This window comes from Citrobacter sp. wls717 (assembly GCF_005280955.1).
Lineage (GTDB): Bacteria > Pseudomonadota > Gammaproteobacteria > Enterobacterales > Enterobacteriaceae > Citrobacter > Citrobacter werkmanii.
On the sequence record NZ_SZWW01000011.1, the window covers coordinates 1 to 115,343 of the forward strand.

108 protein-coding genes and 1 riboswitch (1 of these 109 running past the window's edge) are annotated in these 115,343 nt (G+C 52.4%); of the genes, 60 read left to right on the plus strand and 48 right to left on the minus strand.

All coding sequences use genetic code 11. From position 1 onward, the window contains the following. Positions 1 to 231: 231 nt before the first annotated feature. Positions 232 to 1,083, minus strand: a complete 852-nt coding sequence (gene murI / locus FDX09_RS08850; RefSeq protein WP_038636091.1) for a glutamate racemase — start codon at positions 1,081 to 1,083, stop codon at positions 232 to 234. Next, positions 1,028 to 2,866, minus strand: coding sequence for a TonB-dependent vitamin B12 receptor BtuB (btuB, locus tag FDX09_RS08855; protein ID WP_137347071.1), 1,839 nt, complete (start codon positions 2,864 to 2,866; stop codon positions 1,028 to 1,030). Before btuB ends, murI begins: the two co-directional genes overlap by 56 nt. Positions 2,867 to 2,930: 64 nt before the next feature. After that, positions 2,931 to 3,118, minus strand: a riboswitch (cobalamin riboswitch). Positions 3,119 to 3,233: 115 nt separating this feature from the next. Here btuB and trmA point away from each other — a divergent pair. Next, positions 3,234 to 4,334 (plus strand): tRNA (uridine(54)-C5)-methyltransferase TrmA, encoded by a 1,101-nt coding sequence (trmA, locus tag FDX09_RS08860; protein WP_137347072.1) that lies wholly within the window; start codon positions 3,234 to 3,236, stop codon positions 4,332 to 4,334. A 36-nt stretch (positions 4,335 to 4,370) separates the two neighbouring features. Here the strand turns inward: trmA and FDX09_RS08865 are convergent, their stop codons facing one another. Continuing rightward, on the minus strand, positions 4,371 to 4,730 hold the full coding sequence (locus FDX09_RS08865) for a YijD family membrane protein (protein ID WP_038636082.1): 360 nt from the start codon (positions 4,728 to 4,730) through the stop codon (positions 4,371 to 4,373). Between the two features lie 15 nt (positions 4,731 to 4,745). Then, positions 4,746 to 5,381 (minus strand): HTH-type transcriptional repressor FabR, encoded by a 636-nt coding sequence (fabR, locus tag FDX09_RS08870; protein ID WP_003028862.1) that lies wholly within the window; start codon positions 5,379 to 5,381, stop codon positions 4,746 to 4,748. Between the two features lie 191 nt (positions 5,382 to 5,572). On the opposite strand from fabR, the gene sthA reads away from it, so the two are divergent. Further along, entirely contained in the window at positions 5,573 to 6,973 is a 1,401-nt protein-coding gene (gene sthA / locus FDX09_RS08875) for a Si-specific NAD(P)(+) transhydrogenase (protein WP_032940238.1), read from the plus strand. Here the strand turns inward: sthA and oxyR are convergent. The 4 genes from oxyR to argC all read right to left on the minus strand — a co-directional run bounded on the left by oxyR (position 6,956) and on the right by argC (position 11,451). Continuing rightward, entirely contained in the window at positions 6,956 to 7,873 is a 918-nt protein-coding gene (gene oxyR / locus FDX09_RS08880; RefSeq protein WP_038636079.1) for a DNA-binding transcriptional regulator OxyR, read from the minus strand. The genes sthA and oxyR overlap by 18 nt on opposite strands. Positions 7,874 to 8,171: 298 nt before the next feature. Then, entirely contained in the window at positions 8,172 to 9,545 is a 1,374-nt protein-coding gene (gene argH / locus FDX09_RS08885; RefSeq protein ID WP_137347073.1) for an argininosuccinate lyase, read from the minus strand. 117 nt (positions 9,546 to 9,662) lie between these two features. Beyond that, on the minus strand, positions 9,663 to 10,436 hold the full coding sequence (argB, locus tag FDX09_RS08890) for an acetylglutamate kinase (RefSeq protein ID WP_038636072.1): 774 nt from the start codon (positions 10,434 to 10,436) through the stop codon (positions 9,663 to 9,665). 10 nt (positions 10,437 to 10,446) lie between these two features. Then, entirely contained in the window at positions 10,447 to 11,451 is a 1,005-nt protein-coding gene (gene argC / locus FDX09_RS08895) for an N-acetyl-gamma-glutamyl-phosphate reductase (protein WP_085049753.1), read from the minus strand. Positions 11,452 to 11,606: 155 nt separating this feature from the next. Here argC and argE point away from each other — a divergent pair, with 155 nt between their 5' ends. From argE to FDX09_RS08930, 6 genes are all read left to right on the plus strand, one after another. Continuing rightward, positions 11,607 to 12,758, plus strand: a complete 1,152-nt coding sequence (gene argE / locus FDX09_RS08900) for an acetylornithine deacetylase (RefSeq protein WP_038636066.1) — start codon at positions 11,607 to 11,609, stop codon at positions 12,756 to 12,758. 278 nt (positions 12,759 to 13,036) lie between these two features. After that, positions 13,037 to 15,688 carry a phosphoenolpyruvate carboxylase gene (gene ppc, locus FDX09_RS08905; RefSeq protein ID WP_042313352.1) on the plus strand — a complete coding sequence of 884 codons (2,652 nt, stop codon included), beginning with the start codon at positions 13,037 to 13,039 and terminating at the stop codon, positions 15,686 to 15,688. A 211-nt stretch (positions 15,689 to 15,899) separates the two neighbouring features. Beyond that, positions 15,900 to 17,633 (plus strand): phosphoethanolamine transferase CptA, encoded by a 1,734-nt coding sequence (locus FDX09_RS08910; protein WP_137347074.1) that lies wholly within the window; start codon positions 15,900 to 15,902, stop codon positions 17,631 to 17,633. Between the two features lie 85 nt (positions 17,634 to 17,718). Next, entirely contained in the window at positions 17,719 to 18,579 is an 861-nt protein-coding gene (locus FDX09_RS08920; RefSeq protein WP_137347075.1) for an AraC family transcriptional regulator, read from the plus strand. Between the two features lie 245 nt (positions 18,580 to 18,824). Then, positions 18,825 to 19,487 carry a fructose-6-phosphate aldolase gene (fsa, locus tag FDX09_RS08925; protein WP_085653175.1) on the plus strand — a complete coding sequence of 221 codons (663 nt, stop codon included), beginning with the start codon at positions 18,825 to 18,827 and terminating at the stop codon, positions 19,485 to 19,487. Between the two features lie 12 nt (positions 19,488 to 19,499). Continuing rightward, the gene (locus FDX09_RS08930) at positions 19,500 to 20,603 is read left to right on the plus strand and encodes a glycerol dehydrogenase (protein ID WP_137347076.1); all 1,104 of its coding nucleotides are present in this window, start codon (positions 19,500 to 19,502) and stop codon (positions 20,601 to 20,603) included. Positions 20,604 to 20,688: 85 nt separating this feature from the next. Here FDX09_RS08930 and katG read toward each other — a convergent pair whose 3' ends face one another. The 3 genes from katG to FDX09_RS08945 all read right to left on the minus strand — a co-directional run bounded on the left by katG (position 20,689) and on the right by FDX09_RS08945 (position 24,990). After that, positions 20,689 to 22,869 (minus strand): catalase/peroxidase HPI, encoded by a 2,181-nt coding sequence (gene katG, locus FDX09_RS08935; protein WP_042313364.1) that lies wholly within the window; start codon positions 22,867 to 22,869, stop codon positions 20,689 to 20,691. 167 nt (positions 22,870 to 23,036) lie between these two features. Then, positions 23,037 to 23,924 (minus strand): methylenetetrahydrofolate reductase, encoded by an 888-nt coding sequence (metF, locus tag FDX09_RS08940; protein WP_038636049.1) that lies wholly within the window; start codon positions 23,922 to 23,924, stop codon positions 23,037 to 23,039. A 157-nt stretch (positions 23,925 to 24,081) separates the two neighbouring features. Beyond that, positions 24,082 to 24,990, minus strand: coding sequence for a LysR family transcriptional regulator (locus FDX09_RS08945; RefSeq protein WP_137347077.1), 909 nt, complete (start codon positions 24,988 to 24,990; stop codon positions 24,082 to 24,084). Between the two features lie 89 nt (positions 24,991 to 25,079). Between FDX09_RS08945 and FDX09_RS08950 the strand changes: the two genes are divergently transcribed. Beyond that, positions 25,080 to 25,457, plus strand: coding sequence for a carboxymuconolactone decarboxylase family protein (locus FDX09_RS08950; RefSeq protein WP_061382562.1), 378 nt, complete (start codon positions 25,080 to 25,082; stop codon positions 25,455 to 25,457). A 37-nt stretch (positions 25,458 to 25,494) separates the two neighbouring features. On the opposite strand, the gene FDX09_RS08955 is transcribed toward FDX09_RS08950, so the two are convergent. Then, the gene (locus FDX09_RS08955) at positions 25,495 to 27,051 is read right to left on the minus strand and encodes a bifunctional UDP-sugar hydrolase/5'-nucleotidase (protein WP_137347078.1); all 1,557 of its coding nucleotides are present in this window, start codon (positions 27,049 to 27,051) and stop codon (positions 25,495 to 25,497) included. Between the two features lie 133 nt (positions 27,052 to 27,184). On the opposite strand from FDX09_RS08955, the gene FDX09_RS08960 reads away from it, so the two are divergent. Continuing rightward, the gene (locus FDX09_RS08960) at positions 27,185 to 28,369 is read left to right on the plus strand and encodes a cytoplasmic protein (protein WP_137347079.1); all 1,185 of its coding nucleotides are present in this window, start codon (positions 27,185 to 27,187) and stop codon (positions 28,367 to 28,369) included. A 26-nt stretch (positions 28,370 to 28,395) separates the two neighbouring features. Here the strand turns inward: FDX09_RS08960 and metL are convergent, their stop codons facing one another. After that, on the minus strand, positions 28,396 to 30,828 hold the full coding sequence (metL, locus tag FDX09_RS08965; protein WP_085049747.1) for a bifunctional aspartate kinase/homoserine dehydrogenase II: 2,433 nt from the start codon (positions 30,826 to 30,828) through the stop codon (positions 28,396 to 28,398). A gap of 2 nt (positions 30,829 to 30,830) precedes the next feature. Further along, on the minus strand, positions 30,831 to 31,991 hold the full coding sequence (metB, locus tag FDX09_RS08970; RefSeq protein WP_085049746.1) for a cystathionine gamma-synthase: 1,161 nt from the start codon (positions 31,989 to 31,991) through the stop codon (positions 30,831 to 30,833). A 265-nt stretch (positions 31,992 to 32,256) separates the two neighbouring features. On the opposite strand from metB, the gene metJ reads away from it, so the two are divergent. Continuing rightward, the gene (gene metJ, locus FDX09_RS08975; RefSeq protein WP_003825168.1) at positions 32,257 to 32,574 is read left to right on the plus strand and encodes a met regulon transcriptional regulator MetJ; all 318 of its coding nucleotides are present in this window, start codon (positions 32,257 to 32,259) and stop codon (positions 32,572 to 32,574) included. Between the two features lie 53 nt (positions 32,575 to 32,627). On the opposite strand, the gene FDX09_RS08980 is transcribed toward metJ, so the two are convergent. The 3 genes from FDX09_RS08980 to rpmE all read right to left on the minus strand — a co-directional run bounded on the left by FDX09_RS08980 (position 32,628) and on the right by rpmE (position 35,372). Then, the gene (locus FDX09_RS08980; protein WP_137347080.1) at positions 32,628 to 34,052 is read right to left on the minus strand and encodes an MFS transporter; all 1,425 of its coding nucleotides are present in this window, start codon (positions 34,050 to 34,052) and stop codon (positions 32,628 to 32,630) included. A gap of 89 nt (positions 34,053 to 34,141) precedes the next feature. After that, positions 34,142 to 34,822 carry an oligogalacturonate-specific porin KdgM family protein gene (locus tag FDX09_RS08985; RefSeq protein WP_110496307.1) on the minus strand — a complete coding sequence of 227 codons (681 nt, stop codon included), beginning with the start codon at positions 34,820 to 34,822 and terminating at the stop codon, positions 34,142 to 34,144. A 337-nt stretch (positions 34,823 to 35,159) separates the two neighbouring features. Continuing rightward, on the minus strand, positions 35,160 to 35,372 hold the full coding sequence (rpmE, locus tag FDX09_RS08990; RefSeq protein WP_038636025.1) for a 50S ribosomal protein L31: 213 nt from the start codon (positions 35,370 to 35,372) through the stop codon (positions 35,160 to 35,162). A 257-nt stretch (positions 35,373 to 35,629) separates the two neighbouring features. Here rpmE and priA point away from each other — a divergent pair, with 257 nt between their 5' ends. The 11 genes from priA to FDX09_RS09045 all read left to right on the plus strand — a co-directional run bounded on the left by priA (position 35,630) and on the right by FDX09_RS09045 (position 48,454). Next, positions 35,630 to 37,828, plus strand: a complete 2,199-nt coding sequence (priA, locus tag FDX09_RS08995; protein ID WP_137347081.1) for a primosomal protein N' — start codon at positions 35,630 to 35,632, stop codon at positions 37,826 to 37,828. Between the two features lie 154 nt (positions 37,829 to 37,982). Then, positions 37,983 to 39,008 (plus strand): DNA-binding transcriptional regulator CytR, encoded by a 1,026-nt coding sequence (gene cytR, locus FDX09_RS09000; RefSeq protein WP_121572152.1) that lies wholly within the window; start codon positions 37,983 to 37,985, stop codon positions 39,006 to 39,008. 93 nt (positions 39,009 to 39,101) lie between these two features. After that, positions 39,102 to 40,076 (plus strand): cell division protein FtsN, encoded by a 975-nt coding sequence (gene ftsN / locus FDX09_RS09005; RefSeq protein ID WP_074458535.1) that lies wholly within the window; start codon positions 39,102 to 39,104, stop codon positions 40,074 to 40,076. Between the two features lie 91 nt (positions 40,077 to 40,167). Beyond that, complete coding sequence (gene hslV, locus FDX09_RS09010) at positions 40,168 to 40,698, plus strand: ATP-dependent protease subunit HslV (protein WP_003028805.1); 531 nt, start codon at positions 40,168 to 40,170, stop codon at positions 40,696 to 40,698. A gap of 9 nt (positions 40,699 to 40,707) precedes the next feature. Then, entirely contained in the window at positions 40,708 to 42,039 is a 1,332-nt protein-coding gene (hslU, locus tag FDX09_RS09015) for an HslU--HslV peptidase ATPase subunit (protein ID WP_038636017.1), read from the plus strand. Between the two features lie 67 nt (positions 42,040 to 42,106). Next, on the plus strand, positions 42,107 to 43,036 hold the full coding sequence (menA, locus tag FDX09_RS09020; RefSeq protein ID WP_038636012.1) for a 1,4-dihydroxy-2-naphthoate polyprenyltransferase: 930 nt from the start codon (positions 42,107 to 42,109) through the stop codon (positions 43,034 to 43,036). A gap of 92 nt (positions 43,037 to 43,128) precedes the next feature. Further along, on the plus strand, positions 43,129 to 43,614 hold the full coding sequence (rraA, locus tag FDX09_RS09025; protein ID WP_008787034.1) for a ribonuclease E activity regulator RraA: 486 nt from the start codon (positions 43,129 to 43,131) through the stop codon (positions 43,612 to 43,614). A gap of 227 nt (positions 43,615 to 43,841) precedes the next feature. Then, positions 43,842 to 44,132 (plus strand): UxaA family hydrolase, encoded by a 291-nt coding sequence (locus FDX09_RS09030; protein WP_038636007.1) that lies wholly within the window; start codon positions 43,842 to 43,844, stop codon positions 44,130 to 44,132. Positions 44,133 to 44,153: 21 nt separating this feature from the next. Then, positions 44,154 to 45,317, plus strand: coding sequence for a UxaA family hydrolase (locus FDX09_RS09035; RefSeq protein WP_137347082.1), 1,164 nt, complete (start codon positions 44,154 to 44,156; stop codon positions 45,315 to 45,317). 86 nt (positions 45,318 to 45,403) lie between these two features. Beyond that, positions 45,404 to 46,363 carry a 2-keto-3-deoxygluconate permease gene (locus tag FDX09_RS09040; protein ID WP_038636001.1) on the plus strand — a complete coding sequence of 320 codons (960 nt, stop codon included), beginning with the start codon at positions 45,404 to 45,406 and terminating at the stop codon, positions 46,361 to 46,363. 159 nt (positions 46,364 to 46,522) lie between these two features. Then, positions 46,523 to 48,454, plus strand: coding sequence for a sigma 54-interacting transcriptional regulator (locus tag FDX09_RS09045; RefSeq protein WP_137347083.1), 1,932 nt, complete (start codon positions 46,523 to 46,525; stop codon positions 48,452 to 48,454). A gap of 206 nt (positions 48,455 to 48,660) precedes the next feature. Here FDX09_RS09045 and zapB read toward each other — a convergent pair whose 3' ends face one another. Continuing rightward, positions 48,661 to 48,906 carry a septal ring assembly protein ZapB gene (gene zapB, locus FDX09_RS09050; RefSeq protein ID WP_019077914.1) on the minus strand — a complete coding sequence of 82 codons (246 nt, stop codon included), beginning with the start codon at positions 48,904 to 48,906 and terminating at the stop codon, positions 48,661 to 48,663. 428 nt (positions 48,907 to 49,334) lie between these two features. On the opposite strand from zapB, the gene FDX09_RS09055 reads away from it, so the two are divergent. The 4 genes from FDX09_RS09055 (at position 49,335) to fpr (ending at position 53,704) form a co-directional block, all read left to right on the plus strand. Then, on the plus strand, positions 49,335 to 50,180 hold the full coding sequence (locus FDX09_RS09055; RefSeq protein ID WP_038635996.1) for an MIP/aquaporin family protein: 846 nt from the start codon (positions 49,335 to 49,337) through the stop codon (positions 50,178 to 50,180). A 22-nt stretch (positions 50,181 to 50,202) separates the two neighbouring features. Then, the gene (gene glpK, locus FDX09_RS09060; protein WP_085049741.1) at positions 50,203 to 51,711 is read left to right on the plus strand and encodes a glycerol kinase GlpK; all 1,509 of its coding nucleotides are present in this window, start codon (positions 50,203 to 50,205) and stop codon (positions 51,709 to 51,711) included. 140 nt (positions 51,712 to 51,851) lie between these two features. After that, on the plus strand, positions 51,852 to 52,862 hold the full coding sequence (gene glpX / locus FDX09_RS09065; RefSeq protein WP_038635990.1) for a class II fructose-bisphosphatase: 1,011 nt from the start codon (positions 51,852 to 51,854) through the stop codon (positions 52,860 to 52,862). Between the two features lie 95 nt (positions 52,863 to 52,957). Then, a complete protein-coding gene (gene fpr / locus FDX09_RS09070) occupies positions 52,958 to 53,704 on the plus strand; it encodes a ferredoxin--NADP(+) reductase (protein ID WP_038635988.1) in 747 nt (248 codons plus the stop codon). A 70-nt stretch (positions 53,705 to 53,774) separates the two neighbouring features. On the opposite strand, the gene FDX09_RS09075 is transcribed toward fpr, so the two are convergent. After that, the gene (locus tag FDX09_RS09075) at positions 53,775 to 54,203 is read right to left on the minus strand and encodes a DUF805 domain-containing protein (RefSeq protein WP_038635986.1); all 429 of its coding nucleotides are present in this window, start codon (positions 54,201 to 54,203) and stop codon (positions 53,775 to 53,777) included. A 100-nt stretch (positions 54,204 to 54,303) separates the two neighbouring features. On the opposite strand from FDX09_RS09075, the gene FDX09_RS09080 reads away from it, so the two are divergent. Then, complete coding sequence (locus FDX09_RS09080) at positions 54,304 to 54,900, plus strand: YiiQ family protein (protein ID WP_038635984.1); 597 nt, start codon at positions 54,304 to 54,306, stop codon at positions 54,898 to 54,900. A gap of 111 nt (positions 54,901 to 55,011) precedes the next feature. Then, positions 55,012 to 55,779: a triose-phosphate isomerase gene (tpiA, locus tag FDX09_RS09085; RefSeq protein ID WP_038635981.1), complete on the plus strand. Its 768-nt coding sequence runs from the start codon at positions 55,012 to 55,014 to the stop codon at positions 55,777 to 55,779. A gap of 40 nt (positions 55,780 to 55,819) precedes the next feature. On the opposite strand, the gene FDX09_RS09090 is transcribed toward tpiA, so the two are convergent. The 6 genes from FDX09_RS09090 to fieF all read right to left on the minus strand — a co-directional run bounded on the left by FDX09_RS09090 (position 55,820) and on the right by fieF (position 62,882). Then, complete coding sequence (locus FDX09_RS09090; protein ID WP_038635979.1) at positions 55,820 to 57,292, minus strand: DASS family sodium-coupled anion symporter; 1,473 nt, start codon at positions 57,290 to 57,292, stop codon at positions 55,820 to 55,822. A gap of 113 nt (positions 57,293 to 57,405) precedes the next feature. Beyond that, positions 57,406 to 58,710, minus strand: coding sequence for an SLC13 family permease (locus FDX09_RS09095; protein ID WP_137347084.1), 1,305 nt, complete (start codon positions 58,708 to 58,710; stop codon positions 57,406 to 57,408). Between the two features lie 73 nt (positions 58,711 to 58,783). Beyond that, a complete protein-coding gene (locus FDX09_RS09100; RefSeq protein ID WP_038635973.1) occupies positions 58,784 to 59,533 on the minus strand; it encodes a CDP-diacylglycerol diphosphatase in 750 nt (249 codons plus the stop codon). Positions 59,534 to 59,637: 104 nt separating this feature from the next. Beyond that, positions 59,638 to 60,627 (minus strand): sulfate/thiosulfate ABC transporter substrate-binding protein Sbp, encoded by a 990-nt coding sequence (gene sbp, locus FDX09_RS09105; protein ID WP_085049739.1) that lies wholly within the window; start codon positions 60,625 to 60,627, stop codon positions 59,638 to 59,640. 204 nt (positions 60,628 to 60,831) lie between these two features. Further along, positions 60,832 to 61,794 (minus strand): 6-phosphofructokinase, encoded by a 963-nt coding sequence (gene pfkA, locus FDX09_RS09110; RefSeq protein WP_006686196.1) that lies wholly within the window; start codon positions 61,792 to 61,794, stop codon positions 60,832 to 60,834. 185 nt (positions 61,795 to 61,979) lie between these two features. Then, positions 61,980 to 62,882 (minus strand): CDF family cation-efflux transporter FieF, encoded by a 903-nt coding sequence (gene fieF / locus FDX09_RS09115; protein ID WP_038635968.1) that lies wholly within the window; start codon positions 62,880 to 62,882, stop codon positions 61,980 to 61,982. Between the two features lie 323 nt (positions 62,883 to 63,205). Here fieF and FDX09_RS09120 point away from each other — a divergent pair, with 323 nt between their 5' ends. Next, positions 63,206 to 63,664, plus strand: a complete 459-nt coding sequence (locus FDX09_RS09120; RefSeq protein WP_137347085.1) for a DUF3757 domain-containing protein — start codon at positions 63,206 to 63,208, stop codon at positions 63,662 to 63,664. A 123-nt stretch (positions 63,665 to 63,787) separates the two neighbouring features. On the opposite strand, the gene cpxP is transcribed toward FDX09_RS09120, so the two are convergent. Next, positions 63,788 to 64,288, minus strand: coding sequence for a cell-envelope stress modulator CpxP (gene cpxP / locus FDX09_RS09125; protein WP_069324867.1), 501 nt, complete (start codon positions 64,286 to 64,288; stop codon positions 63,788 to 63,790). Positions 64,289 to 64,438: 150 nt separating this feature from the next. Between cpxP and cpxR the strand changes: the two genes are divergently transcribed. Continuing rightward, positions 64,439 to 65,137 (plus strand): envelope stress response regulator transcription factor CpxR, encoded by a 699-nt coding sequence (gene cpxR, locus FDX09_RS09130; protein ID WP_038635960.1) that lies wholly within the window; start codon positions 64,439 to 64,441, stop codon positions 65,135 to 65,137. Further along, positions 65,134 to 66,507, plus strand: a complete 1,374-nt coding sequence (cpxA, locus tag FDX09_RS09135; RefSeq protein WP_042313425.1) for an envelope stress sensor histidine kinase CpxA — start codon at positions 65,134 to 65,136, stop codon at positions 66,505 to 66,507. The genes cpxR and cpxA overlap by 4 nt, the downstream gene beginning before the upstream one ends. 40 nt (positions 66,508 to 66,547) lie before the next feature. Here the strand turns inward: cpxA and FDX09_RS09140 are convergent, their stop codons facing one another. The 4 genes from FDX09_RS09140 to yiiM all read right to left on the minus strand — a co-directional run bounded on the left by FDX09_RS09140 (position 66,548) and on the right by yiiM (position 70,477). Further along, positions 66,548 to 67,798, minus strand: a complete 1,251-nt coding sequence (locus tag FDX09_RS09140; RefSeq protein ID WP_087856673.1) for an MFS transporter — start codon at positions 67,796 to 67,798, stop codon at positions 66,548 to 66,550. 117 nt (positions 67,799 to 67,915) lie between these two features. Further along, complete coding sequence (locus tag FDX09_RS09145) at positions 67,916 to 68,872, minus strand: TIM barrel protein (protein WP_060683767.1); 957 nt, start codon at positions 68,870 to 68,872, stop codon at positions 67,916 to 67,918. A gap of 7 nt (positions 68,873 to 68,879) precedes the next feature. Beyond that, positions 68,880 to 69,584: a GntR family transcriptional regulator gene (locus FDX09_RS09150; RefSeq protein WP_060683053.1), complete on the minus strand. Its 705-nt coding sequence runs from the start codon at positions 69,582 to 69,584 to the stop codon at positions 68,880 to 68,882. Between the two features lie 218 nt (positions 69,585 to 69,802). Then, positions 69,803 to 70,477: a 6-hydroxyaminopurine reductase gene (yiiM, locus tag FDX09_RS09155; RefSeq protein ID WP_137347086.1), complete on the minus strand. Its 675-nt coding sequence runs from the start codon at positions 70,475 to 70,477 to the stop codon at positions 69,803 to 69,805. 152 nt (positions 70,478 to 70,629) lie between these two features. Here yiiM and FDX09_RS09160 point away from each other — a divergent pair, with 152 nt between their 5' ends. Then, positions 70,630 to 71,526, plus strand: a complete 897-nt coding sequence (locus FDX09_RS09160; RefSeq protein ID WP_137347087.1) for a dihydrodipicolinate synthase family protein — start codon at positions 70,630 to 70,632, stop codon at positions 71,524 to 71,526. A gap of 41 nt (positions 71,527 to 71,567) precedes the next feature. Here FDX09_RS09160 and kdgT read toward each other — a convergent pair whose 3' ends face one another. Further along, positions 71,568 to 72,551 (minus strand): 2-keto-3-deoxygluconate transporter, encoded by a 984-nt coding sequence (gene kdgT / locus FDX09_RS09165; RefSeq protein WP_038635946.1) that lies wholly within the window; start codon positions 72,549 to 72,551, stop codon positions 71,568 to 71,570. 236 nt (positions 72,552 to 72,787) lie between these two features. Continuing rightward, positions 72,788 to 73,408: a superoxide dismutase [Mn] gene (gene sodA, locus FDX09_RS09170; RefSeq protein ID WP_038635943.1), complete on the minus strand. Its 621-nt coding sequence runs from the start codon at positions 73,406 to 73,408 to the stop codon at positions 72,788 to 72,790. 288 nt (positions 73,409 to 73,696) lie between these two features. Between sodA and rhaT the strand changes: the two genes are divergently transcribed. Continuing rightward, positions 73,697 to 74,731, plus strand: coding sequence for an L-rhamnose/proton symporter RhaT (gene rhaT / locus FDX09_RS09175; RefSeq protein ID WP_042313441.1), 1,035 nt, complete (start codon positions 73,697 to 73,699; stop codon positions 74,729 to 74,731). An 89-nt stretch (positions 74,732 to 74,820) separates the two neighbouring features. On the opposite strand, the gene tssD is transcribed toward rhaT, so the two are convergent. From tssD to rhaS, 4 genes are all read right to left on the minus strand, one after another. Further along, positions 74,821 to 75,300 (minus strand): type VI secretion system tube protein TssD, encoded by a 480-nt coding sequence (tssD, locus tag FDX09_RS09180; RefSeq protein WP_137347088.1) that lies wholly within the window; start codon positions 75,298 to 75,300, stop codon positions 74,821 to 74,823. Between the two features lie 186 nt (positions 75,301 to 75,486). Continuing rightward, the gene (locus FDX09_RS09185) at positions 75,487 to 76,200 is read right to left on the minus strand and encodes a hypothetical protein (RefSeq protein ID WP_137347089.1); all 714 of its coding nucleotides are present in this window, start codon (positions 76,198 to 76,200) and stop codon (positions 75,487 to 75,489) included. 182 nt (positions 76,201 to 76,382) lie between these two features. Next, positions 76,383 to 77,222 carry an HTH-type transcriptional activator RhaR gene (rhaR, locus tag FDX09_RS09190; protein WP_110496321.1) on the minus strand — a complete coding sequence of 280 codons (840 nt, stop codon included), beginning with the start codon at positions 77,220 to 77,222 and terminating at the stop codon, positions 76,383 to 76,385. A gap of 79 nt (positions 77,223 to 77,301) precedes the next feature. Next, positions 77,302 to 78,150 (minus strand): HTH-type transcriptional activator RhaS, encoded by an 849-nt coding sequence (gene rhaS / locus FDX09_RS09195; RefSeq protein ID WP_038635932.1) that lies wholly within the window; start codon positions 78,148 to 78,150, stop codon positions 77,302 to 77,304. Positions 78,151 to 78,449: 299 nt separating this feature from the next. Here rhaS and rhaB point away from each other — a divergent pair, with 299 nt between their 5' ends. The 5 genes from rhaB (at position 78,450) to rhaM (ending at position 83,614) form a co-directional block, all read left to right on the plus strand. Next, positions 78,450 to 79,919 (plus strand): rhamnulokinase, encoded by a 1,470-nt coding sequence (gene rhaB, locus FDX09_RS09200; RefSeq protein ID WP_137347090.1) that lies wholly within the window; start codon positions 78,450 to 78,452, stop codon positions 79,917 to 79,919. Continuing rightward, on the plus strand, positions 79,916 to 81,175 hold the full coding sequence (rhaA, locus tag FDX09_RS09205; protein WP_137347091.1) for an L-rhamnose isomerase: 1,260 nt from the start codon (positions 79,916 to 79,918) through the stop codon (positions 81,173 to 81,175). Before rhaB ends, rhaA begins: the two co-directional genes overlap by 4 nt. A 143-nt stretch (positions 81,176 to 81,318) precedes the next feature. Beyond that, entirely contained in the window at positions 81,319 to 82,143 is an 825-nt protein-coding gene (gene rhaD / locus FDX09_RS09210; RefSeq protein WP_137347092.1) for a rhamnulose-1-phosphate aldolase, read from the plus strand. An 11-nt stretch (positions 82,144 to 82,154) separates the two neighbouring features. Continuing rightward, positions 82,155 to 83,303 carry a lactaldehyde reductase gene (fucO, locus tag FDX09_RS09215; protein ID WP_038635920.1) on the plus strand — a complete coding sequence of 383 codons (1,149 nt, stop codon included), beginning with the start codon at positions 82,155 to 82,157 and terminating at the stop codon, positions 83,301 to 83,303. Next, positions 83,300 to 83,614 carry an L-rhamnose mutarotase gene (rhaM, locus tag FDX09_RS09220; protein ID WP_038635917.1) on the plus strand — a complete coding sequence of 105 codons (315 nt, stop codon included), beginning with the start codon at positions 83,300 to 83,302 and terminating at the stop codon, positions 83,612 to 83,614. The genes fucO and rhaM overlap by 4 nt, the downstream gene beginning before the upstream one ends. A 57-nt stretch (positions 83,615 to 83,671) precedes the next feature. On the opposite strand, the gene FDX09_RS09225 is transcribed toward rhaM, so the two are convergent. Beyond that, positions 83,672 to 84,220, minus strand: a complete 549-nt coding sequence (locus FDX09_RS09225) for an XRE family transcriptional regulator (RefSeq protein ID WP_003825255.1) — start codon at positions 84,218 to 84,220, stop codon at positions 83,672 to 83,674. Between the two features lie 101 nt (positions 84,221 to 84,321). Here FDX09_RS09225 and FDX09_RS09230 point away from each other — a divergent pair, with 101 nt between their 5' ends. Beyond that, positions 84,322 to 84,981 (plus strand): AzlC family ABC transporter permease, encoded by a 660-nt coding sequence (locus tag FDX09_RS09230; protein WP_121529786.1) that lies wholly within the window; start codon positions 84,322 to 84,324, stop codon positions 84,979 to 84,981. Next, a complete protein-coding gene (locus FDX09_RS09235) occupies positions 84,981 to 85,304 on the plus strand; it encodes an AzlD domain-containing protein (protein WP_137347093.1) in 324 nt (107 codons plus the stop codon). Before FDX09_RS09230 ends, FDX09_RS09235 begins: the two co-directional genes overlap by 1 nt. Positions 85,305 to 85,346: 42 nt before the next feature. On the opposite strand, the gene FDX09_RS09240 is transcribed toward FDX09_RS09235, so the two are convergent. Then, the gene (locus FDX09_RS09240; protein ID WP_038635907.1) at positions 85,347 to 85,559 is read right to left on the minus strand and encodes a DUF1471 domain-containing protein; all 213 of its coding nucleotides are present in this window, start codon (positions 85,557 to 85,559) and stop codon (positions 85,347 to 85,349) included. Between the two features lie 129 nt (positions 85,560 to 85,688). Between FDX09_RS09240 and FDX09_RS09245 the strand changes: the two genes are divergently transcribed. Then, entirely contained in the window at positions 85,689 to 86,210 is a 522-nt protein-coding gene (locus FDX09_RS09245; protein ID WP_137347094.1) for a Crp/Fnr family transcriptional regulator, read from the plus strand. A gap of 58 nt (positions 86,211 to 86,268) precedes the next feature. After that, on the plus strand, positions 86,269 to 86,775 hold the full coding sequence (locus FDX09_RS09250; RefSeq protein WP_137347095.1) for a YgjV family protein: 507 nt from the start codon (positions 86,269 to 86,271) through the stop codon (positions 86,773 to 86,775). Here FDX09_RS09250 and fdhD read toward each other — a convergent pair. Next, on the minus strand, positions 86,742 to 87,578 hold the full coding sequence (fdhD, locus tag FDX09_RS09255; RefSeq protein ID WP_085049712.1) for a formate dehydrogenase accessory sulfurtransferase FdhD: 837 nt from the start codon (positions 87,576 to 87,578) through the stop codon (positions 86,742 to 86,744). The two genes, FDX09_RS09250 and fdhD, sit on opposite strands and share 34 nt — an antisense overlap. Before the next feature lie 194 nt (positions 87,579 to 87,772). Here fdhD and fdnG point away from each other — a divergent pair, with 194 nt between their 5' ends. From fdnG to fdhE, 4 genes are read left to right on the plus strand one after another with little or no spacing between them, the layout of a single operon-like run. Beyond that, positions 87,773 to 90,823, plus strand: coding sequence for a formate dehydrogenase-N subunit alpha (gene fdnG, locus FDX09_RS09260; RefSeq protein ID WP_137347096.1), 3,051 nt, complete (start codon positions 87,773 to 87,775; stop codon positions 90,821 to 90,823). A gap of 12 nt (positions 90,824 to 90,835) precedes the next feature. Beyond that, positions 90,836 to 91,738: a formate dehydrogenase O subunit beta gene (gene fdoH / locus FDX09_RS09265; protein WP_003028691.1), complete on the plus strand. Its 903-nt coding sequence runs from the start codon at positions 90,836 to 90,838 to the stop codon at positions 91,736 to 91,738. After that, positions 91,735 to 92,370 (plus strand): formate dehydrogenase cytochrome b556 subunit, encoded by a 636-nt coding sequence (gene fdoI / locus FDX09_RS09270; protein WP_038635897.1) that lies wholly within the window; start codon positions 91,735 to 91,737, stop codon positions 92,368 to 92,370. Before fdoH ends, fdoI begins: the two co-directional genes overlap by 4 nt. Continuing rightward, on the plus strand, positions 92,367 to 93,296 hold the full coding sequence (gene fdhE / locus FDX09_RS09275; protein ID WP_137347097.1) for a formate dehydrogenase accessory protein FdhE: 930 nt from the start codon (positions 92,367 to 92,369) through the stop codon (positions 93,294 to 93,296). The genes fdoI and fdhE overlap by 4 nt, the downstream gene beginning before the upstream one ends. Before the next feature lie 36 nt (positions 93,297 to 93,332). Here the strand turns inward: fdhE and FDX09_RS09280 are convergent, their stop codons facing one another. Then, positions 93,333 to 93,707, minus strand: a complete 375-nt coding sequence (locus FDX09_RS09280; protein WP_085049711.1) for a type II toxin-antitoxin system VapC family toxin — start codon at positions 93,705 to 93,707, stop codon at positions 93,333 to 93,335. Next, positions 93,707 to 93,949, minus strand: coding sequence for a CopG family transcriptional regulator (locus FDX09_RS09285; RefSeq protein WP_001523745.1), 243 nt, complete (start codon positions 93,947 to 93,949; stop codon positions 93,707 to 93,709). The genes FDX09_RS09280 and FDX09_RS09285 overlap by 1 nt, the downstream gene beginning before the upstream one ends. Positions 93,950 to 94,151: 202 nt before the next feature. Here FDX09_RS09285 and FDX09_RS09290 point away from each other — a divergent pair, with 202 nt between their 5' ends. The 3 genes from FDX09_RS09290 to FDX09_RS09300 all read left to right on the plus strand — a co-directional run bounded on the left by FDX09_RS09290 (position 94,152) and on the right by FDX09_RS09300 (position 95,647). Continuing rightward, entirely contained in the window at positions 94,152 to 95,060 is a 909-nt protein-coding gene (locus FDX09_RS09290; RefSeq protein WP_137347098.1) for an alpha/beta hydrolase, read from the plus strand. A gap of 64 nt (positions 95,061 to 95,124) precedes the next feature. Then, the gene (locus tag FDX09_RS09295) at positions 95,125 to 95,367 is read left to right on the plus strand and encodes a type II toxin-antitoxin system ParD family antitoxin (protein ID WP_069324888.1); all 243 of its coding nucleotides are present in this window, start codon (positions 95,125 to 95,127) and stop codon (positions 95,365 to 95,367) included. After that, positions 95,360 to 95,647 carry a type II toxin-antitoxin system RelE/ParE family toxin gene (locus tag FDX09_RS09300; RefSeq protein WP_137347099.1) on the plus strand — a complete coding sequence of 96 codons (288 nt, stop codon included), beginning with the start codon at positions 95,360 to 95,362 and terminating at the stop codon, positions 95,645 to 95,647. Before FDX09_RS09295 ends, FDX09_RS09300 begins: the two co-directional genes overlap by 8 nt. A 5-nt stretch (positions 95,648 to 95,652) precedes the next feature. On the opposite strand, the gene fabY is transcribed toward FDX09_RS09300, so the two are convergent. The 6 genes from fabY to FDX09_RS09330 all read right to left on the minus strand — a co-directional run bounded on the left by fabY (position 95,653) and on the right by FDX09_RS09330 (position 100,377). Then, entirely contained in the window at positions 95,653 to 96,594 is a 942-nt protein-coding gene (fabY, locus tag FDX09_RS09305; RefSeq protein ID WP_032940213.1) for a fatty acid biosynthesis protein FabY, read from the minus strand. Positions 96,595 to 96,638: 44 nt separating this feature from the next. Then, a complete protein-coding gene (gene dtd, locus FDX09_RS09310) occupies positions 96,639 to 97,076 on the minus strand; it encodes a D-aminoacyl-tRNA deacylase (protein ID WP_003825289.1) in 438 nt (145 codons plus the stop codon). Next, complete coding sequence (locus FDX09_RS09315) at positions 97,073 to 97,945, minus strand: virulence factor BrkB family protein (RefSeq protein ID WP_137347100.1); 873 nt, start codon at positions 97,943 to 97,945, stop codon at positions 97,073 to 97,075. Before FDX09_RS09315 ends, dtd begins: the two co-directional genes overlap by 4 nt. Beyond that, positions 97,939 to 98,538, minus strand: coding sequence for a glucose-1-phosphatase (gene yihX / locus FDX09_RS09320; protein WP_137347101.1), 600 nt, complete (start codon positions 98,536 to 98,538; stop codon positions 97,939 to 97,941). The genes FDX09_RS09315 and yihX overlap by 7 nt, the downstream gene beginning before the upstream one ends. A gap of 105 nt (positions 98,539 to 98,643) precedes the next feature. Continuing rightward, positions 98,644 to 99,447: a DeoR/GlpR family DNA-binding transcription regulator gene (locus tag FDX09_RS09325; protein WP_038635877.1), complete on the minus strand. Its 804-nt coding sequence runs from the start codon at positions 99,445 to 99,447 to the stop codon at positions 98,644 to 98,646. Between the two features lie 33 nt (positions 99,448 to 99,480). Beyond that, positions 99,481 to 100,377 (minus strand): sugar kinase, encoded by an 897-nt coding sequence (locus tag FDX09_RS09330; RefSeq protein ID WP_137347102.1) that lies wholly within the window; start codon positions 100,375 to 100,377, stop codon positions 99,481 to 99,483. 166 nt (positions 100,378 to 100,543) lie between these two features. Between FDX09_RS09330 and yihU the strand changes: the two genes are divergently transcribed. From yihU to ompL, 8 genes are all read left to right on the plus strand, one after another. Next, positions 100,544 to 101,440 (plus strand): sulfolactaldehyde 3-reductase, encoded by an 897-nt coding sequence (gene yihU / locus FDX09_RS09335; protein WP_087856643.1) that lies wholly within the window; start codon positions 100,544 to 100,546, stop codon positions 101,438 to 101,440. Positions 101,441 to 101,450: 10 nt separating this feature from the next. After that, entirely contained in the window at positions 101,451 to 102,326 is an 876-nt protein-coding gene (yihT, locus tag FDX09_RS09340) for a sulfofructosephosphate aldolase (RefSeq protein WP_038635868.1), read from the plus strand. A gap of 14 nt (positions 102,327 to 102,340) precedes the next feature. Further along, the gene (gene yihS, locus FDX09_RS09345) at positions 102,341 to 103,582 is read left to right on the plus strand and encodes a sulfoquinovose isomerase (protein WP_137347103.1); all 1,242 of its coding nucleotides are present in this window, start codon (positions 102,341 to 102,343) and stop codon (positions 103,580 to 103,582) included. Positions 103,583 to 103,600: 18 nt separating this feature from the next. Next, the gene (locus tag FDX09_RS09350) at positions 103,601 to 104,443 is read left to right on the plus strand and encodes an aldose-1-epimerase (RefSeq protein ID WP_137347104.1); all 843 of its coding nucleotides are present in this window, start codon (positions 103,601 to 103,603) and stop codon (positions 104,441 to 104,443) included. Between the two features lie 48 nt (positions 104,444 to 104,491). Further along, positions 104,492 to 106,528, plus strand: a complete 2,037-nt coding sequence (locus FDX09_RS09355) for an alpha-glucosidase (protein ID WP_137347105.1) — start codon at positions 104,492 to 104,494, stop codon at positions 106,526 to 106,528. 45 nt (positions 106,529 to 106,573) lie between these two features. Next, a complete protein-coding gene (locus FDX09_RS09360) occupies positions 106,574 to 107,956 on the plus strand; it encodes an MFS transporter (RefSeq protein WP_085049703.1) in 1,383 nt (460 codons plus the stop codon). Between the two features lie 43 nt (positions 107,957 to 107,999). Further along, entirely contained in the window at positions 108,000 to 109,421 is a 1,422-nt protein-coding gene (locus tag FDX09_RS09365) for an MFS transporter (protein ID WP_085049702.1), read from the plus strand. 66 nt (positions 109,422 to 109,487) lie between these two features. Further along, positions 109,488 to 110,180, plus strand: coding sequence for a porin OmpL (gene ompL, locus FDX09_RS09370; protein ID WP_085049701.1), 693 nt, complete (start codon positions 109,488 to 109,490; stop codon positions 110,178 to 110,180). 70 nt (positions 110,181 to 110,250) lie between these two features. Here the strand turns inward: ompL and typA are convergent, their stop codons facing one another. Next, on the minus strand, positions 110,251 to 112,074 hold the full coding sequence (gene typA, locus FDX09_RS09375) for a ribosome-dependent GTPase TypA (RefSeq protein ID WP_003028641.1): 1,824 nt from the start codon (positions 112,072 to 112,074) through the stop codon (positions 110,251 to 110,253). A 380-nt stretch (positions 112,075 to 112,454) separates the two neighbouring features. On the opposite strand from typA, the gene glnA reads away from it, so the two are divergent. From glnA to glnG, 3 genes are all read left to right on the plus strand, one after another. Further along, complete coding sequence (gene glnA, locus FDX09_RS09380; RefSeq protein WP_038635848.1) at positions 112,455 to 113,864, plus strand: glutamate--ammonia ligase; 1,410 nt, start codon at positions 112,455 to 112,457, stop codon at positions 113,862 to 113,864. A 299-nt stretch (positions 113,865 to 114,163) separates the two neighbouring features. Next, positions 114,164 to 115,213, plus strand: a complete 1,050-nt coding sequence (gene glnL, locus FDX09_RS09390; protein WP_038635845.1) for a nitrogen regulation protein NR(II) — start codon at positions 114,164 to 114,166, stop codon at positions 115,211 to 115,213. An 11-nt stretch (positions 115,214 to 115,224) separates the two neighbouring features. Next, positions 115,225 to 115,343, plus strand: partial view of a nitrogen regulation protein NR(I) gene (gene glnG, locus FDX09_RS09395; protein WP_038642954.1) — the 5' end (the start) only. Its footprint extends 1,291 nt past the window's final position; 119 of the gene's 1,410 nt are visible here — the first part of the coding sequence; its start codon is at positions 115,225 to 115,227; its stop codon lies off the right edge, out of view.

The following is a 115,343-nucleotide window of genomic DNA, read 5'->3' on the forward strand; positions in this document are numbered from 1 at the left end:
CGACGCGCTTTGGCGCTCTGTCGCGAGGTCCCGTATATTACGTTTTCCTCATTCAGAGTCAAGCATTTATTTTTGCTTTTCTCTCCGGGATTCTCACTGGAACCCCGCTGACCCGGCGGCGTGTAATCCGTTGTTCCGTGTCAGTGGAGGCGCATTATAGGGAGTTATTTCAGGCTGACAAGGGGAAATTCAAAATAATCTTCCGAGTGCGCATTTTTTCATCAAAACCGATTAAACCGCCAGTTTTTCGAGCGTTTTGAAGCCATAACGTTGCAGCACGGGCAATAATTGTTCGGCTTCTGTCGTCATCGCCATACAGAATGCGACATTCTCATCGGTTGATTTCGCGTCGGGCGCTTCATGTTCTAATAACCAGGCCGTGCGACGCGCAATCGCGGCCCCCGAATCCACCAGTCGCGTCCCCTCGGGCAGGACCTGTAAAAGTTCTTCCTGTAATAGAGGGAAATGAGTGCAGCCCAGCACCACCGTGTCGGGTGGTTCCGACATCCGCAGCCACGGACGTAGAATGCGGCGCAACTCCTCCAGAGAGACCGTTTCGCCGTGCAGCTTCGCTTCCGCCAGTTCTACCAGCTCGGCAGACCCCAACATCGCAATCTGACATTCGTTAGCAAACCGCGCAATCAACTCATGGGTATACGACCGCTTCACCGTCGCACGTGTAGCCAGCAGTCCCACAACGCCATTCGCCGTGAGTCGCGCCGCCGGTTTAATAGCAGGAACGACGCCTACAACCGGGAAGGCAAATTTCGCACGTAATGCAGGAAGCGACACAGTGCTTGCGGTATTACACGCGATGACCGCAAGAGAGAGTGGATAGCGCTGCTGGACCGCAGTCACAATCTCAACAACACGCTCGACGATAAATTCCTCGCTCTTCTCACCATAAGGAAAGGCGACGTTATCAAAAGCGTATATATAGTGGAGATCCGGCAGGAGACTGCGGATCTCATTGTAGACCGACAACCCACCGACGCCGGAATCAAACACCAGCACGGTGGGACGTGGATCAGAAGGTGTAGCTGCCAGACAAGGTGTATTCCCGCCCTGCAGTTGCGTAGCCATAAACTGTCTCGTAATCTTTATCGAACAGGTTGGCGATTTTACCACGAACAGTCAGCTGTGAGGTGATTGGATATGCCACTGTCAGATCCCACAGGCTCACTCCCCCCATTTTTACCGGCTGATTGGTGACGAAGTCCGTGTCATAACGCGTTCCCAGATAATGATAGGTCAGGCCCCAGTCAAAATCGTAAACCTGCCAGTCAAGCTGGTACTTCACCTGCTGTTTAGAACGACGCGCCAGTGGTTTATCGGTAATCGCATTTCGTGCATCAACGTAATCGTAGCTCAGGGTGTGCGCCAGCGGCCCGGTATCAAAGTTTGCTGTCGCTTCGACACCTTTAATACGTACTTTGCCTTCGTTAAAGTATTTCTCGGTATGTGGGTCGTAATCGATCATGTTATCGATATCGTTGCGATATCCTGACAAACGCCAGTTCACATCCGCCGTCAGCCCTTCAAACGCCCCTTCCCACTGCTTACTCTCTTCAGGATCCAGATTCGAATTGCCGTAATAGCCATGCAACTGCCCGAGATTTGGTGCTTTGTAGGAAGTACCGTAGGAGGCAATAAAGCGATAACCTTCAATAAACTCCCATCCGGCGCTGGTTTGCCATGTACCATGGCGACCAAACTCGGAGTTATCATCACTGCGCGCCGCACCTTCAAAGGTAAAGTCACCCAGTTGCTGCAACCCGGTGAGATAGAGGCCAGTGTTACGCTGGTCGTAACCGTCCGTGACATACGCGGTGCCAGGCTCCGTAGTTTGCTTTTGCCAGTCGACGCCCGCGCCCACATTACCGTGGCCAACCACCATACTGTTCGACCACTGAACATTATATTGCTTCATCTCATCCAGCGTGGCCGAGGAGTTATAGCGGCCATAATCCGGATCATAGTTGTAGTCTTTACTGTGGCTATAGCTGGAAACCAGCTGTGACTGGATAATTTCACCATTGAAGCGCAGTCCGGCATCCCAGCTTTGGCTATAGAGTTTTCGGGTATCGACCAGTGGTGAGTTCGGAGAATAGTACGAATCGTAATTCGTGCGGTTATCATAGCCGTAGCCGCGAACAAACCCGCTCCAGGTGTCAGAGAAATTGTGTTCCAGCGCGCCATATAGCGTCTTACTTAAGAAGCCGTCTTTGTCGGGTTGAGCCTGAGAGCCAGTACTACCGTAAGCCACGACATCAAAGCCTTTGGTATAGGCATAATCGCCCATCAACGTGACACGCGTATTTTCACCTAACTGTTGTTGGGTTGAGACATCGTAATTCTGGTAGCCATTGCTTCCCACGCCAGCGGTCAGTTCCGTCCCCGGCTTTTCGCGCGTCGTAATGATATTCACCACGCCGCCGATCGCATCAGAACCATAAATAGCCGAACGCGGCCCACGAATGTACTCAATACGTTGTACCAACGATACCGGGAACTGGCTAAGATCGGCTGCGCCGCTAACCCCTGCCAGGTTCAGACGCACACCATCAATCAGCACCAGAACATGGCTGGCGTTGGTGCCGCGAATAGAAATAGACGAATTTTGTCCCATACCACCGTATTGGGCGATATCCACGCCTGGCAAGCGACGAAGCACATCATTCACGGAGGTAGATTGCCAGCGGTCGATATCCTGACGCGTAACAACGGTGATAGGAGCAAGTACTGCGCTACGAGGCTGCTGAAAACGGTTGGCAGTGACGACGAGAGTATCTGGGCTAGCATCCTGTGCCCAACCAGAAAATGCCGTGACGGAAAGCGCCGTCCACAGCAACGATTTTTTAATCATTGTAAAGCATCCACAATATAAGAAGGATGCCGCAGGTCCCACCGATAGTACGCGATGATGAAAACCAGATGCGACGTTAGCCGGCAGGTCTTCGGGCTTGGAGGCGACTTAAAGAGACGATGACTTCCCACGGCAAGCCGCAGTGTCTGCACCAGGTGCGCTCATCTCCTACCTTCCTTACCGCTGCGCGTCAGCTCCAGATTCACACTGGATTCCCTTTTAACTCACAGGACCGGAAAACGGATGCTACAGTTTGTTACAACCCACTGTCCAGACTGTGTATCACAATATCGGAAATCATCAATGACTGGACATCTGTTGAGCAATCCCTACAATCCCCGCGTACTTTTATTTTTCAGGACGCATCATGACCCCCGAACATCTTCCGACAGAACAGTACGACGCGCAGTTAGCTGAAAAAGTGGTGCGTCTGCAGAGCTTAATGACACCGTTTTATGCACAGGCTCCGGAAGTGTTTCGCTCACCGGTCAGTCACTACCGTATGCGTGCCGAATTCCGGCTGTGGCATGACGGTGATGACCTGTACCACATCATGTTCGATCAACAGACGAAAAGCCGTATTCGCGTCGACAGTTTCCCGGCGGCCAGCGAGCTTATCAACACGCTGATGACGGCAATGATTGAAGGGGTACGCAACAACCGTGTCCTGCGCCACAAACTGTTCCAGATTGATTACCTCACCACCCTGAGCGATCAAGCGGTCGTCTCGATGCTGTACCATAAAAAGCTGGATGACGAATGGCGTCATGAAGCCGAAGCGCTACGGGACGCGCTGCGTGCGCAAAACCTGAACGTGCATCTGATTGGCCGGGCTACCAAAACCAAAATCGAGCTGGACCAGGACTATATTGACGAACGCTTGCCGGTCGCAGGTAAAGAGATCATCTACCGCCAGGTTGAGAACAGCTTCACCCAGCCCAATGCCGCGATGAATATTCAGATGCTGGAATGGGCGATTGATGTCACCAAAGATTCCCAGGGCGACCTGCTTGAGCTGTACTGCGGTAATGGCAACTTCTCATTAGCGCTGGCGCAAAATTTCAACCGCGTGCTGGCGACTGAAATCGCCAAACCATCCGTGGCGGCTGCCCAGTACAACATTGCGGCTAACCATATTGATAACGTACAAATTATCCGCATGGCGGCAGAAGAGTTTACTCAGGCGATGAATGGGGTTCGCGAGTTCAACCGTTTGCAGGGGATCGATCTGAAGAGCTACCAGTGTGAAACCATTTTCGTTGACCCACCGCGTAGCGGTCTGGACAGCGAAACGGAGAAAATGGTGCAGGCGTATCCGCGTATTCTGTACATCTCCTGCAACCCGGAGACGCTGTGTAAGAATCTGGAAACGTTAAGCCAGACGCACAATGTTTCACGTCTGGCTCTGTTCGATCAGTTCCCGTATACGTACCATATGGAGTGTGGCGTGTTACTGACCGCGAAGTAAGTGATGTCCTGGCCGGGCTTGCCCGGCCTACAAATATTATTCCGCAATTTCCTGCTTACGGTTACGCACTTTAACGCCGATCCAGAACACCAGAATCACCGACAGTACCGCCGGGAAGAAGTTAGAACCAATATCCGGATATTCAGCGCGTACCACGGTGCTGTACAACAGAACACCGAGAATAAAACAGGCGGCGGCCAGGCCTGGTAGCCCCACAGGCATGGTGCGGTTCTGATAGCGTTGATGCAGACAATAAACCGTCAGCACCAGCGAAATAATCGGGAATACTGAGAATGGCACAATGGAGCTAAACAGCGCCGCAAATGTGCCATTGATCGATAAGCCAGCAACCAGCGCCAGCAGCAGCGTACCTTTATCTTGACCTGACTGTTTCATTGCTCGTCCTTCTCGTTACTCGGAGTGGTGCGTCATCTTCTCTTGTTCACGGCGGTACCAATAAAATGCGCCTTTCGCAATCATGCGTAGTTGCAATACCAGCCGCTCTTCCAGCTGTCGACGCTGTTCAGCGCCAACATCCAGTGCTTCTGCCCCGGCGCTGAACACAATCGTTACCATGGCTTCGGCCTGCGCTTCAGTAAACGCACGGGGCATATGGTTTTCGAGTTCCAGATAGTCCGCAAGTTCCGCAATGAAGTGCTGAATTTCACGTGCGACCGCTGCACGAAACGCTGCGGAGGTTCCCGAACGCTCGCGCAATAATAAACGGAAGGCGTTGGGATTGTTGCCGATGAATTCCATAAATGTTGAGACCGAGGTACGGATCACACTCCCACCTTTGGCGATACGCTGACGCGCCTGACGCATCAACTGACGCAGCATCAGACCACTTTCGTCCACCATCGTCAGCCCGAGCTCATCCACATCGCGGAAATGGCGATAAAACGAGGTTGGCGCAATGCCCGCTTCACGAGCAACTTCTCGTAAACTGAGACTGGCAAAACTACGCTCAGCACTGAGTTGACTAAATGCAGCCTCTACCAGCGAACGCCGGGTTTTCTCTTTTTGTTGCGCTCTAACGCCCATCACGATGTCTGAATCCTTCCACATACCTTGCTGGCACTATACCAGAGATTAGGCGGTTGGCATGGCTTTGTTAATGATTGTTTACGCGCAGTTTGTGCTTCGACTTCGCAAAAAAGCACAACGATAATTGGGTTATCCTGACAACGATGTTACTATTCTGTTGCTTTTATGTATAAGAACAGGTAAGCCTGACCATGTCACATTCCTACGATTACGATGCAATAGTAATAGGTTCCGGTCCCGGCGGCGAAGGCGCTGCAATGGGTCTGGTTAAACAGGGAGCGCGCGTCGCGGTGATTGAGCGCTATCATAACGTCGGCGGAGGCTGTACCCACTGGGGCACCATCCCGTCGAAAGCACTCCGCCACGCCGTCAGCCGTATTATTGAATTCAATCAGAACCCACTTTACAGCGACCATTCCCGACTTCTCCGTTCTTCCTTCGCCGATATTCTCAACCATGCTGATAACGTGATTAATCAGCAAACGCGCATGCGGCAAGGTTTTTACGAGCGTAATCACTGCGAGATTTTGCAGGGAAATGCCCGTTTTGTTGACGAACACACTATCGCCCTGGAATGCCACGACGGCACGGTGGAAACGCTGACCGCGGATAAGTTCGTGATCGCCTGCGGTTCACGCCCTTATCGCCCTGTTGACGTCGACTTTTCGCATCCCCGGATTTATGACAGCGACTCCATCCTGAGTCTGCACCACGAACCTCGCCACGTTCTGATTTATGGCGCAGGGGTTATTGGCTGTGAATATGCGTCGATCTTCCGTGGAATGGACGTCAAAGTTGATTTAATCAACACCCGCGATCGTCTGCTGGCGTTCCTTGATCAAGAGATGTCCGACTCGCTCTCTTACCACTTCTGGAACAGCGGTGTGGTTATTCGCCACAACGAAGAGTACGAGAAGATTGAAGGTTGCGATGACGGCGTCATCATGCACCTGAAATCCGGTAAAAAACTGAAGGCTGACTGTCTGCTGTACGCCAATGGCCGCACCGGTAATACCGATTCGCTGGCGCTGGAAAATATTGGCCTGAAAACCGACAGCCGTGGGCAGCTCAAAGTGAATAGCATGTACCAGACGGCACTGCCGCACGTGTATGCCGTAGGGGATGTGATCGGCTATCCGAGTCTGGCATCGGCGGCCTACGATCAGGGACGCATTGCCGCCCAGGCACTGGTGAAAGGCGAAGCCACCGCGCATCTGATCGAAGATATCCCAACCGGGATTTATACCATTCCTGAAATCAGCTCCGTTGGTAAAACCGAGCAGCAGCTTACGGCGATGAAAGTCCCATACGAAGTTGGCCGCGCCCAGTTTAAACATCTGGCACGTGCGCAAATCGTGGGCATGAGTGTCGGCACGTTGAAGATTCTGTTCCATCGCGAAACCAAAGAGATTCTGGGGATCCACTGCTTTGGGGAACGCGCGGCCGAAATTATTCACATCGGTCAGGCGATAATGGAGCAAAAAGGTGGTGGTAACACCATTGAGTACTTCGTTAACACCACCTTTAACTACCCAACCATGGCGGAAGCCTATCGGGTAGCGGCGCTAAATGGCTTAAACCGCCTGTTTTAACGCGCTGTCGAAATGGCCATCCATTGATCCACGGATGGCCTCTGCCAGCTGTTCATAACGGCTGCGCAGCGGCGAACCTGGACGATACACCAGGCCAATCGTGCGGCGCGGTTCTGGCTTAATGCATGGCAGATAGACAACACCATCACGCTTGCGCTCCGACGGAACAGCCAGCGCAGGCAGTAACGTAATACCGCTACCTGCCGCCACCATATTGCGCAGCGTTTCCAGACTGGTTGCCCGGAAATGGGTATCTTCATCAGCACCTGCTTCAAAGCAGAAGCCCATGGCCTGATCGCGCAGGCAATGGCCGTCTTCCAGCATCAGCAGTTTTTCACCCGCCAGATCGGACATCGGTACACAGTCACGGTTTGCCCATGGATGATCTTCATAGATCGCCAGCATCATAGGCTCATCAAATAACGGTACTTCGATGAATGCCTCACTCTCTTTCACCAACGCCAGAATCACGCAGTCGAGCTTACCGCTATCCAGTTGCGCCAATAGTTGATGCGTCTGCGCCTCATGCAGATACATTTCCAGTTTTGGGAAGGTCTGGTGCAACATAGGAATAATATGCGGCAGCAGGTATGGCCCCACCGTTGGGATCAAACCAATATGCAGCGGGCCAGACATCGTCTCGCCTTGTTGGCTTGCCATCTCCTTGAGCACTTTGACCTCGCGCAGCACGGTGCGCGCCTGATCCACCAGCAGCAGACCTGCCTGAGTGAACAGCACCTTGCGACTCGTACGCTCCAGCAACATGACGCCCAGCTCATCTTCAAGCTTACGGATCTGCCCGCTCAGCGTTGGCTGGCTCACGTGGCAGGAGTCTGCCGCCCGTCGGAAGTGACGATGTTCGGCAAGCGCCACCAGGTATTCAAGATCACGAATATTCATTATTCATCCTCCATCGCCACGATAGTTCGTAGCGATAGGTAGCATAGCAACGAACGATTATCCCTATCAAGCATTCTGTTTAATAATGCACCACAGAAACGGAACGGTACCCCTTTAACCCTTGAAGCTACTGTCCGTTTAGAGAGTTTCTCTCATACTCGAAATAACTAAAGCCAACGTGAACTTTTGCGGACCTTGCGTCCGCATTTTTTTTGCATAAAAAAGCCCGGCGAGATGCCAGGCTCTGATCACTGTTTGCCTGATGGCGCTATGCTTATCAGACCTACAAAGACAAAAGTTACGCCAGACGCGCCTTCGCGTAATCAATCGCCTGTGCGACCTGCTGTGGCGACACGCCGCCTTTCGCCGCACGTTTGTCCAGACACGATTGTAGAGAAAGGATCGGGTAAACGTCATCGCCAATGACCGAACTGAACTTCTGTAAGTCGGTCAGCGACAACGATTCCAGCGGTTTGCCCTGGCGAATCGCCTCAACCACCGTTTCACCCACAATGTGGTGCGCTTCGCGGAACGGCACGCCTTTCGCTACCAGATAATCCGCCAACTCAGTGGCGTTGGCATAACCCTGCTGCGCCGCTTCCTGACAACGCGGACGTTTCACCTGAATGCCATCCAGCACCAGCGCGGCCATATGCAGACAATCCAGCCAGGTGTCGAGCGCATCGAACAGCCCTTCTTTGTCTTCCTGCATATCTTTGTTATACGCCAGCGGTAGACCTTTTAAGGTCATCATCATCCCGGTCAACGCACCCTGCACGCGACCGCATTTACCACGGATTAATTCCAGCGCATCCGGGTTTTTCTTCTGCGGCATCAGGGATGAACCAGAGGTCACTCGATCGGACAGCTCGACAAAGCCTGCTTCACCGGTATTAAAGAAAATCAGGTCTTCAGCAAAACGCGACAAGTGCACCATGCCGATAGAAGCGTCGGAGAGTAACTCCAGCACGTGGTCACGATCGGAAACGCTGTCCAGACTGTTGCGCGTTGCCGAAGCAAAGCCCAGCCAGCCGGCCAGTTGTTCGCGATCGATTTCATATGCCGTACCCGCCAGCGCGCCGCAGCCCAGAGGACTGACATCCAGACGCTTAAGCGCATCCTGCAGACGGCTCTCATCACGCGCCAGCATTTCGACATAAGCCAGGCACCAGTGAGCAAACGTCACCGGCTGCGCACGTTGCAGGTGGGTGTAACCCGGCATAACGGCGTCCTGGTTATTCTCCGCCGTCACCACCAGCGCACTTTGCAACTGACGGTTGGCAGAGAGTAATTCAATAACCATGTCTTTACACCACAGTTTAAGGTCGGTCGCGACCTGATCATTACGGCTACGCCCGGTATGCAGTTTTTTACCAAGCTGGCCGACTTTATCAATCAGCTTACCTTCCACCCAACTGTGAATATCTTCGGCATCGCTTTGCAGGATCTGTTGCGGGTTGGCACGCACCTCTTCCAGCAGCGTGTTCAGCGCCTCTTCCAGTTGCAGCTGTTCATCAGCAGTCAGTACGCCGACCGTTACCAACGCTTTGGACCAGGCCACAGAGCCGACAATATCCTGTTCTGCCAGGCGGTAGTCAAAACGCAACGAGTCGTTGAACTGTTTGAACCGCTGATCTGCTGCCTGTGTAAAACGCCCACCCCAAAGTGCCATAACATGCTTCCTTAAATTCTTTTAATTTCAATGCCGGATGGCGCTACGCTTATCCGGCCTGCAGGTTCTGTTCACGTAGGCCCGATAAGGCGTAGCCGCCATCGGGCATACAAATACTTAAGCCAGAATACGGGTACCGATCGGTGTGCCGTTAAACAACGCCGGGAGTTGCTCTGCATGACGCCAGGAGGCGATATCCACCGGGCGGCCCAGCGTGCGCGCGGCATCCAGCGCCGCATTGACCTTCACGATCATGCCATCGGTAATAATTCCCTGGTCGATCAACTGCTCCGCTTTCGCGGCGGTCATTTCGGCAATACGCTGACCTTTACCATCCAGAATACCGCTCACGTCTGAGAGCAGGATCAGATCCGCCCCCAACGTTGCCGCCAGCGCTGTTGCCGCCTGATCGGCGTTAACGTTCATCAGCAGTCCATCTTCAGTGACGCCGATGGAGCTGACCACCGGCAGAAAACCGCTTGCCAGCAGCGTGTTAATTAGCTTAGGCGAACCCGGTTGCGCGAGTCCAACATGACCCAGCTCTTTATCGAGCGGCGTCACTTTTACGCTGTCGCCATCGCCAAGATACAGGCCCACAGAGGCGATTTGATGTTTTTTCGCCCAGGCCAGTAAGGTTTTATTCGCCGTACCCGCCAGGGCGCCAGTGATAATATCTATCTGATCGGCAGGAGTGACGCGCAGGCCGTTTTTCTTTTTGACCGGCAGATTCAACTGCTTCATTAGCTCATCAACCACGCAGCCGCCGCCGTGCACAATAATCAGCGGACGCTGATGCGACTCACGATAATTCACCAGTGCGGTAAACAGTCGCTCCAGCGCCTCTTCGCTATCCAGTAAAACGCCGCCCAGCTTGATAATTAATGGATTCATTGTTGCACCCTTAAATAAGAGACTGCGTTTCAGCAAAGCCGAAACGGATATTTGCGCACTGCATCGCCTGTGCCGCCGCGCCTTTTAATAAGTTATCTTCGGTCGCCACCACGATCAGATGCTCTCCCTGCACGGCAAACCCGATATCACAAAACGGTAAGCCCACCACATTCTTCAGAGCCGGAACGCCTTTGTCGTACAGACGTACCAGTGGTTTATCGCCATAGGCTTGTTGCAGTGTCTGGGCCACCTGCGCATGGGTTACGCCCGCTTTCAGACGGCAGGTGATCGTTTCCAGAATTCCGCGCGGGAAGTTCCCCAGATGCGGAGTGAAGATCACTTCCGCGCCGAGGTGAGTTGCGATTTCCGGCTGATGACGATGGGTAAACACGCCATAGGGCTGCAGGCTCACTTCGCAAAAGCTGTTCGAGATAGCCGCTTTACGGCCTGCCCCACTGACGCCGCTGGTCGCATTAATCACCGGCCACTGGCTGAGATCCAGCAGTCCGCCGTCAATCAGTGGTTTCAGCGACAACTGCGCCGCCGTCGGATAACAACCCGGTACGGCAACCAGATTCGCTTCTTTCAGTTGCTCTGCGCTCCACTCCGCCAGACCGTACACCGCCTGCTCCAGCAGTTCGGGGTGCTGATGGGTAAAGCCATAATATTTTTCATAGAACGCGCTATCGTTAACACGAAACGCGCCTGAAAGATCAAACACCACACATCCGGCCTGCAGAAACTGCGGGGCCAGGTCATGACTGACCTCATGCGCTGTGGCGAGGAACACAATGTCCACCCCTGCGCTAAACTCGCTGATATCCGACATTGGCTGCAACGGTAAATCGACAATGCCTTTCAACTGCGGATGCAAATCGGAGATGAGTTTTCCTGCATCATTGCTTTGCGCTGAGACGGTCAAAGCGGTTATGTTCATATCAGGATGGCGATTTACATAGGTCACAAGCTCTGCGCCGGCATAGCCGCTGGCGCCCACAATCAGCGTATTCAACATCGGGGCAGCTCACCTTCTTAGATTCTGTTGCCAGGTATAAGCCTTTATCACCTCACCTTACACTTGGTGGGTTTTATTACGCTCAACGTTAATGTATTTTTATTCATAAATACTGCATGAATATTGATACTATCATGACCCGAGGTGTGTCAACAATGAAAAACAATTTACCGCCATTTATCGAGATTTACCGCGCTCTGATTGCCACGCCATCGATTAGCGCCACCGAAGAAGCACTGGATCAAAGCAATGCAGGTTTAATCACTCTGCTGGCGGGCTGGTTCAAAGATTTAGGCTTCAATGTAGAGGTTCAGCCGGTCCCCGATACGCGCAATAAATTCAATATGCTGGCGAGCATTGGACAAGGGGCTGGCGGTCTGTTGTTAGCGGGTCATACCGATACCGTGCCGTTTGACGACGGACGCTGGACGCGCGATCCGTTCACCCTGACAGAGCATGACAATAAGCTCTACGGCCTGGGTACGGCAGATATGAAAGGCTTCTTCGCGTTTATCCTCGACGCGCTGCGCGACGTCGACGTAGCGAAGCTGAAAAAGCCCCTCTACATTTTGGCCACTGCCGACGAAGAGACCAGCATGGCGGGGGCGCGCTACTTTTCTGAAACCACCGCTCTGCGCCCGGACTGTGCGATCATTGGCGAACCCACCTCCCTGCAGCCGGTGCGTGCGCACAAAGGGCATATCTCTAATGCAATTCGCATTTTGGGGCAGTCGGGTCACTCAAGCGATCCAGCGCGTGGCGTCAATGCGATTGAACTCATGCATGATGCTATCGGCCATATCATGACTCTGCGCGATGACCTGAAAGAACGCTATCACCATGACGCTTTTACCGTTCCGTACCCGACGTTAAATTTGGGTCATATCCACGGTGGCGACGCCGCCAACCGAATCTGCGCCTGCTGCGAGCTGCATATGGATATTCGCCCGCTGCCCGGCATGACGCTCAACGATCTTAATGGCTTACTTAACGATGCGCTGGCCCCTGTCAGCGAGCGTTGGCCGGGTCGCCTGACGGTGTCGGAACTGCATCCGCCTATTCCTGGCTATGAGTGTCCGCCAGACCATCAGTTGGTTGAAGTCGTCGAAAAACTGCTGGGAGCGCAAACGGAAGTGGTGAACTACTGCACTGAAGCGCCGTTTATCCAGACGCTTTGCCCGACGCTGGTGTTGGGCCCAGGCTCCATTAATCAGGCACATCAGCCAGATGAATACCTGGAAACACGTTTTATTAAGCCAACTCGCGAATTGATCACCCAGGTTGTGCATCATTTCTGCTGGCATTAATCGTTTATAACCTTGCTCATCCTTCGCGGTGAGCAAGGTCATTTATTAACATTTTCATAAGCACAGCTTATTTGATTCGATGTGAATTAAATAACGTAAATTCCCGCCATTTTTTCGTTTGCTGAACCGATTTCGCAGCAATTGACGTCACGAGTTTTACGTGGCTTTATAAAAGACGGCAAAAAAATTAAGTCCGAAAAATTTCACGTTGCAGCAGTGTTGACGGCGGCGCGAAAGATACAGGACATTTACAAAAGAGATGGGGTGTCTGGGTAAATATGAACGAACAATATTCCGCGTTGCGTAGTAATGTCAGTATGCTCGGCAAAGTGCTGGGAGAGACCATTAAGGATGCGCTGGGAGAGCACATTCTTGATCGCGTAGAAACAATCCGTAAGCTGTCCAAATCATCCCGCGCTGGCAATGAAGTCAATCGCCAGGAGCTACTTACGACGCTGCAAAACCTGTCTAACGACGAACTGCTGCCGGTTGCCCGTGCGTTTAGCCAGTTCCTGAACCTGGCCAACACCGCCGAGCAATACCACAGCATTTCGCCCAAAGGCGAAGCAGCCAGCAACCCGGAAGTGATTGCTCGCACTCTGCGTAAATTGAAAGACCAGCCCAATCTCGATGAAGCCACCATCAAAAAAGCCGTGGAGTCACTCTCCCTGGAGCTGGTTCTGACTGCCCACCCGACAGAAATCACCCGTCGTACGTTGATCCATAAAATGGGTGAAGTAAACGCCTGTCTCAAACAGCTTGATAACAAAGATCTCGTCGATTATGAACGCCATCAACTGATGCGCCGTCTGCGCCAGTTGATTGCCCAGTCGTGGCATACGGATGAGATCCGCAAGATACGCCCAAGCCCGGTTGATGAAGCCAAATGGGGCTTCGCCGTGGTCGAAAACAGCCTGTGGGAAGGCGTGCCGAACTATCTGCGCGAACTGAACGAACAGTTAGAAGAGAATCTGGGTTATAAGCTGCCCGTTGATTTTGTTCCGGTTCGCTTTACCTCCTGGATGGGCGGCGACCGTGACGGCAACCCGAACGTGACGGCGGATATCACCCGTCACGTGCTATTGCTCAGCCGTTGGAAAGCCACCGACCTGTTCCTGAAAGACATTCAGTTTCTGATCTCTGAACTGTCGATGGTGGATGCCACGCCGGAACTGCTGGCGCTGGTCGGCGAAGAAGGCGCAGCAGAACCATACCGTTATCTGATGAAAACCCTGCGTTCACGTCTGATGGCAACTCAAGCCTGGCTGGAAGCCCGCCTGAAAGGCGAGAAATTACCGAAACCTGCCGGCCTTCTCACCCAAAACGAACAGCTCTGGGATCCGCTGTACGCGTGTTACCAGTCTCTGCAAGCCTGTGGCATGGGCATCATCGCCAATGGCGAACTGCTCGACACCTTGCGCCGCGTGAAATGTTTCGGCGTGCCGCTGGTACGTATTGATATTCGTCAGGAAAGCACCCGCCACACTGAAGCGCTGGGCGAACTGACCCGGTATCTGGGCATTGGCGACTACGAAAACTGGTCAGAAGCGGATAAACAGGCTTTCTTGATCCGCGAACTGAACTCCAAGCGTCCGCTTCTGCCACGTAACTGGGAACCAAGCAATGACACCCGCGAAGTGCTCGACACCTGCCGCGTCATTGCCGAAGCTCCGTATGGCTCCATTGCCGCCTATGTTATCTCTATGGCGAAAACGCCGTCCGATGTATTGGCCGTACATCTGCTGCTGAAAGAAGCCGGGATCGGTTTTGCTATGCCGGTTGCGCCGCTGTTTGAAACATTGGACGACCTCAACAATGCTGATGACGTCATGTCCCAGCTCTTGAATATTGACTGGTACCGCGGCTTTATTCAGGGCAAACAGATGGTCATGATTGGCTACTCTGACTCCGCAAAAGACGCGGGGGTGATGGCGGCCTCCTGGGCGCAATATCAGGCTCAGGACGCGCTGATCAAAACGTGTGAAAAAGCCGGCATCGAGCTGACGCTGTTCCATGGCCGCGGTGGTTCCATTGGCCGCGGCGGCGCGCCTGCGCATGCCGCACTGCTTTCTCAACCGCCTGGCAGCCTGAAAGGTGGCCTGCGCGTGACGGAACAAGGTGAGATGATCCGCTTTAAGTATGGCCTGCCGGAAGTGACCATCAGCAGCCTGTCGCTATATACCGCAGCCATCCTTGAGGCCAACCTGTTACCGCCGCCAGAGCCGAAGGATAACTGGCGCCATATCATGGATGAGCTTTCTGATATCTCGTGTGAGCTCTACCGTGGATATGTACGTGAAAACAAAGACTTCGTCCCTTACTTCCGCTCCGCAACCCCAGAGCAGGAACTGGGTAAATTGCCGCTCGGCTCACGTCCGGCAAAACGCCGCCCGACTGGTGGGGTAGAGTCTCTGCGCGCCATTCCATGGATCTTTGCCTGGACGCAGAACCGCCTGATGCTCCCGGCATGGCTGGGGGCAGGCACCGCGCTGCAAAAAGTGGTGGAAGACGGTAAGCAAAGCGAACTCGAAGCAATGTGCCGCGACTGGCCATTCTTCTCCACACGCCTTGGCATGCTGGAAATGGTTTTCGCTAAAGCAGACCTGTGGCTGGCTGAATACTACGATCAACGTCTGGTCAAAAAAGAGTTGTGGCCGCTCGGCGAAGAACTGCGTCAGCGCCTGGAAGCAGATATCGACGTCGTGCTGGCGATTGCCAATGACTCACATTTGATGGCCGACCTGCCGTGGATTGCCGAGTCCATCCAGTTAAGGAATGTTTATACCGATCCGCTGAACGTTTTACAGGCAGAGCTGTTACACCGCTCGCGCCTGGCGGAAGAGCAAGGCAATGCGCCAGATCCACGCGTTGAACAAGCGCTGATGGTAACCATCGCAGGTGTTGCTGCCGGTATGCGCAATACAGGCTAACGTCCCCCTCCCGTCGCCTTCGTGCTATTGCGCGAAGGCGACATCAAAAATCGCTGTTATAACAGCTTCATTTTCAATATATTCCCGCCTGAATTTATTCATTTAATGAATGGATCATCAACAAAACGCGTTTTTTAACATCGCGACGCTTCAGTTCCTCTTAATATTTACCCGCTACTCTTGGCGACACGATTAAAGACAGGCTCACACTATGCAATCCTTACAACCCCAGTCTAAACCTGCATTTAGCTGGAAAGCCCTGGGTTGGGCGCTCCTCTATTTTTGGTTTTTTTCCTCATTACTGCAGGCCGTTATCTACTTTAGCGGCTACAGCGGATCTACCGGTTTACGCGACTCCTTGCTATTCAGTTCGCTGTGGTTGATTCCGGTATTTTTATTTCCAAACCGTATCCGTATTATTGCTGCCGTTATTGGTGTCATGCTATGGGCTGCCTCGTTGGCCGCTCTGAGCTATTACGTCATCTACGGGCAAGAGTTCTCGCAAAGCGTTCTGTACGTAATGTTCGAAACCAATGCGAACGAAGCCAGCGAATATCTGAGCCAATATTTCAGTCTGAAGATTGTGTTAATCGCGCTGGCGTATACGGCAATGGCGATTCTGCTGTGGACGCGTCTGCGCCCTGTTCATATTCCATCGCCCTGGCGCTATCTGGTGTCGTTTGCGCTGTTATATGGCTTGATTCTGCACCCAATGGCGGTTAACACGTTCATCAAACATAAACCGTTTGAAAAAACGTTGGATGGTCTCGCTTCGCGTATGGAGCCCGCCGCGCCATGGCAATTTATCTCCGGGTATTATCAGTATCGCCAGCAGTTAACCGCACTGAATAGCCTGCTGAATGAAAACAATGCCCTGCCTCCGCTGGCCAACTTTAAAGACCATTCCGGTGACGCGCCACGCACATTAGTGCTGGTGATTGGTGAGTCAACGCAGCGTGGTCGTATGAGCCTGTATGGTTACCCGCGTGAAACCACACCGGAACTGGATGCGCTGCATAAAACCGATCCTAACTTCACCGTTTTCAATAATGTCGTGACCTCACGTCCGTATACCATTGAAATCCTGCAGCAGGCGCTGACCTTTGCCAACGAGAAGAACCCGGATCTGTATCTGACCCAGCCATCCCTGATGAACATGATGAAACAGGCGGGTTATAAAACCTTCTGGATCACCAATCAGCAGACAATGACTGCCCGCAACACCATGCTGACGGTATTCTCTAAGCAGACAGATAAGCAGTTCTATATGAACCAGCAGCGTACGCAAAGCGCACGCGAGTATGACAGCAATGTGCTGGCGCCATTTAAAGAAGTCCTGGCCGACCCGGCGCCGAAAAAATTCATCATCGTTCACCTGCTGGGTACCCATATTAAGTATAAATTCCGTTATCCGGATGGTCAGGGCAAGTTCGACAACAATATCGACAATGTTCCTCCTGGCCTGGGTAATGATGAGCTGGAAGCCTACAACGATTACGACAGCGCGAATGTCTACAATGACCACATCATTGCCAGCCTGATCAAAGACTACAAAGTGACCGATCCGAACGGTTTCCTGTTGTACTTCTCCGATCACGGTGAAGAGGTGTACGACACGCCGCCGCATAAAACGCAGGGCCGTAATGAAGACAATCCGACACGCCATATGTATACGGTGCCGTTCTTATTGTGGACCTCGGAAAAATGGCAGGCCGCGCACCCTCGGGATTTCTCACAGGATGTGAATCGTAAATACAGCAGCTCAGAGCTAATCCATACCTGGTCTGATTTAGCGGGCTTCACTTACGATGGCTTCGATCCAACGCGTTCCATTACCAGCCCACAGTTTAAAGAGACGACTCGCTGGATTGGCAATCCATACAAGAAGAATGCCCTGATTGATTACGATACCTTGCCTTACGGCGATCAAATCGGTAATCAATAATCCTACAAAGGCCACTCTTTAAGAGTGGCCTTTTTTTATGATGGCGGTTACTGTTCTCCCTGTCTGCTGCCTGCAAGGGATTAACATGTATCACGACATCAGCCATCTTCTCGCCCGCCTGATTAACGGCCCTACACCGCTGCGCCAGATTTACTTTGCCAGCACCAGTAGCTCAACGCCGGAACTGGCATATCAGGTTGATTTTCCCCGGCTGGAGATTGTGCTGGAAGGGGATCTCACCGATCAGGGTATTACCGGCGCAGTCGCGACGTTACTACCTGGCGATGTCCTGTTCGTTCCGGCCGGCGGCTGGAACTTTCCGCAATGGCTCACACCGGTCACCACGCTCAGCATTCTGTTCAGCAAGCAGCAGTTGGGTTTCAACGTCGTTCAGTGGGACGGCAAGCAATATCAAAACCTCGCCAGGCAGCATGTCGCACGGCGTGGACCGCGTATTGGCTCTTTCCTGCTGCAAACGCTTGATGAAATACAGATGCAGCCGCAGGAGCAGCAAACGGCCAGGCTAATCGTCGCGAGCTTGCTGAGCCACTGTCGCGATCTGCTCGGCAGCCAAATACAGACCGCGTCGCGCAGTCAGGCGCTGTTCGAAGCCATTCGCGACTATATTGACGAACGCTACGCTTCACCGCTGACCCGGGAATCGGTGGCGCAAGCGTTCTACATCTCGCCCAATTACCTCTCCCACCTGTTTCAAAAAACGGGCGCAATCGGTTTTAACGAATACCTGAACCACACGCGGCTTGAACACGCGAAGACGCTACTGAAGGGTTACGAGCTGAAGATCAAAGACGTGGCGCACACCTGTGGGTTTGTTGACAGCAACTACTTCTGCCGCCTGTTTCGCAAGAATACCGAACGTTCCCCCTCAGAATATCGTCGGCAATATCACAGCCAGTTGACGGAGAAAGCGATCCATCAGCAATAAAGAAGACAAAAATAATATTAACTGGATTTTTGTAATATAAGAAATGAACTCATAACCCACATCACCTTAATAAAACCCGCCTGATACTGACATGTGAAGTAAGTCTCACTTTTGTCGATACATTACATTTATCCAGCTTTTGGCAGATTTGTCAGATAGCGCCATGCGGCGAAACACTCTTATCCTGTGCACAACAACGCATTCCGGCAACGGGCTGCTCACGCAAAATTAAGAGGATGTTTTGTATGGAACTTTACCTTGATACCGCCAACGTCGCGGAAGTCGAACGTCTGGCCCGCATCTTTCCTATCGCTGGCGTAACCACTAACCCAAGCATTGTGGCGGCAAGCAAAGAATCCATCTGGGATGTGCTGCCGCGCCTGCAAAACGCCATTGGCGAAGAGGGCATTCTTTTTGCCCAAACCATGAGCCGCGACGCGCAGGGGATGGTGGAAGAAGCCAAACGTCTGAGCAATGCCGTACCGGGTATCGTAGTGAAAATCCCCGTCACTGCTGAAGGTCTGGCCGCCATCAGGTTACTGAAAAGAGAGGGTATCACCACCCTGGGAACCGCCGTGTACAGTGCTTCGCAAGGTCTACTGGCCGCGCTGGCTGGCGCAAAATATATCGCGCCATACGTTAACCGCATTGACGCTCAGGGCGGCGACGGGATCCGCACAGTACAGGAACTGCAAACGCTACTGGAGCTACATGCGCCAAACAGCATGGTACTGGCGGCCAGCTTTAAAACCCCGCGTCAGGCGCTCGATTGCTTACTGGCAGGATGTGAAGCAATTACCCTGCCCTTAGACGTAGCGCAACAAATGCTCAATACCCCTGCGGTAGAGTCAGCAATAGAGAAGTTTGAGCAGGACTGGAACAACGCATTTGGTCACATCAACCTGTGAGGGAAATAAAGTATGGATCGCATTATTCAATCACCTGGTAAGTACATCCAGGGTGCCGATGTTATTACCCGTCTTGGCAGCTACCTCAAACCACTGGCAGCACGCTGGCTGGTTGTTGGGGACAAGTTTGTCTTAGGCTTCGCACAGTCCGCACTGGAAAAAAGCTTCCAGGATGCCGGACTGGCGCTGGAGATCGCGCCTTTTGGCGGCGAATGTTCGCAAAACGAAATCGACCGTTTGCGCGGCGTGGCGGAAAAAGCGCAGTGTGGCGCAGTACTCGGTATTGGCGGCGGGAAAACGCTGGATACCGCCAAAGCGCTGGCGCACTTTATGGGCGTGCCTGTCGCCATTACGCCAACCATCGCCTCTACCGATGCACCGTGCAGCGCGCTGTCCGTCATTTACACCGATGCGGGTGAATTCGATCGCTATCTGCTACTGCCGAACAACCCGGACAGGGTCATTGTGGATACTAAAATAGTCGCGGGCGCACCAGCGCGTCTGTTAGCCGCAGGCATCGGCGATGCGCTGGCGACATGGTTCGAAGCACGCGCTTGTTCACGCAGCGGCGCAACCACCATGGCGGGTGGTCAGTGCACCCAGGCGGCGCTGGCTCTGGCTGAACTGTGCTTTAATACGTTGATAGAAGAAGGTGAAAAAGCGATGCTGGCAGCCGAGCAGCACGTGGTTACGCCTGCGCTGGAGCGCGTTATTGAGGCCAATACCTATCTGAGCGGCGTCGGTTTTGAAAGCGGTGGTCTGGCAGCGGCTCACGCCATTCATAACGGCCTGACGGCGATCCCGGATGCGCATCATTACTACCACGGCGAAAAAGTGGCGTTTGGTACGCTGACGCAATTGGTGCTGGAAAACGCGCCGGTCGATGAAATCGAAACCGTGGCGGCGCTGTGTCATTCCGTTGGACTACCGATTACTCTGGCGCAACTGGACATCAAACAGGATATCCCGGCGAAAATGCGCATTGTGGCAGAAGCTGCCTGTGCTGAAGGCGAAACCATCCACAACATGCCTGGCGGCGCAACGCCGGATCAGGTGTATGCCGCATTGCTGGTCGCTGACCAGTATGGGCAGCGTTATCTGCAAGAGTGGGAATAACCTGCCAATAAAAAATCCCCGCAATTGCGGGGATTTTTTATTCATACCATGCTGGATACGCGCAAGCGCCATCCGGCGTTTTTGTTTACAGCAGATCGAAACGATCCAGGTTCATCACTTTCACCCATGCCGCCACAAAGTCCTTCACGAACTTCTCGTGCGCATCGCTGCAGGCATAAACTTCAGCCACTGCACGCAGTACAGAGTTAGAACCAAACACCAGATCGGCGCGAGTTGCGGTGTATTTTACTTCGCCGCTCAGACGGTCACGACCTTCAAACAGCTCTTGTGACTCATCAACCGCTTTCCATTCGTAACGCATATCCAGCAAATTGACGAAGAAGTCAGTGCTGAGTACGCCAGGACGATCGGTAAAGACGCCGTGCTGACTACCATCGAAGTTGGTGCCCAGTACGCGCATACCACCCACCAGCACGGTCATTTCCGGTGCGGTTAGCGTCAGCTGCTGTGCTTTATCGATCAGCAGTGACTCAGTGGTTGATACGTCAGGGCGAGAACGATAGTTACGGAAGCCGTCCGCAATTGGCTTGAGCAGTTCAAACATCTCAATATCCGTTTGATCCTGACGCGCATCCACGCGGCCCGGCGCAAAAGGAACATTGATGCTGACACCCGCAGCGCTTGCGGCCTGCTCCACGCCTACGACGCCAGCCAGCACGATAATATCGGCCAACGACGCGGTATGGGCTGATTTATAGATACCCTCTAACACGGGCAGTACGCGTGCTGCGGTAGCATTCACATCCCAACCACGCTGCGGGTCGAGCGCCAGACGAGCGCCATTCGCGCCGCCACGTTTATCCCCACCACGGAAGGTTGATGCAGAAGCCCATGCCACCGAAACCAGCTCGCCTACTGACAGCCCGGAAGCCGCAATGGTCGCCTTCAGGTTAAGAATATCTTCTTCGCTTGGGTTGAAGAACGCATGCGGCAGCGGATCTTGCCAAATCAGATCTTCTTTTGGCACTTCCGGTCCGATGTAACGCGCTTTCGGCCCCATATCGCGGTGCGTCAGTTTAAACCACGCACGGGCAAAGGCTTCGTTGAACGCCTGCGGATCGTTAAGGAAACGACGAGAGATCTTTTCGAACTCAGGATCGAAACGCAGCGTCAGGTCGGTGACCAGCATCGTCGGCTTGCGTTTTTTCTCAGGATCAAACGGATCGGGGATAATCTCCGGCGCATCCACCGCTTCGAACTGGATAGCGCCTGCCGGACTGCGAGTCTGGACCCACTCATATTTGAACAGGTTCTCGAAGAAATAGTTGCTCCACTGGGTCGGCGTTTGCGTCCAGACCACTTCCAGGCCGGAAGTAATCGCGTCTGCACCCGCGCCACTACCATAGCTGCTGGCCCAGCCTAAGCCTTGCGCTTCAATCGGCGCGGATTCAGGATCGGCCCCAACGTGGGAAGCTGCTGCTGCGCCGTGGGTTTTACCTAACGTATGACCGCCGCCAATCAGCGCCACGGTTTCTTCGTCGTTCATTCCCATGTTACCGAAGGTCGCGCGAATCGCCGCGGCCGCAGAAAGCGGTTCGCCGCTATGATCCGGCCCTTCCGGGTTCACATAGATAAGACCCATTTCGGTTGCGCCCAGCGGCGCTTTTGCCAGTTCTTCCGGGTGACGGTGGGTCAGCCAGGCTTTTTCATCACCCCAGTTTACGTCGAGATCCGGTTCCCAGACATCTTCACGACCCGCGCCAAAACCGAAGGTACGGAAGCCGGAGTTTTCCAGCGCCACGTTGCCCGCGAGGATAAACAGGTCGGCCCAGGAGATTTTCTGGCCATATTTCTGCTTGATTGGCCACAGCAGACGACGCGCTTTATCCAGGCTGACGTTGTCCGGCCAGGAGTTCAGTGGTGCAAAACGCTGTTGTCCGCGACCCGCGCCACCGCGTCCATCGATGGAACGATAGGTCCCTGCCCCGTGCCATGCCATACGGATAAACAAACCGGCATAAGAGCCCCAGTCAGCAGGCCACCACGGTTGAGATTCGGACAGAAGGGCTCTGAGATCCCCTTTCAGGGCAGAATAGTCAAGTTTGCTAAATTCTTTGCGGTAGTCGAAGTCCTCACCCAGCGGGTTCGAACGATTGGAATGTTGGTTCAAAAGATCAACGCGGAGTTGATTAGGCCACCAGTCGCGGTTACTTCTTCCTGCTCCCGCGCTGTGATCCGGCCCGCCCTGATGGAAAGGACACTTACCGGCAGTTGATGCGTTCTGGCTATCGTCGGACATGCTCATCTATATGCTCCCTTTACAGTGTTATGACTACGATATACACCACCAAAGATTAGATATAGTCGAAATAACCCACAGATTCGATAGCCAGATCCTTTTATATTTTTAGTTACAGAGATGTAGATCAAAATGATCAATAAAAAACCCTCCGCAGAGGGCTGACGTACTGATTATGCCGGTCTTACTCCCAGCGTGTGACAAATTGCGTAGCTCATTTCGGCGCGATTGAGAGTATAGAAATGGAAATCTTTCACCCCTTCGCGGCTGAGAATTTTCACCATATCCATGGCAATGTTTGCGCCCACCAGCTTGCGGGTTTCCGCATCGTCATCCAGGCCAGCAAACATAGTCGACATCCATGCCGGAATGCGGACGTTGGTCATGTCGGCAAATTTTTTCGCCTGTTTAAAGTTAGATACCGGCAGGATGCCCGGAATAATTTCCACATCGATACCCGCAGAAACGCAGCGATCGCGGAAACGCAGATAGCTTTCTACATCGAAGAAAAATTGGGTGATCGCGCGGTTCGCACCGGCATCAACCTTACGCTTCAGGTTCAGCAGATCGGCCTGAGCGCTCTTCGCTTCCGGGTGCACTTCCGGGTAAGCCGCAACGGAGATATCAAAGTCCGCAACGTCTTTCAGCAGAGTCACCAGGTCAGAGGCATACATATCCGGTTTACCGCTTCCCGGCGGCAGGTCACCGCGCAGGGCAACAATATGACGAATACCGTTATTCCAGTAGTCCTGAGCAATAGTACGCAGCTCATCGCGGGTCGCATCAATACAGGTCAGGTGCGGCGCCGCTTCAAGCCCGGTGCGATCCTTGATCCCTTTAATAATGCTATGCGTGCGGTCGCGCTCACCAGAGTTTGCACCGTAAGTGACTGAAACAAACTTCGGCTTCAGGCTGCTCAGGCGATCGATAGAGTTCCACAGGGTTTGCTCCATTTCACTGGTGCGCGGCGGGAAAAATTCGAAAGAAACGTTAATCTGCCCCTGTACTTCGGCCAGACTCTGATTCAGCGCTTCCCGCTGGTTGGCGTGAAAAAAGCTCATACCTTACCTCATCAATCTTTTGTCGTTATATGTTGTGTTGTGAACTGCTATACGTTTAGACGTCTAGATGTAAAAATGACGGAAAAGCACGCTGGCGTCAACACAAAAATCATCGTTAAAGGTGAGGAATACTCAGTCAACGTGAAAATAATTCACATCAACCTGAAAGGCCGAGGGATTGGTTCACAACCGTCTGCAACCACTGCAACGTTGCTTCGCTCTCAGGCAGCATTACCAGTCCCACGTGGATACGCAATTCGGAATCGGTAAGCGGCAGAAATATCACGCCCTGACGCTGGATAGCGGAAAAGGAGGCTGGGAGTAAACTCAGACCGTCGCCATGCGCGATCCGCGCCAGCAGCACGTCATGTTCCAGCGGCTCTTCAATACAGGCTGGAGAGTAACCGGCGCGGCGAAAAATATGTCGGGTGTAATCAAAAAAGGCAGGATTCCGTTCGCGTTTAAACCAGAACAGTGGTCGGTGGTTCAGCGTCGTTAATGAGAGTGACGGCAGGCTCGCCTCTGGCCAGATCGCGGGTAATGCGGCAATCATCGGCTCTTGCCAGCCGAGTGGCATGACGGTAAGCCCGGGAGTCTCAAGCGGTAACGCCACCAGCGCTGCATCCAGTTTTCCCCGACGAACCTGACGCACCAGCTCAGGCGAACCATGACGAACAATATGTAGCCTCTCCGTACGCTCGTGTAGCTGCGATTCAAGCGGAGCAAAAACACCTTGTTCAAACGCCGTACTTAGCCCCAGGCACAGAGAGTGCTCCCCAACTTGCGCTAACTGGCTCAACGTCGCGCAGGTTTCTTCGTACATCGTCAGCACTGGGCGCACTATTTCAAGTACGCGCAGACCGTCTTCCGTCAGCGTCAGCCCACGGGTATGACGGACAAAAAGCGTCATCCCCAGACGTTCTTCAAGCTGGCGAATGTGGCGACTCAGCGGCGGCTGCGACATAAATAAACGTTGCGCCGCCCGGCTCATATTGTTCTCTTCCGCTACTACGGAAAAGTAACGCAGCAGACGAATATCCAGAGAGTGCAAAGGCGATGTTGTCATACCAAAAAGGTATCACGGAAACGGTATTATCCCAATCATTCTGCACGCTCTATCCTCAGGCTATATACCAGACAAATGAGGAAGAGATTATGCATTCAGAACGCTTTATTACCGGTCAGAAGATGCTGCAAAAAGTGGATGGTAAAGGGGGCGATGCGGTCATCGAAAGTCTGCAAGATATTGCGCCAGACTTCGCCCGCTACCTGCTTGAATTTCCTTTTGGCGACATCTATTCAAGACCGGGTCTGGATTTACGCAGTAGAGAGATTGCTACCGTCGCGGCGTTAACGGCGCTGGGTAATGCCGCCCCGCAGTTGAAAGTGCATATTGGCGCGGCATTACACGTTGGCTTAACACAGGATGAGATCGTAGAAGTAATTATGCAGATGGCCGTATACGCTGGCTTTCCGGCCGCGTTGAATGGTCTGTTCGCCGCGAAAGAGGTGTTTGCCTCCCACAGAGGCTAAACAACAGGCCAGCGGCTTGTCTGCTGGCCTGAACGCGTTACTTTTTCACATCTTCCACACGCATGCCTTTCAGTTGCTCATCCGTCAGCGTATTTCCCGCTTTGAAATAATCAACGACGGCATTAGAGACATAGTAACCGCCGGATGTATTACGCGCTGTGCCTTCGGTGAATGCCGTAAAACCATCACCGCCGTCTGCCAGAAAACTATTGGTGGCAATGTGATAAATCACAGCGTCCTCAATTGGCTTGCCGTTTAGCGTCAATACAGTGACCCGCTGGCCAACCGGTTTGCTGCTGTCGTACTTCATCTCAAACCCTTTGGATACCTGTAGTACGCCGTTGCTTAAACCCGCGCCGTGCTCCATCAAACTACGCAGTTGCTTACCAGTAAGATCCATCGTAGACAGCTCGTTCGGGAACGGGAAGGTACTAATAACTGCGCCCATCGTAATCGCACCTGCCGGGATTTCATTACGAATGCCGCCTGAGTTGGTAAGCGCTAACTGGGTATCTTTACCCGCCGCAGCCAGTAAGGCATCCGCCGCCAGATTCCCCAACGAGGAGGATTCCCCGTAAGCACGCGTCAGCTCAACCGGAGAGTTGGCAACCGTCTGTTGTACCACTTCATCAAGCTTTTTATTCCAGCCATCAATCACCTGTTTCGTCTGCGGATCGGGTTTCCACTCATCGGCGTAGATCGTCTTCAGCTCGAAATTCTTCACGGTAAATTGATGCGGTTTTTGCTGGTAATCCAACACAAGTTTACCGACATCAATACCGCCGCTGTCGGTGGAGAGAATTAAGGTATTACCGACTTTAATCGGCTCTGGCGTGCCCACATGCGCATGGCCGGTGATCAGGATATCAAGGCCATGCACTTGACCTGCAGTCTGGATATCTTTATCCAGCGCACGACGCACATCTGTACTTCCCTGGCTGGACTGACGCGCCGGCGTACCTTCGTGGATCAACGCCACCGTCAGATCGACCTTACCTTTTAATTCATCGATATAACGTTGCAGCCACTTCACCTCATCCCGCGCCTCAATGCCAACGCGCGTCGCAGCCGAAACCGTATCATCAAAAGCAAACACACCGTGCAGACCTATGACGCCAATCTTTACGCCATCTTTTTCAATAATGGTCCAGGGCTTATCCCAGAACATTTTGCTGCTGTTCTGGTAAAAGATATTGCCCTGCACAATGGGGAATTTCGCCTGGCTCAGTTGCAACAACGTATTATCCCAGCCGTGATCGAACTCATGATTACCCATAGTGACGGCGTCGAAATTCATCGTATTCATAATATCGATAATCGCCTTGCCCTTTGTCAGGCTGCTGATGTACGGCCCGGTGAAGTAATCACCCGCGTCAAAGAACCAGGTCGCGCTATTTTTCGCTTTTTCCTGCTTCACCATCGTCGTGATATTGGCCCAACCGCCAATATCGCGTGTGCCATTAGCAATCCACGGGACTTTATAAGGTTCGACGTGGGCATGGAGATCGTTGGTATAGATAATCGTGACGTCTTTCGCTGACGCCCATAACGGCAGCGATACCAGAACACCGACAGCAAGCATTTTTAACTTCATAATCAATCCCTTTCAGTCATATAAAGAATCGCTACGTTACGTTCTGAAAGGTTTTTTTATGTGAGAAGACTCACACCCATCGGTAATAGTTGCAGGGCAAAATCAACGACCATTAAAAATCGTTGGTAATGCGATGACTTCTCTGTTCACCATCAACTGCTGCAAGTCTTTTGGCTGCAAAAATCTGGGGCTGGCAAACTCCGTTGATTACAGCGGGCCCGATTACCGACTGGGCTACGCCTCCCTGCACTGCCGGGCATGCGGAAGTTATCCCCCGCTGTTTAACGCTGAACATTTCCGCGAGTGGTTGGCCGCCTGTTTTACACATTTTGCAATTAACAGCGGTCTTTTTTGCCCAAATTGCTATCAGCGGGAACCGATCCGTTATGGACATAACCCACAGGGAACCCAGCGCCTACAGTGCCGGAGCTGTAGAAAAGTCTGGACCCCCAGACAACCGCCATTGATGACTATTGATCCGCCAGAACAAATAGTGACGGTGCCACTGATCGTCCCTTTTCAGGGCGCAAGTGCAGATCAGAAACTGTATGTATTACTCAGTTTTGATGCTATTCGCGGCAATATTTTGCATATTTCCAGCAACTTCACTCCTCATTCTGTTGGCGAGTCATTAGTTTACCGCTGGCGCGGGATAGTCGAGGCCACAGCGAAGCATGACGATGTTATCCAACGTGTAAATCAGCGAGAAACGCAGTTTTTACGCCGCAGTCAGTTTGACGAAATTCAGTACGGCAGCGCGATGCTCAAACGTAACGCCAGCGGTGAGATTTTACGCCCGGTCATTACCGCGCATGGGCATTTCCGCGTCCTGCGCCATCTCTGGCCTACGATTAAAATGCACATCATCGCCCACGAATGCTTTCTGCGCGGCGCTGTGATTACCGCATGGGCGGAACAGTTTCGCGAAAATCACGCCTCGCTTTGGTTTGTGGATGAAGAAATGGGCGACGATCAACACACCAGGCCCTGGCAATTACTGGGTAAAAGTTATCAGGGATGGTGGCAAAACCAGTGGCAGATTTGGCAACAGGGCAACAGGCGTAAAATGGTGTGTCTGTTAACGGAGGGTCAGGTTGAAAAAGGGGCCTCGATAACCCTGAGGGCAAGTCATCATTTTATCGCCTGGCTACAGCAACAGCCGGAATTTCGGGATAGTGCCCGTTACTCGGCCCATGCGGTGTTTCAGACGATAAGGACGCTGACGGAGAAATACAACATCCTGATCACCCAGAGCGATTTGCCCGGTGGCGCTGCCGCTTCCCGGGCCTATGGTTGGTGTCATAGCCAGGCCGGATAAGCGTAAGCGCCATCCGGCAACGCAAACTACAACAACTGCGCCAGGCGGTTGATATCCGACTGAATGGCTCCGGCGGTCACATCGCGGCCTGCGCCAGGTCCGCGGATCACCAGCGGGTTATCGCGATACCAGCGGCTTTCAATGGCGAACACATTATCGCACGGCAACAATGCCGCCAGCGGGTGCTCAGAACGTACCGCTTCAACACCCACACGTGCTTTTCCGTTAGCGTCAAAACGCGCCACATAGCGCAGCACCAGCCCCATTTCACGCGCCGCTTCCAGACGCTGCACCATCTGCTCGTTCAGTTCATCGCCATTTTCAAAGAAATGGTCAATAGAGCCTTCTTCACAATGCGCAGGCACCAGCGACTCCACGCGAACCTGATCCGGCTCGATGTCGTAACCCGCTTCACGCGCCAGAATCACCAGCTTGCGCATCACATCCTTGCCGGAAAGATCCACCCGCGGGTCTGGTTCGGTCAGCCCCTGCTGCCACGCCTGATCCACCAGGTCGGTGAACGGCACCGTGCCATCAAATTGCAGGAACAGCCACGACAACGTGCCAGAGAAGATCCCGCTGATCGACAGAATGGTATCTCCGCTATCAATCAGATCGCGCACGGTATGGTTGATCGGCAAACCTGCGCCCACGGTGGCGTTATACAGCCAGTGACGACCGGTTTTTTCAAACGCATCATGGATTTGGCGATACTTATTACTGCTGCTCGCACCCGCCAGTTTGTTGGCGCTGATAACATGGAAACCGTGACTGGCGAAATCCAGATACTGATCCGCCAGTTGCTCGCTGGCGGTTACGTCCAGCACCACTAAATCATCATACGGGTGGGCGCGCATCCACAGGAACAATGACTCTTCATCCTGTTCCACTGCCTCATCATCAAAGAAGGCCAACGCGCGACTGGCATCCAGCCCTTCATAATTCAGCAGACTACGGCGGCTATCGACCACGCCCGCCAGCACGAACTCTAATCCGGTCCGCGCCGAGAGCGTACTTTGCTCACGGGCGAATAGCTCCAGCCAACGTGATCCAATATTCCCCTTCCCGAACAACACCAGGCCGATTCGTTTTTCCGCGCGGAAAATTGACTGATGCAGACCCTGAATCAGGCTCTCCGTCGGTCCGGTACGCAGTACGGCAACCAGGCTGATGCCCTCCTCCGACTGCCAGGTGAATTCGACCGGCTGACCTTTCAGTTGCTGCCAGAAGCGGTGGCAGTGCAGCGGGTTACGGGTGACGCCCGCCCCGACCATCGCCACCAGCGCCAACCCCTGGCGCAGACGCAGCTCGCCCGGCAATCCGGCCTCATCAAGAATTCTCAACGCGCCGTCAGCGACTTCGGAGGTATAGCAAAATTGCAGCAGTTGGCGATCGGGATGCACACCGACCGCCAGCGGACGCACCTGGGTGCGTTTTAAAATCTGATCGACCTCTTTATGGGCCAGCTTAAAGTCCTGACCGGTGGGAACCTGAAACTCAATCAGGCAGACGTCGTCATGACTGGTCACGATACGCGCCCCGGTCCCGGAAGCCAGCACGCGTTCAATACGCGTTGAACCTTGCTCAGGGGTATAGCTACAACGCAACTGGAGATCAATATCACTGCCGGAAACCGGCTGTAAGGTACGGGCATGGAGAACCGGAGCCGCCAGACGCGCCAGTTCGCTGGCTTCATCCAGACGCAGCAGCGGTAGCAGGCAGGCATCTTTTACTTTACGTGGATCCGCGCTGTAAACCCCGGCGACATCACTCCAGATGGTTACGCGGGAAACCCCGGCCAGCGCGCCAACCTGCGTCGCCGAGTAGTCAGAACCATTACGCCCCAGCAGTACCGTGTCACCGGCGTTGTTACGGCTAATAAAGCCGGTAACGACCAGGCGTTTACCCGGATGTTGCGCCAGAAGTTGCTGCAACAATGGGTAGGAGAGACCTTCATCCACCTGCGGCTGAGCGCTACGCTCCGCACGTAAAAAATCGCGCGCATCCAGCCAGGCCGATTCCAGACCTTGTTGGTTAAGGACAGCGGACATCAAACGCGCCGACCATACCTCACCGTGTCCGACGACTTCAGCATAAACGGCATCGTTCACGCCGCTGTCGAGTAATCCGGCCAGACGCTCCAGGTCGTGAATAAACGCACCGATCAGGCCGTCGGCCACTTCTGGTGGTAACAAACCGCTAATCAGCTCGCTCTGATAGCGACGTAACGCCTGCTGAACCTGATGCGCAGAAAGACGATCGGTCTGGCTTAACTTCAGCCAGCTAATCAACTGGTTAGTGGTACTGCCTGCGGCTGAAACAACCATCATGTCATCAGGCTGCGAGTATTCCGCCATAATGCCTGCGACACGCAGATAACATTTCACATCAGCCAGACTACTACCACCAAATTTGTGCAGTTGACGACCCTTCGCCCCTGCCTGCGCAATCACACTCATGTTTACCCCTTGTTTGCAGCCCGGAAGCCATTTTCCAGGTCGGCAATTAAATCTTCGCCATCTTCAATACCGGTGGAGATACGCAGCAGCGTTTCCGAAATCCCTGCCGCCGCGCGCGCTTCTGGCGCCATTCCCGCGTGTGTCATGGTTGCGGCGTGGGAGATCAGACTTTCAACGCCTCCTAACGATTCCGCCAGCGTAAACAATGACAGCCCGCCAAGGAAGCGACGCAGCGTTTGCTCATCGCCATCCAGTTCAAAACTCAGCATCGCGCCAAAGCCTTTTTGCTGACGCACGGCAATCTCATGCCCTTGATTATTCGGCAATGATGGGTGATACAATTTTTTCACCAGCGGCTGCGTTTGCAGATAATCAACAATCGCCTGAGCATTACGTTGCGCCACCTCCATACGCGGTGACAGAGTACGCAGGCCGCGCAACAGCAGATAACTATCAAACGCGCCGCCGGTCACACCAATATTATTCGCCCACCACGCCAGTTCAGTGACCGTTTCCGGATCTTTCGCTATCACCACACCAGCCACCACGTCTGAGTGACCGTTTAAATATTTCGTGCATGAATGCAACACCAGATCGGCGCCCAATGCCAGTGGATTTTGCAGTGCCGGGCTTAAAAAAGTGTTGTCTACCACGCTGACTGCACCAGCTTCACGCGCCAATTGACAGATTTTCGCAATATCCACCACGCGTAGTAGCGGGTTGCTTGGGCTTTCTACCAGCACCAGCTTCGGTTTTTCCGCCAGCGCCACCTGCAACGCCCGCTCATCACCTTGATCAACAAACAGTACGCGATAACAGCCTCGCTTTGCCAGACTGTCAAACAGGCGATAGCTGCCGCCGTAACAGTCGTGCGGCGCAACCAGCAGATCGCCAGGTTTCAGGAATACCGTCGTCACCAGATGAATCGCCGACATGCCGGTATTGGTTAGTACCGCACCCGCGCCACCTTCCAGTTCTGCCAACGCACGCTGAACCACATCGCGCGTCGGGTTACCGCGGCGTGAATAGTCATGGGCGCGAGGCTCATTAAAGCCGGTAAAGTTATAGGTACTGGAGAGGTGAATCGGCGGGACAACGCAACCGTACTGTTCGTCGTCATTTAATCCGCTACGCACTGCGATGGTGGCCTGTTTACGCGTCATAGAGAGGAGATCCTGGCTGAGTCGGTGAAAAGTCAGGCACCAGATTAATCATAGTTACGATAGCCGTCAATACATCTGGACATCTAAACTTCTTTGCGTATAGATTGAGCAAACCGCAAATAGCCGTTAAAATTATATGCATTAGCGTACATCCGCGTCGGCTTACTTCGTGTCAGGGCCGCGCCACTACGATAAACTACGCGCAATTATGGTCCGGGCTCAGGTTCTGGCCTCAATATTAATGACGAAGAGGATTAGGTATCTCATGGCTGAATGGAGCGGCGAATATATCAGCCCATACGCTGAGCACGGTAAGAAGAGTGAGCAAGTAAAAAAAATTACGGTTTCCATTCCTCTGAAGGTGTTAAAAATCCTTACCGATGAACGCACGCGTCGTCAGGTGAACAACCTGCGCCACGCCACCAACAGCGAACTGCTGTGTGAAGCGTTTCTGCATGCTTTTACCGGGCAACCACTACCCAACGATGACGACCTGCGTAAAGAACGCAGTGATGAAATCCCGGAAGAAGCAAAGGTAATCATGCGTGAACTGGGTATCAACCCGGAAACGTGGGAATACTGATCGTTAGAGAAAGATGAAAGAAGGCGGGATTGTTCCCGCCATCTTTCACAACATTACTTACTAATCCCATTGATTTTATTCAATGTTTCTTCCATTTTGAGCGTTTCTTTACGGTTCAATGGATAGCAATAAATCAGAATGACCGCCGCCAAAAACAGGCACAAAGCCGGCAAGAGATTCGCCATCGTATAAATATTTTCCTGCACGATGCTGGTTTGCACAGCCCCACCCGTTGAGGAAGATTGATAACCAATGATGGCCAGCATAAAGCCGCCAATCGCCCCGGCGCACGCCTGACCAACCTTGCGGGCGAAGAAGTTCACGCCATAAACGGTACCATCCTCACGATCGCCAGTGACATACTGGTGATAATCACAAACATCGGTCATAAACGCCCATATCATCAGGTTGAATAACCCCGCCCCCAGCGTCGCCAGAAACAGGAAAACCAAATAGACTTTCGCGTCGGTAATGTGGACGAAGTACATAATCAGATACATCGCTACCGCAAAGAGCAACGCGCCTACACTTGCTTCTTTTTTACCAAACCGCTTCGTGAGCCAGGATGCCGATGGCGCCAGCAAAACCAGAGAGCCAAAGGTAAACAGCAATGCAACGGACATGGCCTCTTTGTTATGGAAATAGTCATTAAACAGGTAGGTCATATTGGTCCCGGACAACCCCTGATTAATCACAATCAGCAGATCCACTACAACCAAAACAATCAGCGCCTTATTACGTAATAGCCCCTTCAGCAGTACCGACACGGGCATGCTCTCTTTTCTCTCCACACGCACACGTTCTGTCGTTAACTGACAGGTTAGGGTTAAAAAGAGAAAACCCAGTACTGCGCAACCCATGGCAATCCAGAAGAAATGCTGCCCGGAAATCACCTGGCTTCCGTCCACCAGGGTGGTGTACATCAGAATGGGAATAAAAAAGCCGGTTGCCCCACCGCCGATGGCAGACCCAACGCTGCGCCAGGTGGAGAGCGAAACACGATCTTCCGGGTTCGAGCTAATCGCCGCAGACATGGCGCCATACGGAATACTGACCGTCGATAACAACGAACCGTAGATAAAATAGGAGCCGCAGATGTAGATAATTTTCGCCGTATAAGAGAAATCATTCACAAATGGCAGGAACAGGACGACCGCAATGATGCAGAACGGATATTTCATACGGCGCACCCACGGGTTAAACCGTCCATGTACCGTTAGTTTAGAGGTATCACATAAACGCCCTACGCCAACATCGACAAACGCATCAAAGAGTTTGGTCACAAAATAGAGCGAGCCAACAATAACCCCGGAAATACCGAGTACGTTGGTGTAATAAATCATTAAAAAACTGTTCACCAGTCCAAGAATAAAACAGGTTCCGAGGTCGCCACACAAATAACCAAATTTATCTCTTAATCCGAAAGGCCTGACAGCAATACTTTGATTACTTCCGATTATAGTTCCATCATTAGACATGATATCAACTCCTTAGACTCATTATTCACGCAAACTATATGGATATACCGATGCTCAGCGTAATAAACCGCTATGAAGAGTATTAACGGTCAGAAGTTATAACCGAGACCGACACGATAACGAGTCTGGCGATCGTCTGTGGTGGTGGTGTTATAACCGGAGGAAACGTTACCCACCTCAACAAATGGAATCCAGGAACCTATTTTATAAGCTACACGGAAGTTATATTCATAATCGTCTTTTCGGTTGTTATATAAATCTTCGCTATCGGCAATTTTATAAATACCGTTAAGCTCAAACATCCAGTCATGAATGTTATAACCGAGCCATGCTTCCGGACGATAGACCATGCGATCATCCTTGCCGTCAGTGTTTCTGCGCATGTACTCCTGACGATAGCGGAACGCAGTCCACCAGTTGTCATTGATATTGTACTGTACGCGGATATAAGGTTTGTAAATCGTGATGTTATCGCCCGTTTCGATCGCAATACCCGGCTGCCAGATAAGATCCCGCCAGGTAAACTGGTAGCTTGCAGTATACTCGTTGCCATTACTTTCCATATTATTCCACGCATCATTAGATTGCGTATCTTCGGAACGTGAAATGGCTTCAACGGCTACACCAAAACCAGTCGCAAAACGATGAGACATATAAACACGATCGTAATTGCGCCCATCGTCATAATATTCATGACGATAATCAACATAACCCGCTTGCGCGGCCACAGAGAATAATGGAATCAGTAATAACGCAGATTTAAATTTCATGACCATCCCTCTTCACACTAAATCAAGGAAATTATCCATCTCGTTCCGTCCATTAATGGGAAACGATGAAGGATTAAGAATAATTTTATATTTCCACGAAAGTGTATTTTAGAAAGAAAGCAGAAACCTTTGGTATTTTGCCAACAATTGGCATGAGTGGCAAAAATCAGAAGATAAAAAGGATGTAGATCACCAGTAGAAACATTTTACCTAAAAAACAAAAACACTGTTTTATTTATTAAATAAAAGACACTATTCAACACATCAATATGAATTCATTCTTCAGGCGCAGAAACAAAAAAAGCGCCGAAAGGCGCTTTTTTCTGACAGCTGAGACTTATTTGCTGCCTGGGATGTTGAAACGCTTGTTGAAGCGATCAACGCGGCCACCGGTAGCAACATCACGCTGCTTGCCAGTATAGAACGGGTGGCACTTGCTGCACACGTCGAGGTTCAGATCGTGACCGACGGTGGAGCGGATTTTAATGACGTTACCGCAAGAGCAGTTTGCAGTAATTTCTTCGTATTTCGGGTGAATATCTTTTTTCATGGGAAAACCTCAGTTTAAGGCCGCGTCGCTCTTCCAGCCCTAACGCCAGACACCACGCGATGTTAATTATTCCCCGTCACCTTTCACACTGCATCAACAGCTTGAAATTCTCGGGTAATGGTCATTGTTTGACGCAATCAATTTGCATCAAAGGCGGCGAATCATACAGAAATTAACCTGCTCATGCAAACTGATCCGCATTCTACCCTTCACTAATGTGTATACTAACCCGCCAGATTTCAAGTCAGGATGATTCAATGCCCGTTGCGCACGTTGCCTTACCCGTTCCGCTAGCTCGCACCTTTGACTACCTTCTGCCGGAAGGCATGAGCGCCAAAGCCGGGTGTCGTGTACGCGTGCCTTTTGGCAAGCAACAGGAGCGCGTGGGCATCGTCCTTTCCGTTAGCGAGCACAGCGAACTGCCGCTCAACGAATTGAAAGCCGTTCTCGAAGTGCTGGACAGCGAGCCGGTCTATTCGACCTCCGTCTGGCGTCTGCTGTTGTGGGCAGCTGACTATTATCATCATCCTATTGGCGACGTGCTGTTTCATGCCCTGCCGATTCTGCTACGCCAGGGACGCCCGGCCGCCAACGCGCCCATGTGGTACTGGTTTGCCACTGAAGAGGGTCAGGTTATTGATCTCAACGGCCTGAAACGCTCTCCCAAGCAGCAGCAGGCGCTGGCAGCATTACGCCAGGGAAAAATCTGGCGCGACCAGGTGGCAGAGCTGGAATTTAATGACGCCGCCTTGCAGGCGCTACGTAAAAAAGGCCTGTGCGATCTGGCAAGCGAAACACCAGACTTTAGCGACTGGCGTACACACTACGCGGTTTCCGGTGAGCGTCTGCGGCTGAATACCGAACAGGCTACCGCCGTCGGGGCGATCCACAGCGCCTCGGACAGTTTTAGCGCCTGGCTATTAGCGGGCGTGACGGGATCGGGTAAAACAGAGGTCTATTTAAGCGTACTGGAAAATGTGCTCGCCCAGGGCAAACAGGCGCTGGTGATGGTGCCGGAGATTGGCCTGACGCCGCAAACTATTGCTCGGTTTCGCGAGCGCTTCAATGCGCCGGTCGAAGTCCTGCACTCGGGTTTAAATGACAGCGAACGTCTTTCGGCATGGCTGAAGGCGAAAAATGGCGAAGCGGCGATTGTCATCGGCACGCGCTCGTCGCTGTTCACACCGTTTAAAAATCTGGGCGTGATTGTCATCGACGAAGAGCACGACAGCTCTTATAAACAGCAGGAAGGCTGGCGCTATCATGCGCGCGACCTCGCGGTTTATCGTGCCCATAGCGAACAAATTCCCATTATTCTCGGCTCAGCCACCCCAGCGCTGGAAACGCTGTGCAACGTGCGGCAGAAAAAATACCGCATGCTGCGCCTGACGCGCCGCGCCGGAAATGCGCGCCCAGCCACTCAGCACGTGCTGGATCTGAAAGGTCAGCAGGTACAGGCCGGACTCGCCCCTGCGCTTATCGCCCGTATGCGTCAGCACCTGCAGGCGGATAACCAGGTGATCCTGTTTTTAAACCGCCGGGGTTTTGCTCCTGCCCTGCTGTGCCACGACTGTGGCTGGATTGCTGAATGCCCGCGCTGCGATCACTACTACACGCTGCATCAGGCGCAGCACCATCTGCGCTGCCACCACTGCGACAGTCAGCGTCCGATACCGCGTCAGTGCCCTTCCTGCGGCTCAACGCATATGGTTCCGGTAGGACTCGGCACCGAACAGCTTGAGCAGGCTCTGGCGCCTTTTTTCCCCGGCGTGCCCATCTCACGCATCGATCGCGACACGACCAGCCGTAAAGGGTCGCTGGAGCAGCATCTGGCGGAAGTGCATCGCGGCGGCGCGCGAATCCTGATCGGCACACAAATGCTGGCGAAAGGCCACCATTTCCCGGGCGTCACTCTGGTGGCGCTGCTGGACGTTGACGGCGCGCTGTTCTCCGCAGATTTCCGGTCGGCAGAACGCTTCGCCCAGCTCTACACGCAGGTTTCCGGGCGTGCCGGTCGCGCCGGGAAACAGGGTGAAGTGGTGCTGCAAACGCACCACCCTGAACATCCGCTACTGCAAACCTTACTGTATAAAGGTTATGACGCTTTTGCCGAGCAGGCGCTGGCCGAGCGACAAACGCTCCAGCTTCCCCCATGGACCAGCCATGTGATCGTGCGGGCTGAAGATCACAACAACCAGCATGCGCCGATGTTCTTGCAGCAGTTACGAAATCTGATTCAGGCCAGTCCGCTGGCCGATGAAAAACTGTGGGTGTTAGGCCCGGTTCCCGCCCTGGCACCCAAACGTGGCGGTCGCTATCGCTGGCAAATTTTGTTGCAGCACCCATCGCGAATTCGCCTGCAGCATATCGTCAGCGGCACACTGGCGCTGATCAATACGTTACCCGATGCGCGTAAAGTTAAATGGGTGCTGGATGTCGATCCCATCGAGGGATAATCCCTCACGATGCGAGGCGGATCGTAAAATTAAAGATCCATCACACTTTTTATGAAAATTCTGTAACCGCTTCCATTCACTATCTGATAAAAATGTTTCAGATGAAGGTTATCCAGGGACGAGTCTGTGCCAGCCGCCCTGGCGAGGAGAAAGAGTGAAACCGAATAAGCAGGTTGCCGCCGCTACGATGAAAGATGTTGCCCTGAAGGCGAAAGTCTCAACGGCAACCGTATCCCGCGCATTAATGAATCCAGACAAAGTTTCGCAGTCAACCCGTAACAAGGTTGAGCAGGCAGCTCTGGAAGTGGGATATCTACCTCAATCGATGGGACGCAACGTAAAGCGTAATGAGTCACGTACCATTCTGGTGATTGTGCCTGATATCTGCGATCCGTTTTTTAGCGAAGTCATTCGTGGCATAGAAGTCACCGCCGCAGAACAGGGATATCTGGTGCTTATCGGCGATTGCGCGCACCAGAATCAGCAGGAAAAGACCTTTCTTAACCTCATTATCACCAAGCAGATCGATGGCATGGTCCTGCTCAGCTCGCGCCTGCCGTTTGATGCCAGCGTTGAAGAGCAGCGTAATTTACCGCCGATGGTTATGTCCAACGAGTTCGCGCCAGAGCTGGAACTCCCCACCGTGCACATTGATAACCTCACCGCCGCCTTCAACGCGATGAATTATCTGCTGGAGTTGGGACATAAACGCATTGGCTGTATCGCCGGACCAGAGGATATGCCGCTGTGCCATTATCGTCTGCAAGGTTACGTTCAGGCACTGCGCCGCAGCGGAATTACGGTCGATCCGCATTTCATCGCGCGCGGAGACTTTACCTATGAAGCGGGAGCTAATGCGCTTAAACAGCTCCTGGCGCTACCACAGCCGCCTACCGCAGTCTTCTGCCACAGCGATGTCATGGCGCTTGGCGCCCTCTCTTACGCCAAACGTCACGGCCTGAAAGTACCCGACGATTTATCGATCATTGGCTTCGATAACATTTCGCTCGCGGAATTTTGTGATCCACCCCTGACAACCGTCGCACAGCCGCGTTTCGATATCGGACGCGAAGCTATGCTGTTACTGCTCGATCAATTACAAGGGCAGAACGTCAGCAGTGGCTCACGTTTACTGGACTGCGAGCTTATTATTCGGGGTACAACCCGGGCATTGACGTAAAGTAAAGTGCTTTCGGACTCCCCTGTCTGGTCAAAGGCCCGCCGCTTAAGTAACATGGCGGGCTGACGAACGAATAAATACAGCGAAACGATAGTGGCACAACGAGATTATGTACGTCGCGGCCAACCGGCACCTTCGCGGCGCAAAAAGAGCACATCACGGAAAAAACAACGCAATACGCCTGCGGTATCGCCCGCTATGGTTGCTATTGCTGCAGCCGTACTCGTGACCTTTATCGGTGGTCTGTACTTCATTACGCATCACAAGAAAGAAGAGTCCGAAACGCTGCAAAACCAGAAAGTCACCGGGAATGGCATTCCACCAAAACCGGAAGAGCGCTGGCGATACATCAAAGAGCTGGAAAGCCGTCAGCCTGGCGTACGCGCGCCTACCGAACCGTCTGCCGGCGGCGAGGTGCTGAACGCCGACCAGTTAACCAATGAGCAGCGCCAGTTGTTGGCGCAGATGCAGGCAGATATGCGTCAACAGCCAACGCAGCTCAACGAAGTACCATGGAACGAACAAACGCCTGAGCAACGCCAGCAAACGCTGCAGCGTCAGCGTCAGGTGCAACAGCAGCAGTGGAACACTACGCAGCAGCAGGCTCAACAGCCACGCCAACGGGCAACGGAACAGCCGTACCAGCAGCCGCAAACGCGTACGGCGCAAACCGCACCGGTACAACAGCCGAAACCGCAGCCAAAACCGGCGGCGCAACAGCCGTATCAGGATCTGCTGCAAACGCCTGCGCATACCACCGCCGCTCAGCCGAAAACGCAACCGGCCGCGCCAATAACGAATGAAACGCAGCCGCCAAAACAGACGGCGGAGAAAAAAGATGAACGCCGCTGGATGGTTCAGTGCGGGTCATTTAAAGGCGCTGAGCAGGCAGAAACCGTGCGCGCACAGCTGGCCTTTGAAGGGTTCAACTCGCGAATTACCACTAATAACGGCTGGAATCGCGTGGTTATTGGTCCGCTCAAAGGCAAAGAGAATGCCGACAATACCATCAGCCGCCTGAAGGTTGCTGGTCACACAAACTGCATTCGACTCGCCACTGGGGGTTGAAACCCCCAAAATCCCCCCCATCTATACTTGCATTACGCCCCGCATCCTGTGCGGGGCCTGTATTCTGCATTTGTAACCAAGGGGTCTGCTCGTGACAACAATAGTAAGCGTACGCCGTAACGGCCATGTGGTAATCGCCGGTGATGGTCAGGCCACACTGGGTAACACCGTAATGAAAGGCAACGTGAAGAAAGTCCGCCGTCTGTATAACGACAAAGTCATTGCGGGCTTTGCGGGCGGTACTGCGGATGCATTCACGCTGTTTGAACTGTTCGAACGCAAGCTGGAAATGCACCAGGGTCACCTGGTGAAAGCGGCCGTTGAACTGGCAAAAGACTGGCGTACCGACCGTATGCTGCGCAAACTCGAAGCGCTGCTGGCCGTCGCAGATGAAACGGCATCACTCATCATCACCGGTAACGGCGACGTCATCCAGCCAGAAAACGATCTGATTGCCATCGGCTCCGGCGGTCCCTACGCCCAGGCTGCTGCACGCGCTCTGCTGGAAAACACCGAGCTTGGCGCGCGCGAGATTGCTGAGAAAGCGTTGGATATTGCAGGGGATATCTGCATTTATACCAACCACTTCCATACCATCGAAGAATTGAACTCCAAAGCGTAAGGATCCCCCATGTCTGAAATGACCCCACGCGAAATTGTCAGCGAACTGAACAAACACATCATCGGCCAGGATAACGCTAAGCGTTCTGTGGCGATTGCCCTGCGTAACCGCTGGCGCCGTATGCAGCTCAACGAAGAGCTGCGCCATGAAGTGACGCCGAAAAATATTCTGATGATTGGCCCGACCGGCGTCGGTAAAACCGAAATCGCCCGTCGCCTGGCAAAACTGGCCAACGCGCCGTTCATCAAGGTTGAAGCAACCAAATTCACCGAAGTTGGCTATGTTGGTAAGGAAGTTGACTCGATCATCCGCGATCTGACCGACGCAGCCATTAAGATGGTTCGCGTTCAGGCCATCGAGAAAAACCGCTTCCGCGCTGAAGAGATGGCGGAAGAGCGCATTCTCGACGTGCTGATCCCACCGGCTAAAAATAACTGGGGGCAGTCTGAGCAGCCGCAGGAACCTTCTGCCGCGCGTCAGGCGTTCCGTAAAAAACTGCGCGAAGGCCAGCTCGACGATAAAGAGATCGAAATCGATCTCGCCGCCGCACCGATGGGCGTTGAAATCATGGCGCCTCCGGGCATGGAAGAGATGACCAGCCAGTTACAGTCCATGTTCCAGAACCTGGGCGGTCAGAAGCAAAAACCGCGTAAGCTGAAAATCAAAGACGCGATGAAGCTGCTGATTGAAGAAGAAGCGGCCAAACTGGTGAACCCGGAAGAGCTGAAACAGGAAGCTATCGACGCCGTTGAGCAGCACGGGATCGTGTTTATCGACGAAATCGACAAAATCTGTAAGCGCGGCGAATCCTCTGGTCCGGACGTGTCCCGTGAAGGTGTACAGCGCGACCTGCTGCCGCTGGTTGAAGGCTGCACGGTCTCCACCAAGCACGGCATGGTGAAAACCGATCACATTCTGTTTATCGCTTCTGGCGCATTCCAGGTCGCGAAACCGTCGGACCTGATCCCGGAACTGCAGGGTCGTCTACCGATTCGCGTTGAACTACAGGCGCTGACCACCAGCGATTTTGAGCGTATCCTGACCGAACCGAATGCCTCCATCACCGTTCAGTACAAAGCGCTGATGGCGACCGAAGGTGTGGACATTAACTTCACCGAATCGGGCATTAAACGCATTGCCGAAGCGGCCTGGCAGGTTAACGAAACCACCGAAAACATCGGTGCGCGTCGTCTGCACACCGTTCTGGAACGTCTGATGGAAGATATTTCCTATGATGCGAGCGATTTGAACGGCCAAAGCATCACAATTGATGCCGATTATGTGAGCAAACATCTGGATGCGCTGGTCGCAGATGAAGATCTGAGCCGTTTTATCCTATAATCGCGTTCAATGCATTTTCATCACTGTTGATGGGGCTGATAAAGCCCCATTTTTATTGGCGCTAAATATGACTGAACAACAACAAATTAGCCGCTCACAAGCCTGGCTGGAAAGTTTACGACCTAAGACCTTACCGCTCGCCTTCGCGGCGATCATCGTCGGTACGGCATTAGCATGGTGGCAAGGATACTTCGATCCGCTGGTTGCTCTGCTGGCATTGATTACGGCGGGACTGCTGCAAATTCTGTCCAATCTCGCTAACGACTATGGCGATGCCGTCAAAGGCAGCGACAAGCCCGATCGCATTGGACCGCTGCGCGGGATGCAAAAAGGGGTTATCACCCAAGAGCAGATGAAGCGCGCGCTGATCGTCACCGTAGTGTTGATCTGTCTGTCTGGTCTGGCCCTGGTTGCCGTGGCCTGTCACACGCTGGCGGATTTTGTCGGTTTCCTGGTGCTCGGGGGCCTGTCGATTATCGCCGCGATCACTTACACCGTGGGTAATCGCCCTTACGGATATATCGGTCTGGGCGATATTTCCGTGCTGGTATTCTTCGGCTGGCTCAGCGTGATGGGAAGCTGGTATTTACAGGCCCATACGCTGATTCCGGCGCTGATTCTGCCTGCCACCGCCTGCGGCCTGCTGGCAACCGCTGTGCTCAACGTCAACAATCTGCGCGATATCAACAGCGACAGAGAGAATGGCAAGAACACGCTGGTCGTGCGTTTAGGCGCCGTCAATGCCCGCCGCTACCATGCCTGCCTGCTGATGGGTACGCTGGTCTGTCTGGCGCTGTTTAACCTGTTCTCGCTGCAAAGCCTGTGGGGATGGCTGTTTATTCTTGCCGCTCCGCTGCTTTTCAAACAGGCGCGTTACGTGATGCGTGAGATGAACCCTGAGGCAATGCGCCCGATGCTGGAACGCACCGTAAAAGCGGCACTATTAACTAACCTGCTGTTTGTCGTTGGAATTTTCTTAAGTCAGTGGTCTCTTTAACTGACAAATATCAATTAACAATTGATGATTTTGCCAACAGTACACATAGCGCGATATACTAAAAATTCTCGCAGCAACTAAACGTTAAGCCTATGAAATACGATACATCCGAGCTTTGTGACATCTATCAGGAAGATGTCAACGTCGTGGAACCGCTGTTCTCTAACTTTGGGGGACGGTCGTCGTTTGGCGGACAAATCATCACGGTAAAATGTTTCGAGGACAACGGGTTGCTGTACGATCTGCTCGAACAGAACGGCCGTGGTCGCATTCTGCTGGTCGATGGCGGCGGTTCTGTTCGCCGCGCGCTGGTCGATGCCGAACTGGCGCGGCTGGCCGTACAGAATGAATGGGAAGGTCTGGTCATCTACGGCTCAGTACGCCAGGTAGACGATCTGGAAGAACTGGATATCGGCATTCAGGCGATTGCCGCAATTCCGGTAGGCGCTTCAGGTGAAGGCATTGGGGAAAGCGATGTGCGCGTCAACTTTGGCGGCGTGACCTTCTTCTCCGGCGACCACCTGTACGCCGACAACACCGGGATAATCCTCTCCGAAGACCCGCTCGATATCGAGTGATCAAAAAGGCACCGCAAGGTGCCTTTTTTTATGCGTTTCCGTCGTACCCACCTTTTGCACGCCTTGCAACTGTAGCTATTTGCCGCAACTGATGAAGCTACTTACAGCGGCTCTATCTCCCCCTTCCCACTCTGCGTGTTATTTGTCTTAATAAACAACAAGTTAAAAACATGGCACGCCTTATGCTTTATACCACTGTATCCAATCAAAGCGTATAAGGATTTTTTATGAAGAAAAATGCAGTGGTTATTAACCCGCAAGATAGCGTTGCTACTGCTATCCAGCCCCTCAAGGCCGGAGACGTCGCCAACATGTTTGTTGGCAATGAAAATCTGACCATCACCTTACGGGATGACATCCCTTACGGTCATAAATTTGCCATTAAAGCCGTTGCGCTTCATGGCGAAGTTTACAAATACGGTGAATCCATTGGTCGGGCAACAAAGCCTATCCAGACCGGAGATTATGTTCATGTTCATAATGTTGAAAGTGAACGTGGCCGTGGGGATTGGAAATAAAGGCTGAAGGAACAAGTGAAAATGAAAAAAACAATCAAAGGTTATCGTCGTCCGGATGGCAGCGTGGGTATTCGCAACTACGTCTTAATTTTACCTACCAGCGTTTGCGCCAATAAAGTGGCCCAGGACATCTCCGCTCAGGTTCATGGCTCAACCTGGCTTAATAATGATTTTGGTTGCTGCCAGATTGCTGGTGATGCTGCATTAACCGAAAAAACACTGATCAACGTTGCCAGGAACGGCAACGTTGGCGCCATACTCGTTGTCGGATTGGGTTGTGAAGGCGCTGAACCTACTCACATTACGCAAGAAATCACGAAATTTGGTAAGCCGGTTTCCTGCATCACAATTCAGAATGAAGGGGGGACCTTGCAGTGTCAGGCGCGCGGAATTTCAATCGCACGTCAGTATGCGCAGGATTTGTCCCAGCAAGACTACGAAGAAATAAACGTCAGCGAGTTGATCCTCGGAATGGAATGCGGAGGTTCTGATACCACTTCTGGCCTCGCCTCCAACCCTGCCTGTGGTGTTGCATCTGATTTGTTAGTTAACGATGGTGGCACATCGATTCTTTCAGAAACCACCGAATTCATTGGCGCAGAACACGTTGTTGCTCGTCGGGCCATTAATTCACAAGTCGCAGACGATTTAATCAAGCTGGTTGTGGGGTGTGAAGAAAGAGCGAAAGCCCTGGGCGCAGATATCAGGGGCGGGCAACCGACGCCAGGTAATATCCAGGGCGGTATCACCACCATTGAGGAAAAATCTCTGGGCTGCATGCACAAAGCGGGTCATTCACCGCTACAGGGCGTCCTGCAATACGCAGATTTCCCTGGCGGTCGTGGACTATGGGTGATGGACTCCCCTGGACAAGATATCGAATCCATCTCCGGGATGGTGGCCGGCGGCGCACAAATTATTATCTTTACTACCGGGCGCGGAACCCCCACGGGAAACCCGATTGCGCCAGTGATCAAAATCACCGCCAACGAAGAAACATTTACCAAAATGCGCGACAACATTGATATTGATGTTTCATCGATTATGCGGGGAGAATCTTCTATTAATGAGATGGGCGAGGTGATTTATCAGGAAATCATTAAGGTTTCTAATGGTAAAACAACCAAAGCTGAAGATCTTGGGCATAAGGAATTCTCTATTTACAAGATCGCACCAACATTTTAAGACGATAGAAATATAACCCTATACGGTGGGAATAAATAACATATTCCCATCATTTATATCCGTTACGAAAACACGGAAGTCTCCTCATGAAAATAAAACAAACAATTGAGAAATTCCCAGGCGGGATGATGGTAATCCCGTTATTGATCGGAGCATTATTAAAGACATTTTGTCCTGGTGCTTTAGAAATAGGGAGCTTTTCGACGGCGGTAGCTCATGGCGCTCTCGCTATCCTGGGCGTATTTTTTGTCTGTATGGGCGCTGAAATCCGCCTACAGGCCGCGCCGGTCGCCCTGAAAAAAGGGTTCGCCATTATGCTGTCCAAGTTGGTTGTCGGGACAGCAATTGGCTTACTGGTCGCAAAGTTTTGCGGCGCCAACGGCTTCTTTGGTTTGTCTGCACTCGCCATTATCGCGGCGATGACCAATGCGAATATGGGCCTCTACGCTGCATTGACCAAACAGTTTGGCAATGAAACCGATGCGGGCGCTATCGCTGTGCTTTCCGTACTTGAAGGCCCCTTTCTGACGATGGTGGCGATGGGTGCCGCTGGGCTGGTGTCGATCCCAATAATGGAGCTGTTCGCCGTTGTTTTACCAATACTTATTGGTATGCTGCTCGGAAATCTGGATGAGGATATGCGTTCGTTCCTGAAAAGCGGCGGCGCGATGCTGATTCCCTTCTTCTCTTTTGGTCTGGGTACCGGAATTGATTTCAGCACCCTGCTGATGGCCGGATTCGCAGGGGTTATTCTGGGTCTCATGACCGCATTCATTGGCGCGCTGATTAATGTTGCCGTCTCCCGTTTTGTCGGAGGTTCAGGCATCGCCGGAGCGGCAGTCTCCACGACGGCCGGTAACGCCGTTGCGACCCCCGCAGCCATCGCCGCAGTTGACCCCAGCGTGTCAGCATTAATCGCCGTAGCGACGCCGCAGATTGCCGCCTCTACGATCGTCACCTCCTTAGTCGTACCGTTTATAACCGCCTGGGTTGCTCGCCGCGAACAAAGGAGAATCGCCCAACGCCAGCAGTTATCAAAAACATAAATTCCACAGAGTTGATCGAAAACAATTCCGCTGTTCACCATTTATGTGACAAAAAGATTGCAGAAACAGTAAGTCGTGAATGGATTACTGTTTCTACAATAATGCCGACAACTGTTTCCACCGTTATCGACTTCACATCATGATCATGCTGGATTCAACATGTTAAAATTACCTAATATTTACATCGTTTCTCCTTTACAAGCGCTCTCTCTCGAAGCTGAACGCCTGTCTATCCGATATAAGCACATCGCAAATATAACGATATTAAATGCCACCCTTGACGATGTTGATTCCGTGATCCCGATATTGCGCACGAACTCCCCTGATCTTGTGATTAGTCGCGGTGGCATGGCATGGATGCTTAAACAAAAAATACCGCAGCCTGTCATTGAAATAAAAACATCCGCCTATGATATTATCGATGCCCTCAGGCCATATCTTGGGCTCAATAAAAATATTGGGGTTATTGGGTTTCGCAGCGTTATCGACGGCTGTATGAAAATAGCCAGGATGCTTAATCTGCAACTCACTGAGTTTATCATTGACGAAATGGCCAACCCTTGCATTGAGAATGTCAGAAATGACTTTGTCAATTACACACAAAATAACCAGATAGATCTTATTATTGGCGATGCCATTTGCCCGCTTTATTTTGGCACACACAGCATGGAACATTTCATTCCTTTCCATTCAGGTGTCGAGTCCATAGAACTGGCATTACATGAGGCAATTCAGCTGTATCAGGCGCTCGCTAATGAGCGCATTGAGCAAAACCAGCTAAACCTGTTACTTGACCACACCAATAAATTCATTCTTCTCATTGATAATTGCGGTAAGGTCATTCACTGTAACCATAAAGCCGTCGAGCTTTTACAACTCAGTAAACATGATTTAATCAGTAAGAAAATACCTTCCTTAACGCTAAACTGGGAAGATCTGCAAAATAATATCCCGATAGAAAATGAGTTAATCAACACACCCTATGGCGAATTTGTGGTTAACCAGTTCCCCATTGTAGAAAACGAAAATCTCAACCGCGTGGTGATCACCCTCCAGACATCATCTAACTTACAGAATGCTGAGCAGAAGATAAGAATCAAAGAAGCGAAAAAGTTAGGATTTCACGCCAGGTATCACTTCGAAGATTTTATTACCTGCAACCGTGAAATGCAGGATCGCTTAAGGTTAGCCAGAATATATGCGGAAACCGAAGCAACAATACTGCTACTCGGTGAAAATGGTACCGGCAAAGAGGTTCTGGCGCAGAGCATTCATAACGCCAGTTCACATCGCAATGGGCCATTTGTTGCGGTTAACTGCGGCGCAATCCCCGCTTCAATTATGGAAAGCGAACTCTTTGGATATGTCGATGGCGCGTTTTCCGGTGCCTCTAAAAAAGGCCGCGCAGGGATGTTTGAACTGGCGCATAACGGCACCATCTTTCTTGATGAAATCAGCGAACTGGATAAGTTCTTACAAGCAAAACTCTTACGCATTCTGCAAGAGCGCCAACTGATGCGCCTGGGCGCAGATCACATGATTCCGGTTAACGTCCGCGTTATTGCGGCCACAAACCGAAACTTACCGGCAATGATTGCAGCCGGTGATTTTAGAGAAGACCTTTTTTATCGCTTGAATGTGCTCAAGGTCACCACATTACCGTTACGTGAACGCCCGGACGATATCCAACTTATTGGGCAAACAACTTTAGATGCGCTGAGAAAGTCCTATCAGCTGCCTCCCATTGCATTGAGCGAAAGTTTATGGAGTGAGCTGAAAAAATATTTATGGCCGGGTAACGTACGTCAGTTGAATAATATTATGGAGCGCCTGGCGTTATCGTTTTCATCCGGCGTGGTGTCTCTTTCTGCCGCCACGTTACTGATTGAGGATTTACAAGCCGATAAAGCGTCTTCCCCCCAACAACCTCGCCATCATTGCCCGGACTGCCAGTTGCTTGAAGGGCCGTATAAACGGATCCGTAGCCGTATTCTCAAAGGGGTGCTACTACGACAGCAAAACAACAAAAGCCGTGCAGCGAAGCAACTGGATATTGACCGTAGCTCGTTCACCCGTTGGCTTGGTGATTGATGGGAAAGCCCGCAAGCAAGGCCGTTATCAAAGATAAGTATTGCCGGATGTCGGCTTACACCTTATCCGGCCTACAAACTAAATCCTCTATAGATTTCGCGTCAGGGCAAGGCGGCAAGTAAGTGAATCCCCAGGAGCATAGGCCACTATGTGACTGGGGTGAACGCACGCAGCCAACGCCGCCATAACGTGAAATATGACGAGGATTAGACTTCTTCCATACGACCCAGCAGGGCATGCAGACGATCCTGCCAGCCGTTCTGCTGTTCTTTCAGATTGTTGTTCTCACGCTCCAGTTCTTCACGCTGCTGCTGTGCAGACTGAACTTCCTGCGACAGTGAGTTATTCTTTTCTTTCAGCTCTTCGATTTCCATCTGCAACAGCGTGATGGTATCAATCGCCTGCTGTACTTTTGCTTCCAGTTTCTCAAACACTTCTAATGACATCGTCATACCTCTCCTGAATTGCAAGGCGTTGATGGATAAAAATCCTCGTCCCGATAACCGGCGACGCCTTAATAAAAACGAGCGCACTCTACTTAACACCGATTGTATGAAGCCGCGTCATCCCTGTCCAGCGGCATCCCGCGCAGATTGCGGTTTGCAACACTTTTAGTCTTTCTCCTGGTGACATGACTGTCATAACGCTTAAGTGTTAAGAGATTGATCGGTGAAATGATTCAGCTCACACTATTTTTGTATAACAAATACCGCGCAATGGCGCGAAAACGCTCATTTTGTTGATGCAGTACACACATTTTAATTTCGATATTTCTCGTTTTTGAGCGTTAACGATAAATTAACAGTGTGCCTACCGGCTCCGGGGATGTCAGTGACCTTCTCGCACACAATAAACATTAAACTCTCTTCAGGATCCGATTATGAGTCAAACATCAACCTTAAAAGGCCAGTGCATTGCTGAATTCCTCGGTACCGGGTTGTTGATTTTCTTCGGTGTGGGCTGTGTCGCTGCACTCAAAGTGGCCGGGGCTACTTTTGGTCAGTGGGAAATCAGCATCATCTGGGGTCTGGGGGTAGCGATGGCTATCTATCTGACCGCAGGCGTTTCTGGCGCACACCTGAATCCAGCGGTCACCATCGCACTCTGGCTGTTTGCCTGTTTTGATAAACGCAAAGTCGTCCCTTTTATTATTTCGCAAATTGCCGGCGCCTTTTGCGCAGCGGCATTGGTTTACGGGCTTTATTACAATCTTTTCCTCGATTTCGAACAAACCAATCATATCGTGCGCGGCAGTACCGAGAGCCTGGGTCTGGCAGGTACTTTCTCCACCTATCCGAACCCGCATATCAATTTTGTGCAGGCCTTCGCGGTTGAAATGGTCATTACCGCTATTCTAATGGGGCTGATTCTGGCCCTGACCGACGATGGTAACGGTGTACCTCGTGGTCCGCTGGCGCCACTGCTGATCGGCTTACTGATTGCCGTTATTGGTGCTTCCATGGGTCCGCTAACAGGTTTTGCGATGAACCCGGCACGTGACTTCGGACCGAAACTGTTCGCCGGACTGGCCGGATGGGGTGAGATTGCCTTCACGGGTGGTCGTGATATCCCTTACTTCCTGGTGCCGGTGTTTGGCCCGATTACCGGCGCAATTTTGGGCGCATGGGCCTATCGCAAACTGATTGGTCGTCATTTACCGTGCGATGTCTGCGCGATTGAAGAGAAAGACGTTGCGGCCAACACTCAACAAAAAGCTTCGCAGTAATGTGACTACGGGACAAAAAATTATGACTGAAAAAAAATATATCGTTGCGCTCGACCAGGGCACCACCAGCTCCCGCGCGGTCGTAATGGACCACGATGCGAATATCGTTGCCGTTTCACAGCGCGAATTCGAGCAAATCTACCCGAAAGCAGGTTGGGTAGAACACGACCCAATGGAAATTTGGGCAACCCAAAGCTCCACGCTGGTTGAAGTGCTGGCGAAAGCCGATATCAGTTCCGATGAAATTGCCGCGATCGGTATTACCAACCAGCGTGAAACCACCATCGTCTGGGAACGTGAGACCGGTAAACCAATCTATAACGCCATTGTATGGCAGTGTCGTCGTACCGCGGATATCTGCGAGAAGCTCAAGCGCGACGGTATGGAAGAGTACATCCGCAATAACACCGGCCTGGTGATTGACCCGTACTTCTCCGGTACCAAAGTGAAGTGGATCCTCGACCACGTAGAAGGTTCGCGTGAGCGCGCTCGTCGCGGTGAACTGTTGTTCGGTACCGTAGACACCTGGCTTATCTGGAAAATGACGCAGGGACGCGTACACGTCACCGATTACACCAACGCCTCACGTACCATGCTGTTCAACATCCACTCCCTGGACTGGGACGACAAGATGTTGGATGCGCTGGATATTCCGCGCGCCATGCTGCCGGAAGTGCGTCGTTCTTCTGAAGTGTACGGCCAAACCAACATCGGTGGTAAGGGCGGCATTCGTATTCCTATCTCCGGTATCGCCGGTGACCAGCAGGCGGCGCTGTTCGGCCAGTTGTGCGTGAAAGAAGGGATGGCGAAAAACACTTACGGTACCGGCTGCTTCATGCTGATGAACACCGGCGAGAAAGCCGTTAAGTCCGAAAACGGGCTGCTGACCACCATCGCCTGCGGACCGACCGGGGAAGTGAACTACGCCCTGGAAGGCGCGGTGTTTATGGCGGGTGCCTCTATCCAGTGGCTGCGTGATGAAATGAAACTCATCAGCGATGCATTCGACTCTGAGTATTTCGCGACTAAAGTGAAAGACACCAACGGCGTGTACGTCGTTCCGGCATTCACCGGTCTGGGCGCACCGTACTGGGACCCGTATGCGCGTGGCGCCATCTTCGGTCTGACCCGTGGCGTAAACTCCAACCACATCATTCGCGCAACGCTTGAGTCTATCGCTTACCAGACCCGTGACGTACTGGAAGCGATGCAGGCTGACTCCGGCATTCGCTTGCACGCCCTGCGCGTCGATGGCGGGGCGGTAGCCAACAACTTCCTGATGCAGTTCCAGTCGGACATTCTCGGCACACGCGTTGAGCGCCCGGAAGTCCGCGAAGTCACTGCGCTGGGTGCGGCTTATCTGGCCGGTCTGGCGGTCGGCTTCTGGCAAAACCTGGATGAGCTGCAGGAAAAAGCGGTCATCGAGCGTGAATTCCGTCCTGGCATCGAAACCACCGAACGTAACTTCCGTTACAGCGGCTGGAAAAAAGCAGTCAAACGCGCCATGGCGTGGGAAGATCACGACGAGTAATACGTCATTGCCGGATGGCGACGCTAAGGTGTCTTATCCGGCAATATCTTCGTGCGGGGACAACCCCGCACACACATCAATAATCTCGCCCCCTCCCCTGTGCTACACTTCGCGCCATTCCTTTCAGCTACGAGTTTGCAATGAGACGAGAACTTGCCATTGAATTTTCACGCGTGACCGAAGCGGCCGCGCTGGCTGGCTATAAATGGCTGGGCCGCGGCGATAAAAATACCGCTGACGGCGCGGCGGTGAACGCCATGCGTATTATGCTCAACCAGGTCAACATCGACGGCACCATCGTGATTGGCGAAGGTGAAATCGATGAAGCGCCGATGCTGTTTATCGGTGAGAAAGTCGGTACGGGTCTTGGCGATGCGGTAGACATCGCAGTCGATCCTATCGAAGGCACGCGTATGACGGCAATGGGCCAGGCAAATGCGCTGGCGGTACTGGCCGTGGGCGATAAAGGCTGCTTCCTGAACGCGCCGGACATGTACATGGAAAAGCTGATTGTCGGCCCAGGCGCAAAAGGGTCCATTGACCTGAACCTGTCGCTGGAAGCCAACCTGCGTAACATTGCCGCCGCGCTGAACAAACCCCTGAGTGACCTGACCGTCACTATCCTGGCAAAACCTCGCCATGATGACGTTATTGCAGAGATGACGAAACTGGGCGTGCGCGTATTCGCTATTCCCGACGGCGACGTTGCGGCTTCAATTCTGACCTGCATGCCTGACAGCGAAGTTGACGTGCTGTACGGCATTGGCGGCGCACCGGAAGGTGTGGTCTCCGCCGCCGTTATCCGCGCGCTGGATGGCGATATGCAGGGCCGTCTCCTGGCGCGTCATGACGTCAAAGGCGACAGCGAAGAAAACCGCCGCATTGGCGAACAGGAACTGGCCCGCTGCACCGCGATGGGCATTGAAGCGGGCAAAGCGCTGCGTCTGGACGAAATGGCGCGCAGCGACAACGTCATTTTTTCTGCCACCGGCATCACCAAAGGCGATCTACTGGAAGGCATTAGCCGCAAAGGCAATATTGCGACCACCGAAACGCTGCTGATCCGCGGCAAATCGCGCACAATCCGCCGCATTCAGTCGATTCACTATCTCGATCGCAAAGATCCCGATGTGCAGGCGCACATCCTGTAATTGATTTGATCAATAGAGCCTTCCAGCCCATCCGGGCTGGAAATCTTTCGTCCAACGAACGAAGATAAGGCAATCAAAGCAGACAGGAGACAACCATGGCAGATTGGGTAACAGGCAAAGTCACAAAGGTGCAGAACTGGACCGATGCCTTATTTAGTTTGACCGTGCGAGCTCCGGTTCTTCCTTTTACTGCTGGCCAGTTTACCAAGCTTGGCCTGGAAATCGACGGCGAGCGCGTCCAGCGCGCCTATTCCTACGTGAATGCGCCCGACAATCCCGATTTAGAGTTTTATCTGGTGACGGTTCCCGACGGCAAACTCAGCCCTCGTTTGGCCGCGCTGAAGCCTGGCGATGACGTTCAGGTGGTCAGTGAAGCCGCTGGCTTCTTCGTGCTGGATGAGGTCCCCGATTGCGACACGCTGTGGATGCTGGCGACCGGCACGGCTATCGGCCCGTATTTGTCGATTTTGCAGTTAGGCAAAGATCTGGATCGCTTTAAAAATCTGGTGCTGGTCCACGCCGCGCGCTATGCCGCCGATTTAAGCTACCTGCCATTGATGCAGGCGCTGGAAAAACGCTACGAAGGTAAATTACGTATCCAGACCGTTGTTAGCCGTGAAACTGCGGCAAATTCGCTGACCGGACGAGTGCCGGCGCTGATTGAAAGCGGTGAGCTGGAAAAAGCGGTAGGTCTGCCAATGGATAAAGAAACCAGCCACGTAATGCTGTGTGGAAATCCACAAATGGTGCGCGACACGCAGCAACTGTTGAAAGAGACCCGGCAGATGACCAAACACCTGCGCCGTCGACCAGGCCATATGACCGCTGAACACTACTGGTAAGAACGTTTTACTGCCCGGTAAGCGCCCCGGGCATTTTACCGGATGGCGACGCTAACGCGTCTTATCCGGCCTACGAGTCAGCTCTGTACTTTACGTCCTGCGTATCTTTACCGTATTTATTTTCATCCTGGGTGCCGACAAACGCGCCCAGATCGATAAGCATGCCGACCAGAATCAGCGTCGGAAGAAAACGGCCTACCGCCCATTGCCAGACGCCAGGTAACATCGCCCAGTTTCCGGCCAGCAGCATCCACGCCAGAATCATCAGCAACGCCCACGCTCCTGAACGCCCTCGGTCATGCAGACGCTTTACCGTCACCGCCGCCGTCGGCCATAACAGACACACCAGACAAAATGCTGCGGTTTGAATATCGAGTAATTGCTTACTTGCCAGGGAGAACAACGCCAGCATACTGACGATCCACAGACCTATCCAAATCCAGAAATCACGGCGTCCAATACGCCCTTTAAATGAGAATAACCACTGCTGTATGGTCATGTAGGTTCCTTTATTATTACCTTCCAGGACAGTTTACCCTTTTGACAAGCCGGACGGTTACCGTTTTAATCGTGAGCAGTGAGAATGAAAGGTACAATTGATGAAGCAAGGATTTACACTGTTTTTATTACTGTTTTCAGCCTTAACCGTAAGTACTACAGCGCAGGCGGAAGAGCCATCGACGGCAATCACGGCCCCCTATTTGCTGGCGGGCGCGCCGACTTTTGATCTATCGATTAGCCAGTTTCGTGAAAACTTTAATACACAGAATCCAAAGCTTATCCTCAATGAATTCCGTGCCATCGACAGCAGCCGCGACCGGGCGAATCTCACCCGCGCCGCCAGCAAAATCAACGAAAATCTGTATGCGTCATCCGCGCTTGAACGCGGTACATTGAAAATCAAAAGTATGCAGATCACCTGGCTACCGATTCAGGGGCCTGAACAAAAGGCGGCGAAAGCGAAAGCGCTGGAATACATGACCGCCGTCATTCACACCGTCGCGCCGCTGCTGACAAAAGAACAAAGTCAGAAAAAGCTGCAAAAATTGCTCGCCGCCGGTAAAGGTAAGCACTATTACGCCGAAACAGAAGGCGCTATTCGCTATGTCATAGCAGATAACGGTGAAAAGGGGCTGACCTTCGCTGTTGAACCGATTAAGCTGGCACTATCAGAAAGTCTTGAGAAGGCGAATTGATGACAAAAAGCAAAGCCTTTCCGCAGACGAATCTCTATACTGTTTCACAGACCATGCTGCCCTGACGGGCGGCCATATTCCTTAATTCGCTGACAAGCGTGGAGAAATGAAATGCGACATCCTTTAGTGATGGGTAACTGGAAACTGAACGGCAGCCGCCATATGGTAAACGAACTGGTTGCTAATCTGCGTAAAGAACTGGCTGGCGTTGCTGGCTGTGCAGTAGCGATTGCTCCGCCGGAAATGTATATCGACCTGGCGAAACACGCCGCTGCCGGTAGCCACATCATCCTGGGCGCGCAGAACGTTGACCTGAATCTGTCTGGCGCATTCACCGGTGAAACAAGCGCTGAAATGCTGAAAGATATCGGCGCGCAGTACATCATTATCGGTCACTCTGAGCGCCGTACTTACCACAAAGAGTCTGACGAACTGATCGCGAAGAAATTTGCTGTGCTGAAAGAGCAGGGTCTGACTCCAGTTCTGTGCATCGGTGAAACCGAAGCAGAAAACGAAGCAGGCAAAACTGAAGAAGTCTGCGCACGTCAGATCGACGCCGTTCTGAAAACTCAGGGCGCTGCGGCATTCGAAGGCGTAGTTATCGCTTACGAACCAGTATGGGCTATCGGTACCGGTAAATCTGCAACTCCGGCTCAGGCTCAGGCTGTTCACAAATTCATCCGTGACCACATTGCTAAAGCTGACGCGAAAATCGCTGAACAGGTTATCATCCAGTACGGCGGTTCCGTAAACGCGGGCAACGCTGCTGAACTGTTCGCTCAGCCGGACATCGACGGCGCGCTGGTTGGCGGTGCTTCTCTGAAAGCAGACGCCTTCGCAGTCATCGTTAAAGCAGCAGAAGCCGCTAAACAGGCTTAAGTTGTATGGCGGGAGGAGCACTCCTCCCGTCGCATCAGGTTTACCAGTATCCCAGCCAGTGCCACCAGAAGGCACCGGTTATCCCCCAAATGGTCAGGTTGACCACACTCATTACCAGTCCCGTTTTCCACCACTCCGCCAGCGTGACATAGCCTGAACCAAAGATGATAGGCGCAGTACCCGTGCCATAGTGCGTGAGCGACATCATCAGCGAGGAGGAGAAGCCGAGCATCAACCCAAGCAGCGCCGGCGGCGCGCCGAGGCCTAATCCTGCGGCGAAGAATGCAGCGAACATCGCCGTGATATGCGCGGTTGTACTGGCGAAAAAGTAGTGCGAGTAGACGTAAAGCAGGATCAGCAATAGCGTCGCGATGCTCCAGTGCACACCAAGATGGTCGATTGCGCTACCCACGCTGGTTGCCAGCCACCCCACCAGCCCCAACTTGCTGAGAAAATCCGCCATCATTACCAGCGCCGCGAACCAGACTATGGTATCCCACGCGCCACGGCACTTAAGAATGTCATCCCAACTTAATACGCCCGCCATCAACAGAATCGACAAACCAATTAACGCGGCGCTGGTAGGGTTTACACTCCAGCCACTGCCCATCAACATCGCGGGCACTCCCGCCCACAGGCAGAGCAGCAAAATGAAGACTGCCAGAGTAATTTTCTCTGCCAGTGAAAGCGGACCTAGCGCATCCAGTTTTTGTCGTGCGAACTGAGGCGCATTTGGCGTGCGTGTGATGGCTGGCGGGTAGAGCCACCAGATAACAATCGGCATAACGACCAGTGAGACCACCGCGGGAAGCAGCGCGGCGATAGCCCACATTCCCCAGGTCATATTCAGCACACCATCGGTTCCCTTCGTTAAAAAGCTAACGATTAAGGGGTTAGGCGCAGTCGCGGTGATGAACATTGCCGAGCTGATGGGGTTAATGTTGTAATTCACCAGCGCCAGATAGCGGCCCGTTGAGCCATTCTCGTTGTTGCCCGGCTGCGATCCGAGGCTTTCCGCAATCGCCCGCATTACCGGGTGAATAATACCGCCGCCACGCGCCGTGTTGCTTGGCGTAACCGGCGCAATCAGGGTTTCCGCAAGGGTTAATGCCCACGCAATACCCAGCGTTCTTTTACCAAACAGCGCAATAAACCCGTAGCCAATACGCGCGCCCAACCCGGTCTTTAACAGGCTTTGCGACAGCATGATGGATAAACCAATCAGCCAAATCAGTTGATTAGAGAAGCCGCTCAAGGCATCGTTCAGCGCGGCCGAGGGTTTACCGGGGTTAGTGACGCCGGTCATCGCCACCAGCATAATCGCCACAACCGCAATGGCGCCAATGGGCATGGCTTTACCGATAATCGCTGCGATCGTACCAATGAACAACGCCAGCAGATGCCACGCTTGCGGAGTGACGTCAGGCGGACACGGGATAACAAACCAGATGGTCAGCGTGATCGCGAGCGAAATGATGGCAGGCCAACAGCGGATAGGGGTCAAACTGTCCATGAATCAATCCTTGAGTTTCCAGTGCGCAAATCTGCGCCTCGGTATTAACCGCCATCAGCCCAAATAAAACAATTCATCATCTCACAAAACAAAAAATTAACATTTAGATACAGTTATAATTTACCCAGTATACTGAACCAGAGGTAATCCAACGGCAGAAGCAACAGATACGTTGCCGCCGCCAGCGCCATACACAGCAGCATCCCCGCCCTCGCAGGCACTTTCCCAAGCGCCATCGCCACAACAATGGGTGAAGCCTGATACGGCAGCAGCGGTGTGGAATACCCCAGAACCTGAATCATAATCACCGACAGCAGCGGGAATCCTGTGGCATCGGCAAAGCTTTGCGCCAGCGTGGTATACAGCGCCGGAACACCGTTTGCCGTCATAATAAAATTGAGTGCGGTGGTAATGCCGGTCAGAGCGAGGAAGCTGGTGAACGGTTTTTCCGCGTCCAGCGGCATCACCTGTAACAGCGCCTCGCCCACCGCACTGCCAATACCGGTCTGCGTGACGGTGATCGCCAGCCCCAGAATACCCGCCACGTAGATACAGGTACGGATATTGACCCCACTGGAAAACTCCTCGCCATTAATAAAGCCAACCCGAGGTAGCAGCGTGATAACCGCCGCCGCCAGTCCGGTCCACGCTGGACCAATGCCGTGCCAGCTTTCGCTTACCCACAAAAACAACACCACCGCTAACATCCATGCCAGACGTTTTTCATCCCGGCTCATCGGCTCAGACGGCGTCAAATCTCGCGGCGCATGGGGCTTACCAGGAAACAGCCAGCAGATAAGTACGATGAGTATCGCGCCTTTGAGCCAGCCCAGAACCGGCGTATGCAGCAGTAAATAAGGCAGATAATTCAGGTGGATACCGTAGGAACCTTCCGCTGCGCCGCTCATCACCAGATTCGGCACGTTAGCGGGTAAAATCGTCGCGGAAAGCTGGAACGTCCCAAACCCGACGGCCAGCGCCAGACCATACCAGGCTCGCGTGCCGTCGTTAATTCCCGCCCGTTTCGCCATCGCGGCAACAATCGGCATCAGTAGCGCAATGCGCCCCATGTTGGACGGCATTACAAACGCCAGCGCATAACTTAGCAGTACCACACTCGCTACCATTAACAGCCAGGAGTCGGTCAATCGCGATGACAGCGCCCTCGCCGCCCTGTCCGCCAATCCCGTTTTACGAATCGCGATACCCAGCACGAATCCACTGAAGACCAGCCAGAACGCCGACGACGCAAAGCCGCCAAAAATCACATCCGGTGGCGCGATTTTGGCCACCATCGCCACGGCAAAGAACAGCAGCGCCGTTATAAATTCCGGCAGCAGCGACGTCGCCCAGAGAAGAATGGTGATGCCAACCACCAGAGAAGGGATAAACAGAGGGTGCGAAAGCCAGAGCGACATGCCTGTCTCCTGTTGTTTTTTTCAACAAGAATACGGGGACAGGCATGCGGAGTAAACGCCAGATTAGGTAGGGTTAGCGCAGAATATCACATTGATGATCCTGAATTTCCTCAGCAGAGGCGAGATTCAGCGACAGCAAGTTACGCTGAGTCGCCAGCAGGACAAAGGACTCATCGCTCTGGCGCACCATCGCCAGCGCATAGCTGCCCATATGTTCTCGCGCATCCGGTACCTCTTCCGCCAGCATAATAAACGGGCTGCGTTGCGCCAGTTCATTCTCCGTGACGCGACGCGCCAGATATTCATGCCCACGTAATCCACCCGGCAAAGGCAACCAGCGGGTGCTGATTTTCGCCATGTTGTCATCCAGCTGTTTTCTGACATCGGTCCGCAGGCAGGAGATATGAATGTGTAGGTGATTTTGCGTACGACCGCTACGCGAGTTAATGGTCAGCGATACCGCTTTGTCAGGGATCTCCTGACCGTATTTTTGGCTCATAAAGCTACGCGCCTGCCAGGCCAGCCAGAAAAAGTTCGGCGTGCCTGATTCCAACAGCAACGGGCTTTCCGTACCATTGATACGGTAACCAGGCATCAAGAGATATTGCAGCGGACCGTTACGATCTTTGAACACCACATACCCGGCGTCTGGTTTCACTTCCACGCACGGTGCGGGATCCTGCTGCTGCAACTGGTGCGGCAAGCATTGCTGAAGAACAATCTGGCGTAACGCGTCCGGGTTGCCGGTGAATTTCCAGTAACCAATGCCAGCAGCGGCAGCCACCACAATCACCGCCAGTAAAAGATAACCTGCTTTTTTCATTACGCGTTCCCTGTATCCTATTGAGGGGCAAGAGTAACGCAAAACCATGACAAATAAAAAACCCGGTCGCGTTATGCCACCGGGTTGGTAACTCACAGATTTATTTAACGCTTGCTGATCTGGTCGAACGTACCGCCGTTAGAAAAGTGCTCTTTCTGTGCTTTCGTCCAGCCGCCAAACTCTTCGTCAATGGTGAACAGCTTCAGCTTCGGAAAGACATTTTCGTATTTCTTCGCCACTTCAGCATCACGCGGACGGTAGAAGTTTTTCGCTGCTATCTCCTGACCTTCCGGCGAGTAGAGATACTTCAGGTAGGCTTCCGCTACCGCTTTGGTGTCTTTCTTTTCCACCACTTTGTCGACCACGGAAACGGTCGGCTCCGCGAGAATCGATTCACTCGGGGTCACTATCTCGAATTTATCTTTACCCAGTTCGTTCGTCGCCAGTAGCGCTTCGTTTTCCCAGGCAATCAGCACATCACCGATACCGCGTTCAACGAAGGTATTGGTTGAGCCACGCGCACCAGAGTCCAGCACTTCAACGTTTTTAAACAGGGCTTTGACAAAGTCTTGCGCTTTGGCCTGATCGTTATTGTTGTGGTGCAGGGCGTAGCCCCATGCCGCCAGATAGTTCCAGCGTGCGCCGCCTGAGCTTTTCGGGTTTGGCGTAATGACGGACACACCCGGTTTGACAAGATCGTTCCAGTCATGAATTTGTTTTGGATTGCCTTTGCGGACCAGGAAAACGATGGTGGAGGTGTAAGGTGCTGAGTTATCCGGCAGACGCTTGATCCAGTTTTTATCGATACGACCACGTTCAGCAATAGCGTCCACATCGTAAGCCAGCGCCAGCGTCACGACATCGGCTTCAATACCATTAATGACGGAAGTCGCCTGTTTACCCGAACCGCCGTGCGATTGGCGGATCACGACGTTGTCGCCAGTTTCCTGCTTCCAGTGCGCGCTAAAAGCTTTGTTGTACTGCTCGTACAGTTCACGCGTTGGATCGTACGATACGTTAAGTAACTGAATGTCCTTTGCCAGAACGCTGGTCGATGCCAGCAATAATGTTAACCCTACGCCCCATTTGTTCATCGCCCAGCTCTCTTATGTGGTGTTGTGATGAGCAAAGCGTGCCAGAAAGCGATCCAAACATTAAAGAATAAAAAAAGATTTGCTATAACTTCGAGGAATAAATCTGAGGGATTGCCGGATGGCGGCTAGCGCCTAATCCGGCCTGCAAGTCTCAGCAACCTGAAGGCCGGATAAGCGTAGCGCCATCAGGCGCGCAAAAAACAATCAGTACAGTTTTTTCGCGCAGTCCAGCCAGTCACCTTTGAAAGGACGCTTCATGTTTTCGATAGCGTCGATGATGTCATGGTGAACCAGTTTTTCGTTCTGAATACCTACGCAACGACCACCGTGACCTTCGAGCAGCAATTCAATGGCATACGCGCCCATACGGGACGCCAGAATACGGTCATAAGGAACCGGAGAACCACCACGCTGGATGTGACCCAGTACGGTTGAACGCGTTTCACGGCCCGTTTCTTTCTCGATGTAATGCGCCAGTTCGTCAACGTCGCACATGTGCTCAGTGATCGCTACAATCGCGTGCTTTTTACCTTTCGCGATACCGGCTTTGATTTCAGCAACCAGATCGTCACGGCTGAATTCTACTTCCGGAACCACTACGAACTCACAACCGCCGGCAATCGCTGCCGCCAGGGTCAGATCGCCACAGTAGCGGCCCATCACTTCAACGATAGAGATACGCTGGTGAGAAGAAGAGGTATCACGCAGACGGTCAATCGCTTCGACGACAGTACCCAGCGCGGTGAAATAACCGATGGTGTAGTCGGTGCCCTTGATATCGTTGTCGATAGTGCCCGGCAGACCGATGCACGGGAAGCCCATTTCAGTCAGGCGTTTCGCACCCATGTAAGAACCGTCACCGCCGATAACAACCAGGGCGTCGATGCCACGCTTCTTCAGGTTTTCGATAGCCACCGCACGCACGTTTTCGTCGCGGAATTCCGGGAAGCGGGCAGAACCGAGGAAGGTACCGCCACGGTTGATCATGTCGGACACGCTATAGCGGTCAAGCTGGACCATACGGTCTTCATACAAACCCAGGTAGCCATCATGGATCCCCATGACTTCCAGCCCTTCCGTCAACGCTGCACGCACAACACCACGGATTGCTGCGTTCATGCCCGGCGCATCACCGCCGCTTGTCAACACACCGATTTTCTTAATCATGACTACCTCTGAACTTTGGAATGCAAAATGAAATCTGCTGCCGGAAGTCGATTCCGCATATCGAAACGATCCAACGAATATGCAGATAGTATAACAATCACTTCCTGCTGAATTGATTCAGGTCAGGCCAAATGGTGGTAATTTATACACAAAATGCTGGCCTGGTTCACTTTTTTTACAACGAATTATGAAAGCTCAAACATCTTGCCTTCCTTGGGTACGACCGAACAGGGATCCTGATGAATGATGACATCCGATCCCGGGAAACGTCGCAAAATTGCCTGCTCGACCTGCTCAGCCACTACATGCGCCTGAACGAGCGGCAGATTATCTTCCATTTCCAAATGAATCTGAATAAAGCGGGTCGGCCCTGACTGCCGCGTACGAAGATCGTGAGCGCCGCTGACTCCCGGCCATGACGTCACGATATCAATAATTTCCTGACGTTCTTCATCGGGTAAAGCGCGATCCAGCAATGACTGTACCGCCTCATACCCCATGCGTAATGCGCTATATAAAATATAGATGCCAATCCCGAGCGCAAACAAGGCATCTGCGCGATGCCAGCCGTACCATGCCAGCCCAAGCGCAATGAGAATTGCACCGTTCATCATAACATCAGACTGATAATGAAGCATATCCGCCCGAACTGCCTGACTTTGCGTACGCTTTACCACCCAGCGCTGAAACGAGACCAGTATGATTGTGCACACTAACGCAATGATGGTGACAATCACCCCGACACCGGGATCTTTCATCGGCGTGGGTTGGATAAGATGCTGAATCCCGGTCAGGAATAAAAACAGCGCCGAACCGGAAATAAACATGCTTTGCGCCAGCGCCGCCAGCGATTCCGCTTTACCATGTCCGAAGGTATGTTCATCATCGGCCGGCTGCAAAGAATAGCGCACCACCAACAGGTTGGTTAACGACGCCGCGATATCCACCAAAGAATCCACCAGTGCAGCCAGAATACTGACCGATCCGGTGTACCACCACGCAAAAATTTTGATCAAAAGTAACAGCGATGCCATCACGGTCGCCGCGATTGCCGCCCGACTAACCAGCCGCCCATAGGTTTGATTCATAAACACTCCTGCCATCATCTTGGCGTAGTATAACTCATAGCGATGATCGTCTGACGACAGCGAAGTGTAGAAAATGAGATATAACCGTTTAGCACCAGCCTGAGTAAACAATTATCAACAAAGTGAATAATAGAAAACATTTTATATATATCATTTAGCATCAATTAAAAATCAAACGACCTAAATAATAATAAAAATCGGCACAGCCTCTGAATTACTCATAATTAATATCGCCTTTACTACTCTTTTTTCATTATATTTTCCTTGCAGGTCACTTATTCACTCAGTAATAGATAAGTCAAGCGAATATAAAGGAAAAAATAATGAAACATAGTATATGTACTGCGCTTACGCTCGCCCTGCTTTCAGGCTCTGCGGCAGCCGCGACGGAAAGCATGCAATGCCCAGCGCCAGAAAACATCACTTATGAAAACCATATTTATACCTATCCCGTTACCTTATCCGGATGGGAAGGGAGCTGGAATTCTCAAGTACACCAACAGAAGGACATTAAACGCTTCGTCACTGCACTTTATTTTGCAAAAAATAAACTGGCTGAAGGCGTATTAGTCAACTGCACTTACGAACTGGCAAACGGCCAGGAAATTGACCTGACGTATAGCCGTAAAGGGAAAGAGAATATACTCAGCAATCTGATTGTGTCGATTGAAGGAAACGATAACTGGTATCCTGAATCGGCCGCGAAAACCGAACGTTTTTATGATTGCGACAAGTCAGCAGACGCCTGCGGATTCGAACCACTGCAGACAGTCTATAACTGATCCCTTCTCCCTTCGCCTGCCACCCAAGCACGCCCCATCAGAGACCGTTTTTTGGGCAAAAAAAACCCCCACATCATGTGGGGGAAGACAGGGATGGTGTCTATGGCAAGGAAAACAGGGTTACTACTGGGAACGTGAGTTGCTACTACTCAATAAATTCAACGATGAGCTTTTTTGCCAGTGCGCGACGTCGCGCAGTTGCTCCATTCGTTGTTCATGTTTCTCATTTAAAACCGCTTGCTGCTCGGGCGTTAACAGGCGATACATCTGGTTGCGAATCCTGGCTATTTCAACCTGGCGGGCAACCTGTTCTTGCGCCATTCTTTCTGCCTGAGCGCGCACAGCGCTTTCATCAAATTTCTCTGCGGTGACAAGGCGATGCATTGTCTCCATTTCGCTAACATTAACAGGAGGCTGTTCGTGTCTTGCCTGCTGCATTAAATCTCGCATCTGTTGACGTTGATGTTCGGTTAAACTGATACCGTCAAACATGTGGCTCTGTACGCTGCGTTGCGCGGAGCCTTCACCCAGGTGCCAGTGATCGCCTGTGACGACTTCAGCTGCATGGCTTAAGGTACTGAATGCCAGCGTTGAGGCCATGACGGCAGCGGTAACTTTGCCCATCACTTGCTCCCAAAATCTTTTCTGTCGCGATTCAACGAGAGACAGTTTACGATTCGGGCTGCAAACATGCGTCAGGGGGTGTAAAACAACGTAAAGTCATAGATTAGCGACGCCTGATGACGTAATTTCTGCCTCGGAGGTACGTAAACAATGAATAAAATCCTGTTAGTTGATGATGACCGAGAGCTGACTTCCCTGTTAAAGGAGTTGCTCGAAATGGAAGGTTTCGATGTGCTGGTTGCCCATGATGGGGAGCAGGCGCTCGAGCTTCTGGATGACAGCATCGATTTACTTTTGCTCGACGTCATGATGCCGAAGAAAAACGGCATCGATACACTGAAAGCGCTTCGCCAGACACACCAGACCCCCGTAATCATGCTGACCGCTCGCGGCAGCGAATTGGATCGCGTTCTCGGCCTTGAACTGGGCGCGGACGACTATTTACCGAAACCGTTTAACGACCGCGAACTGGTCGCGCGCATCCGCGCTATTCTGCGTCGCTCGCACTGGAGCGAACAGCAGCAGAGCAGCGACAACGGTTCGCCGACTCTGGAAGTGGATGCGTTAAGCCTCAACCCAGGTCGCCAGGAAGCCAGCTTCGACGGGCAAACTCTGGAGCTAACCGGCACCGAATTCACCCTGCTCTATTTGCTGGCGCAGCATCTCGGCCAGGTGGTTTCGCGTGAACATCTAAGCCAGGAAGTGCTGGGCAAACGCCTGACGCCTTTTGATCGCGCGATCGACATGCATATCTCGAACCTGCGTCGTAAGCTGCCAGAGCGTAAAGATGGGCATCCGTGGTTTAAAACGCTGCGTGGTCGTGGCTACCTGATGGTCTCCGCTTCATGATAGGGAGTTTAACCGCACGCATCTTTGCCATCTTCTGGTTGACGCTGGCACTGGTGTTGATGTTGGTACTGATGCTACCCAAGCTCGACTCACGTCAGATGACCGAGCTACTGGACAGCGAGCAGCGCCAGGGGTTGATGATTGAGCAACACGTTGAAGCTGAACTGGCGAACGATCCACCCAACGATTTGATGTGGTGGCGTCGCTTGTTTCGGGCGATAGACAAGTGGGCGCCGCCAGGACAGCGGTTATTACTTGTTACCACGGAAGGACGCGTGATCGGCGCAGAACGCAACGAAATGCAGATCATTCGTAACTTTATTGGTCAGGCCGATAACGCCGACCATCCGCAAAAGAAAAAATACGGTCGCGTTGAGATGGTCGGGCCTTTTTCCGTCAGAGACGGTGAAGATAACTACCAGCTGTATCTCATTCGACCTGCCAGCAGCTCGCAATCTGACTTTATCAACCTGCTGTTCGACCGACCGCTGTTGTTGCTGATCGTCACCATGTTAGTCAGCTCTCCGTTATTGCTCTGGCTTGCCTGGAGTCTGGCGAAACCGGCGCGTAAGTTGAAAAACGCGGCAGATGAAGTGGCCCAGGGCAACCTGCGTCAGCATCCGGAACTGGAAGCCGGTCCGCAGGAGTTTCTGGCGGCGGGCGCCAGCTTTAACCAGATGGTGACGGCGCTGGAGCGGATGATGACCACGCAGCAACGCCTGCTGTCGGACATCTCTCATGAGTTGAGAACGCCGTTGACGCGTCTGCAACTGGGCACTGCCCTGCTGCGTCGTCGTAGTGGCGAGAGCAAGGAGCTGGAGCGCATTGAAACAGAAGCGCATCGGCTGGACAGCATGATCAACGACCTGCTGGTGATGTCACGTAATCAGCAGAAAAACGCGCTGGTCAGTGAAACGGTGAAAGCCAATCAGCTATGGGGCGAAGTGCTGGATAACGCCGCCTTTGAAGCCGAGCAAATGGGTAAATCGCTCACGGTGAATTTCCCGCCGGGTCCGTGGCCGCTGTACGGTAACCCAAATGCGCTGGAAAGCGCACTGGAAAACATTGTGCGCAACGCCCTGCGCTATTCACACACGCAGATTGAAGTGGGCTTCGCGGTGGATAAAGACGGGATCACCATCACCGTGGACGACGATGGTCCGGGTGTTAGCCCTGAAGACCGGGAGCAGATTTTCCGTCCGTTCTATCGTACCGATGAGGCGCGCGATCGCGAGTCTGGCGGAACGGGGCTGGGTCTGGCGATTGTGGAAACCGCGATCCAGCAGCATCGTGGCTGGGTGAAGGCCGAAGACAGCCCGCTGGGTGGTTTACGGCTGGTGATTTGGTTACCGCTGTACAAACGCGCTTAACAGGCTTCCCCGGTCACGTATTGCCGGGGAAGCACTCACATTATGCAGTTGCGGTCGCAGCCGCTAGCTTTTGCTTTTTAATCCGCTTCACCAGGATTGTCGAACAGATAAAGCCCATTAAGCTGAACGCAATCATCACGCTAAAGACATAGTTGTAGCCCGTGATGCCGCTATTGGTGTCCAGCAAATAGCCGTATAACGTGTACGCAAACATGGCGGGCATATAACCGATGATGCAACCAAATGCCATTGCCGAACCGGCATACTCACGTGGCGTACCAATCTCATCCATCGGCGCGAAGAAAATCGCACGCTGTGAGAAGATAATCGCCCCGAATCCTAATGTTGCGGCCATACCGATATACACGTTCATTGTTTGATGCGGCAACTGCATGAAAACAAGCATCGCAACGGCAGAGATCAGAAAGGTCCATTTCAGGTACACCGTCGGCGATTTAGCAACCTTATCCGCCAGCAGCCCACCAATCGGCCCTCCTACCATTTTTAACGCATACTGGTTGATGATGCCGTACGCGCCGACCAGTGCTACCGGCAACATGTAGATGTCTTTTAAGAAGGGGATAAAGTAAGTCAGCCCACAATATGCGGCGTAAACGAAGAAAATCCCTAAAGAAGCCAACCAGACGTTAGGGCAGGACAAAACATGTTTAATACCCTTTAACACTTCCATATTAGCACTGGTATTCTCGCCGCCTTTCACTTTGTCGTCATCGACAATAAAGTACGTCACAATACCTGCCGCAAGCGTAATGACCGTATAAAACAACAGACCCGCCTGCATTCCCGCTTTGCCTTCACCAAACTGAACAAAAACAAACAGGGCGCCAGAAGCGACGATGACATCCACCACGCCGCGTCCGGCTTCTAAAAAGCCAAACATGCGACCTTGTTCTTCTTTCGTACCCAGCAGACGTACGGCTTTCAGCAATACCGGCCAATACACCACATCGGCAAAGAACGCCATTGCGGCAAAGCAAATGAGATAACCGGTAAATGACGGTAGCGTTGCCAGATATAAACCGCAAAGCCCTACGCCGATCAGACCAAAGGGTAATAATATTTTCTTAGAATAACGGTCTGCAATATAGAGCGAAAGAAACAGTCCGGTTGTCTGAACAATCGTATAAACCGTAAAGCTTAAGCCAATCTGCGTATTGGTTAAACCCCAGTCATTTTGCATTGGCACATAGAAAACATCTTTCATACTTGAAAGTTTGAATATTGTGCCGCCGCCTAAAATCAAAAAACAAAGCCTTGCCCATTTATTCATGAACATGAGTAAACCCTCATTGCTTGTTGAGAGAAATATCCAGATTAAATTATATAATTAATAAAATTGTAGAGTTATTTTCATAACCCTTTTCGCATTTAGTAAAATTTTAAAAAGTTATTGATTACCTATAAATTTATTACACAAGTCACGAATATATTTTATTTGAGCCAGAGCATGTTCTTTTTCCTGCGCCAGTCGCGCATCAATCATGTCAGCGTCAGGTAGCGGCGTATAACTTGCATCGCGCCATGGGATCCAGGGATTATCACCTTCATCATCGAAACGAAATGCCGGTGCATAATATTCAACCTCTTCTTCCAGACCAAATGCATGTACTTGCGGTTTATCTTCACCTAAGAGTAATAATGCTTTGAGCATCTCTTCCATGGGTAAGTCGCCGTATCCAGAACGACAAGCCTCATGCCCCCAGCCTTTACCTTCTTTAATAATTTTAGCGTCTTTGATATGTACCTGAGTGATCAGAGGAGACATAACCTCTAACGCAGAAAGCGGCTGCTCATTGGCATTAATCATGTTGCCAAAATCAAACAGAATAGAGAGATTCTTCATTCCACTATTCTTAACCAGCGTCACCAGCTCATGGCCTTGCAGATCTTCATGCTGCTCGATGGTAAAGCTTAGGCCGCAATCATCATACTGAGACAACCACGCAATATCATTGGCGATCTTCGCCATAACATCGTTGAGATGCCCTTCATAGCGCGGGTAGAAACGAACTGACGTTGCGCCAGTTGCCACGGCAATACGGATCGCATCCGTCAACGTCGCCTTGTCCGATGCGCTCGTTTCGATATGCACATCCAAATTATATTTTTTGGCCTTTTCTTTAAAATCGTGTAACTGTCGATCGTTTAGTTTCTGCAGTGACTGGGATTCACCATCCTCAACATGTATTTTTACACCTTTTAATTTTTGCTGATATGCAATATCCAGAAGATCGCCAGGAAGGACTCTCTCATAGCGCATATTCAGATGAAAGGCATAAGCATGTAGGTACAGCGGTATATTTCTCGCGCGTTCAGCGAGAAGTTCCTGGTTATATTTTCCCATAGTTTTCTCATTCATCACGAATAACAAGTTCCACTGATTCAAGTCGCCAGTACTCAAAATCAACCTGAACCACTTTTTTATCTCGGGTTGCCCGATGTTTTTCTACTAAAATTCCATAAGTATTTGGCGCAACGCCCAGTTCTTTACAGGCCACTTCCGGCATGTTGACCGGTTTAAAAATCATTTCTTTGATATTTAATACATGACCAAACGCATCTTCCCAGACGCTGGCAAAAGACTGATTGCCAAGTTTGTTTATGAATCCTGGCGCAACATCGGCATCAATATAGGATTCATGATAAAACACTTTATGCGAATCAAGACCACACCAGCCGGTAACTAAATAGCGATCGCCGGAGGAGAGAAAAACATCCTCAACATGGTGCGGAACCGTCTCAATCGTTTCCTTGGTCAAATAATCCCAAAAAGGTTTACGCCCCTGGGCACAGGCCTCGGCATTGAAGCTGGAAAGTGATTTCGGGTTATAAATGAATCGCTTCGATGAAATAAACCACCCGCTACGGTTCTTGCGGAAAATACGTGCATCAATCTCCAGCTCGATCAGAACCTGACGTAAGGTCATGCGCTTTGCATCCAGCAGCTCACATAGCTCTCTCTCCGAAGGCAATTTGGAGCCCGCTGGCAAATTATTCTCGTTTAACCAGCTTTCAAAGCGCTCTCTGAGCACATCAACATTGTTTTTCTTTTTCATCTCACTCAATCTGGTTTAAACCAATTTGAAGCTAAGATATTTGAGTGCACGAAATACTCAAGTTTTTTTTCAACGCATCGTTTCTTTTTGTGGGCCAGGTATCAAGAATGGCCTGGACACATGGCGCGACAGGCAGGTTTTAGTACGTGAGGAGATGAACCATGAGGACGATAAATCAGGTGTCGCCACCTGATTTAATGGCAAGCTAAAGGTGAGCGTTATTTCCCCCACAAACGGCGGGAATTATCTTCGATCTTGCCGCTTAAACGGCGCTTTTGCATCGTTCTGGTCCAGCTCTTCGATAACCCGGCAGCCGACAGTAAACGGTGATACTGCGAGTCATCAAACGGCATATGCCAGGCAATGGCAATCGCCTCGCGCACGCTGACGTCGCTGACGCGTGACGTCAGGATCAACGGCGCGTCCGCCGAAACCTGACCGGGAGCGATGACGCTGCATAGCCAGCCCGTCTTGCCCGCATTCTGCATCTGGCTGGCCATATCACTAATGCCAAAATGGAAATTCAGCTTAAAGCACGGCGAGCGCGGCTGTGTGACCTGAATCAGCGCGTCTCCCCACTGGAAAATGTCGCCAATATACACATTCTCTTCCGTCAGCCCCTCAGTGGAGAGGTTTTCGCCAAAAGCGGGCGCGACAAATAACTCCGCCTGCTCCGGAAACTCTTGTCTCCAGTGCTGATAGTGTTCACGCGGATAGTGGCACAGCGCGCGATCCGGTCCGCCGTGAATTTTCGTTTCCGCCTGTTCATCCCCCGTCAGGCCCAGTTCGGTCAGCATCAGCTCACCATCGACCTGAACTTTAGCAATCGCGCTGGGACGGCTTCCCGTGTAGTCCCGAATCTTGCCTGTAAAAACATCGACCGGATATCGCATCTGTTCCCTCTCCCGATAAATTTCCCCCATTACACCATATTTATTTTATCCCAGTCGCTCAAAATGAGAGCACGGTTCACATGAAGCTTAGGGACACATGCTATCAATGTAAGCTGGTTTTGAAACATCATTTCAAATAAGGAGTCGACTACGTGACTGGTCAATCGCAATTTGCTGGCGTCTGGTGCCCTTCCATTACGCCAATGGATAATGACGGCAAGATCGATCTCAACGGTCTGAGCCAGCATCTCAAACGTTTAACCGAGGCCAAAATCGACGTGATTTTGCTGATGGGCAGCATCGGGGAGTTTGCTTCCTTTACGCTCGAAGAACGACTGCTGCTGATCCGTGAAGCCCGGGCCATGAGCTCGCTGAAGATGGTCGCCAACGTCTCATCCACCTGCCAGAATGATGTTCTGTTGATGGCGCAGGAAGCATATCGCACAGGTTATGATGCCGTGATGATCCTGCCGCCTTACTACTACGGACAAACGGCGAAACAGCTGCTGAGCTACTTCCGCCAGTTGGGACAGAAACTCAGCGGTAAATGGTTTGCCTATAATTTCCCGGCGCGTACCGGCTGTGATTTAACGCCGGAGCTGGTTGCCACTCTCGCTGCCGAGTTCCCAGATTTCGCAGGCATCAAAGATACCGTCGACTGTCAGTCACATACCCGCAGTATGATTCAGACAACGCGCGCCGTGCGGGAAGATTTTGCCGTACTGTCCGGTTATGACGAATACTACATTCCTAACCTGCTGGCAGGCGGGGCGGGGATTATTTCAGGGTTGAACAACGTCATGCCGGAACTGTTTGTCAGCGCGCGGGAGGCGTTTAAGCAGGGCGACCTGGCGATGCTTCGCGATATTCAGGACCAGATTGGCACCTATATGTCCATCTACGCCATTGGCGAAGATTTTGTCACCACCATCAAAACCGTGGTATCGCGTAAGTTTGGCTACTGCACCGGCGTGTCACGTAATGCTGGCGGAGAGTTGAATGAGGGGGAATGTCGGACTATTGATGAGGTGTTCGTCGTCAAAGGTTAACTGACTAAGCCGGATGGCGCAGACCATCCGGCAAAAGAGGCTTACTTCACGGTACCACGAAGATCAATTTCCGCCGCCCTGGCTTTGACCTTTTTCGACCAGATGGACGTGATAATCGGTACCAGAATGGAGGTCACAATCACCGAGGTCGCCACCAGAGAGGTTGCCGCTGGCGCCATCGGTTTAAATGCCGGAACCATTTCAGCAATCAGTACCGGCGTGGCAACCGCCGCACCCGCTGAACTGGAAGCGGCAATCCCCGCCGTTCCATCGCCGCCGCCAATCAGTTTATCGGCGATAATCAATGGGATCCCGGTGATGATAATCACCGCCACGCCCAGCAGAATCCCCAGCACGCCGGTCTGCGCAATCACGCTCAAATCGATGGTGTTACCCAGCGCGAAGGCGAAGAACGGGATCAGCGTCTGCACCGCTTTGCTGAAGAACTCCCGCAGTTCAGGGTCCAGATTACCCAGCGCAAAGCCAATCAGGAATGGTAATACAGCCCCTACAAACACGTGCGGTTCAAACGAAGCAATCCCGGCGGTTCCCAGAATCACCATGGTCATCAGCGGGCCTGATTCCAGAGACATCAGGACAAATGCCCCGGCCTCTTCTTTGGTGCCATACTGCTGCATAATCGAGGCGTACAGCCCACCGTTGGTCATATCCATGGCGGCCACCAGCGCCAACGTGGACAACCCGGCGAAGAACCCGACTTCCACACCGTGTTCCGGCAGGATGCGTGAGGCAATTGCCGCCACCACCCACGCCACCAAAATTTTGGTGATGACCAGCGTGCCGGATTTACGCAGCACGGTGCCGGTTGCACTTAGCTTAATCGACGCGCCCATACAAAAAAACCAGACCGCCAGAATAGGCACCGTACCGGTGATCATACCGTTGGTAAATGAGCCGAAATATTTCCCGGCGCCGGGTGAAAAGGTGTGACATAACGCGCCGAGGAAAAGCGGCACCAGCATCATCCCGCCAGGGATTCTCTCTATCGTTCGTTTGATCTGCATTTCCATCACCTGTAGACATAAAAATGGGGCAATTTTTATGGGCGATTGCATCTTGCTTTTGAGATGCGCCCGTCTTGATGAACAGAAGATAGACATTCAGAGGAATTATAAAAGTGATCCCACCCGCACAATAAAACATTGTTTCAATTTAAATGGATCATCGTTCCCATGTTGATTTTGATCACAAAAAAGCCCCCACAAGCAGTGCTTGCAGGGGCATTATTTAAGCGTAGAACTTATTTTTTAGCGGCGAAACGCGCTGCTGCTTCGTCCCAGTTCACCACGTTCCAGAACTCTTTAATGTAGTCCGGACGACGGTTCTGGAATTTCAGGTAGTAAGCGTGTTCCCAAACGTCCAGACCGACGATAGGGAAGCCAGAAGCGCCAGAAATGGCTTCACCCATCAGCGGGGAATCCTGGTTAGCGGTGGAAACAACAGCCAGTTTGTCACCTTGCAGAACCAGCCACGCCCAGCCGGAGCCGAAACGGGTGGCCGCTGCTTTTTCAAATTCAGCTTTGAAGTTGTCAACAGAGCCGAAGTCACGTTCGATAGCCGCTTTCAGGTCGCCCTGCAGCGTCGTGCCGGTTTTCAGGCCTTTCCAGAACAGGCTGTGGTTAGCGTGGCCGCCGGCGTTGTTACGCAGTACGGTTTTCTTGTCCGCTGGCAGTTGATCCAGTTTGGTGATCAGCTCTTCAGCCGACAGGCTGGCGAATTCAGGCAGACTTTCCAGCGCAGCGTTTGCGTTGTTTACGTAAGTCTGGTGGTGTTTGGTATGGTGAATTTCCATCGTCTGCTTATCGAAGTGCGGTTCAAGGGCATCATAAGCGTACGGCAGGGATGGCAGTGTATAACTCATAATCATCTCCAGTGTTGTCGGGCGGCCAGTGTTAACGCCGCGTAAGCAGTTGGGTCATTATAGTTAATTAAATGATATTGAAAATGATTATCAATGCCGTACTTTTTACAAGGTTTTAATCAATCAGTTCATTGTAAAAGATGTGAACCGAATCACCCACTTAACGTGATGATTGCCAACATGCGCAAAATGGCGGCAAGCGTTAAAAGGTTAATACCCTGCGTAATTTTTAAACTCGTCAGGTCGGAGGGGTCATTACCGACGATAAAAAATAACGAGGATTAAGTCATGAGTAACGCGATTACGATGGGTATCTTTTGGCATTTGATAGGCGCAGCCAGTGCAGCTTGTTTCTATGCCCCGTTCAAGCAGGTCAAACATTGGTCATGGGAAACGATGTGGTCGGTAGGCGGGATCGTCTCCTGGCTTATCCTTCCGTGGACTATCAGCGCTATGTTACTTCCCAATTTCTGGGCCTACTTCAGCTCCTTCAGCCTTTCCACACTAGCCCCGGTATTTCTTTTCGGGGCGATGTGGGGGATTGGCAACATTAACTATGGCCTGACCATGCGCTATCTCGGTATGTCGATGGGTATCGGCATTGCGATAGGTATTACGCTGATTGTCGGCACGCTGATGACCCCGATTATCAACGGCAACTTTGATGTGCTGATCAACACCTCCGGCGGACGCATGACGCTGCTTGGCGTGTTGGTCGCACTGATTGGCGTGGGCATTGTTACCCGTGCGGGTCAATTAAAAGAACGCAAAATGGGCATCAAAGCCGAAGAGTTCAACCTGAAAAAAGGGTTGGTTCTGGCGGTCATGTGCGGCATTTTCTCCGCGGGGATGTCATTTGCGATGAACGCCGCGAAACCGATGCACGATGCCGCCGCCGCATTGGGTGTGGACCCGCTGTATGTCGCTCTGCCCAGCTATGTGGTTATCATGGGCGGTGGTGCGCTGGTTAACCTGGGTTTTTGCTTTATTCGTCTGGCAAAAGTGAAGAACTTGTCGATAAAAGCCGACTTCTCGCTGGCAAAACCGCTGATCATCAGCAACGTGCTACTCTCCGCGCTCGGTGGCTTGATGTGGTATCTGCAATTTTTCTTCTACGCCTGGGGTCACGCGCGTATTCCGGCACAGTATGACTATGTAAGCTGGATGCTGCACATGAGTTTCTATGTCCTGTGCGGCGGGATTGTTGGTCTGGTATTGAAAGAGTGGAAAAATGCGGGTCGACGTCCGGTCAGCGTACTGAGTCTTGGCTGCGTGGTAATTATTGTCGCGGCAAACATTGTTGGTCTGGGAATGGCCAGCTAAGCATGCTGGGTACTGAGATGACGCCACTGGCTCGGCGTCATCTATCGTTAGTTTGATACACACAAATTTTTATTTGCCAGATTAATTTTTTAATAGGTAGTACGGTGATTCCATTCATCGGTATAGATGATATTACCATCGCAATGCTTCCAGGTGATTTTCTCGTAGCGAAGCAGTACCGTTTCAAGATGTGTACCTGTTGATGAGCCGGGATACAAATCAGGCGTGATGGACGTAAGCTTTACGTTGTGAAGAATGATGTTGAAATATTCCTTTTCAATCCCTGCTTCATTAATTGAGTACATTTTGATCGTCGCTGATTTGAGCGTAGCTCCGGTACTTAATGCTCTGTACAAAAAAGGTGTAACCCGGTCGAATTCTTTTTGAAACATGATGGGTGCATGAATTCGCGTACCCGTTAGGCGCCCTGTATTACTATCAACCGGGATATTGATATTGTGAGTCAGTGACTTTATTTCAATAGCTCCGACACGTCCGACAACCAGAGATGAGCCTGACATAGGAGAACCATTTTCATCTGTTAGCCACAAATAAGCTGGGTTAGACATTTAAACTCCTTTTATTTAAACTTGGTGAACCGTGAAGTCAATCGGGGAAACAACCACATCAGAATAATAAGTGTAATTAATGTTAGCAATAAACAATATTTAGGGAACAGATGAAGCCATAATAAACCAAAGCCTATTACCAGAACTGGAAACACTACACCTTCTAATAAAAGTGTTATCAAACTCTTAAACACTAAAATCCCCCTGTAAAAAATCAGCTAAGTCATCAAGATTTGAGAAGAGTTGAGACTTTGCTCTGCTAATCATTTTGGAAATTGCTGGTTCGACAAAATAATAAAGCATTTCAAGCTTTGCCTGATATAAAATCCAATAATAATTTGAATCCACTGCTTTTAGATGACGGGCAGCAAGCGCACACTTTTGTTGAACGCCGAAAAACTGAAGCACGAATACTGCTTGTGGTAGCTTTGCAGATAGACGTTCAACAATGATTTTAGACATTAAACCAGACTGAGACAACGCAAGAGAAGCCGCGGAAGCAAAAGCGTACCTGGTCCCTCCTGCAATATTCATATGAGAGGCTATTGCTGACATTTTTCTGATTAACTGACGCGCCGAACCTTCTGGATTACCTTCATCAACATCATCACTTATCATTTTGAAGTACAAATAGAGCATATATGCAATTACATCACGATATCTATATATAGACTCTATGGAATAGAGTATTCTTATTTCTTCAGTCTTTAACTCCTGACAAACATCATTGTATTGCGGTATAAAGCATGATGAATACCAACTAGCTCGCTCCATACCCGAATATATATCTGAAGCAACTCCCCGGGCTGACTGCAAAACTCCACCAACCGCATTCTGAGTGGTTAGCGCCAGCCGCCTGTCATTTTGAAATTTCATTCTTAAATAGTCAGAAGCCTGCATTGTTTAACGCCCAATAATTTCTGGTAAATTATTTCAACATACGCTGATCATTCTCTCCTGATAATGGTCGTTATTCCTATTTTAGGCTTTATTTACAGAAGTGAGCCATCGCGAAATTTTCAATTTTTGGAGGGATCGCTGTCAGATTTTATCATCTTGATATCCGACGTAATCATGGTTACTCACTCAGCCAGATGACGCCACTGGCTCGGCGTCATCCCGGTTTCCCGCGTAAACACCACCGAAAAGTAGTTACTGTCCTCAAAGCCACAGCGCATGGAAATCTCACTAATCATTAACCGGCTGTGCTTGAGCAGATACTGAGCATGGCAAACCCGCACCTGGCGGAGATACTGGTTGATGGTCATCCCGGTCTGGCTGCGAAACTGCTGGCGCAAAACGCGTTCGCTGCACTGTTCGCGCTCGCAAAATTTATCCAGTTCGAAAGCATGCTCATGACTCCCGGCTAATGCGGTAATGAGTTTATCCAACAGTGTTTCACTCGACGTTGCCGGGAGCGTATCTGTCGCATAACGATGGCGTTTAAGGAGGGTCACCAGTTGCCCGAACAGCAGTTCCGCCATGTTAAAAGCCTGCGCATCGCGTTGATTGCTTTCATGCTCAAGCTGGCTTATCACCTGCCTGGCCTGAGTCATGCCAACGCTGCCGAGTCGCCAGTGCGGCTGCCGTGGCGTACCGTTAAATCCGGGGATCGCCCCTTCCCAGTCAACATTCAGCGTTAACCGCTCCGGGCAGTAGATGATATTTTGCAAAACTAGGTCATTTACGGAAGTGTAGGAATGTTTGTCTTCAGCGCGAATGTAAAACAGATCGCCACGGGTTATCCGGTACGGACGATCGTTAAGAACATGCAGACCATTGCCGCGCCAGACCAGGACCAGCTCGCAAAATTCATGGGTATGTTCCGCAAAGACATCCTGCGGATAACGGTCAGCCACGGCGACAGCCTGCTGTTCATGCGCGAAAAAGTCTGATGTCAGAAGGATTAGCTGATTCGCCATCACAATATTCCCTGCCATCCGGCGTTAAGGAACATGATTATCTGAGATTCGGCGGTAAAAAACGTTGATAGCTTTCGCGTTACTGCAGGCTGCTTCCCGCAATGAGATCGCGCCCCTGACGAATATCGCGTGGCGACCAATTAAACTCCCGGCGAAAAAGCGTCGAAAAGTGATTACTGTCGCCGAAACCGCAGAGATACGCGATATCCGTCACGCTGTCCTCACTATGACGAAGCAGATGTCTCGCTTTAATAAGCCTCAGGCGATTAAGGTAGCGCTGGGGCGTCAATCCCGTTTGTTGTTTAAGCTGGCGATGCAGTGTGCGCAAAGAGAGCGAAAACTTTTCGGCCAACGCCTCCCAGCACACCTCATCAGCAAAGTTATCTTCCAGCCACGCCATCAGAAGGTTAAGCCGCGCGTCGTTATCGGTTGCCGCTGCCATCAGGCTGCTTTTACGCAACACGACCAGTAGCTGCATAAACAGAATTTCACGATTTGCCGCCGTCGGCGTATCCATTCCTTCACCGAGCGCTTCCATTTGCCCCACCAACTGTCGGACCTGCTGTAATACCCCCTGGTTTACCCGCCAATGGGATGGATACTGCCCATTCTGTTCCTGAGGTAAAAGCTGATTCAGCCCGGCTAAAAATTGAAACGCATCCGGAGAGCGATACAGGACATTGGTCAGACACAAATTGTCAGTATGTTCATATAAATGCCGGTCATGATCGCGGACGAAACACACCGTACCACCGCTGATGGCATACGGCTGCCCGTTGAACACGTGGATCCCCGTACCATGCTCGACCACCACAATTTCATGAAAATCATGATGATGTTCAGGAAACGCGGGTTGAGGAAGCCGCGGTTCAATAGCCACTGGCGCTTTACCTGTCGGAAAAAAGTCTACGCAATGCAGTACAGTCATGACGGCTCCCCTGTTTAGCGAATATGGCTGAATAGTAATTAAGGGTTACTACCCTCACCTTAAATTTTTGACGCCAAAGTGCGTAAACATGGTCAATTCTTCAAGATACGGTGGGAAAGATCGGGAATTGCGGAAGGCGTCACATCTGCCCGAATCCACCCCATGAGTAGAAACTGTGAACATCATCACGTTCACCTTTGCCATGTTGCCAGCCGCTAATTGTGCCTGTCACTGTTAAGAAGGTACGTCTTATCGGGGGTTCTTAGACTGAGTGCAATAAAACTCAGAAGGACCTCGCTATGACTTTTCGCCATTGTGTCGCTGTCGATCTCGGCGCATCCAGCGGGCGCGTAATGCTGGCGCGTTACGACAGTGAACACCGCACCCTGACGCTGCGTGAAATCCACCGCTTCGTTAACTGCCTACAAAAAACGGACGGTTTTGACACCTGGGACATCGACAGCCTGGAAAACGACATTCGTCTGGGTCTGAAGAAAGTCTGCGATGAAGGCATTCTGATAGACAGCATCGGCATTGATACCTGGGGTGTGGATTACGTGCTGGTCGATAACGCCGGTCAGCGCGTCGGTCTGCCGATCTCTTACCGTGATAATCGCACGACAGGCATTATGTCGCAGGCGATGGTGCAACCGGGTAAAAACGAGATTTACCGGCGTAGCGGTATTCAATTTCTCCCCTTTAACACCCTGTATCAGTTGCGCGCGCTGGTTGAACAGCAACCAGAATTGCTCCCGCAGGTGGCGCATGCCCTGCTGATCCCCGACTACTTCAGTTTTCGCCTGACCGGTGAAATGAACTGGGAATACACCAATGCCACCACCACCCAGTTAGTCAATATCAATACCGACGACTGGGATGACACGCTGCTGGCGTGGACCGGGGCAGACAAAACCTGGTTTGGTCGCCCGACGCATCCGGGGAACGTCATTGGCCACTGGATTTGCCCGCAGAAAAATCAAATTCCGGTCGTGGCGGTTGCCAGTCACGACACGGCCAGCGCGGTCATTGCTTCGCCGCTCGCCGATAAAAACAGCGCGTATCTCTCTTCCGGCACCTGGTCGCTGATGGGCTTTGAGAGCAGAACGCCGTATACCAACGATGCGGCGTTGACGGCGAATATTACCAACGAAGGCGGCGCGGAAGGGCGCTACCGGGTACTGAAAAATATTATGGGGCTGTGGCTGCTCCAGCGCGTATTAAAAGAGCGTCAGATCGACGACCTGCCAACGCTTATCGCCGAAACGCAAGCGCTGCCGGCTTGCCAGTTCCTGATAAACCCGAACGACGATCGCTTTATCAACCCCGACGATATGAGTGCGGAAATTCAGGCGGCCTGTCGTGAATCGGGCCAACCTGTTCCTCTGCAAAACGCCGAACTGGCGCGCTGTATCTTCGACAGCCTGGCGCTGCTGTATGCCGACATTCTGCAAGAGCTGGCGGACCTGCGTGGTGCAGCGTTTAGCCAATTACACATTGTTGGTGGCGGTTGCCAGAACGCGTTACTGAATCAGCTGTGCGCGGATGCCTGCGGTATTCGCGTTATGTCCGGGCCGATTGAGGCCTCCACGCTCGGCAACATCGGCATCCAGTTGATGACGCTGGACGAGCTTAACAACGTCGATGATTTCCGTCAGGTAGTGCGTGCCAACTACGACCTGACCACCTTCATTCCCAATCCGGAAAGTGAAATTGCCCACTACCAGGCGCAGTTTCAATCACTACGACAGACAAAGGAGCTTTGCGCATGACCACTCAACTTGAACAAGCCTGGGAACTGGCAAAACTGCGTTTCGCCGCGGTAGGTATTGATGTCGAGGCGGCCTTACGCCAGCTCGATCGTCTGCCGGTCTCCATGCACTGCTGGCAGGGCGATGACGTCGCCGGTTTCGAAAACCCGGAAGGCTCGCTCACTGGCGGAATTCAGGCTACCGGCAATTATCCTGGCAAAGCGCGCAACGCGACCGAACTGCGTGCCGATCTGGAGCAGGCGCTGAGCCTGATACCGGGTCCAAAACGCCTGAATCTGCATGCGATCTATCTGGAATCCGATACGCCGGTTGCCCGCGACCAAATCAAACCGGAACACTTCAAAAACTGGGTTGAGTGGGCGAAAGCAAACCAGTTAGGGCTGGATTTCAACCCGTCCTGCTTTTCTCACCCGCTGAGCGCCGACGGCTTCACGCTGGCCCATGCCGATAACCACATTCGCCAGTTCTGGATTGACCACTGCAAAGCCAGCCGTCGCGTCTCGGCGTATTTTGGCGAACAGTTGGGTACGCCGTCGATAATGAACATCTGGATCCCGGACGGTATGAAAGATATCACCGTTGACCGTTTAGCGCCGCGCCAGCGCCTGCTGGAAGCACTGGACGAAGTGATCAGCGAGAAACTCGACCCGGCGCACCATATTGACGCCGTTGAGAGCAAGCTGTTTGGCATCGGCGCCGAAAGCTACACCGTCGGCTCCAACGAGTTCTATATGGGCTACGCCACCAGCCGCCAGACCGCGCTGTGCCTGGATGCGGGACACTTCCATCCGACTGAAGTGATTTCCGACAAAATCTCTGCCGCCATGCTGTATGTACCGCGCCTGCTGCTGCACGTCAGTCGTCCGGTGCGCTGGGACAGCGATCACGTGGTGCTGCTGGATGATGAAACTCAGGCGATTGCCAGCGAAATCGTCCGCCACAACCTGTTTGATCGCGTACACATCGGTCTCGACTTCTTCGACGCTTCCATTAACCGCATCGCGGCATGGGTTATCGGCACCCGCAATATGAAAAAAGCCCTGCTGCGCGCGCTGTTAGAACCAACCGAGCAACTGCGTCAGCTCGAAACCAGCGGCGACTACACCGCACGTCTGGCCCTGCTGGAAGAACAAAAATCACTGCCGTGGCAGGCCGTCTGGGAAATGTATTGCCAGCGCCACGACACGCCAGCGGGCAGCCAGTGGCTGGATAGCGTTCGCGCCTATGAAAAAGAGATCCTGAGCAAACGTAGCTAATAGCGACACCTGATCTGTAGGCCGGATAAGACGCCCCGCGTCGCCATCCGGCAATAAATAAAACACGATTGCCGGATGGCGCTGCGCTTATCCGGCCTACGTAAGACCCGATAACCTTCGGGCAATAAATGGGAGCACCGAACATGCAGAACATTACTCATTCCTGGTTTGTCCAGGGAATGATCAAAGCCACATCCGATGCGTGGCTGAAAGGCTGGGATGAACGTAACGGCGGCAACCTGACGCTGCGCCTGGATGAAGCAGACATCGCGCCATTTAGCGGCGATTTCCACGACAAACCGCGCTATATTGCGCTGAGTCAACCCATGCCATTGCTGGCGAATACGCCATTTATCGTCACCGGCTCGGGTAAATTTTTCCGTAACGTTCAGCTCGATCCGGCGGCAAATTTAGGCGTAGTGAAAGTGGACAGCGACGGTGCGGGCTATCACATCCTTTGGGGCCTGACCCACGAAGCGGTGCCAACCTCCGAATTGCCAGCCCACTTCCTCTCTCACTGCGAACGCATTAAAGCGACGAACGGCAAAGATCGCGTGATCATGCACTGCCACGCCACCAACCTGATCGCCCTGACCTATGTGCTGGAAAACAACACCGCGCTGATCACCCGCAAACTGTGGGAAGGCAGCACCGAGTGCCTGGTGGTGTTCCCGGATGGCGTCGGCATTTTGCCGTGGATGGTGCCGGGTACGGATGAAATCGGCCAGGCGACCGCGCAGGAAATGCAGAAGCATTCGCTTGTTCTGTGGCCGTTCCATGGCGTGTTCGGCAGCGGCCCCTCCCTCGATGAAGCATTCGGTTTGATCGATACCGCTGAGAAATCCGCTGAGGTTTTAGTCAAAATCTATTCGATGGGCGGTATGAAGCAGACCATCACGCGTGAAGAACTGGTCGCACTCGGCAAACGTTTTGGCGTGACTCCGCTGGCAAGCGCACTAGCATTATAAGGAGAATAGTAATGAGCTTTATGTTGGCACTACCCAAAATTAGCCTGCATGGCGCTGGAGCGATTGCCGATATGGTGAACCTCGTGGCGAATAAGCAATGGGGCAAAGCGCTGATTGTTACCGATGGTCAATTGGTGAAACTGGGCCTGCTGGATAGCCTGTTTAGCGCGCTGGATGAACATCAAATGTCTTACCACCTGTTTGATGAGGTGTTCCCAAACCCGACAGAAGAGCTGGTGCAGAAAGGTTTTGCGACGTATCAGAGCGCAGAATGTGACTACATTATCGCCTTCGGCGGCGGCAGTCCGATCGATACCGCTAAAGCGGTGAAAATCCTGACCGCCAACCCAGGTCCTTCTACCGCATACTCCGGCGTGGGCAAAGTGAAAAACGCCGGTGTTCCGTTGGTCGCCATCAATACCACCGCTGGTACAGCTGCAGAAATGACCAGCAATGCGGTGATTATCGACTCTGCTCGCAAGGTTAAAGAGGTGATCATCGACCCGAACATCATCCCGGATATCGCCGTGGATGATGCCAGCGTGATGCTGGAAATCCCGGCTTCCGTCACCGCCGCAACCGGCATGGACGCCCTGACCCACGCGGTGGAAGCCTATGTTTCCGTCGGTGCACACCCACTCACCGACGCCAACGCGCTGGAAGCGATTCGCTTAATCAATCTGTGGCTACCGAAAGCAGTTGACGATGGTCATAACCTCGAAGCCCGTGAGCAAATGGCATTTGGTCAGTATCTGGCGGGTATGGCATTTAACAGCGCCGGTCTTGGTCTGGTGCATGCGCTGGCGCACCAGCCGGGCGCAACCCACAACCTGCCGCACGGCGTCTGCAACGCCATCCTGCTGCCGATAATCGAAAATTTTAACCGACCGAACGCCGAGGCTCGCTTTGCCCGCGTGGCGCAGGCGATGGGCGTCGATACCCGCGGCATGAGCGATAAAGCGGCAAGCATGGAAGCCATCAACGCCATTCGCGCCCTGAGCAAGCGGGTAGGTATTCCAGCCGGTTTCAGCCAGCTTGGCGTGACCAAAGAGGATATTGAAGGCTGGTTAGATAAAGCGTTGGCCGATCCATGCGCGCCGTGTAACCCGCGCATCGCCAGCCGCGATGAAGTCCGCGAGTTGTATCTGGAGGCGTTATGATCCGCAAAGCGTTTGTGATGCAGGTAAACGCCGACGCGCACGTTGAGTACCAACGTCGGCACAATCCCATCTGGCCAGAACTGGAATCAGTACTGAAAGAACACGGCGCGCATCACTACGCGATTTATCTTGATCAGGAGCGTAATCTGCTGTTCGCCACCGTTGAGATAGAGTCCGAGGAGCGCTGGAATGCCGTTGCCAGCACCGACGTTTGCCAGCGTTGGTGGAAACATATGCGCGACGTTATGCCAGCCAACCCGGACAACAGCCCGGTCAGCACAGAGCTAAAAGAAGTGTTTTATCTGCAATAATCTTGTAGGCCGGATAAGGCGCTAACGCGCCGCATCCGGCACAACGCAACATAGCAGTTAGTTCTGCTCAGAAACCAGAATCGCCTGAGTATCCGGCTCCAGCGCTTTAAAGATATGCGCCCGATCGGCGGGGTAACAAATGTAGTCGCCCTCACCTAACTCTTCCGGCGCTTCCGTCAATCCCACCATCGCCTTACCTTGCGTCACGATAATATGTTCAACCGATCCCGGTGGATGCGGCTGTGAAATACGATCCGCGCCCGGCTGCGTCAGCAGCAAATAGATATCCCGCCGCGCGCCCGGTGGGCAGGCGGCCAGTAAAATAGCCTGGTAGTGGGCCTGTTCCGCCACCACTTTTGTCCCTTCGCCGCGGCGAATCACCTGCGTTTTTTGCTCTTGCGGCTCCAGCAGGCGCGCAAAAGGGATATCCAACGCCACACACAGCGACCACAGCGTTTCCAGGCTAGGGTTGCCATTTCCTGCTTCCAACTGTGAGAGCGTCGATTTTGCAATCCCCGCGCGGCGGGCAATCTCTGCCAGTGACAAACCGGTGCGCTGACGTTCACGCACCAGGCTTTTCGCGATCATACTGATGGGCTGGGTCATTCACGACTCCATGTTTTTTATATCGAACAAATCGTTCGACTTGTAAAGCTAAATGGTTGCGTTCATTATAATGGAAATTCGTTCGATATGGCTAAAATGGTATGAAACATTATTTTTCCTGTCTCAAAGGCGACACGCTGAAAGCAATATTTCTCGTCTGTCTGGCCGTCGGCGTTGTCGGCATGTCATATGGCTCGCTGGCGATGGCTTACGGTTTCCCGCTGTGGGTACCGTTTGTGCTTTCTATTACGGTACTGGCCGGCGCGTCCGAGTTTATGTTTATCGGCATCGTCGCCAGCGGCGGTAACCCCCTGGCGGCTGCGGCTGCCGGTTTACTGGTGAACGCCCGGCACGTGCCGTTTGGCGTCACGGTGCGTGACCTGGTGGGCTCCCGGGCCGCCAGTTTCCTCGGCTGCCATATCATGAACGACGAAAGCGTAGTGTTCGGCCTGTCGCAAAAAACGCCGGAACAGCGTAAAGCCGCCTACTGGCTATGCGGCCTGGGCGTCGCCCTTTTCTGGCCAATTGGCACGCTGATTGGCGCAGGTGTCGGCAAACTGCTCCCGGCCCCGGAAACCATCGGTCTGGATGCCGTTTTCCCGGCCATTTTGCTGGCGTTAGTGGTTCCGGCCTTTAAAAATCGGACCACGCTGATCCGCGCCTGTAGCGGTGCCGCGCTGTCGCTCGCATCTATACCTTTCGCGCCGGTGGGCCTGCCGGTACTGCTCTCACTGTTTGGTTTACTGACGAGGAAAAAATAATGGGCAACATGACGCTGTTTATCGTTGGTATCGCCATATTATCTCTGGGAACGTATTTAATGCGTTTAGGCGGAGCAAAACTGGGGAGTCGTTTAGCGTTCTCGGAACGCTCGCAGGCCCTGCTTTCTGATGCCGCAACGGTATTGCTGTTTTCCGTCGCGCTGGCAACCACCTTTTATGAAGGTGAACACTTTGCTGGAATGGCGCGTGTTCTTGGGGTTGGCTTCGCGGTCTTTCTCGCCTGGCGCAAAATGCCGCTGATCGTGGTGATCGTTGCCGCCGCTGTGGTGACCGCGCTGTTTAGGATGGCGGGCATAAACTAAAAAAGCGCCTCAAAGGCGCTCTTTCTACAGTACTGAGGTATCTTATTTCAGCAGTTCAGCGGTCATGTGCACGCGGTTACCGGTGTAAGCCTGGGTGATTTTATAATCGCTGGCGCCTGCACGTTCAGCCTGAGCGGCAATGCTTGCTTCAGCACTTTCCAGCGTAGAACCCGTTGCGGTAACAGTCTGAGCAGCGAATGAACCGAAAGAAGTAGCCAGAGCGATAACTGCGACAAAAGTTTTGATGCTTTTCATGATATAAACCCTTTAACTTAGTTGTTTGAGTAAGGCACCGTGCCTTGATGTGATAAATAATAGCCATCTCATCACACAACTAAAAGCGGAAGGATTTGCCTGTCTTATTCAAATTATTTGAGTAATAAAATGTCAATTGAACGCAAGCAAACATTGTTGCCAGGCCATCGAAAAAAGCGACAACCTGCGGGTGCCTGGTTGCATCGCCAGGGTGAGCCTCAAAACAAGATATACGTTCTGCATCAAGGCGTTGCTCGCGCGGTTTACCACTCTCCACATGGCTCAGAACGGGTTAAAGAGTTCTACTTTGCCGGGGAGTACTGCTTTCTGTACCTGAACTGGCTGACCAAAACGCCTGCTGATTACAGTCTGCAAATGATTACCGCAGGAGAAACCAGTGAAATTTCTTTGGCTTTGCTGGATGCGCCGGAAAATCAGGATATTAAGACCCAGCTACTGATTCAGCAATTGATCTACAAAGAGAAAAAAGAGCAAATGCTGCTGCTCAATACCCCAGAGCAGCGCTACCGGTATGTACAAACACACTTCCCGGACTGGGAGTCGCAGCTCACTCAGCGCGATCTCGCCAACTATATCGGTATTAATCCCGTTAGCCTGTCTCGTATTCGCCAGCGTCTTAACAAAAGCTAACGCCTTATGTGAATGCGTCGAGTATTGTCCCGCCACTCTGCAACGGTTGGCGCACATTATGAACGCATTTCTTCTCTCTCAGATTCTGGCCGGTATCAGCTTCTTGCTGGATATTTCCGCTTTTCATTTTCAACGCCGGGCCATCACCTTATCTCTGCTCACCACCTCCACTTCCCTGCTCGCTATCCATTTCTATCTTTTGGATAAAGATGCTGCGGCTGGGTTAATGGTCATCGCCGCATGCCGCTACGCGACGGCCATCGTCACATTTCACCGCTGGGCTATGTGGGGATTTATGCTGGGGTCGCTGCTGTGTAGCGTTTATCTTTGGCAAAATCTGTCGAGCATTTTGCCGCTGATGGGAAGCCTGCTGATGACCTTTGCGTCGTTTCAAAAACGCAGTGGGAAACTACGCGGATACACATTGTGCGGCAGTCTGTGTTGGCTACTGAACAATGTGATTGTCGGCTCGCCCGTTGCCGTAATAATGGAACTGGCATTTTCAGGCAGTATCCTGGCCGCCTGGTGGCGTCACTTCGCGATCAGACGCTCCGGATGCGTATAGATTGTCGCCCTGCCTGGTTTGCAAAAACCCACCAGCGTCAGGTTACAGCGTTCGGCAACTTCCACCGCGAGCGTTGTCGCCGCAGAAACGGCAAACAAAATCTCCACGCCGCACATTGCCGACTTCTGCACCATCTCGTAGCTGGCGCGGCTGGAAACTAATACCGCGCCCTGTTGCCAGGTTTCCCCTTCGAGCGCCCGACGCCCCAGCAGTTTATCCAGCGCGACATGACGCCCAACGTCTTCATGTCCACCTGCCAGATGACCTGAAAGCTGTACCCATGCCGCCGCGTGCGTGCAGCCGGTCAGTTGCCCCACGGGCTGGTAATCATGGAGATGCCTTAAGGCGTTATCGAGGAGCGCCAGATCAAAAGTCTGGGTAAATGCCAGAGGCTGGACCGGTTTGCCGATGTCATTGAGCTGCTCCACGCCGCAAACGCCACAACCGGTGCGACCAGCCAGTGCGCGACGACGCTCCTTCAACCCCATAAAACGGCGGCTGGATAGCTCAATCTGAACCTCTAATCCGTTGCAGGAAGGAACCACGTCCATCCCGTAAATATCTTGCGGGGACTCAATAATGCCTTCAGAAAGTGAAAAACCCATCGCGAAATGCTCAAGATCTTTCGGTGACGCCATCATCACCACATGTGAAATTCCGTTATAGACCAGCGCAACAGGCACTTCTTCAGCGACTTCATCAGGCTGAGGATGTTGCAAATCCTCGCGCTTCCAGAGCGTCAATTGGCGCGATCCTGTCGGAGATGTCACATTCTTAATGTTTTCTTGAATAATCTTATTCACTTTCTTTTAACCATATTGGAACACGCATACCAACATTGTGGTATTCTTTACAAATCCCTCCTGGACGGAGGGAAATTCACCCAATTCTGGACCTTTGCGGTCCCGTCCGCAAAGAAAAATAACAACCACTTCCCACGCGTTGGCATGGCAGAAATGCGAAGGGAACGTGACAATGTCGAAACAAGGAGCAAACCATGCAGGTCAGCAGAAGGCAGTTCTTTAAGATCTGCGCTGGCGGTATGGCAGGCACCACGGCAGCGGCACTGGGCTTTGCACCCAGTGTAGCGCTCGCGGAAACACGGCAATATAAACTGCTGCGCACCCGCGAAACCCGTAACACCTGCACCTACTGTTCCGTTGGCTGTGGGCTGTTAATGTACAGCCTCGGTGACGGAGCAAAAAACGCCAAAGCATCCATCTTCCATATTGAAGGGGACCCGGATCACCCGGTGAACCGCGGCGCGCTGTGCCCGAAAGGCGCAGGTCTTGTGGACTTCATCCACTCTGAAAGCCGTTTGAAATTCCCGGAATACCGCGCACCAGGCTCAGATAAGTGGCAGCAAATTAGCTGGGATGAGGCATTCGACCGCATCGCTAAGCTGATGAAAGAAGACCGCGACGCTAACTACGTTGCACAAAACGCCGAAGGCGTAACCGTTAACCGCTGGCTTTCCACCGGGATGCTGTGTGCATCCGCTTCCAGTAACGAAACCGGCTATTTGACGCAAAAATTCTCCCGCGCGCTGGGTATGCTCGCGGTCGACAACCAGGCGCGTGTCTGACACGGACCAACGGTAGCAAGTCTTGCTCCAACATTTGGTCGCGGTGCGATGACCAACCACTGGGTCGACATTAAAAACGCCAACCTCGTTGTGGTGATGGGCGGTAACGCCGCTGAAGCTCACCCGGTCGGGTTCCGCTGGGCGATGGAAGCGAAAATTCACAACGGCGCCAAGCTGATTGTCATTGACCCTCGCTTTACGCGCACCGCAGCGGTGGCTGATTTCTATGCCCCCATTCGTTCCGGTACTGACATTGCCTTCCTGTCAGGCGTCATGCTGTACCTGCTGAATAACGAAAAATTCAACCGCGAATATACCGAGGCCTATACCAACGCCAGCCTGATCGTGCGTGAGGATTATGGCTTCGAAGATGGCCTGTTTACCGGCTACGACGCGAACAAACGCAAGTATGACAAAACCAGTTGGAACTATGAGCTGGATGAAAACGGCTTCGCCAAACGCGATGTGACTCTGCAACATCCGCGCTGTGTATGGAACCTGCTCAAACAGCACGTCTCCCGCTATACGCCGGAGGTCGTAGAGAATATCTGCGGTACGCCGAAGGCCGATTTCCTGAAGGTCTGTGAATACATTGCAGAAACCAGCGCCAAAGACAAAACCGCATCGTTCCTGTACGCGCTGGGCTGGACGCAACACTCCGTGGGTGCGCAAAACATCCGTACGATGGCGATGATCCAGTTGCTCCTCGGCAATATGGGCATGGCCGGCGGCGGCGTTAACGCCCTGCGTGGTCACTCCAACATTCAGGGACTGACCGATCTTGGTCTGCTGTCACAGAGTCTGCCGGGTTATCTGACGCTGCCAAGCGAAAAACAGACCGACCTGCAAACCTACCTTGCCGCCAACACGCCAAAACCGCTGCTGGAAGGCCAGGTAAACTATTGGGGCAATTACCCGAAATTCTTCGTTTCGATGATGAAAGCCTTCTTTGGCGATAAAGCGACAGCGGAAAACAGCTGGGGCTTCGACTGGCTGCCGAAGTGGGATAAAGGGTACGACGTCCTGCAGTACTTCGAGATGATGAACCAGGGCAAAGTGAATGGCTATATCTGCCAGGGCTTTAACCCGGTCGCCTCATTCCCGAACAAAAACAAGGTCGTGGCTTCACTGTCCAAACTGAAGTATCTGATCACTATCGACCCGCTCAACACGGAAACCTCCACCTTCTGGCAGAACCATGGTGAGTCGAACGATGTTGATCCGTCGAAAATCCAGACCGAAGTATTCCGTCTGCCGTCCACCTGCTTTGCCGAAGAGAACGGTTCGATCGTCAACTCTGGTCGCTGGCTGCAGTGGCACTGGAAAGGCGCGGATGCCCCAGGGATTGCCGCAACCGATGGCGAAATCCTCGCCGGTATCTTCCTGCGTCTGCGCAAGATGTATGCCGAACAAGGTGGCGCGAACCCGGAACAGGTGCTGAGCATGACCTGGAACTACTCCACACCGCATGAACCGGCTTCGGAAGAAGTGGCGATGGAGAGCAACGGGAAAGCGCTGGCTGATATTATCGACCCGGCAACCGGCGCGGTAATCGTCAAGAAAGGCCAACAGCTCAGCTCGTTCGCCCAACTGCGTGATGACGGCACGACCTCCAGCGGCTGCTGGATTTTTGCCGGTAGCTGGACGCCGGAAGGTAATATGATGGCGCGACGCGATAACGCCGACCCGTCGGGCCTTGGCAATACGCTGGGTTGGGCCTGGGCATGGCCGCTTAACCGCCGCATTCTTTATAACCGTGCTTCCGCAGACCCGCAGGGGAATCCGTGGGATCCAAAACGTCAGATCCTGAAATGGGATGGCGCGAAATGGAGCGGGATGGATATTCCAGACTATAGCGCCGCCGCACCGGGTACTGACGTTGGGCCGTTCATCATGCAGCCGGAAGGGATGGGACGCCTGTTTGCTATTGATAAGATGGCGGAAGGACCATTCCCGGAACACTACGAGCCGTTTGAAACGCCGCTCGGCACTAACCCGCTGCACCCGAACGTTATCTCTAACCCTGCCGCGCGTATCTTTAAAGGTGACGCGGAAGCGCTGGGTAAAGCGGATAAGTTCCCGTATGTCGGTACAACCTATCGTCTGACCGAGCACTTCCACTACTGGACCAAGCATGCGTTGCTGAACGCCATCGCCCAGCCGGAGCAGTTTGTGGAAATTGGCGAGAAGCTGGCGAATAAGCTCGGCATCTCCCATGGCGATACCGTTAAAGTTTCCTCTAACCGCGGCTACATCAAGGCCAAAGCAGTGGTGACCAAACGTATTCGTACGCTACAGGCCAACGGTAAGGATATCGATACCATCGGTATTCCGATTCACTGGGGCTACGAAGGTGTGGCGAAAAAAGGCTTTATCGCTAACACGTTAACGCCATTCGTCGGTGATGCGAACACGCAGACGCCGGAATTTAAGTCCTTCCTCGTGAACGTGGAAAAGGTGTAACGGAGACGACCTATGGCTTATCAATCGCAAGACATCATTCGTCGATCCGCCACTAACGGTTTCACCCCCGCGCCTCAGGCGCGGGATCACCAGGAAGAGGTGGCGAAACTTATCGACGTCACGACCTGCATCGGCTGTAAAGCCTGTCAGGTTGCGTGTTCCGAGTGGAACGACATCCGTGATGAAGTGGGCAACAACGTTGGGGTGTACGATAACCCGGCTGATTTGACCGCCAAATCCTGGACGGTGATGCGCTTCTCGGAAGTGGAACAGAACGACAAACTTGAGTGGCTGATCCGCAAGGATGGCTGTATGCACTGCGCCGATCCAGGCTGCCTGAAGGCATGCCCGGCTGAAGGCGCAATCATTCAGTATGCCAACGGCATCGTCGACTTCCAGTCCGAGCAGTGCATCGGCTGCGGCTACTGCATTGCTGGCTGTCCGTTCGATGTGCCGCGCCTCAACCCGGAAGACAACCGCGTCTACAAATGTACGCTGTGCGTCGACCGTGTGGTGGTCGGGCAAGAACCGGCCTGCGTGAAAACTTGCCCAACCGGGGCGATTCATTTCGGCACCAAAGAGTCGATGAAAACGCTGGCCGGTGAGCGCGTGGCGGAACTGAAAACGCGTGGCTACGAAAACGCGGGCCTGTACGATCCGGCAGGCGTTGGCGGTACGCATGTGATGTACGTATTGCACCATGCCGACAAGCCGAATCTGTACCACGGTCTGCCGGAGAACCCGGAAATCAGCGCCACCGTGAAGTTCTGGAAAGGCATCTGGAAACCGTTGGCAGCGGTCGGCTTCGCAGCGACGTTTGCGGCCAGTATCTTCCACTACGTCGGTGTGGGTCCAAACCGTGCGGAAGAGGAAGAAGACAATCTGCATGAAGAGAAAGACGAGGTGCGCAAATGAAAAGACGTGACACCATCGTGCGCTACACGGCGCCGGAACGCATCAACCACTGGGTAACCGCCTTCTGCTTTATTCTGGCGGCAGTGAGCGGGATGGGTTTTCTCTTCCCGTCTTTTAACTGGCTGATGCACATCATGGGCACGCCGCAACTGGCGCGAATTGTGCACCCGTTTGTCGGCGTGATCATGTTTGCCTCGTTTATCATCATGTTTTTCCGTTACTGGCACCACAATCTAATCAATCGGGATGATATCTTTTGGGCGAAGAATATTCGTAAGATTGTCGTCAACGAGGAAGTAGGTGACACGGGACGTTATAACTTCGGCCAGAAATGCGTATTCTGGGCGGCGATTATCTTCCTGGTGCTGTTACTGGTGAGCGGAGTGATCATCTGGCGTCCGTATTTTGCGCCTGCTTTCTCAATCCCGGTGATCCGATTCGCGTTAATGCTGCATTCATTTGCCGCAGTAGCGTTAATTGTGGTTATCATGGTGCACATTTACGCCGCCCTTTGGGTGAAAGGCACCATTACCGCGATGGTGGAGGGATGGGTTACTAAATCGTGGGCGAAGAAACATCATCCGCGCTGGTACCGTGAAGTCCGCCAGAAACAGGAAAAATCATCTGAATGAGTATTCGCATAATCCCGCAAGATGAGCTGGGTTCGAGCGAGAAACGCACGGCGGATATGATTCCGCCGTTATTGTTCCCCAGACTCAAAAATTTGTATAACCGCCGTGCTGAACGTCTGCGCGAGCTGGCCGAAAACAACCCGCTGGGCGATTATCTGCGCTTTGCCGCGCTGATCGCCCACGCACAAGAAGTGGTGCTGTACGATCATCCGCTGCAGATGGATCTGACCGCTCGTATCAAAGAAGCGAACGATCAGGGCAAGCCGCCGCTGGATATCCACGTCCTGCCACGCGACAAACATTGGCAAAAACTGCTGCAATCGCTAATTGCTGAGCTGAAGCCGGAGATGAGCGGCCCTGCACTGGCCGTAATCGAGAATCTGGAAAAAGCCTCTGAGCAGGAACTGGAGCTGATGGCCAGCGCGCTATTTGCCTCAGATTTTACCTCCGTCAGCAGCGACAAAGCCCCGTTTATTTGGGCTGCGCTGTCGCTCTACTGGGCACAGATGGCAAGCCTGATCCCCGGCAAAGCGCGCGCTGAGTACGGCGAACAACGCCAGTTCTGTCCGGTATGCGGTTCGATGCCGGTCTCCAGCGTGGTGCAAATCGGCACAACGCAGGGACTACGTTATTTGCACTGCAACCTGTGCGAAACCGAATGGCACGTGGTGCGCGTGAAGTGCAGCAACTGCGAACAGAGCCGCGATTTGAACTACTGGTCGCTGGATAACGAGCAGGCGGCAATTAAAGCGGAAAGCTGCGGCGACTGCGGGACTTACCTGAAGATTCTCTACCAGGAAAAAGACCCGAAAGTCGAGGCCGTGGCCGACGACCTCGCTTCCCTGATGTTGGATGCACACATGGAGCAAGAAGGCTTTGCCCGCAGCTCCATCAACCCGTTCTTATTCCCGGGTGAAGGGGAGTAAAACCCCAGTACTGCCGGGCGACGCTGGCCGCCCGGACTATAACGTATACGGTGTGACCACACCGGATATGCTTGCAAAATCTTTGGTATTACGCGTAACCAGTGTCAGATGATGAATCTGCGCAGTAGCCAGGATAATGGCATCCGGCAATTTCATCCCGTATTCTTGCCTGATATTCACGCTTCGCTCAGCAATATCCTGTGAAACACCAATAATGTTAAAAGCGCCTAGCGCAATGCGAGTACGGGCCTCCTGATGGTATTTTTTTGCGCCTACCATCACCTCCATCCATGTAATGAGACTGATTGCGTTCTGTGGCGGCCATGTTTCTATCGCCAGTTTTGCTTCACTTCGCCCGCTAAACAGGTCGATGAGGATATTGGTATCAAAAAGCGCAGCCCCTTTGACCATTACCATTCCTCACGAAGTTTACGTTGGTATTCAACACCATCTTCCTCACAGCCTTGCCAGAGCCCCAATGCTTTCGAAATTGTGGTTTCAGCCCGATCCTGTCTTTCCAGATACTGCTCAACGGCCTCCCGCAAGAGTTCTGCACGAGGTAGGTTGCGTTGCACCTTGAGATCGTCAAGCCGTTTAATCACGTCGTCTGATAAATCGAGTAAAATTCTGCCCATATCCATCCCAGCCATCATACTCACATATACCTCCAGTATATCATTCGCGCTTATTTTTCAAACAACATACACCTGAGACTGACGAGAAAATAGTTATTACGCGAACGATTTCTATTTTTGCGAGCCGCTTTCCAGAATCGTACGCAGCCCAATTTTTCCATTTCCATTCGTACCAAACCAGGCTATAACACTGTATATTCATACAGAAAAGGGAATAAAAATGACACTGGAAAGCGGGATTGCGCAGTTAGTGGAGGAATTTATCGCGGTGGGGCGCCCCTCTTCTCGCGAGCAGAATATTGATGACCGGAGAGCAGGCTACATCGCCAGTACGATGCTGGCAGGGGAAACAGAAACCCGCGTCCAGGTTGAAGATATTGAACTTGATGCCATGACGTTTCGCGTGGTTTCGCCACGGGACACCATGGGAAAGCTACCCTGTATTATCTATTATCACGGCGGCTGCTTTGTCAGCGGTGGTTTTGCTACTCACGATAACCAGCTAAGGCAGTTAGCTTTTTACAGCGGCTGTCGCGTAATTGCGGTGCAGTACCGCCTTGCGCCAGAGCACACCTTCCCGGCAGCACATAACGATGCCGAAGCCGGAGCCAATACTATCTGGAAATATGCCCATAAACTGGGGATAGACCGCGCGAACATTACGCTTGCCGGTGACAGCGCGGGCGGGCATCTGGCGCTGGTCACCGCGCTACGCCTGAAAGCCGCCCGTCAATGGCAACCTGCACAGCTGATGCTGATCTATCCCATGCTGGACGCCACCGCCAGATTTGAGAGCTACGCCCGTAACGGGCAGGATTACATTATCACGCGTGACACGCTGCTTTCAGGCTACGAGATGTATATGCCGCGAACCGATCCACTGCATCCTGAAGCCAGTCCGCTCTGGCGTGAAGACTTCACCGGTCTGCCACCCACGCACATCATTACTGCCGAATTCGACCCACTGCGCGATGAAGGCGAGGCCCTGTATCAACGGTTCCTGGAACAGGGAGTGGAATGCACTTGCCAGCGCTATCTCGGTGTCATTCATGGCTTTTTCCAGCTCGCAGGTGTGAGCCAGGCGGCACGAAGCGCCATGCGAGATGTGGCCTGGCGGCTTGGTCAGTAAGTTTGTTCATATTTTCGTCCACGGGTGCTATCTTGTGTGAATAGATAACACAGAGGACAAACCTATGCCCAGAACTACCAGCATTACAATTGGCGAGCATCTCGATCGTTTTGTTAACGAAATGATTGAAAGTGGGCGCTATGGTTCCACCAGCGAAGTTGTCCGTTCGGCATTACGTTTACTGGAGGAACAAGAATTGCGAAATAGCGCATTACGCGACGCGCTGGAGGATGGGATACACAGCGGCACAAGCGACCTGACTCTACAGGAGGTCGCGCAAAGGAAAAAGCGCAGTCTGAATGTATAAACTCTCTAATCAGGCAGTCGAAGACTTTGAATCTATCTATGAATACACCTGGATAAAATTCGGTTATCAACAGGCAGATAAATACACTACTGAGATAGAACAGCTTTTTTTACTGTTAGAGAAAAACGCTTTGATGGAGCGCAACCGTTCTGAGATTAAGGAAGGTACCCGTCAATACAATCATCGACAACATGCGATTTTTTATCAAAATGCGGATTATGGCATTCTCATAATCCGCATTTTACATCAGCAAATGAATCCAATATTACATTTTAGCTAGAGGAGCTACTCTTCCTCATTCCCGCCCTCTTCATACGCGCCAAACGGTTTCGCGGGTAGCACAATATACGTACCTTCAAACACGACGCCTGGCGAGTCATCGCCAAATACCTCGACCTGCATCTTCACACGCGCCTTACGCCCTCTCGCCAGACGGTCGAGATCGCCACTCAGCGAGCCCAGGTCGGCGATGGCGGTAGGCTTCCCGGTGATCGGCCTGCTGTAGCGGATATGTGCATCAGCAAGGATAATGGTTCCCCCCAGATGACGTTCACGCAGCATCAGCCAGATCAGCCCCCACCCCGTTAACGTGGCCAGAGAAAACAGGCTCCCGGCAAACAGAGTATGGTGCGGATTCTGATTCCCCGTCTCGGGCATCGTCGTAATAAATTTCTGCCCGGTATACTGTTGAATACGCACGCCCATTTTCTCACTCAAGGGAATATGTTCGTACCAGGCTTGCTGTAACTGTCCGCACCAGTCGCCGCGATGGAGAATATCGTCCAGTGTAGCGATGGGCTTAATCATCAAAAAGTGGCGCACCGGCGTGGTTTGCGGTGTGGTGATCTCTCCCTGGCTCACAAACCCCAGTTTGGCGAAAAATTCGACCGCATCTTCACGGGCGCTACAGGTTACGCGCTTTACCCCTTCCTGACGCGCTACAGATTCCAGGGTCATCGCCATCAGCGTACCCAGTCCTTTCTCCTGCACGGAAGGGTCAACGGCCATAAAGCGTATAGAGGCTTCGTTATCCGCATTGATATACAGACGTCCTACCGCGACCAGATTCCCCTCTTCGTCCACCACCATCTGGTGATGCGCCATTGCGTCCCAGGCATCCCGTTCGGAGCCTTTTGGCTGGTGCAACGGTTTACGCAGCATCTCCCAGCGAAACTGGTAGTAACGCTCCAACTCTTCTTCTGTTTGCGGTACTCGAAGGTGATACATAGCTGTACTCTCTCTTGTTGCCCGCGGCCACACCGGTAGCTGGTTCATACTTGTAACCAGAACGTCACGGGGCCATCATTAACCAGCGAAACCTGCATATCCGCAGCGAATCGACCGGTTTGCGTATTCATTTCCTGTTGGCGGCAACGCTCAACAAAGTACTCATACAGTGCTTCTGCCCGATCGGGCGCGGCGCCTTTTGAAAAGCCCGGGCGCATACCGCGCTCAGTATCTGCCGCCAACGTAAATTGCGAGACCACCAGCACGCTGCCGCCTGACTGCTGCACATTCAGGTTCATTTTGCCTTCGGCATCGCTAAAGATTCGATAACCGAGTACGCGTTCGCACAGGCGGTTCGCTTTTTGTTCGTCATCATCCCTTTCGACACCTAACAGGACCAAAAGTCCTGGGCCAATTTCACCCGTCACCTCGCCCTCCACGGTGACGCTGGCACGGGTTACGCGCTGAATTAATGCAATCATGATTGCTCTGCTTCTTCTTGTTCTGCGGCTTGTTTAAGTTTGCGGTATTCCCCGAGAGTGACAGTTATTTCCGCGCCTAGCAAGACGATACACCACGTCCAGTACACCCAGACAAATAAAATGGGGATCACCGCAAGGACACCGTAAATGAGCTGATAAGACGGGAACATCGTGATGTAGAGCGCAAATCCTTTCTTTCCGGCCTCGAACAATACGGCGGCTACAAAGGCGCCAATAACCGCATCCCGGTTAGCGACGCGCGTGGTCGGCACGATGCTATAAAGCAGCCAGAATGAAAGCCAGGAAAGCACCAGCGGGAAAATACGCAGAATGTTATCAATCACCGTGTTGAGATCGCTGGCCCAGCGCAATGACAACAGATAAGAGCTGATCGCCAGGCTGGCCCCCGCCAGTAGAGGTCCCAGCGTTAAAATCATCCAGTAAACGGCAAAAGAGTAAACTTTGGGCCGAGTACGCTTACTACGCCAGATAGTATTCAGCGCGTTATCAATGGAATACATCAGTAATAACGCCGTCACAATCAGCCCACATGCCCCGACGGCGGTCATTTTGTTCGAGTTGGCGACAAACTGTTCGATATAACGTTGGATGACGTCTCCCGTCGCCGGGATAAAGTTCGCAAAAATAAAATGGCGTAACTGAATACTGACGTCGGAAAACATCGGAAATGCGGCGAAAAGCGCAAAAACGACGGCAATAAGCGGTACTAATGAAAGCAATGAAACGTAGGCAAGATTTCCTGCCAACGTCGTCATATTGTCCTCATCAATGCGCTGCCATAGCAGCTTCAGCCAGGCTCGTACGGGCCGCGTATGATGCCTGGCTTGTTGCTGAACATTTTTTAGCATAACAACTTCGCGAAATAGTCTGGAATGGTCGCTTTATCGATGACCTGGATACTGGTAATACCTAACCGGTTAGCCCCTTCAATATTATCGGTGTTATCGTCAAAAAAGACCGCATCATGCGCAGAAAAACCTTCAGCCTGCAGGACATGCTGGTAAATCCGCGCTTCCGGTTTACGCATGCCCAGATCCTGGGAAAGATAAATATGGTCAGCAGCCTGACGGATCTCGGGGTATTCATCCGGCCAAAACGTTGTGTGCAGACGGTTGGTATTCGACAAGACGACTACCCGATGCCCCTGCTCACGCAGTTTGTGCATGATATCGATAACCTCTGGGCGCAAGGCGACAAAAACCGCCTGCCAGCCGTGGGAAAATTGCTCGTAGCTTAGCGGCAGCGCCATCTCGTGGCATAGTGCCTCAGCAAACGCTTCATCGGTTATTTCACCTCGCTCATGCTGGTGAAAAGCCTCGCCCATACTGAAACTTTGCTTTAGCGAAGCTAGCGGTACACGGCTCAGATCGCTCCATGTGCCTAACACGCGATTGAAGTCGATATCGACAATCACATTACCCAAATCAAAGATATAGAGCATGCCCTTCTCCTTATTCGCCGTGGATGAATAACTGTAGCGGGAAAGGAGAAGTTTGACTATGCGCGAATGATGGCTGCGAATTTATCGAGCCATCATTGGAGAGAATTACCCGACCTGAGCATCATCCTGTGACGGACTCACCTGCACAATTTCCACCTGCTGAGACTGGAGTAAATTATGCAATGCGGGACCAGGGTATTCATCGGTAAACAACGCGGTCACCTGAGACACATTGCCAATCTCTACCGCGGCAGAAGCCGTGTATTTCGTATGATCCGCAGCCAGCAGAATATGCCTTGAATGGGCCATCATCGTTTTCACGACGCTGGCCTCGTTGACATCAAACTCCAGCAGCGCACCATCGCTTTCGATCGCCCCCACGCTGGTTACCAGGTAATCAGCGCGAAAATCAGCGACAAATGCCGTGGCGGAAGGACCGATAATGCCACTGTTATGCGGGCGTAACGTTCCACCTGGCACCATAACTTCAAAACGTGGATTGTTATACAGAATGTGTGCCACCCGCAGGCTGTTGGTGATAATGCGCAAATGATTATGGTTTAACAGCGCCCGCGCCACCTGCTCAACGGTGGTGCCAATAGTAATAAACACCGTTGACCCATCAGGAATGTAGTCGGCCACCGCTTCGGCGATGGCCTTTTTCTCTTCCGTCCACGAGACTTCACGCTGCTCGAACGCCGTATTCACCACGCTGGAGGCTCTGCCCGCGCCACCATGATGACGCGTAATTAATCCCTGCTCGCTGAGTTTACGAATATCTCGACGCACGGTCTGCGTGGACACATCCAGCAGGCTGGCCAGCTCATCAATATTCATATAACCGCGCTCACTAATCAGCATCAGTAGCTGATCGTGTCGCGGATTACCGGTCAGTTCGGTAAGACTCATGAAATTTCCTCGAAAAACCATTGCCCTGGCATTTTATACAAAAAGTGACAGAAAAGATCGGGTTTGATCACAGTCAGGGATTCCGGCTCGTCCTCCCGGGCGCGTGCATTTAAGCGCCGCAACACCACTGGCGAACCTGACAGCGTCTTCCGGAGTATTTCCGTTGGCCAGACTGAATGCGAGAGCACCGTGAAAAACATCTCCGGCCCCGGTGGTGTCAACAACGTCAACGGTAAAACCTGATTGATGCTGCAATGTATTATTTTCTATCCAGTCGCAACCGTCACTGCCCCTTGTCACATAGACATGTCCATTTGTGAGCGTTTTTGCTTTTTTCAGTCCTACCAGTGGATCGTTTATCCCGGTCATACACGCCAGACCTGGTTCAGAGAACGCGGCATGATCGCTTAACGTCACCAGCTCACGGATATCCTGCGGCGTTACATCGCCATCCAGTACCGTCATGACTCCCGCCCGGCGTGCCAGCGTGAACGCCTGTTTAGTCCCCTCGTGCCAGCGAACATCCGCCAACACCACATCCCACTGGGAAAAATCGATCTCATTGAGCCAGTCAGCGTCATGCAGTAAATCTGGGCTGGGATAGTTAACGATAATTCGTTCCCCTTGTGCATCAACCAGAATTGCCGATTGGGAGGATTGCGCCCCCACGTAGCGTCGGGTGTAGCGGGTATTCACCCCCAGGGATTCCAGCTCCGCCAGCAGGCTATTTCCGGTGTCATCGTCGCCCACACGGCCAATAAAATCCACCTGCGCCCCCAGTTTCGCTGCAGCCACAGCGGCCGTTGCCGCAGGCCCGCCGCCCACTTCCGTATAACGCTTCGCCACATATTTCCCCCCTTCAGTCGGTAACCCCTCTACGTAATAGATGCGATCCATTACGGCAATCCCTACACAAGCAATACGAATCATGGTCATTCCTTAGGCGTTTCAAGATGGGATCATTTTAATTTCACAAAATGTTTAAAAAGTGACGGCTGTCAATTTTTTGACCATAAATTACAAATACGATCAAAAACAGACAAAAACAAACGACCTTAAATGACAAAAAATGACATCCACGTCTCAGGAGAACGTTATGGCAGTTATAGCATTTATCGGATTAGGTCAGATGGGTTCCCCCATGGCGAGCAACTTGCTGAAGCAGGGCCATCAACTCAGCGTCTTTGACGTTAACCCGGATGCCGTTCAGCGCCTGGTGGAAAAAGGTGCACAGCCTGCCAGCAGCCCGGCTCAGGCAGCAAAAGGGGCGGAATTTGTCATCACTATGCTCCCCAACGGCGATCTGGTGCGCAGCGTACTGTTCGGCGAACAGGGCATCTGCGAAAGTCTCTCCCCCCAGGCGTTGGTGATTGATATGTCCACCATTCACCCGCTGCAAACCGACAAACTGATTACCGATATGCGTGCCAAAGGCTTTGGCATGATGGATTGCCCGGTTGGACGCACCTCCGATCACGCCATCGCGGGAACGCTGCTGCTGCTGGCGGGCGGAACGCCAGAACAGGTGGAACGCGCCACACCGGTGCTGATGGCGATGGGGAATGAGCTGATCAACGCAGGGGGGCCCGGCATGGGGATCCGCGTGAAGCTCATCAACAATTACATGAGTATCGCGCTGAACGCCCTCTCAGCCGAAGCAGCCGTGTTGTGCGAAGCCCTCGGTCTCTCCTTCGATGTGGCTCTGAAGGTAATGAGCGGCACCCCTGCCGGAAAAGGCCATTTCACAACCTCCTGGCCGAACAAAGTGCTGAAAGGCGATCTTTCTCCCGCCTTCATGATCGATTTAGCTCACAAAGATCTTGGCATCGCGCTGGATGTCGCAAACCTTCTGCATGTGCCGATGCCGCTCGGCGCCGCCTCCCGCGAAGTCTATAACCAGGCACGCGCCGCTGGCCGTGGCCGGGAAGACTGGACCGCAATTCTTGAACAGGTTCGCGCATCCGCCGGGCTAAATAAACACACAGATAAGTAAGGACTGAACAATGACGAAGTACACCCTGAAAGATATCACCCGCGCTTCCGGCGGTTTTGCCATGCTGGCGGTCGATCAGCGCGAAGCCATGCGCTTAATGTTTGCCGCAGCGGGTGCAAAATCCCCGATCAATGACAGCGTGCTGACCGACTTTAAAGTCAATGCGGCGAAGATCCTTTCTCCCTATGCATCCGCCATTCTGGTCGATCAGCAGTTCTGCTACCGCCAGGTCGTAGAGCAAAACGCGGTCGCCAAAAGCTGCGCCATGATTGTTGCCGCTGATGACTTTATTCCGGGTAATGGCATTCCGGTCGATAGCGTGGTGATTGATAAAAAAATTAATCCACAGGCCGTGAAGCAAGATGGCGCCAAGGCTCTCAAACTGCTGGTGCTGTGGCGTAGTGATGAAGATGCCCAGCAGCGTCTAGATATGGTCAAAGAATTCAATGAGCTATGCCATTCCAATGGTCTGCTGAGCATCATTGAGCCGGTTGTTCGTCCACCGCGTCGTGGCGATAAGTTCGATCGCGAACAAGCCATTATCGATGCCGCGAAAGAGCTGGGCGATAGCGGTGCCGATCTCTACAAGGTCGAGATGCCGCTGTACGGCAAAGGGACCCAACAGGAATTGCTCAGCGCCTCTCAGCGTCTGCATGAAAACATCAACATGCCGTGGGTCATCCTCTCCTCTGGTGTGGATGAAAAACTGTTCCCACGCGCGGTCAGTGTGGCGATGACCGCTGGCGCATCCGGCTTCCTGGCCGGGCGTGCTGTCTGGTCATCAGTTATTGGCCTGCCGGACACCGAACTGATGCTGCGCGACGTTTCCGCACCTAAGTTGCAGCGTCTGGGCGATATCGTCGACGAAATGATGGCCCGCCGTTAATCGAGGATCAAAACATGAAATGGTTTAACACCTTAAGCCACAATCGCTGGCTGGAGCAGGAAACTGACCGCATCTTTAACTTTGGTAAAAATGCTGCTGTTCCTACCGGTTTTGGCTGGCTGGGAAATAGTGGTCAGGTCAGAGCGGATATGGGAACACATCTGTGGATCACCGCCCGCATGCTGCACGTTTACTCCGTTGCCGCATCCATGGGTCGCCCCGGCGCATATCAGCTAGTCGATCACGGAATTAAAGCGCTGAATGGCGCGCTACGCGACACACGTTACGGAGGCTGGTACGCCTGCGTAAATGACGAAGGCGTGATGGATGCCTCCAAACAGGGCTATCAGCATTTCTTCGTCTTGCTTGGTGCAGCCAGCGCGGTCACTACCGGGCATCCACAGGCCAGACAATTGCTGGATGACGCTATCGAAGTGATTGAGAAGTACTTCTGGAGCGAAGATGAGCAGATGTGTCTGGAGTCCTGGGACGAAGCCTTCAGCCAGACGGAAGATTACCGCGGCGGCAACGCCAACATGCACGCGGTTGAAGCCTTCCTGATCGTTTATGACGTTACCCATGACCGCAAATGGCTTGATCGCGCGCTACGTATCGCATCGGTAATTATTCACGATGTGGCTCGCAGGGGTGAGTATCGCGTCAACGAACACTTCGATTCACAGTGGAACCCAATCCGCGATTACAACAAAGATAATCCAGCGCATCGTTTCCGCGCCTACGGCGGCACGCCGGGCCACTGGATCGAATGGGGCCGCCTGATGTTGCATCTGCATGCCGCGCTGGAGGCCCGCTTTGAAACGCCTCCCGCCTGGTTGCTGGAAGATGCCAAGGGTCTGTTCCACGCCACTATCCGCGATGCCTGGGCGCCGGACGGCGCAGACGGCTTTGTCTACTCGGTGGACTGGGACGGAAAACCCATCGTGCGTGAAAGGGTGCGTTGGCCGATAGTCGAGGCCATGGGCACCGCTTACGCCCTCTACACCCTCACTGGCGACAGCCAGTACGAAGCCTGGTATCAGAAGTGGTGGGATTACTGCATCACGTATCTGATGGACTACGAGACCGGTTCATGGTGGCAGGAGCTGGATACCGATAACAAGGTAACTACCAAAGTCTGGGACGGTAAGCAGGATATTTACCATCTGCTGCACTGCCTCGTGATCCCACGTTTGCCGCTGGCTCCGGGTCTTGCTCCGGCGGTGGCAGCCGGTCTGCTGGATATCAACGCCAAATAAGTCACGAGGTGAGCAGTCATGCATAGCGGTGGAAAAACCCTTCATCTTCAGGCTGGCCATTACCAGGCGAAAATCGTCACGGTTGGCGCTGGGTTAGCAGAATTGACGCACCGTGGGCGTCACGTCGTTATTCCACATAAGCCGGAAGAGATGCCGCTGGCGCATTTGGGAAAAGTGTTAATTCCCTGGCCAAACCGCGTTGCAGACGGCTGCTATCAACATAACGGCAAGACCTATCAGCTTGCCGTTAACGACCCTGTTTCGCATACCGCCATTCATGGATTACTGGCCTGGCGCGACTGGCAGATTAACCAACTGTCGAACACGGAAGTGTCGCTGACGATTTTTCTACCGCCTTCTTATGGTTATCCCTTTGCGCTGTATTCAGAGGTGAATTACCGGCTGGATGCTCCCCGCGGACTGCACGTTTTTATTCGTACCCAGAATGTGGGCGATGAAACTGCACCGTATGGCGCGGGAGCACATCCCTACCTGACCTGCAATTTGCAACCCATTGATAGCTGCGAATTAACGCTCCCGATGAGTGCAGAAATGTGTGATGAACGCAATTTCACAACGCCGCGCTTAATCGCGCAAACCAATCTCGATCATACATTCAGGAGCTTGCAGCCTGACGCTGGGTGGGAGGTCAGGATGACCAGCCCCGCTCAAAACATGTCGACGTATTTACGCAGCCACCAGCCCTGGCTGCAGGTGTATACCGGCGAAAAATTAGCACGCCGCGGCCTGGCGGTAGAACCGATGACCTGCCCGCCCGACGCCTTTAACTCCGGGATTAGCCTGATTCATCTCGCGCCCGGAGAAACGCATCAAATGCATTTTTTAATCGGCAGTGAATAACAGATTTCCGACAAATTACCGAAATACCCTATTTTTACGGAGACGAAAATGAATTCGCTACAACAACGGTCCACCGCATTAGAACTGACGACGTTACAAAATGGATTTACACTGACGTACCACCAGCGCCCGATCTTATGTCACAGCGCAGAGACCCCTTGCCTGTGGATTGGCGCTGGCGTTGCCGACATTGATATGTTCCGCGGTAACTTCAGCATTAAAGACAAGCTCAATGAGAAGATTGCCCTGACCGACGCCACGGTAAGCGAGTCTCCTGAAGGCTGGCGGGTAGATTTCAGCCGCGGTAATACTATCAACGCCACGCTGCACATCTCTACCGATGAACAGGGTCGTTTGAAGCTCGACCTTCATAACGAGGAACGCAGCCATAACCGTATCTGGCTGCGTCTGGCCGCTAACCCAGACGACCATATTTACGGCTGCGGCGAACAGTTCTCTTATTTCGATTTGCGCGGTAAGCCATTCCCACTGTGGACCAGCGAACAGGGCGTGGGCCGCAACAAAAAAAGCTATGTCACCTGGCAGGCCGACTGCAAAGAAAATGCTGGCGGTGACTACTACTGGACCTTCTTCCCACAACCAACCTTTGTCAGTACGCAGAAGTATTATTGCCACGTTGATAACAGCTGCTATATGAATTTCGACTTCAGCGCGCCGGAGTATCACGAACTGGCCTTGTGGGAGGATAAAACCACCCTGCGCTTTGAGTGCGCTGACACTTACATCTCCCTGCTGGAGAAATTAACCGCATTGTTAGGCCGCCAGCCGGAGCTGCCGGACTGGATTTACGACGGCGTCACGCTGGGCATTCAGGGCGGGACTGAGATTTGCCAGAACAAACTGGACACCATGCGTAACGCTGGCGTGAAAGTTAACGGCATCTGGGCACAGGACTGGTCCGGGATCCGCATGACCTCCTTTGGTAAGCGCGTGATGTGGAACTGGAAATGGAACAGCGACAACTACCCGCAACTGGACAGTCGTATTAAGCAGTGGAAAGAAGAAGGCGTGCAGTTCCTCTCCTATATCAACCCGTACGTCGCCAGCGACAAAGATCTCTGCGCTGAAGCAGCCAAACACGGTTATCTGGCGAAAGATGCTTCTGGCGATGACTATCTGGTTGAGTTCGGCGAGTTTTACGGCGGCGTAGTCGATCTGACCAACCCCGAAGCTTACGGCTGGTTCAAAGAAGTGATCAAAAAGAACATGATCGCGCTGGGCTGCGGCGGCTGGATGGCCGACTTTGGCGAATACCTGCCAACCGACACTTACCTGCACAACGGCGTCAGCGCCGAAATTATGCATAACGCGTGGCCCGCACTGTGGGCGAAATGTAACTACGAAGCGCTACAGGAGACCGGCAAGCTCGGCGAGATCCTGTTTTTTATGCGTGCGGGCTACACCGGCAGCCAGAAATACTCCACCATGATGTGGGCGGGCGATCAGAACGTTGACTGGAGCCTCGACGATGGTCTGGCCTCGGTCGTTCCTGCCGCGCTGTCGCTGGCGATGACCGGCCACGGTCTGCACCACAGCGATATCGGTGGTTACACCACGTTGTTTGACATGAAACGCAGCAAAGAGCTGTTGCTACGCTGGTGTGATTTCAGTGCCTTCACCCCGATGATGCGCACCCATGAAGGTAACCGCCCGGGCGATAACTGGCAGTTTGATGGCGATGTAGAAACCATTGCCCACTTTGCCCGCATGACCACCGTCTTCACCACCCTGAAGCCGTATCTCAAACAGGCCGTCGCGCAAAACAGCGCCACCGGTCTGCCGGTGATGCGCCCGCTGTTCCTGCATTACGAAGACGATGCGCGTACTTACACCCTGAAGTATCAGTACCTGCTGGGACAAGATTTGCTGGTAGCGCCAGTTCACGAACAGGGACGCAGCGACTGGACGCTGTATCTGCCAGAGGATAGCTGGATCAACGTCTGGACCGGGGAAACTTACCAGGGGGGTGAAATTACCGTGGATGCGCCTATTGGCCAGCCTCCGGTGTTTTATCGCGCGAAGAGTGAATGGGCGTCACTGTTTGCCACTTTACGCAACATCTAACACGGCTCGCCCGCGGGGCAACTCGCGGGCACATGGAGAATAATAATGAGTCAGACTTCCTCTAATCCGGCAACCCTACGCTTGCCGTTCAAAGAAAAACTCGCCTATGGGATGGGCGATTTAGGCTCCAATATCCTGCTGGACATTGGTACGCTCTATTTACTCAAGTTTTATACTGATGTCCTTGGTTTACCGGGAACTTATGGCGGTATCATTTTCCTTATCGCCAAGTTTTTTACCGCGTTTACCGATATGGGCACCGGGATTATGCTCGATTCGCGCCGCAAAATCGGCCCGAAAGGAAAATTCCGTCCATTCGTCCTTTATGCCGCATTTCCGGTTACCTTGCTGGCGATTGCCAACTTTGTCGGTACACCGTTTGAAGTCACCGGTAAAACGGTCATGGCAACGGTGCTGTTTATGCTGTACGGGCTGTTCTTCAGCATGATGAACTGCTCTTACGGCGCGATGGTGCCTGCAATCACGAAAAACCCGGACGAACGCGCGTCGCTGGCCGCCTGGCGACAAGGAGGCGCAACTCTCGGGCTGCTGCTGTGCACCGTCGGCTTTGTACCGGTAATGAACCTGATCGAAGGCAATTCACAGCTGGCTTATATTTTCGCAGCCACGTTGTTTTCGCTGTTTGGCCTGTTATTCATGTGGTTGTGCTATGCCGGTGTAAAAGAACGCTACGTGGAAGTGAAACCCGTGGATGCCGCGCAAAAACCGGGATTGCTGCAATCCTTCCGCGCCATCGCCGGTAACCGCCCGCTATTTATTCTGTGCATTGCCAACCTTTGCACGCTGGGCGCATTCAACGTCAAGCTGGCGATTCAGGTCTATTACACCCAGTACGTACTGAACGATCCGATCCTCCTTTCCTGGATGGGTTTTTTCAGCATGGGCTGTATCTTCATTGGCGTCTTCCTGATGCCTGGGATGGTCAGACGTTTTGGTAAGAAGAAGGTTTATATTGGCGGACTGCTGATTTGGGTCGCGGGCGATCTGCTTAACTACTTCTTTGGCGGTGGCTCAGTCAGCTTTGTCGCCTTCTCTTGTCTGGCGTTCTTCGGCTCAGCCTTCGTTAATAGTCTGAACTGGGCGCTGGTCTCCGATACGGTGGAATATGGCGAATGGCGTACCGGCGTACGCTCTGAAGGCACGGTATACACTGGCTTCACCTTCTTCCGTAAAGTTTCACAGGCGCTGGCAGGCTTCTTCCCTGGCTGGATGCTGACGCAAATCGGCTACGTCCCCAACGTGGTGCAATCTGCGAGCACGGTCGAAGGTTTGCGGCAGCTTATCTTTATTTATCCGTGTGCCCTGGCAGTTATCACCATCGTGGCAATGGGCTGTTTCTACAATCTCAACGAAAAGATGTATGTCCGTATCGTTGAAGAGATAGAAGCACGTAAACAACCCGTTTGATAATAATGAATAGCGCTCTACGGGGCGCTATTGAGGAGCGATTATGTCTTTTCATGATCCGCTAACGCTAAAACTGAGCCTGCGTGAAAAATTCGCCTACGGAGTGGGTGACTTCGGCTCAAATTTGATGCTGTGTATCGGCACGCTGTATCTGCTTAAATTTTATACCGATGAACTAGGGATGCCTGCATATTACGGTGGGATTATCTTTCTGGTGGCGAAGTTCTTCACCGCCTTTACCGATATGCTGACCGGTGTATTGCTGGACTCAAGGCGAAATATTGGCACAAAAGGAAAATTCAGACCCTTTATTTTATATGCGTCATTCCCTGTCGCAATCGTTGCCAGCGCGCAGTTTTTAGCGACAGATTTTACGCTCACGGTGAAAACCGGGCTGGCGACGGTGCTGTTTATGCTGTTTGGTCTGTTCTATAGCTTGATGAACTGCTCCTACGGCGCGATGGTGCCAGCTATCACGAAAAACCCACATGAACGCGCTCAGCTCGCCGCCTGGCGTCAGGGCGGCGCAACCATGGGTCTGCTATTGTGTACCGTTGGCTTTATGCCGATTCAGGCGCTGTTTGTCAGTTCCCCCTCATTGGGTTATCTGATTGCCGCATTGATCTTTTCAGTCTGCGGGCTATTCAGCATGTGGTGGTGCTTTAGCGGTGTGAAAGAACGTTATATCGAAATCGTGCCGGATCACCATAAGCCCAGCATTCTCAAATCATTCTGTGCCATTTTCCGTAATCCCCCGCTGCTGGTGCTGTGTGTCGCCAACCTGTGTACACTGGCCGCATTCAACATCAAACTGGCAATCCAGGTGTATTACACCCAGTACGTGCTCAATGATATTCATCTGCTGTCGTGGATGGGTTTTTTCAGCATGGGATGCATTCTGGTCGGCGTGCTGCTGGTTCCCGCGACCGTGAAACGCTTCGGTAAAAAGCAGGTTTATCTCGGCGGTTTGGCATTATGGGCTGTCGGTGATGTTCTGAACTTTTTCTGGGGCAGTACGTCATTTTTGTTCGTAACATTCTCCTGTATGGCCTTCTTCGGGACAGCATTCGTCAACAGCCTGAACTGGGCGTTGGTTCCGGATACGGTCGATTATGGCGAATGGAAAACGGGGATCCGCGCGGAAGGTTCGGTGTATACGGGTTATACCTTTTCTCGCAAAATTTCCGCTGCGCTCGCGGGTTTCCTGCCAGGCATCATGCTGACGCAAATCGGTTATATTCCCAACATAACCCAGAGCGATGCCACCCTGCTTGGCCTGCGTCAGCTTATTTTTCTGTGGCCTTGCGGGCTGGCTATTATCGCTGCATTCACGATGGGTTTATTTTATAAACTCAATGAAACGCGTTTTGCTTTTATTATTGAGGAAATCAGCCAACGGAAGAAAAACAACACTCAAGCGGATCCTGTTACCACTAAAAATAATACCTCTGCTGTAAACGTATAAAAATAATTGCCGCTTATTCCATCTTAATGGATGGCGGCCTCCCTACGCTTAAAAAATGGATTTATTATGAAAAAGTTAACGACAATAATTCTCTTATCCTCTGTTATGTCTACTTCTGTTTTTGCAGGCGCCTATGTCGAGAACCGCGAGGCATATAATCTGGCATCCGATCAGATAGAAGTGATGATGCGCGTTGGCTATAACTCCGATATGGGCGCAGGTATCATGCTCACCAACACCTACACCATGCAACGCAAGGATGAGTTAAAACACGGCTATAACGAAATAGAAGGTTGGTATCCTTTATTTAAACCAACGGATAAATTAACTATCCAGCCCGGTGGGTTGATCAACGATAAGAGTACGGGTTCCGGTGGCGCTGCCTACCTGGATGTTAACTATAAATTTACCCCGTGGTTTAATCTTACCGTGCGTAATCGTTATAACCATAATAACTACAGTTCAACCGATCTAAACGGTGATCAGGATAATAACGATACCTATGAAATAGGTAACTACTGGAATTTTACTATCACCGATAAGTTTTCCTATACCTTTGAGCCGCACTATTTTATACGAGTTAATGACTTCAACAGCAGTAACGGAAAAGATCATCACTGGGAAATTACAAATACCTTTAAGTATCGTATCAATGAACACTGGCTACCCTATCTGGAGTTACGCTGGTTAGATCGCAATGTGGAACCTTATCATCGCGAGCAAAATCAGATTCGTATTGGGGCAAAGTATTTCTTCTGATACTCCCGAGATAATAAAAAGCCGCTGATAACCAGCGGCTTTTTTATGCTTACCTGAGAAAGAGCGTTAATTACTCTTCTTTCGCGCCACGCATTGCACGGCGACGATCGTTTTCAGTCAGGTGACGCTTACGGATACGGATAGAGGTTGGAGTCACTTCTACCAGTTCGTCGTCATCGATGAATTCCAGAGCCTGCTCCAGAGTCATCTTAACCGGCGGAACCAGAACCGTTGCTTCGTCAGTACCGGACGCACGCATGTTGGTCAGTTTCTTACCGGTCAGGCAGTTTACGGTCAGGTCGTTAGAGCGGCTGTGAATACCGATGATCTGGCCTTCGTAAACTTCAGCACCGTGACCCAGGAACAGCTTACCGCGGTCCTGCAGGCTGAACAGTGCGAACGCAACTGCTTTACCCTGGCCGTTGGAGATCAGTACGCCGTTCTGACGCTGACCCACATCACCCGCACGAACGTCGTCGTAGTGGCTGAAGGTGGAATACAGCAGACCGGTACCGGAGGTCATGGTCATGAATTCTGAACGGAAGCCGATCAGACCACGGCTTGGGATCACGTAGTCAAGACGTACGCGGCCTTTGCCATCTGGATTCATGTTTTTCAGATCGCCTTTACGCTCACCCAGAGCCTGCATCACAGAACCCTGATGCTGCTCTTCAACGTCCAGCGTTACGTTTTCGAACGGCTCTTGTTTACGGCCATCGATTTCGCGGAAGATAACTTTCGGACGGGAAACCGCCATTTCGAAACCTTCACGACGCATGTTTTCGATCAGAACAGACAGGTGCAGCTCACCACGACCGGAAACACGGAACGCATCCGCATCTTCGGTTTCTTCAACGCGCAGCGCAACGTTGTGCACCAGCTCTTTGTTCAGGCGGTCAAGGATCTGACGAGAGGTAACATATTTACCTTCTTTACCACAGAACGGAGAGGTGTTTACGCAGAAGAACATGGTTACGGTCGGTTCATCAACGGACAGAGCCGGCAGCGCTTCGACATTCTGCGGGTCGCAGATGGTGTCGGAGATGTTCAGTTCGCCCAGACCGGTGATCGCGATGATATCGCCTGCTTCGGCAATATCACTCTCGATACGTTCCAGACCCAGGTGGGTCAGAACTTTACCGACTTTACCGTTGCGGGTTTTGCCTTCGCTATCAATGATAGTGATCTGCTGGTTCGGTTTAACTTTACCGCGTTTGATGCGGCCGATACCGATAACGCCAACGTAGTTGTTGTAGTCCAGCTGAGAGATCTGCATCTGCAGCGGGCCGTCAAGGTCTACGTTCGGAGCCGGTACGCGATCAACGATGGTCTGATACAGCGGAGTCATGTCTTCCGCCATATCTTCGTGATCCAGACCTGCGATACCGTTCAGCGCGGAAGCGTAAACGATCGGGAAGTCCAGTTGTTCGTCGGTAGCGTCGAGGTTAACGAACAGGTCGAATACCTGATCAACAACCCAGTCAGGGCGCGCGCCAGGACGGTCAACTTTGTTGATAACAACAATTGGCTTCAGGCCATGGGCAAAGGCTTTTTTGGTCACGAAGCGCGTCTGCGGCATCGGACCATCCATTGCATCCACCACCAGCAGCACGGAGTCGACCATGGACATTACACGTTCAACTTCACCACCGAAGTCGGCGTGCCCCGGGGTGTCAACGATGTTGATACGGTAGTCATTCCATTTGATAGCGGTGTTTTTAGCGAGGATGGTAATCCCACGCTCTTTCTCCAAATCGTTGGAGTCCATCACGCGCTCTTGGGTTTCAGCACGTGCATCGAACGTACCGGATTGTTGGAGCAGCTTGTCTACCAGGGTCGTTTTACCATGGTCTACGTGCGCGATGATGGCGATGTTACGCAAATTTTCGATCACAACTTTGCCTCAGGCATTTTAGAAATAGCGCGTTATTGTACACGGATTAATCGCAGTACAAAACAGGATCACAAACATCCTCCGCAAACAAGTATTGCAGAGTTTCTTTGTGATCACATTCACGGAGCGTTAAAAGGGGTAATCTGAGGTGTGTTGCACCAATATGGTGCTTAATGTTCACACTAAAGCACTATAATGGTGCAATACATCCTTCTTGGTGCAGCCCCTTTGCACGATAGTGCGCATGATAACGCCTTTTAGGGGCAATTTAAAAGTTGGCACAGATTTCGCTTTATCTTTTTTACGGCGACACGGCCAATTTTTTGCAGAATTGAAGACTTCGTTACCACGACGACCATGACCAATCCGGGAGAGTAAGTATGTCCGCTGAACACGTTTTGACGATGCTGAACGAACACGAAGTGAAGTTTGTTGATTTGCGCTTCACTGATACTAAAGGTAAAGAACAGCACGTCACTATTCCTGCTCATCAGGTAAATGCCGAATTCTTTGAAGAAGGCAAAATGTTTGACGGCTCCTCAATCGGTGGCTGGAAAGGCATTAACGAATCAGACATGGTTCTGATGCCAGATGCGTCTACTGCACTCATTGACCCGTTCTATGAAGAGTCCACCCTGATCATCCGTTGTGATATCCTGGAACCCGGTACGCTGCAGGGCTACGACCGCGATCCGCGCTCCATCGCTAAACGCGCTGAAGAGTACCTGCGTTCTACCGGCATCGCAGACACCGTTCTGTTCGGGCCAGAGCCAGAGTTCTTCCTGTTTGACGACATCCGTTTCGGCGCGTCCATTTCCGGTTCCCACGTGGCTATCGATGATATCGAGGGCGCATGGAACTCCTCCACCAAATACGAAGGTGGTAACAAAGGTCACCGTCCGGGCGTGAAAGGCGGTTACTTCCCGGTTCCTCCGGTAGATTCTTCTCAGGACATCCGTTCTACCATGTGTCTGATCATGGAAGAAATGGGCCTGGTCGTTGAAGCGCATCACCACGAAGTAGCGACTGCTGGTCAGAACGAAATCGCGACCCGCTTCAACACCATGACCAAAAAAGCGGACGAAATTCAGATCTACAAATATGTGGTTCACAACGTCGCTCACCGTTTCGGTAAAACCGCGACCTTTATGCCAAAACCAATGTTTGGCGATAACGGTTCCGGCATGCACTGCCACATGTCCCTGTCCAAGAACGGCGTAAACCTGTTCTCCGGTGACAAATATGCGGGTCTGTCTGAGCAGGCGCTGTACTACATCGGCGGCGTTATCAAACACGCTAAAGCGATCAACGCCCTGGCGAACCCGACCACCAACTCCTACAAGCGTCTGGTCCCGGGTTACGAAGCGCCGGTAATGCTGGCTTACTCTGCCCGTAACCGTTCTGCTTCTATCCGTATTCCGGTAGTGGCTTCTCCGAAAGCGCGTCGTATCGAAGTGCGCTTCCCGGACCCGGCTGCTAACCCGTACCTGTGCTTCGCCGCGCTGCTGATGGCGGGTCTTGACGGTATTAAGAACAAGATCCACCCGGGTGAAGCGATGGACAAAAACCTGTACGACCTGCCTCCTGAAGAAGCGAAGGAGATCCCACAGGTTGCAGGTTCTCTGGAAGAAGCACTGAAAGAACTGGATCTGGACCGCGAGTTCCTGACTGCAGGCGGCGTGTTCACCAATGAAGCGATCGATGCGTACATTGCGCTGCGTCGTGAAGAAGATGACCGTGTGCGCATGACGCCGCACCCGGTAGAGTTTGAGCTGTACTACAGCGTTTAATTTAACTTTTACACTCTCACATAAAAACGTGCAGAGGGTGTAATAACCAATGGATTTCTTGCTACAGCAAGGCGGCAATTGAGTGAATCCCCGGGAGCTTACATAAGTAAGTGACTGGGGTGAGCGAAAGCAGCCAACACAGCTGTAGGGAGAAAGACGAAGGTTTTAGTTGCCGTGGAACTTTTAGCCCATCTCTGGATGGGCTTTTTTCTCCACTAACAACCTGCTTTCTCGCGCTTTTTATCCATAAAAAGCTATAATGCACTAAAATGGTGCAACACTTTTCAGGAGACTGCTGAATGGCAACCGGCACGCTGCCCGATGCTGGGCAGATCCTCAATTCTTTAATCAATAGCATCTTACTCGTCGACGATGAGCTGTCGATACATTACGCCAACCCGGCGGCGCAACAACTGCTCGCCCAAAGCTCCCGCAAACTGTTTGGTACACCGCTGCCCGATCTGTTGAGTTATTTTTCGTTAAACATCGGACTGATGCGTGAGAGCCTGGAAGCTGGTCAGGGCTTTACGGATAACGAAGTGACGCTGGTGATAGACAGCCACTCGCATATCCTCTCTGTGACCGCCCAGAGGCTGCCTGATGGGCTTATCCTGCTGGAGATGGCGCCAATGGATAACCAGCGCCGTCTGAGTCAGGAACAGCTCCAGCATGCCCAGCAAATTGCCGCCCGCGATCTGGTACGCGGTCTGGCGCATGAAATTAAAAACCCGTTGGGCGGTTTACGCGGCGCGGCGCAGCTTCTCAGTAAAGCGCTCCCGGACCCGGCGCTGACCGAATATACCAAAGTTATTATTGAGCAGGCCGATCGCCTGCGTAATCTGGTCGACCGTCTGTTAGGACCGCAACAACCGGGCATGCATATCACGGAAAGTATTCACAAAGTGGCGGAGCGTGTGGTGGCGCTGGTTTCGATGGAAGTGCCAGAAAACGTTACGCTAATTCGTGATTACGATCCGAGCCTGCCTGAGTTATTGCACGACCCGGACCAGATAGAACAGGTTCTGCTGAATATCGTGCGCAATGCCCTGCAAGCGTTAGGGCCGGAAGGCGGCGAGATCGTACTGCGTACCCGCACTGCGTTTCAGCTCACGCTGCACGGCGTGCGTTACCGTCTGGCGGCGCGGATCGATGTTGAGGATAACGGCCCGGGTATTCCCCCTCATTTGCAGGACACGCTGTTCTACCCAATGGTCAGCGGTCGCGAGGGCGGTACCGGCCTTGGATTATCCATCGCCCGTAATTTAATTGATCAGCATTCCGGCAAAATTGAATTTACCAGTTGGCCGGGTCATACCGAGTTCTCGGTTTACCTGCCTATCAGGAAATAAAGGTGACGTTTATGCAACGAGGAATAGTCTGGGTCGTTGATGACGATAGTTCCATCCGTTGGGTGCTAGAACGTGCGCTCGCAGGAGCTGGTCTGAGCTGTACCGCATTTGAAAGCGGTAAAGAGGTACT

Bases quoted from the DNA above. Each gene is read 5' to 3' on its own strand.
- FDX09_RS09350 (WP_137347104.1), top strand. From the start codon at position 103,601: ATGCATAGCGGTGGAAAAACCCTTCATCTTCAGGCTGGCCATTACCAG.
- cpxA (WP_042313425.1), top strand. From the start codon at position 65,134: ATGATAGGGAGTTTAACCGCACGCATCTTTGCCATCTTCTGGTTGACG.
- kdgT (WP_038635946.1), bottom strand. From the start codon at position 72,551: ATGCAGATCAAACGAACGATAGAGAGAATCCCTGGCGGGATGATGCTG.
- rhaM (WP_038635917.1), top strand. From the start codon at position 83,300: ATGATCCGCAAAGCGTTTGTGATGCAGGTAAACGCCGACGCGCACGTT.
- FDX09_RS08980 (WP_137347080.1), bottom strand. From the start codon at position 34,052: ATGTCTAATGATGGAACTATAATCGGAAGTAATCAAAGTATTGCTGTC.
- yiiM (WP_137347086.1), bottom strand. From the start codon at position 70,477: ATGCGATATCCGGTCGATGTTTTTACAGGCAAGATTCGGGACTACACG.
- FDX09_RS09300 (WP_137347099.1), top strand. From the start codon at position 95,360: ATGTATAAACTCTCTAATCAGGCAGTCGAAGACTTTGAATCTATCTAT.
- FDX09_RS09030 (WP_038636007.1), top strand. From the start codon at position 43,842: ATGAAGAAAAATGCAGTGGTTATTAACCCGCAAGATAGCGTTGCTACT.
- metB (WP_085049746.1), bottom strand. From the start codon at position 31,991: ATGACGCGTAAACAGGCCACCATCGCAGTGCGTAGCGGATTAAATGAC.
- metF (WP_038636049.1), bottom strand. From the start codon at position 23,924: ATGAGCTTTTTTCACGCCAACCAGCGGGAAGCGCTGAATCAGAGTCTG.
- fdoH (WP_003028691.1), top strand. From the start codon at position 90,836: ATGGCTTATCAATCGCAAGACATCATTCGTCGATCCGCCACTAACGGT.
- hslU (WP_038636017.1), top strand. From the start codon at position 40,708: ATGTCTGAAATGACCCCACGCGAAATTGTCAGCGAACTGAACAAACAC.
- FDX09_RS09355 (WP_137347105.1), top strand. From the start codon at position 104,492: ATGAATTCGCTACAACAACGGTCCACCGCATTAGAACTGACGACGTTA.
- cpxP (WP_069324867.1), bottom strand. From the start codon at position 64,288: ATGGGCAAAGTTACCGCTGCCGTCATGGCCTCAACGCTGGCATTCAGT.
- FDX09_RS09325 (WP_038635877.1), bottom strand. From the start codon at position 99,447: ATGAGTCTTACCGAACTGACCGGTAATCCGCGACACGATCAGCTACTG.
- FDX09_RS09095 (WP_137347084.1), bottom strand. From the start codon at position 58,710: ATGTCGCTCTGGCTTTCGCACCCTCTGTTTATCCCTTCTCTGGTGGTT.
- rhaR (WP_110496321.1), bottom strand. From the start codon at position 77,222: ATGGCGAATCAGCTAATCCTTCTGACATCAGACTTTTTCGCGCATGAA.
- FDX09_RS09280 (WP_085049711.1), bottom strand. From the start codon at position 93,707: ATGGTCAAAGGGGCTGCGCTTTTTGATACCAATATCCTCATCGACCTG.
- FDX09_RS08910 (WP_137347074.1), top strand. From the start codon at position 15,900: ATGCAATCCTTACAACCCCAGTCTAAACCTGCATTTAGCTGGAAAGCC.
- fieF (WP_038635968.1), bottom strand. From the start codon at position 62,882: ATGAATCAAACCTATGGGCGGCTGGTTAGTCGGGCGGCAATCGCGGCG.
- glnA (WP_038635848.1), top strand. From the start codon at position 112,455: ATGTCCGCTGAACACGTTTTGACGATGCTGAACGAACACGAAGTGAAG.
- dtd (WP_003825289.1), bottom strand. From the start codon at position 97,076: ATGATTGCATTAATTCAGCGCGTAACCCGTGCCAGCGTCACCGTGGAG.
- rhaB (WP_137347090.1), top strand. From the start codon at position 78,450: ATGACTTTTCGCCATTGTGTCGCTGTCGATCTCGGCGCATCCAGCGGG.
- metJ (WP_003825168.1), top strand. From the start codon at position 32,257: ATGGCTGAATGGAGCGGCGAATATATCAGCCCATACGCTGAGCACGGT.
- FDX09_RS09330 (WP_137347102.1), bottom strand. From the start codon at position 100,377: ATGATTCGTATTGCTTGTGTAGGGATTGCCGTAATGGATCGCATCTAT.
- FDX09_RS09295 (WP_069324888.1), top strand. From the start codon at position 95,125: ATGCCCAGAACTACCAGCATTACAATTGGCGAGCATCTCGATCGTTTT.
- fdoI (WP_038635897.1), top strand. From the start codon at position 91,735: ATGAAAAGACGTGACACCATCGTGCGCTACACGGCGCCGGAACGCATC.
- FDX09_RS08920 (WP_137347075.1), top strand. From the start codon at position 17,719: ATGTATCACGACATCAGCCATCTTCTCGCCCGCCTGATTAACGGCCCT.
- FDX09_RS09140 (WP_087856673.1), bottom strand. From the start codon at position 67,798: ATGAATAAATGGGCAAGGCTTTGTTTTTTGATTTTAGGCGGCGGCACA.
- oxyR (WP_038636079.1), bottom strand. From the start codon at position 7,873: ATGAATATTCGTGATCTTGAATACCTGGTGGCGCTTGCCGAACATCGT.
- FDX09_RS09240 (WP_038635907.1), bottom strand. From the start codon at position 85,559: ATGAAAAGCATCAAAACTTTTGTCGCAGTTATCGCTCTGGCTACTTCT.
- sthA (WP_032940238.1), top strand. From the start codon at position 5,573: ATGTCACATTCCTACGATTACGATGCAATAGTAATAGGTTCCGGTCCC.
- FDX09_RS09245 (WP_137347094.1), top strand. From the start codon at position 85,689: ATGTCAATTGAACGCAAGCAAACATTGTTGCCAGGCCATCGAAAAAAG.
- fpr (WP_038635988.1), top strand. From the start codon at position 52,958: ATGGCAGATTGGGTAACAGGCAAAGTCACAAAGGTGCAGAACTGGACC.
- FDX09_RS09150 (WP_060683053.1), bottom strand. From the start codon at position 69,584: ATGAAAAAGAAAAACAATGTTGATGTGCTCAGAGAGCGCTTTGAAAGC.
- sodA (WP_038635943.1), bottom strand. From the start codon at position 73,408: ATGAGTTATACACTGCCATCCCTGCCGTACGCTTATGATGCCCTTGAA.
- FDX09_RS09090 (WP_038635979.1), bottom strand. From the start codon at position 57,292: ATGGACAGTTTGACCCCTATCCGCTGTTGGCCTGCCATCATTTCGCTC.
- FDX09_RS09250 (WP_137347095.1), top strand. From the start codon at position 86,269: ATGAACGCATTTCTTCTCTCTCAGATTCTGGCCGGTATCAGCTTCTTG.
- FDX09_RS08945 (WP_137347077.1), bottom strand. From the start codon at position 24,990: ATGACAACATCGCCTTTGCACTCTCTGGATATTCGTCTGCTGCGTTAC.
- tssD (WP_137347088.1), bottom strand. From the start codon at position 75,300: ATGTCTAACCCAGCTTATTTGTGGCTAACAGATGAAAATGGTTCTCCT.
- FDX09_RS09035 (WP_137347082.1), top strand. From the start codon at position 44,154: ATGAAAAAAACAATCAAAGGTTATCGTCGTCCGGATGGCAGCGTGGGT.
- fsa (WP_085653175.1), top strand. From the start codon at position 18,825: ATGGAACTTTACCTTGATACCGCCAACGTCGCGGAAGTCGAACGTCTG.
- ppc (WP_042313352.1), top strand. From the start codon at position 13,037: ATGAACGAACAATATTCCGCGTTGCGTAGTAATGTCAGTATGCTCGGC.
- FDX09_RS09225 (WP_003825255.1), bottom strand. From the start codon at position 84,220: ATGACCCAGCCCATCAGTATGATCGCGAAAAGCCTGGTGCGTGAACGT.
- FDX09_RS08985 (WP_110496307.1), bottom strand. From the start codon at position 34,822: ATGAAATTTAAATCTGCGTTATTACTGATTCCATTATTCTCTGTGGCC.
- FDX09_RS09185 (WP_137347089.1), bottom strand. From the start codon at position 76,200: ATGCAGGCTTCTGACTATTTAAGAATGAAATTTCAAAATGACAGGCGG.
- yihX (WP_137347101.1), bottom strand. From the start codon at position 98,538: ATGCTCTATATCTTTGATTTGGGTAATGTGATTGTCGATATCGACTTC.
- murI (WP_038636091.1), bottom strand. From the start codon at position 1,083: ATGGCTACGCAACTGCAGGGCGGGAATACACCTTGTCTGGCAGCTACA.
- rhaS (WP_038635932.1), bottom strand. From the start codon at position 78,150: ATGACTGTACTGCATTGCGTAGACTTTTTTCCGACAGGTAAAGCGCCA.
- glnL (WP_038635845.1), top strand. From the start codon at position 114,164: ATGGCAACCGGCACGCTGCCCGATGCTGGGCAGATCCTCAATTCTTTA.
- FDX09_RS09100 (WP_038635973.1), bottom strand. From the start codon at position 59,533: ATGAAAAAAGCAGGTTATCTTTTACTGGCGGTGATTGTGGTGGCTGCC.
- FDX09_RS09040 (WP_038636001.1), top strand. From the start codon at position 45,404: ATGAAAATAAAACAAACAATTGAGAAATTCCCAGGCGGGATGATGGTA.
- FDX09_RS09045 (WP_137347083.1), top strand. From the start codon at position 46,523: ATGTTAAAATTACCTAATATTTACATCGTTTCTCCTTTACAAGCGCTC.
- yihS (WP_137347103.1), top strand. From the start codon at position 102,341: ATGAAATGGTTTAACACCTTAAGCCACAATCGCTGGCTGGAGCAGGAA.
- fdhE (WP_137347097.1), top strand. From the start codon at position 92,367: ATGAGTATTCGCATAATCCCGCAAGATGAGCTGGGTTCGAGCGAGAAA.
- FDX09_RS09145 (WP_060683767.1), bottom strand. From the start codon at position 68,872: ATGGGAAAATATAACCAGGAACTTCTCGCTGAACGCGCGAGAAATATA.
- priA (WP_137347081.1), top strand. From the start codon at position 35,630: ATGCCCGTTGCGCACGTTGCCTTACCCGTTCCGCTAGCTCGCACCTTT.
- cpxR (WP_038635960.1), top strand. From the start codon at position 64,439: ATGAATAAAATCCTGTTAGTTGATGATGACCGAGAGCTGACTTCCCTG.
- sbp (WP_085049739.1), bottom strand. From the start codon at position 60,627: ATGAACAAATGGGGCGTAGGGTTAACATTATTGCTGGCATCGACCAGC.
- FDX09_RS08955 (WP_137347078.1), bottom strand. From the start codon at position 27,051: ATGAAGTTAAAAATGCTTGCTGTCGGTGTTCTGGTATCGCTGCCGTTA.
- argB (WP_038636072.1), bottom strand. From the start codon at position 10,436: ATGAATCCATTAATTATCAAGCTGGGCGGCGTTTTACTGGATAGCGAA.
- pfkA (WP_006686196.1), bottom strand. From the start codon at position 61,794: ATGATTAAGAAAATCGGTGTGTTGACAAGCGGCGGTGATGCGCCGGGC.
- yihU (WP_087856643.1), top strand. From the start codon at position 100,544: ATGGCAGTTATAGCATTTATCGGATTAGGTCAGATGGGTTCCCCCATG.
- FDX09_RS09365 (WP_085049702.1), top strand. From the start codon at position 108,000: ATGTCTTTTCATGATCCGCTAACGCTAAAACTGAGCCTGCGTGAAAAA.
- FDX09_RS09230 (WP_121529786.1), top strand. From the start codon at position 84,322: ATGAAACATTATTTTTCCTGTCTCAAAGGCGACACGCTGAAAGCAATA.
- fabY (WP_032940213.1), bottom strand. From the start codon at position 96,594: ATGTATCACCTTCGAGTACCGCAAACAGAAGAAGAGTTGGAGCGTTAC.
- rpmE (WP_038636025.1), bottom strand. From the start codon at position 35,372: ATGAAAAAAGATATTCACCCGAAATACGAAGAAATTACTGCAAACTGC.
- FDX09_RS09055 (WP_038635996.1), top strand. From the start codon at position 49,335: ATGAGTCAAACATCAACCTTAAAAGGCCAGTGCATTGCTGAATTCCTC.
- ompL (WP_085049701.1), top strand. From the start codon at position 109,488: ATGAAAAAGTTAACGACAATAATTCTCTTATCCTCTGTTATGTCTACT.
- glpX (WP_038635990.1), top strand. From the start codon at position 51,852: ATGAGACGAGAACTTGCCATTGAATTTTCACGCGTGACCGAAGCGGCC.
- argC (WP_085049753.1), bottom strand. From the start codon at position 11,451: ATGTTGAATACGCTGATTGTGGGCGCCAGCGGCTATGCCGGCGCAGAG.
- menA (WP_038636012.1), top strand. From the start codon at position 42,107: ATGACTGAACAACAACAAATTAGCCGCTCACAAGCCTGGCTGGAAAGT.
- tpiA (WP_038635981.1), top strand. From the start codon at position 55,012: ATGCGACATCCTTTAGTGATGGGTAACTGGAAACTGAACGGCAGCCGC.
- FDX09_RS08930 (WP_137347076.1), top strand. From the start codon at position 19,500: ATGGATCGCATTATTCAATCACCTGGTAAGTACATCCAGGGTGCCGAT.
- FDX09_RS09080 (WP_038635984.1), top strand. From the start codon at position 54,304: ATGAAGCAAGGATTTACACTGTTTTTATTACTGTTTTCAGCCTTAACC.
- FDX09_RS08865 (WP_038636082.1), bottom strand. From the start codon at position 4,730: ATGAAACAGTCAGGTCAAGATAAAGGTACGCTGCTGCTGGCGCTGGTT.
- FDX09_RS09235 (WP_137347093.1), top strand. From the start codon at position 84,981: ATGGGCAACATGACGCTGTTTATCGTTGGTATCGCCATATTATCTCTG.
- yihT (WP_038635868.1), top strand. From the start codon at position 101,451: ATGACGAAGTACACCCTGAAAGATATCACCCGCGCTTCCGGCGGTTTT.
- FDX09_RS09120 (WP_137347085.1), top strand. From the start codon at position 63,206: ATGAAACATAGTATATGTACTGCGCTTACGCTCGCCCTGCTTTCAGGC.
- FDX09_RS09360 (WP_085049703.1), top strand. From the start codon at position 106,574: ATGAGTCAGACTTCCTCTAATCCGGCAACCCTACGCTTGCCGTTCAAA.
- FDX09_RS08960 (WP_137347079.1), top strand. From the start codon at position 27,185: ATGACTTCTCTGTTCACCATCAACTGCTGCAAGTCTTTTGGCTGCAAA.
- FDX09_RS09315 (WP_137347100.1), bottom strand. From the start codon at position 97,945: ATGCTAAAAAATGTTCAGCAACAAGCCAGGCATCATACGCGGCCCGTA.
- metL (WP_085049747.1), bottom strand. From the start codon at position 30,828: ATGAGTGTGATTGCGCAGGCAGGGGCGAAGGGTCGTCAACTGCACAAA.
- FDX09_RS09285 (WP_001523745.1), bottom strand. From the start codon at position 93,949: ATGATGGCTGGGATGGATATGGGCAGAATTTTACTCGATTTATCAGAC.
- zapB (WP_019077914.1), bottom strand. From the start codon at position 48,906: ATGACGATGTCATTAGAAGTGTTTGAGAAACTGGAAGCAAAAGTACAG.
- fucO (WP_038635920.1), top strand. From the start codon at position 82,155: ATGAGCTTTATGTTGGCACTACCCAAAATTAGCCTGCATGGCGCTGGA.
- rhaT (WP_042313441.1), top strand. From the start codon at position 73,697: ATGAGTAACGCGATTACGATGGGTATCTTTTGGCATTTGATAGGCGCA.
- rhaA (WP_137347091.1), top strand. From the start codon at position 79,916: ATGACCACTCAACTTGAACAAGCCTGGGAACTGGCAAAACTGCGTTTC.
- rhaD (WP_137347092.1), top strand. From the start codon at position 81,319: ATGCAGAACATTACTCATTCCTGGTTTGTCCAGGGAATGATCAAAGCC.
- argE (WP_038636066.1), top strand. From the start codon at position 11,607: ATGAAAAACAATTTACCGCCATTTATCGAGATTTACCGCGCTCTGATT.
- btuB (WP_137347071.1), bottom strand. From the start codon at position 2,866: ATGATTAAAAAATCGTTGCTGTGGACGGCGCTTTCCGTCACGGCATTT.
- glpK (WP_085049741.1), top strand. From the start codon at position 50,203: ATGACTGAAAAAAAATATATCGTTGCGCTCGACCAGGGCACCACCAGC.
- trmA (WP_137347072.1), top strand. From the start codon at position 3,234: ATGACCCCCGAACATCTTCCGACAGAACAGTACGACGCGCAGTTAGCT.
- FDX09_RS09290 (WP_137347098.1), top strand. From the start codon at position 94,152: ATGACACTGGAAAGCGGGATTGCGCAGTTAGTGGAGGAATTTATCGCG.
- FDX09_RS09075 (WP_038635986.1), bottom strand. From the start codon at position 54,203: ATGACCATACAGCAGTGGTTATTCTCATTTAAAGGGCGTATTGGACGC.
- rraA (WP_008787034.1), top strand. From the start codon at position 43,129: ATGAAATACGATACATCCGAGCTTTGTGACATCTATCAGGAAGATGTC.
- FDX09_RS08950 (WP_061382562.1), top strand. From the start codon at position 25,080: ATGCATTCAGAACGCTTTATTACCGGTCAGAAGATGCTGCAAAAAGTG.
- katG (WP_042313364.1), bottom strand. From the start codon at position 22,869: ATGAGCATGTCCGACGATAGCCAGAACGCATCAACTGCCGGTAAGTGT.
- argH (WP_137347073.1), bottom strand. From the start codon at position 9,545: ATGGCACTTTGGGGTGGGCGTTTTACACAGGCAGCAGATCAGCGGTTC.